The following is a 110,933-nucleotide window of genomic DNA, read 5'->3' as shown; positions in this document are numbered from 1 at the left end:
CCAACGCCGGATTCCTGCGCCGGCTGCTCGCCCACCCGGCGGTGGTGGCGGGCGATCTGGACACGGGCCTGGTGGAGCGCGAGGCGTCCGGCCTGGTCCCGGAGGGCGTCCCCGAGGAGGTGTACGCGGCAGCGGCCCTGCTGCGCCGCTCCACGGCCCCCGCCGCCTCCGACGCCTCCGGCTGGGTCGACCCGTTCTCGGTGGCCGACGGCTGGCGGCTCGGCGGCACCCCGGCCCGTACGGTGCTCGACTTCCGGCTGCCGGGCCGCGACCCGGTGCAGGTCTCGCTGCGCTCCTGCCCGGCCGGTACGGAGCTGACGTTCGGCCATGTCGGGGAGGGCGCCGAGCCGCCGCAGCCGGTGACGGGTGCCTGCGGCCCGCTGGCGCCGCTGCCCGGTAGCAAAGAGACGGCCAGGCCGGTCGAGGTCTCCGGTCCCCGCCTCACCCTCGAACTCGCCGGTTTCACCCACACGTTCAGCCATGCCCACTCCCCGGAGGGCGTGTGGCTCGGCCGGGGCGGCGACAGCTGGCACGTACAGGATCACGACCCGGTGGAGGCGTCGCTGGCCGGCGCGGGCCGTTCCGGGGCGGACACCCTCGCCGCGCCGATGCCCGGGACGGTCACCGTGGTGAAGGTGGCGGTCGGTGACGAGGTCGTGGCCGGCCAGAGCCTGCTGGTGGTGGAGGCCATGAAGATGGAGCACGTCATCTCCGCCCCGCACGCCGGGACCGTGACCGAGCTGGACGTCACCGCCGGCGCCACGGTCGCCATGGACCAGATCCTGGCCGTGGTGGCCCCCGTGGAGACCCACGCAGATGCCCCCGGGGAGCAAGCATGACGACATCCCGCCCCCTCCCCATGACCGTACCGGCCCAGGATCTGCCCGCCCGGGTCCGTATCCACGAGGTCGGTGCCCGCGACGGGCTGCAGAACGAGAAGGCCGTCGTACCGACCGAGGTCAAGGCGGAGTTCATCCACCGGCTGGCCGCGTCCGGCCTGACCACCGTCGAGGCGACCAGCTTCGTGCACCCCAAGTGGGTGCCCCAACTGGCCGACGCCGAGGACCTGTTCCCCCGGCTGGCCGACATCGAGGGCGTCGCCCTGCCGGTCCTGGTCCCGAACGAACGCGGCCTGGACCGGGCGCTGGCGCTCGGCGCCCGCCGGATCGCGGTGTTCGGCTCGGCGACCGAGACGTTCGCCGCCCGCAATCTCAACCGCACCGTCGACGAGTCGCTCGCCATGTTCGAGCCGGTCGTCGCCCGCGCCAAGGCCGACAAGGTGCATGTGCGCGGCTATCTGTCGATGTGCTTCGGCGACCCGTGGGAGGGGCCCGTCCCCGTCCACCAGGTCGTCCGGGTCGCCAAGGCGCTGATGGACCTCGGCTGCGACGAGCTCTCCCTCGGCGACACCATCGGCGTGGCCACGCCCGGCCACGTACAGACCCTGCTCTCGGAGCTGAACGAGGAGGGCGTACGCACCGACACCATCGGCGTGCACTTCCACGACACCTACGGCCAGGCCCTCTCCAACACCCTCGCCGCGCTCCAGCACGGGGTGACCACGGTGGACGCCTCCGCGGGCGGCCTCGGCGGCTGCCCGTACGCGAAGAGCGCGACCGGAAACCTCGCCACCGAGGACCTCGTGTGGATGCTCGAAGGCCTCGGCATCGAAACCGGGGTCGATCTCGACGCGCTCACTGCCACCAGCGTGTGGCTCGCCGAACAACTGGGCCGACCCAGCCCGTCCCGTACCGTCCGCGCGCTCTCGGTGCGATAGGACCCCCGTTCCCACAAGGAGTGACCCCTGCCATGTCCCTGGACCACCGGCTGACCGCCGAACACGAGGAACTGCGGCGCACCGTCGAGGAGTTCGCGCACGACGTGGTCGCGCCGAAGATCGGCGACCTGTACGAACGGCACGAGTTCCCGTACGAGATCGTGCGGGAGATGGGGCGGATGGGCCTGTTCGGGCTGCCGTTCCCGGAGGAGTACGGCGGCATGGGCGGCGACTACCTCGCCCTCGGGATCGCCCTGGAGGAGCTGGCCCGGGTCGACTCCTCCGTGGCGATCACCCTGGAGGCCGGGGTCTCGCTGGGCGCGATGCCCATCTACCACTTCGGCACCGAGGAGCAGAAGCGGCAGTGGCTGCCGAAGCTCTGCTCGGGCGAGGCGCTCGGCGCGTTCGGCCTGACCGAGCCGGACGGCGGCTCGGACGCGGGCGGCACCCGGACCACGGCGGTGCGCGACGAGGCGACCGGCGAGTGGGTGATCAACGGCTCCAAGTGCTTCATCACCAACTCCGGTACGGACATCACGGAGCTGGTCACGGTGACGGCGGTGACCGGCCGCAAGGAGAACGGCGCCCCGCGCATCTCCTCCATCATCGTGCCGTCCGGCACCCCCGGCTTCACGGTCGCCGCCCCGTACTCCAAGGTCGGCTGGAACTCCTCGGACACCCGCGAACTCTCCTTCACCGACGTCCGGGTCCCGCTGGCCAACCTCCTCGGCGAGGAGGGCCGCGGCTACGCCCAGTTCCTGCGCATCCTGGACGAGGGCCGGATCGCCATCTCCGCCCTGTCCACGGGCCTGGCGCAGGGCTGCGTGGACGAGTCGGTGAAGTACGCCGCCGAGCGCCACGCGTTCGGCAGGCCGATCGGCGCCAACCAGGCCATCCAGTTCAAGATCGCCGACATGGAGATGCGGGCCCACATGGCCCGGATCGGCTGGCGCGACGCCGCCTCGCGCATGGTCTCGGGCGAACCGTTCAAGAAGGAGGCCGCGATCGCGAAGCTGTACTCCTCGACGGTGGCGGTGGACAACGCCCGCGACGCGACCCAGATCCACGGCGGCTACGGCTTCATGAACGAGTACCCGGTCGCCAGGATGTGGCGCGACTCCAAGATCCTGGAGATCGGCGAGGGCACGAGCGAGGTCCAGCGGATGCTGATCGCCCGCGAGCTGGGGCTGCCGGCCTGACGTAGGGGTGACATGGCGGCGGGGCGGGGTCGGTGGGGCGAGCAGACGGAGGTCGGCTCACCCGGCCGGCCCCGGAGCGCTTCTCCGGAGCGCTTCTCCGGGCCGGCGGCCGCGTCCGGCGCGTCCGTCGCGCGGGGCGCGGCGCGGTGGGTCAGTAGTGGTAGCCGGGCCAGTGGGGGTCGTCCCAGCGGGCATCGCCGGTGAGGCCCAGGAGTCTTATCCGGTTGAGGAGTTCGGCGGGTGCGCCGTGGGCGACGAGGCGGGGCCGGGCGTGGCTGATCAGCCAGGCCGTCAGCTCGGCGCGCTTCTCGCCCCCGTGATCCTCGCTGTCCCAGGCGTCCCAGGGGAGTTCGTCACCGAGGAGGTCGTACTCCCAGTCGTCGACGGCTGCGGCGAGGTGCCGGTCGGCCGTGGTGCCGGTCTGCGACTCCCAGTGGGCGAGCCACGGGCGGAGTTCACCGGACGCCTCGGTGATCAGGGCCAAGAGGTCGTGGGCGGGGAGGACGGGGGCCGGGTCGGTGAGCGTGTCGGCCCACCAGGCTTCGAGGAACTCCCGTACCGCTGTTGCTTGTTCGGTGGGCCACTGCTGCCAGCGGCCACGGGCGAACGAGCGGCCGATGTCGTCCGAGTCGCGGTACCGGCCGGTGTGGCCCGCCACGAGGGACCGGGCGAACTGAGGGAGTATCCGACGCAGTACGGAGGGGTGGTCGCTCCAGTCGGGTGCGCTCCAGGTGCGGCGCAGCAGGTCGGGGTCCAGCTCCCGGTCCGCCACCTTGAGCCGGGCGAGTTCCTCGGCGCTGCCCCAGTGGCACTCGCAGTTGTTCTCGTCGGGGTGGGCGGTCATTCCTCGGAAGGTGACCGCGAGGCCGTCCAGCGCGGCATCGAGGCGGCGGGTGGGGCGCGGCGCGGAGTGTGTCATGGGCGTTCGCCTTCAGGGCTCCGGAGGCTGACGCCGGCCGAAGATTGCCACCTTACCGGGAAGGGGCCGGGCGAGGTGCTGCCGGCCGATCCCGGCGTGACGAACCGGAGCGGCCCCGTCAACCAGTGGCAGTGCGTGGCTGGTTGACGGGGCCGGCGTGCCGATGCGTTGCCGTCGGCTCGTGGCTCGCATGTTGTCCGGGCGCCCGGACAGGGGTCCCTCGTTCCCGGCAGGTCAGGCCTTGACCGCGGCCTGTTCCGCGGCGGCGTCGGCGGCGGTGCCGGGTTCGGCGCGGCGCGCGGCCGGGATGGCGGCGGCGATCAACGCCGCGACCAGGGCGACGCCGCAGCCGACCATGAGACCGGTACGGAAGCCGTTCTCGGAGGTGAGGTCGTAGCCGCCCATGGAGACGGTCATCTGGGAGAGGACCACGCCGACCACCGCGGCGCCGATCGACGTACCGAGCGAGCGCATGAGCGTGTTGAAGCCGTTGGCGGCGGCGGTCTCGGACAGCGGGACCGAGCCCATGATCAGCGCGGGCATCGCACCGTACGCCAGGCCGACACCGCTGCTGGTCACCATGCCGACCACCATCAGGCCCCACGCGGAGCCCATGAGCACCAGCGCCAGGCCGTAGCCGACCGCGATGACCAGGATGCCGCACACCAGGGTGAACTTCGGCCCACGGGCGTCGATGAGCTTTCCGCCGAGCGGGGAGACGATCATCATCATGATCCCGCCGGGCGCCAGCCACAGGCCCGCCGCGAGCATCGACTGGCCCAGGCCGTAGCCGGTGGCGGAGGGGAGCTGGAGCAGCTGCGGCGCGATCAGCATGCTGGCGTACATGCCGAAGCCGACGAAGACGGAGGCGAGGTTGGTCATCAGCACCCGGGGACGCGCGGTGGTGCGCAGGTCGACCAGCGGGTCGCGGGTACGCAGCTCCCACAGGCCCCAGGCGAGCAGCACCACGACGGCGGCGGCGAACAGGCCGAGCGTGGTCGCCGAGCCCCAGCCCCAGTCGGCGCCCTTGGAGACCGCGAGCAGCAGGCAGACCAGGCCCGCCCCGAGGCCGAGCGCACCGAGCACGTCGAACCGCTGCCCCTTGGCGCCGGCCGGTACATCGGGGATCAGGAACCAGATCAGCACGGCGACCACGGTGGCCAGGCCGGCCGAGCCCCAGAACAGCACCCGCCAGTTCGTGTACTGGGCGACCGCCGCGGCGATCGGCAGGCCGAGTGCGCCGCCGATGCCCATGGAGGCGCTGACCAGCGCGATGGAGGAGCTGAGCTTCTCCGCCGGGACCACGTCACGCAGCAGGGCGATGCCGAGCGGCAGCACGCCCATGCCCATGCCCTGCAGACCGCGGCCGACGATCATGGGGACGACGGACGAGGAGAGCGCGCACACCACCGAACCGGCGATCAGCGGCACGGAGCACACGAGCAGCATCCGGCGCTTGCCGACCATGTCGCCCAGACGGCCGGAGACGGGCACGCAGACGGCGGACACCAGCAGGGTGACGGTGATCACCCACGCCGCGTTCGAGGGGGTGGTGCTCAGGATCTGCGGCAGCTCCGCGATGAGCGGGGTGACCAGGGTCTGCATGATCGCCGCCGTGGTGCCGGCGATGGCCAGCGTGGCGACCACACCGCCGCTGCGGGTTGTTGGCTGGGGCGCGCCCATCCGGGACTCCTCGGGTATGCATCGGAAGAAGACTATGCATCGTACACACTTCATGCATCGAGCACGTTATATGTATGTTGCATAGACCTGTGGGAGAATGAGGGCCGACATCCGGAAACACGCCGGGACGCCCGGACGACAACAGGAGGCCGCAGGCGCATGACCAGGCCCACACACGAGGTCGAGTACGAGCAGATGCTCCTCAGCCGCCACGGCCTCCTGCAGAACAAGGGCGGGCGGCGCAAGGACGGCCTGATGGACCGCAGCGCCTACATCCTGCTCAGCCGCGTCCGCGTCCAGGGTCCGATGTCGATCGGTGAGCTCAGCGACGCCTTCGGGCTCGACGCCTCCACCCTCAACCGGCAGACCGCGGCGGCCATGCGCGCCGGACTCGTGGAACGCATCCCGGACCCCGAGGGCGGCATGGCCCGCAAGTTCCGGATCACCGACGAGGGCGCCCGCATGCTCGACGCGGAACGCGAGGGCCTCGTCGACTCCCTGGAGCGGGTCATGACCAACTGGTCGGACGAGGACATCTCCGGCTTCGCCGCCTACCTGCGGCGCTTCAACACCGACATCGAGCGCCTGGCCGGCCGCCCCTGGCCACGCCCCTGACCGTTCGCGGGCCGCCCGGGAGATCGGACGGGATGCGACGGAATCCGTTCGACAGCGCGCCGCACCGCGCGGCAGAGTCCGTCCATGAAGCCACAGCACTGGCCCCTGTACGGGCTCCGCCTCCGCACGCCCCGCCTGGAACTACGCCTCCCCGACCTGGAGTTGCTGAACGACCTCGCGTCGGTCGCCGCCGACGGGGTGCACGCACCGGAAGAGATGCCGTTCACCATCCCCTGGACCGACGTACCGCCCGAGGAGCGCGGCAGGGCGACGTTCCGGCATGTGCTGTCCACCGTCGCCGACTGGTCGGTCCAGGACTGGGCGTTGGGCCTCGCCGTGCTGTACGAGGGCAGGGTGGTCGGGCGGCAGGACCTGACGGCGAGGGACTTCGCCGTGACCGGCCAGGTCAGCACCGGGTCGTGGCTGGGCCTCGCCCACCAGGGCCGGGGCATCGGCACCGAGATGCGGGCCGCCGTCCTGCATCTCGCCTTCGCCGGCCTCGGGGCCCGGACCGCGGTGTCGTCCGCGATGACCGACAACCCGCGCTCGCTGGGCGTCTCGCACCGGCTCGGCTATCTGCCGGACGGCACCAGCGTCGCCGCCGTACGGGGAGCGCCGGTCACCCTGCAACGGCTGCGGCTGGACCGGGCACGCTGGGAGGAGTGCCGGAGCATCGAGGTCACTGTCGAGGGACTCGACGGCTGCCGGGCGGAGTTCGGGGCATGACGCTGCTGGTCCACACCTTCGTCCACGACGAGCGGGGGAAGCTGCGGCTGCTCGACGACCCCGAGGACGGAGGCGACATGGCCGGGTTCGAGAGCAGCCGGACCAGACTCTGGGGCTCGGAGCCCGCCCGCGCGCTCGGGGCCCGGTTCCTTCCCCGGCTGGCCGACGACGACCTCTACGTGCAGCCGGAGGACGTCGAGGAGTTCCTCGCCGAGTGCGAACTGCTGCGCGGGCACACGGCGGAGCTCGGTGCGCACAGCGGCTACCGGGAGGACTACGTGGCGGACCGGCTCGCCAACATCACCCGGGCCGCACTGCGGGCCCGGTCGGTGGGCGGCGGGGTGCTGGTCTGGTGAGCGGCGACGACAGGCCGGGGACGAGTGGAGCGCGAGCACCGGTTCCGTCCGGCGACCGGAGGCGCGTGGTCGCCGGACGGGCCCGGTCAGCTCATTCCGCCGCCCACGGCACCTGCGGCGCCCGGTAGTAGTCGATGCCCAGCGCCGAGAACCTCGGCCCCTGTGCCCCCAGCCGCACCTTGTACGTGTCCCAGTCGTGCGTGGCCGCGGGCGACCAGCCGAGTTCCGCGACCCCGGGCAGCCGGGGGAACGCCATCTGCTCGACCTCGTCGCTGTCGGTCAGGGTCTCCGACCAGAGCGGCGCCTCGACGCCCAGGACCGAATCCGCCGGGGCGCCGGCCAGGTACGTCGCCGGGTCCCAGTCGTAGGAGCGCTGCACCGAGACGTAACCGGCCCAGGCCAGGCCCAGCACGGTGTCCTTGTCGTACTTCATGTCGAGGTAACTGCGGTCGGCCGGGGACAGCACCAGCTTCGTCCCGTTCACGGCGGCGTCCGCGACCTGCTTGCGCTCGGCGTCGCCCGTCCTGTCGTAGCCCCAGTACTGGGCGACCGCGCCCTTCACCGGCGTACCCCCGGTCAGCTGGTGCCAGCCGACCACGGTCTTGCCGTACTTGCCGACGATGGCCTGTGCCTTGTCCATGAACGCCACATAGTCCTCGTGGCTGGTGGAGTGCGCCTCGTCGCCGCCGATGTGGAGGTACTTGCCGGGGGTGAGCTCGGCCAGTTCACGGACCACGTCGTCCACGAAGTCGTACGTGACGGGCTTCGGCACGCAGAGCGAGCTGAAGCCGACATTCGTGCCGGTGTACAGCGGCGGCGCGACCCCGTCGCAGTTCAGCTCCGCGTACGAGGCGAGTGCCGCGTTGGTGTGGCCGGGCAGGTCGATCTCCGGTACGACCTCCAGATAGCGGGAGGCCGCGTACCGGACGATCTCCTTGTAGTCGCTCTTGGTGTAGTAGCCGCCGGGGCCGCCGCCGACCTCCGTCTGCCCGCCGTACGTGGCCAGCCGCGGCCAGGAGTCGATGGCGAGCCGCCAGCCCTGGTCGTCGGAGAGATGCAGATGGAGCTTGTTCAGCTTGTAGAGGGCGAGCTGGTCGATGTAGCGCTTGACCTCGCCGACGGAGAAGAAGTGCCGGGAGACATCGAGCATCGCGCTCCGGTACGCGTAGCGCGGCGTGTCCGTGATCGTGCCGCCCGCGACCTTCCACGGGCCCTTCTGGGGGCTCTTCTTCTCCACGTCGGCCGGGAGCAGCTGGCGGAGCGTCTGGACTCCGTGGAAGAGCCCGGCGGGGCCGCGGGCGGTGATGGTGACCGAGCCCCGGGCGGACTTCAGGCTGTAGCCCTCGGCGCCCAGTCGGCCGTTGCCGGGTTCCACGCGCAGCCGGATGCCGCCGGCGCCGTCGCCGGTGACCGGCAGCGGGTATCCGGTGGACGGGCGCAGCACGCCCGCCAGGTAGTCGCCGACCTTCCGGGCCTCGGCGGAGCCGTCGACGCGGATCCGGGTGTCCGCGGTGACGGTGTACGCGGAGCCGCCGGGCTTCACCTCGGCGGGGGCGGGCACGATCTGACCCAGCGGACGGGGGGAGGCGGCGGCCGGGGCGCTGTTCACCGCCGGTCTCGCCGGGGCCGCGCCGACGCCGGCGATCCCGGCCGCCGTGACGAGCAGCAGCGAGCCGAGAAGGCGGGGAAGGGCGGTGCGCTGTGTCCTGTGCAGTCTCACGAGCCGGGTCCCTTTCGACGGGTTCACACCTGTGGGTCTCCTGAGCAACCGAACCATCACCATGCGTATCGCCTGTCTCACGCATGGTCAAGGTGTAGACCACTTCTCCGTTCACGGGGCTGGCAGAATCTGCCGCATGGCGGAAATAATCCAGCGCGACGGCACCTGGACCTTCGACGGCGAATCGGTGCGGATCGTGCCGGGCAGGGGCAAGGGCATCCACCCGCTCCGGGAGGGGCTGGGTGAACGCGTCGTCCCGCTGCGGGCGTTGGCGGGCATCTCCTTCGAGCCGGACCGCAAGGGCGGTCGGCTGCGACTGCGGCTGCGCGACGGCGCGTGCCCGGTCCTGCGCGCGGCCGGCGGCAGGCTCAAGGACGCCGCGGACCCCTACCAGTTGGCCGTGGAGAAGGACCGCGGCGGGGTGGCGGAGTACTTCGCCGACGAGGTGCGCAACGCCCTGCTGATCGAACAGGTGCCGGCCGACGCGGTGGACGGCTTCCTGCTGCCGGGGCCCGCGGTGCCGGTCGCCGGCGGCGGCGGGGACGGCACGGCCTCGTTCGACGGGGAGACCGTCCGTCTGACCTGGAACTGGAAGGCCAAGGAGGTCAAGACCTCCGGCGGCCCGGTCTCGTTCCCGGTGTCGGAGGTGACCGGCGTGCACTGGGTGCCCGCCATCGGCCTGGAGAACGGGCACCTGCGCTTCGTACGGGGCGACGGGACGGCTCCGGTCCGGGCGGCCGAGTACGACCTGTACTCGCTGGACCTGTGGGGGCTGTCCAAGAAGGAGTACACGGCGGTGCTGGTCGCGGCGGCGGTGCTGGTGCGGCTGCCCGGGGCGGCGGGGAGGACGGCCGGGCCCGCACAGATCGCGGCCCCGGAGGCCACGGCCCCGGCACCGGCCGCACCCCCCGCCGACGATCACGACGTCCTGCTGCGCCGGCTGCGCGAGCTCGGTGAGCTGCACCGGTCCGGAGTCCTCACCGACGACGAGTTCGCCGCCGCCAAGCAGGCCGTCCTCAAGAACCTCTGAGCCAGCGCCCCGACCCGTTCGAGGCTCTTCGAGACGGCAATCACACGCATCCCTGCCCGATATCGGGCAGAATTGTTGCGTAAGCGCCCCGTCCGCCGCAATATCAACGAGTGCTCGAACGCCGCCCGTCGCATGACGACCTCATCGATCACCTGGTGCGCAGCACCGCGCTCCAGCGCGGTGAAGCCGCCCGGGTGATCCTCGACGTGCTGGCGTACTTCGACGAGACGACCGACGACTTCGTCCGCCGCCGCCACCGCGAACTGCAGTCCGGCGGCCTGGTCAACGCGGAGATCTTCGAACGGATCGCGGCCGAGCTGCCGCACCGGGCGGTCGCGCCGCCGGAGCTCTCGCTCCGCCAGCTGCGCCGCATCGTCTACGGCTGAAGAACCCACGGCCGGGCAACGGGCACCACAGGTACGTCGATGGAGGGGCAGAGAATCCATGTGCGGAATCGTCGGATATATCGGGAAGCGTGATGTGGCTCCGCTGCTGCTGGAAGGGCTGCAGCGGCTGGAGTACCGGGGTTACGACTCCGCGGGCATCGTCATCACCGGCAAGGCGTCGGCCGGCAAGCCCGCCGCCCTGCGGATGGTCAAGGCGAAGGGGCGGGTCCGCGAGCTGGAGGCCCGCGTCCCCAAGCGTTTCACCGGCACCACCGGTATCGCCCACACCCGCTGGGCCACCCACGGCGCCCCGAGCGACGAGAACGCCCACCCGCACCTGGACGCGGACAACAAGGTCGCCGTCGTCCACAACGGCATCATCGACAACGCCTCCGAGCTCCGTGCGAAGCTCGTCGCCGACGGTGTCGTCTTCCTCTCCGAGACCGACACCGAAGTGCTGGTCCACCTGATCGCCCGCGCCCAGGCGGACACCCTGGAGGAGAAGGTCCGCGAGGCGCTGCGCTCGGTCGAGGGCACGTACGGCATCGCGGTCATGCACGCCGACTTCAACGACCGCATCGTGGTCGCCCGCAACGGCTCCCCGGTGGTGCTCGGCATCGGCGAGAAGGAGATGTTCGTCGCCTCGGACGTCGCCGCGCTGGTCGCCCACACCCGCCAGGTCGTCACCCTGGACGACGGCGAGATGGCCACCCTCAAGGCCGACGACTTCCGTACGTACACCACGGAGGGCTCGTCCACGACGGCCACGCCGACCACCGTGGAGTGGGAGGCCGAGTCGTACGACATGGGCGGCCACGACACGTACATGCACAAGGAGATCTCCGAGCAGGCCGACGCCGTCGACCGGGTGCTGCGCGGCCGGATCGACGACCGCTTCGCCACCGTGCACCTGGGCGGCCTCAACCTGGACGCCCGCGAGGCGCGCGGGGTCCGACGGATCAAGATCCTGGGCTGCGGCACCTCGTACCACGCGGGCCAGATCGGCGCGCAGCTGATCGAGGAGCTGGCCCGTATCCCCGCGGACGCCGAGCCGGCCTCCGAGTTCCGCTACCGCAACCCGGTCGTCGACCCGGACACCCTGTACGTCGCGGTCTCGCAGTCCGGTGAGACGTACGACGTGCTGGCCGCCGTCCAGGAGCTCAAGCGCAAGGGCGCCCGGGTGCTCGGGGTCGTCAACGTGGTGGGTTCGGCGATCGCCCGGGAGGCCGACGGCGGCACGTACGTCCACGCCGGCCCCGAGGTCTGTGTCGTCTCCACCAAGTGCTTCACCAACACCGTCGTCGCGTTCGCGCTGCTCGCCCTGCACCTGGGCCGGATCCGGGACCTGTCGGTCGCCGACGGCAAGCGGATCATCGACGGGCTGCGCAGGCTGCCCGCCCAGATCAGCGAGATCCTGGCGAACGAGGACGAGATCAAGAAGATGGCGGCCGAGTACGCGGACGCCAAGTCGATGATGTTCATCGGCCGGGTGCGCGGTTTCCCCGTCGCCCGTGAGGCCGCGCTGAAGCTCAAGGAGGTCTCGTACATCCACGCCGAGGCCTACCCGGCCTCCGAGCTGAAGCACGGGCCGCTGGCGCTGATCGAGCCCGCGATGCCGACGGTCGCGATCGTGCCGGACGACGATCTGCTGGAGAAGAACCGCGCCGCGCTGGAGGAGATCAAGGCCCGCAGCGGCCGCATCCTCGCCGTCGCCCACCAGGTGCAGGAGAAGGCCGACCACACCATCGTCGTGCCGAAGAACGAGAACGAGCTGGACCCGATCCTGATGGGCATCCCGCTCCAGCTCTTCGCCTACCACACGGCGCTGGCCATGGGCCGTGACATCGACAAGCCGCGCAACCTGGCGAAGTCCGTCACTGTCGAGTAGCCGCCGCGCACGGCGGCTGTCGGGCACCGTCCCGCGTGCGCCCCTGCCGGGGGGCCCCGTACCCGCAGAACGGCCCCGTACCCGCCGCCACCGCGGGTACGGGGCCGCTCCGCTGCCGCCGGCGGCTGCCCCGGCGCACCGGCCCGGCCGCTGTCCCGGCCCTGGCCGTCACGCCCCGGCCGGCAGCACGTGCACCCCGGTGCGATCGATGCCGAACGCCATCCGAGTGACTGTCATATACCCTTCACAAGCACGCAATTCACCTCTGTCGGACATCAAATGCCGGTTTCTGCAGGCGATTTGACGCCACATTGAGCGAGGACGCCACAACGGGCCACCGGAGTGACGGAAGAGGCTTCCGGGGCGCCTGGTGCTCAGGGGATGACGACGACCGGGCGCTGTGCGCGCCGCGCGAGGCGCCCCGCCACCGAGCCGAAGATCCGGCCGACGATGCCGTGCGTGGAGCCGACGACGATGGCGTCGGCCGAGTACTCCCGGCCGACCTCCTCCAGCTCGTGGCAGATGTCCCCGCCGCGCTCGACAAGGACCCAGGGGACCTCGGAGAGGTAGTCCGCGCAGGCGAGCTCCAGGCCGAGCACCTCGGTGCGGTGGTCGGGCACATCCACGAAGACGGGCGGCTCGCAGCCTGCCCAGACCGTGGTCGGCAGCCGATTGGCGACATGGACGATGATCAGGCCGGAGCCCGATCTTCGGGCCATCCCGATGGCATAGGCGAGGGCGCGCTCACTGGAGGTCGAGCCGTCGAAGCCGACGACGACCCCATGGCGGAACGCGGGGTCGCATGAATGACGTGTTTCTTCGACCGTCTGCGGGTCCGACACGGGGTCGGCCACCTGCTTGCGGTCGGCGGGTTCGGGGATTTCGTGACCGGCCATCGGTGTCTCGGCGAAGAGAGTCCTCGTGAGGAGAGCGACTTGGGGAAGGTGCGTCAGCGGGCGGTGTTGCGGTGTCCGGGAATCATCTTCCCAACCCCTTACCCCCAAGGGTACGGCGCCACTCCTCCACTGCCCAGACCCGCGCAAAGCGCGCGCGACGTTTCACGGAGCATGCCCGAGGCGGACCCGGATGGCAATGCCGCTTGTGCCGTACACCGACGCCGCCGGGCCCGGACGACCGCCCTCGGTGACCGGACGGGTCCGTATCCGTCACCCGTACGGGACACCGGAGGATCTCCGCTCCCCCCGCGCGGCGCCGCAGTGATGATCACCCCGACGCCGGCCCCGGGGCGGCGACCCGACCCCGTGCGTCGCACCGCACCCGTTCCGGACCGCCCGCCCCGTTCCCGGTGAGCCGCCGGCCGGCGACGGACACCGGCCCGCCCGGCGGAATCCGATCGCATTCGGTTGCCACCGGTCCGATCCGTACGATCAGCCGTCCGACCTGCCCAGGGGGCGCAAAGAAGCGGTTGATCACCCGGGTTGTGCGCCGGTTCAATGACTGAATCACACATGCACAACCAGCTATTTTCAGCCAACTTCATACCCCTACCGACACCTTGCCGATTTGGCCGATCAACCCCCTTGTCACCAGGCAGGAAGAGACCGCGCGGTACGCTTCCACCCGACGGGGACGGGCCATGAACGCCAGGCGCACTTCCCTGGGCGTCCACCGGATGAAACGCTTCGTGATCGAATGCATCCCGCCAAGTTGCCTTGTCGACATAACGCCGGTTGGTGAACTTGTCACGCCGGCACCACGGGACGCAGTAGATTCGATCTTGGGCATCGAAGTCTGGGGAACTCGTGCAGGACCGAGGGGAAAAGTGCAGGAGCGACAGGCCCGTAAGGACCAGGGAGACGCGAACACCGAGGGGGGCTTAGCGTCATGAGCCAGGACTCCGCCGCCGCAACGGAGGCTGTACGGAAGCTCAGTGGCCGTCGACGACGAGAAGTCGTCGCCGTGCTGCTGTTCAGCGGCGGCCCCATCTTCGAGAGTTCGATCCCGCTCTCCGTGTTCGGAATCGACCGCCAGGACGCGGGAGTTCCGCGCTACCGACTCCTCGTCTGTGGCGGGGAAGAAGGGCCGCTGCGGACCACCGGGGGACTCGAACTCACCGCGCCCTACGGGCTGGAGGCGATCAGCAGGGCCGGCACCGTCGTGGTGCCCGCCTGGCGTTCGATCACCTCGCCGCCGCCCGCCGAGGCGCTGGAGGCGCTGCGCCGCGCCCACGAGGAGGGCGCCCGCATCGTCGGGCTGTGCACGGGTGCGTTCGTGCTCGCCGCCGCCGGTCTGCTGGACGGCCGTCCGGCGACCACGCACTGGATGTACGCACCGACGCTGGCCAAGCGCTACCCGTCGGTCCACGTGGATCCGCGTGAGCTCTTCGTCGACGACGGCGACGTGCTCACCTCCGCCGGCACGGCCGCCGGCATCGATCTCTGTCTGCACATAGTCCGCACGGACCACGGCACGGAGGCCGCCGGGGCACTGGCCCGCCGGCTCGTCGTGCCGCCGCGGCGCAGTGGCGGTCAGGAGCGCTACCTCGACAGGTCTTTACCTGAGGAGATCGGCTCCGACCCGCTCGCAGAGGTCGTGGCCTGGGCACTGGAGCATCTGCACGAGCAGTTCGACGTGGAGACGCTGGCCGCGCGCGCCTACATGAGCAGGCGGACCTTCGATCGCAGGTTCCGTTCGCTCACCGGCAGCGCACCGCTCCAGTGGCTGATCACTCAGCGGGTGCTGCAGGCGCAGCGGCTGCTGGAGACGTCCGAGTACTCGGTCGACGAGGTGGCGGGCCGTTGTGGCTTCCGCTCGCCGGTCGCGCTGCGCGGACACTTCCGGCGCCAGCTGGGCTCCTCCCCCGCCGCGTACCGGGCCGCCTACCGGGCCCGCCGTCCGCAGGGCGGTGGCGCGGAGCCGGTGGCCCCGGTGATCGAGCCGGTCGTGCCCGCCCAGGGCAGTCCGTCGATCCGGCGTGCCACGGCCACGGCGACCCCGCCGGGCCCGCATGTCATCACGTCGCCGACGGCCGGCCCGGTCCAGTCGGAGCAGGGGAAACCCGGCCCCGACGCGTACACGACCGGGCGCCCGACCCTGCCGGGTCAACGGAGCGCCCCGTAGGGTGGGGCCATGAACGACCGCATGGTGTGGATCGACTGCGAGATGACCGGGCTCTCGTTGACGGAAGACGCACTCATCGAGGTGGCCGCACTGGTCACCGACTCGGAGCTGAACGTGCTCGGTGAAGGGGTGGACATCGTGATCCGCCCGCCGGACGCGGCCCTGGAGACCATGCCCGAGGTGGTGCGGCAGATGCACACCGCCTCGGGCCTCCTCGACGAGCTGGCCGGGGGCACCACCCTGGCCGACGCCGAGGCCCAGGTGCTGAACTACGTCCGCGAGCATGTGAAGGAGCCCGGCAAGGCCCCGCTCTGCGGGAACTCGGTCTCCACCGACCGCGGATTCCTGGCGCGGGACATGGCGGCCCTGGAGAGCTACCTGCACTACCGGATCGTCGATGTCTCCTCGATCAAGGAGCTGGCGCGCCGCTGGTACCCGAGGGCGTACTTCAACAGCCCGGCCAAGAACGGCAACCACCGGGCGCTCGCGGACATCCGTGACTCCATCACGGAGCTGCGTTACTACCGTGAGGCGGTCTTCGTGCCGCAGCCCGGCCCGGACTCGGAGCGCGCGAAGGCCATCGCGGCCCGCGTCGCACCGCCCGCACCGTAGGACCCTGTGAAGCCGCTGGTCATAGCCCTTTCGGGGGTCGGGACCGGCGGCTGAACAACTGGGGCGCGAGCACCCTCTCGGACCCTGTACACTTTTTCTCGGCCGGTCAGAAAAAGACCGGGCATGGTGGGTATAGCTCAGATGGTAGAGCACCTGGTTGTGGTCCAGGATGTCGCGGGTTCGAGTCCCGTTACTCACCCTGAATGATCAAGCCCTGACCTGTGAAAACAGGTCAGGGCTTCTTCATGCCCAGAGACTTGGGAACATCACGGGAACACAGGTGTCCGACCCGAGCCGTATCGTCCCCTCATGGCGAGCATCGTGGAACGGCCCAAGAAGGACGGCACCACCACCTATCAGGTGAAGTGGCGCCAAGACGGCGAGTGGCAGTCCGAGAAGTTCGGCGACCCCGACGGCGCCAAGCAGTTCAAGGACCTCGTGGAAGCCCACGGCGGGCAATGGCCCCATGGCTGGGTTCGCGGGGAGGGGTTCGTCGCAGAGCCCGCCATCCCCGGCGACATGCCGTTCGAGACGTGGGCCGCCCGCTACATCAACCGCCTCACCGGCATCGAGGAGCGGACCCGCGAGGACTACCGCCGAGACCTGCGCATCCACCTTTCCCTACTCCGGCACACCGACGCAGCCGGGCGCGAGCACCTGGCCACCATCGGCAACCTGGTCCAGGACGACATCAGCGACTGGGTACGCGCAGAAGAGAAGGGCGAGCCGGACCCGGAGAAGCCCGACGCGTGGCTGCGGCGGCCGGCCGACCCGAAGAGCATCGCGAACCGGCACGGGCTCCTGTTCTGCATCGTGCAGGCCGCGATCGACGCGACGCCGCAGATCCGCACCACGAACTGCTGCAAGCGGACACGGCTCCCCCGTGTCGACGATCACACCGAGGAGGAAATGACGTTCCTGGAGCGGGACGAGTACCAGCGGATCGCTGCCGAGATCACCGACCCGGACGCGCGAGCCCTCGCTGACTGGCTTGTCGGCACCGGAATGCGCTGGGGCGAGGCCACCGCCCTCCAGGTCCGAGACATCAACCTCGCCTCCGACCGCCCCACAGCATCGATCCAGCGGGCATGGAAGAAGGCCGAGAAGGGGAGCAGCGGCGGCGCGTTCTACCTCGGGCCGCCGAAGACGAAGAAGGCGCGGCGCCTGATCGCTCTCTCCCCCGTCCAGGTCGACATGGCGCGTCGGCTGGTGGCCGGCCGCCGTCCCGAGGACTTCGTGTTCCACGCGAAGATGGGCGGCGAGTGGAGGCATGCGAACTTCTACAACCGGAAGTGGAAGCCAGCCGTGGAGGCGGCAGTCACGAAGGGCCTGCCGAAGAGCCCGCGGATTCATGACCTGCGGCACACTCACGTTGCCTGGCTGATCGGGGCGAACGTCCCGCTGCCCGCGATTCAGCTCCGGCTCGGCCACGAAAGCATTCAGACGACTGTGGACCGGTACGGGCATTTGGTGCGTGCCCTCGACGACGACATTACGGCCGCCGTCGAGGCCGCGATGGGCGTACCGGCCCCGCGGGCTGGTCTCCGGTCCGTGCAGTCCGCCTAGCGGGAGGGCTGGGGCGGTCCGTCGGGGCCGTCCCAATCCTGCTTCCACCGGCCAGTGCGGGTGACCTGGGTGAGGGCCCGGTTGATTTCGGCGCAGAGTGACAGGCTCATGTGCCCCTCTCGTACGAACCAGGTGATCTCGCCGCGTCTTTCCACGGGCAAGACATCGCGCCCGGTGGGCATGTCCGCGTCCGGGACGATCTCAAATCGTGCGCTCGCCGATCCTTGCGTGTCAGCCATCTGACCCCCAGTGCGTGGCCCGCTCTTCGCTCGTATGTTCGAATCGAAGGGCATGGGCAGGCTATCGAACTCTGCGCCCCCAGGCGGAAGAGCCCATGCTGCCACTCCGCAAGGATCTTGACTACGGTGCGCACACGGAAACTACACACCGTACAGGCGATGGCCAACGGAATATGCCGGGGCGCTACTCCGGCGGCGCCATCGTGTCCATCAGTCGCCGAATCTGCTCGCGCTGCTCAGCCGTAAGCCTGTCCGCACCTTCAAGGAAGGCGCGCGCATCCCCGGACGCCGACCACTCCGTGTCGATACCAAAGAACTCGGCGCCGGCCGCGTCCTGCACTCGGTAGAGGGGGACCTGAAGGCCGACGGCGAGTGCGCGCAGCTGCGGAAGATCCGGGGCTTGGACAGGGAGATCGGTGGCCAGCCGGTGAAGCCAGCTCGCCTTGATCGTCTGCTCACCGGTCTCGGGATCAATGCAGCGCTGGGCCAACTTGTCGAAGCTGAGCCCGAGTGCAGCTTTCCGCTCGCGTACGAGGTTTCTGAGCTGGGCCCGCCCGCCGGGCGCGGGCGCGTCCTTTTCAGCAGCCATGAGGCTCATCCTGCCACTCCGTGTCTATTCATGGGCCGTGGGGTGTCCATGGGGCCAGCGAGGCATTCAGTACATCCCCCCTGGTGACGCAAGGCCCCCATCCCGTGCGCTGGACAGAGTGTCCATGCAATGACACGGCGCGCGCCAGAGCGCACGGCCCATTTGACGAAATTGAGGCTCATACCCAAGACGCTGGACGCTTCGTCCAAGCTATGCAATGCTTCACCTATCCAAGCAATGCAATGACCTACTGCACGAGGTGGATGTGACTACTCACGCCTCCCTGTACAAACTCGTCGATCCGAGCCTTCTCCGGACCCTCATGAAGCGCACCGGGACCGGCGCCGCGGTCAGCGTGCGAGAACTTTCGGCACTGACCGGAGTACCCCGCAGCACCATCGGAGCCCTGCTGACGGGGGCTCAGCAGGCGGTCCAAGACACTGCCGCCCATTCCATCGTCGAGGGACTCGGAGTAGACCTCCTGATCCTTTTCGCTCCGGTCGGCCGGAGCGTCACCCTTACCGCCGTGCCCAAGGCGGAGTCAGCATGACGACCCGCCGGTACAAGTACGCCGAAGCCGCAGAGGCGCTGCGCGTCGAGGAACGGTGGCTTCGGCGCAACATCCGCCAGCTGCCGCACTCGAAGAAGGGCCGCGCCGTGACCTTCACGGACGCGGACTTGGAGCGCATCGATCAGATGCACCACCACGAACCAACGACAGGCCCTCTGGCCGTCGTTGCCGCGCCGGCCTCCGGCGCTCACCCGATGGCGCACCTGAAGCCGTTGCCCTCGCGCGGCGCTCTTCGGTCCGCCTGATCAACGCAAGACGGGGCCGCTCCGACTTCCCGGCCCGAGCGACCCCGGACGACCAACCCCACTCACGAGAAAGGGCCGATCGCCATGCGCGCTCAGCCTATCGAAACTCCCCCGCCCGACACCTACGCCGTGACCAGTGACAACCGTCTCGCCGTGCAGGTCGTCGTCGACAACTTCGCGCTTCCGGCGCCGACGTTGGTCGCCCGGCCGGACGCTGTGCACATCACCGTCGCCGACGTCGACGACCTCGGCCAGTGGCTGTACCACCTCGGCGGCGAGGTGCGTCGCGGCGTCGAGATCAGTGGTGCGTCGCTGTGGACGCTGCACACCGAGACCCCGGTGCGCCTGAACGGTTCGACGGTCCGGATCCGGGTGCACGTGCCGGTCGTGTCCGGTGAGGACGTCCTCGCCGAGATCCGTGGGGCGGTGGCCAAGTGACTACGCTCACCGACCCGTTCGCGGCCCCCGGCCGCAACCGTCCCGCCCCGTCTCCGGCCGCCGTCGCCCTCGCCGCGCAGTGCCGCAAGGCGAAGACCATCGCCGACACCGCGCCGGCCCGGTTCGAGGAGATGCCGACCCCGCCCGCAGCGAGCGCCGCAGGTGGCGAGGTGCAGCTCGTCGTACACCCCCGGTCGCTCACCGACTGGGCCCGCTGGACGACCGAGCTCGGCATCGACGTCCGCCGGATGACGAACGTCGGGCCGGCGACGGTCTGCCGGTTCGAGCTCGACGGTGTGCGCGCCCGGCTGATCGGTATCGGCGTCCCCGCACTGCTCGCAAAGGTCTACGGCCCGAAGGGAGCCCACCATGCCTGATGAGAAGACGATTTCGGCCCCGATCCCGGTTCGGGTGCGGGCGATCCCCGGCGGCAGCCGGCTCGTTCTCGACGCGTTCGCGCAGACCGTGATCGAGGACGTCCTCGACGCTCTGCTGTCGACGGACCGCGAGAGCGACCTGTTCGAGCGGCTCGTCGCGCTCGCCGAGCTGGACCCGGAAGAGCGGGCGCTGCTGCCCGAGCACCGGCAGCCGTACGAGGAACTCGTCGCGGACCTTGCCGAGCGGGCGTCGAAGTGGACGCCGTTGTACGGCGAGCGTGGCCTCGACCTCGCCGAGCAGCTCATGGCGAACGGGGCGCGAGCGCTGCCGGTCGGTCACTGGGCTGCGTGCGCGTGGCGGGCGTGGCAGTCGGTCAAGGCCGACGCCGCGCGCGAGGCGCTGAATGGTGGTGCTGCCGCATGACTGCATCGACTGCCGCCGCGGCGCTGGCCGCGTTGATGGGTGACGCCCCCGCGTGGGTGCCCCCGGTGAATTACTGGGAGATCGCTCGGGACGGCGAGCGCTGGATCGTAAGCGGGCAGCTCGACACCGACGGCGACACGCTCAGCGAGAGCGACGCGTACCGGCTGCTCGGCCCGATCGTCGAGCAGTCCGGGCAGCAGCTCGACGACGACGGCCGGCTGATCAGGGCCCGGTTCGCACACTTCGATGTCCCCTGCGACGTGTGGTTTCTCCGGCCGGTACTTCGGTGGGTTGTGCCCGAGCAGTGCGCGACGTGCCCGACCAAGCTCGGCGCCCCCGACGTCAAGTTCGTGCGGCTCGGCACGCGCGACCGCAAAGCGCCCGTGATCTGCGTGCCGTGCCGTGACCGCATGCAGGCCTATTGGGTGGCGCTGCACCGGTCGCCGCTCGTCGCTGCGCGGCAGGAGGTGCGCGAGCTGCTGCTCGCCGAGACCGGTGAGACCCGCCCGATGTGGCGCACCATCATCACCGATAGCGAGTCGCCGACCGGGGTTGCTCCGGTATGCACCACCGAGGGCAGCGACGACGAGCACCACGTGCTCGCTGACCATCCCAGCGGGCCCACGCGTGATGACGAAGGCATCTACGGCTGCTGCCCCTGGCCGCAGATCGAGACCGACTCGGCAGCCGTTGCCGCGTACCTGATCGAGCTGCTGAACGCCGACGCGCATGTCGACGCCGAGGGCGGTGAGTCGGCATGAGCGACGCCACGCACACCGCAGCAACGCCCGACCCCGCAGAGAAGGACACCCGCGGCAGCGCGCCGCATCAGGGCGAGTCCACTCGTGCCGGGCGTCCGGCGTCAAAGGTGGCCGCATTCCTCGCCGGCGCGCGGAACGGTCGAGCGATGACGGGCGGCGCACGGTGACTGATCCTCGCCACGCTGTGGCAACCGAGCGGGGTCGCTACTACCGCGACCCCGCCGGGGGCCCCGACCTGATCAGCGTCACGAACGCGCTCGGCAGCATCGCGAAACCGGCGCTCGTCCCGTGGGGCGCCGGGCTCGTCGCCGACCATGTCATCGGCGACCCGATCACCACCGCCCGTCGCGCCCGCACCGAGCCGACCCGGCTGCGCCGCGAGCTTGTCGCGCTGCCGACCGGGAACGCGGACCGTGCGAAAGATCTCGGCACCCGCGTGCATGAGCGGGCGATGTCGCTCGTCCTGAACACCCCGTACCCGGCCGACCCGGAAGTCGAGCCGTACGCGATCGAGCTCGCCCGCTGGTTCCGGCTGTGGCGCGTCGATTTCGACCGTGACGTTGAGGCGATCGAGACGACCGTGCTGCACCGCCGCTACGGGTACGCCGGTACCGGCGATCTGTGGGTGTGGCTGCCGACCGGCCCGCACGGGCGCCGGCAGTTGTGGCTCATCGACTACAAGACGTCCGCGAAGAAGCCCGACACGGTCGTCTACGGCGAGCAGCCGCTGCAGCTCGCTGCGCTGCGGCACGCCCCGGTGTTGCTGCTGCCGGACGACACCGATGGGCCGGCGTTCAAGGTGCGCCGTACCGGGCTGCTGAATCTGCGGCGGCGTTCGCATCGGCTGATCGAAGTTCCGTCCGGCCGCGAGCAGTTCCGGGCGTTCCTCGCCGCTACGCGGACCGCTCGCTATCTCCACAACGCGCCGAGCGCGTACCCGACGATCCTGCCCGACTGGGCGCCGGGATCCCCTGAACGAAAGGCAGCCTGATCATGGGTAGCCGAATCCTGACGATGAAGCGGCAGGCCGCCGAGCTCGGTCGTATCCGCACCGGCTACAGCCGGCCGAACCCGAACGCTGGCAAGGGACCGATCCCGGTCAAGAGCAAGACGTTCGTACTCACGTCGCACTCGCGCGAGTACATTGCCGCGGCGGCCGAGTTGTACGGCGGCCGGGTCGAGCAGTGGACGCCGCAGCGGTCGAGCGTCGCGCAGTGGCGGGTGATCACCGAGGCGACAGAGCTGCGGGCGATCCTTCCGGCCGGCGACGTGCTGAACCAGTCCTACGAGATGTGGGGCGGGGGCGGCTGCGAGCGGCGATGTGACGGCGTGACCGAGTCGATCGGCCGACGTCCGTGTGTCTGCCTCGCCAAGTACGGCGAGGAGTGGCACAAGCGGCCGCCGACGCAGGTGTGCCGGCCGACCTCGCGCATCGGTGCGTTCCTCCCCGACCTACCCGACCTTGGCGTGTGGCGGCTGGAGACGAAGAGCTATTACGCGGCCGACGTGCTCGCTGGTGGGCTCGACACGGTGCTGCAGGCGACCGGCGGCACGGGCATGATGCCGGTCCGCATGTGGATCGAGCAGCGCTCGCGGGTCGCCGACGGCAATACGAAGCAGTACCAGGTCGTCATGGTGGTGCCGTCGCTGCCCAAGCTGCGGCACGCACTGAACGGGCCGATCTCGACGGCGGCCGCGCTCGACCCGAGCACCCTCGACCGCCCGGCGATCGCGGCGGCTCCGGCCGAGCTACCTGACTACGTCGCCGAGGCCCGGCAGTGCCGCACCGTCGAGGACGCCCGCGCCGTCTGGCACCGGGCGAACCGTGCCGGGCACGTCGACCCGAAGGGGGCCGACGAACTGTCGCAGCGGCTCGTACAGATCGCGCAGGACATCGCGGCCGGCGTCGACACGCAGACCGGTGAGACCGCCGACCAGGACGACGAGCACGGGCCGGACGACGACGGGGTGTACGACGTCGAGGTCGTCGACGACCAGGGCGACGACGAGCCGCCGACCGCGTACCCGTCGGCCGGGTGGCCCCAGGTTGCTGCGCCGGGCGGGGGTGGCCGCTGATGTGGCACCAGTCCCGCATGGTCGCGTTCGACCTTGAGACGACCGGCACGAACGTTGAGCAGGACCGCATCGTCACCGCCGCAGTGATCGGGCTCGGCGGCAACAAGCCGACCGAATCGAATGAGTGGCTCGCCAACCCCGGGATCGAGATCCCGGCCGACGCGACCGCCGTGCACCACATCACGACCGAGCACGCCCGCGAGCACGGCGAGCGCGCGCACGACGTCGTCGATCAGATCACCGAGTCGCTCGCGATCCATGTGCGAATGGGCGACCCGATCGTCGGCCACAACGTGCCGTATGACCTCACACTGCTCGACCGCGAGTGCCGCCGCCACGACGTCGAGCCGCTGCTCGACCGGCTCGGCGAGACGCCGCTGCGGGTCCTCGACACCCGGGTGCTCGATCAGCAGGGCTTGCCGTACCGCAAGCGCCCGTCGGAGACGCAGGGGGCGCGGCAGCTCATCACGCTCGCGCAGGTCTACGAGCTGCCGTGGCAGGAGAGCGAGGCTCACGGCTGCTCGTATGACGCGCTGATGTCGGCCCGGATCTTGTACCGGATCGGGACGCTCGCGCACATGCCGCGCATGGAGTGGCCCGAGCGAATCAAGTTCCACAAGAAAGCGCAGCTCCACCACCTGAAAGACCTCGACCTCGCCGAGCTCCACGACCGGCAGATCGGTTGGGCCGCCGAGCAGGCGGCCGGGCTGCAGGAGTGGTTCCGCAAGACCGATCCGGCCGCCGTCGTCGACGGGTCGTGGCCGCTGCAGCCCTGGGGGGACGCGTGAACATCCGACTGATCGACTACGACGAGCAGGCGCTCGTCGTCACCGTCGCCCGCGACGGCGTCACCATGGTGGCGGCCCCGCGGATGTGCGACTCGGCGGCCGCCGACCTGTTGCGGAGCATCGCCGACCAGCTCGACGCCGGGCACCCGCCGTACCCGTGCGACCCGGCCGCGACGCCCGAGCAGCACAGCCACGCCGAGCCGCTCGGCCACGGCGGCGCCCTCGACGCCGACCGGCGGGTGTGGACGGACGGCACCGGGCATGTGTGGGATCTGTCCGGCCGGTGGACGGCTGCGGAGACGTCCGGCGAGTGGGAGTGGTCCGGCCGGCTCGACAGCTCGGGTACGCCCGTGATGACCGTGGTCGGGTCGCCCGAGGTGTGCGAGTCCCTCGACGTGCTGCGCGCCCTGTACGGGCCGATCTCTCCGTCGGTCGGGGGTCGCTCATGAGCGCCGACCTCGCCCCTTACGTGGGCGCCGCCACGGTGATCGGGGCCGCTGCGGTCACGTGGGCCGCCCGGCTCGCCTCGACCGCCCGCACGACGGAAGCCGCTGTGTTCACCGAGCCCGAGCCGGGTGTTCGGTACCTGCGCTGTGACACGCCGCGGTGCGCGCACATGACCCGTCCGCACCGCCCGCAGGCCGACGGCACATGGGTCTGCTCGAACTGCGGCGACGAGAAAGGGGGGTCGCTGTGACCTCGCTCCGATCAATCAGCTTTGGCGGCGGTGTGCAGTCCACCGCTCTGCTCGTCCTCGCGGCGCAGGGCCGCATCGACTTCCCACTGTTCCTGATGGCGAACGTCGGCGACGACTCCGAGAACCCCGGAACGCTCCGGTACATCGAGGAGTACGCCAGGCCCTACGCAGCCGAACACGGTATTGAACTGGCCGTCATCGACCGGGTGAAGCGAGACGGCAGTACCGAGACACTGCTCGGTCGTCTCACCCGTGAAGGTTCCCGGTCTCTCCCGATTCCGGTCCGCATGTCCAACGGGGCTCCTGGTACGCGCAGTTGCACCGCTGATTTCAAGATCAAGGTCATCGGGAAAGAGCTGAAGCGGCGCGGGGCATCCTTTGCGGACCCGGCCACGATCGGAATCGGCATCAGCGTGGACGAGATCCACCGGGCCAATAACCGGCGCACTGAGCCGCACGAGAACATCACCTACCCGTTGCTCGACCTCGGTCTGCGCCGCACAGACTGCGCAAGGGTCATCCGCGAGGCGGGGCTGCCCGTACCGCCGAAGTCGTCGTGTTGGTTCTGCCCGTTCCACCGGCCCGAGACGTGGCACGACCAGCGTCGCGACGCACCCGAGCTGTTCGAGAAGTCGTGCCAGCTCGAAGAGCTTTTGAACCGGCGCCGTGACGAGTTGGAAAAGGATCACGTCTATCTCACCCGGTTCGGCCGGCCGCTGCGCGAAGCGATCCCGGACGGTGTGGATCTGCTGCCGATGTTCGACGAAGCCGACGGCGCATGCGATTCCGGGTGGTGCATGACATGACAATCCCCGGACTCATCGCCCCCGGCGCGTTGTCGCCGCTCGCCGTTCCGATCACCTCGCCCGAGGGCGGGCTGCGGATCATCGGGCTCGACCTGTCACTGACCTCGACCGGCGTCGCGCTGCCGGACGGCACGACGTACCGGATCAAGACCCGGTCCGAGACCGGCGACCGTCGGTTGCTGCACATCCGCGACAGCATCCGCGATGACCTTGCCGAGCATCGGCCGCACCTCGCGGTCGTCGAGGATCTGCCGAAGCACGCCATGGCGGCCGGGATCACGGCGAAGGTGCACGGCATCGTCCTCGGCGAGCTACTCGACGCGGGTGTGCCGTACGCGTACGTCGTCCCGGCGACGCTCAAGGCGTTCGCGTGCGACAACGGGCGTGCGGACAAAGCGCAGATGGCTGCGGCCGCATATCTCGCGGCCGGCGCCGAGTTCGCCGACGACAAGGGCGGCGACCAGGCCGACGCGTGGTGGCTGCGCGCGGCCGGGCACGACGCCCTCGGCGCGCCGCTGTTCGGGATGCCGCAGGCGCAGCGCGACCGGCTGCGCAAGGTCGATTGGCCGGAGTCCCCCGGTAGCGGCCGCGCCCCCGAGGCGACGGCGGCATGACCGGGATCGGGCCGACGATCGGCAACCCGGCACCGGGCCCCGGCCTGCGGGTCCGCTTCGACGGCCCGAAGTCGATGGTGTCCGCCGACTGGTCGTGCGCCTGCGGCGCCCCGGGCGAGGACGCCATCGGCCCCGACGCGGTGCAACAGCTCGTTCTTCGGGCCGAGCGGCACCGCCGGGACACCTGCCCCAACGACGACGTACGTACGGCGGCCGCGATGCGCGATCACCGCCGCAAGCACCCCAGCAAGAGGAAGTGATCAGGATGCCGAAGCTCCACACCGACGCCGAGGTCGAGATCAAGCTCGACGGCGCAGCCGGACCGCTGCAGGCCACCACGACTCAGCCGCAGCGCCGCGGGCTCTTCGAGCACCCCGGGACGAGCGTGTTCGCCGTGGTCGAGCTCACGAGCAAGGCGTACACCGGGCACGCCGACGGCGAGGACAAGCAGCCGCAGGTGAAGATCCGCGTCACGCTCGCCGAGGTCGCGCAGGACAACGAGCAGGCGCAGATGGTCGCCGAGGTCATGCGGGCGATGTACCGGCAGCGGAAGATGAACGGCACGTTGGACGAGATCGGGCCCGGGTCGCGCGACGTCGAATCGGCGGTGTCCGAGGCCCTCGGGTCTCTGCCGACCGAGACCGAGTTCGATGTCTACCAGGAGCGGCAGCAGGCCCGCCGCGGCCGGGTCGAGCAGCACGGGTGACCCGCCCCTCGGCGGCCGCCGGCAGCGGGGCGCGGCGTACGCGCTGCCCCCGCTGCGGGTCACCGGTGCTCCGGCAGCTCGTCGGCCGCCGCGCGGCGCTCGACGTGGCTGCGGACGACACCCGGTACACGGCGGCGGCCGCCGAGGCGCTGCGCGAGCCGAACCGCCTCGACTGGTGCCTGCGCCAGACCCGCGACGGGCTCGACCTGCGGTGGGCCGAGTGCCACCGCCGCAGCAGCCCGTGCCCTCACGAGCACGTCATCGACCACCAGTGCACCGCCCCGCCGGCCTCACAGGGTTGGTCCCGTAAGACATCGCCCGCCCCCGCCGGGCAACTCACGCTCTGAGCACAGGAGATACCCGATGCCGTTCTTCGTCGTTGACGATGGGGCAGACAGCCACCCGAAGATGATCCGCGCGAAGAACGCGGCCGTGGGGCTGTGGACGCGTGTCGGCTCGTATGTGGCACGCCAGCTCACCGACGGGCATGTGCCCGGCGAGGTCGCCAAGATGTACGGCAGCGCCCCGCAGATCACGAAGCTGCTCACGGTCGGGTTGTGGCACGAACACGGGCACACCTGCCCGCGCTGCCCGCAGCCCCGGCCGGGCGACTACTTCATGCACGACTACCGCGAGAGCGGAAACCCATCCCGCGCCGAGGTGCTCGCCCGGCGGAAGCGCGCCGCGGACAAGAAGGCGAAGCAGCGCGCGGCGCAGGCCGGTTTCGGTGCCGATTCTGCTGAGAATCCTTCGCTTTTCGGCGAGGAATCTTCGGGGAATCACAATGGATTCGACGAAGAAACTGACGCGAATCCAAGTCAGGATCCGGGCGATTCCGCAGGTCACGGCGATGTGTCCCTAGGGGACTCCCCCGGGACCTCACGCGCGCGCGTTCCACTCCACTCCACTCCACTCCTTAAAGAGGGGGCTGAGGAGAGAGAGGGATCTACAGGTAGTAGCGCGCGGGCGGCTCTCTCTCTGATTCCCGCCAATTGGGAGCCGAGCGACGCCGACGTGCGCGCCGCGCAGCTCGCCCGCCTCGACAGCGGCCGCGAGCAGCTCACCCCGCAGCAGCTCGACGTCGTCACCCGCAAGTTCGTCCGCCGACAGCTCGACGACGGCAAAACCGCCGCAGCGTGGGGCGGCCGGTGGCGGCAGTGGGCCGAGACCGAGCGCCCCGAGCAGCCGGCCGCGGGCGGCGTCGTCGTCCCGTTCACCAACGGAGCGCAGCCACAGACCAAATCGCAGCAGCAGCGCGCCGGACTCGCCGCGCTGCGCGAGCGCCTGCAAGGAGGCAGCAGCGCATGAACATGGAACAGACGCTGGATCTGCTCGATCAGATCGCTCTCATCGATGACCGGGTCGTGAAGACCGGCGAGACCGAGCAGGCTGCTCAACTCACCTTGTGGGCCCGTGTGCTGCGCGACGTTCCGCTCGAATTCGCGGGCGAGGCGATCGGCGATCACTACGCCGAGAGCGCGTGGCCGATCCTGCCGAAGGACATCGCCGCGCGGTGGCGGAAGGCTGCCCGCACCCGACTGGACCGGCACACCGGCACGTTCGAGCCGACCTCGCACTCGTACCTCGACCCCGACGACATCGCCGGGTACCGGGCCGCGTTGCGCGCCGAGCGTGACGCCGTTCGCACCGGGTGCGAGGCGCCCCTCGAACTGCGGGCGATCATGGCCGGCTCGGCGGTCCCGGAGAGTGCTGGGCAGCCGAACGACGAGTACCTCGCGGCTCGCGCGCAGTGCCGCGCCGCCCGGGTCCAGTCGAGCGATGAAGAGCGGGTGGCGTCATGACGTACCCGAGCACTGAGCGGTCGCGGATCCCGGATGCCGTCGCTGCGGTCGTCGCCGCGGTGGTTGAGGAGCACCCGCTTGCCGGGCCGGACGCGATCGGCCGGCTCGCCGTGGCTGCGCTGTCGCGTGAGGGGTGGCACTGGCACCTCGGTCACGAGGTGCTGTGTGCCCCTGTGCGGGCCTCGCGTATCCCTGCCCGATCAGATTCCCCGTCCGTACCTCAGTAGCCCGTTACACCCTCACAGGAGCACGACATGCCTCGCTTTATCGGGCTCGTATCCCTCACCACCTACATCGCGTCGATTGCCGCCGCGAACTGGCTCACCACCCGCTACGGCATGGTTCACGTCGCCCCCGGGCTGATGACCACCGCCGGCACATTCGCTGCCGGGGCTGCGCTCCTCGCGCGCGATGCTGTGCAGGACGCTCTCGGCCGGGCGTGGGTGCTCGTCAGCATCGCATCGGGAGCTGTTCTCACCCTGGTAGTGAGTCCCGCTCTCGCAATGGCTTCGGCAACTGCATTCCTCGCGGCCGAAGTCGCCGACATGGCGATTTACACGCCGCTCCGCTCTCGCGGCTGGGCCCGCGCCGTGCTCGCTTCGAACCTGGCCGGCGCCATCGTCGACACCGTGCTGTTCCTCTGGCTCGCCGGATTCCCCATCACCACCGCAGCAGTCGGCGGGCAACTCGCCGGGAAACTCGCCTGGGCCACCCTCCTGCCTGTCCTGGTCGTCCTCACCCTTCGGCAGGTGCGCCGTGCTGTACCTCGGCACCCCATCGGGGCCTGACGTGCAGAACGCGATGCGCGCCGGACTCCTCGGCTGCATGACGACACCTGCGCAGGGCAACGTGATCCCCGACGGGACACCGATCGGCGCCGACAACGGATGCTTCGGTAACAACTACCCCGGCGACGACGAGTGGTTCGACTGGCTCGACAGTCGCATCGTCCGGTACGGCGCCGACCGGTTCTTGTTCGCTGTCGCCCCTGACGTCCCGTTCGACGCCGCGGGCACGCTCGCAAAGTCTCTCCCATGGCTCGGTCGCATACGCGGGTTGGGCGTACAGGCCGCGTTCGCCGCGCAGGACGGATGCGACGAACTCGGCGTGCCGTGGGACGCGTTCGACGTCCTGTTTCTGGCTGGCTCCACGGAATGGAAGATCGGCCCGATCGCTGAGCGTCTGTCGCGCGAAGCGAAGGAGCGAGGCAAACGCGTGCACATGGGGCGCGTCAACAGCCTGCGCCGGTTACGCATCGCCGAATGGTTCGGCTGCGACACCGCCGACGGCACGTACCTCGCGTTCGGCCCCGACAAGAACCTCGCCCGTCTCCGTGGCTGGCTCGATGAACTGCACCACACCCCGGCTCTTTTCGCCTCTGACACCTCGCTCGCATCCAAGGAGATAGGCGCGTGACCGGCCCGAGCAGCAACCCGCGCGGCGAGCGAGCCGGTACCCCCGGCGTCCGCTGGCAGGTGATCAGCACGACCGACGAGCAACTCGTCAACGACGACGCACCCGACCCCGCACCGCCCCCGAACCGAGCAGCCCGTCGCGCGGCCGCCCGCGTACTGAAGAAAGGCAACCGCCGATGACCGACACCCCGCAGACCGCCCTCGACACGCTGCGCGGCCTCGCGCTCCGCAGCGCCGACGGGCCCACCGTGCAGCAGCTGCTCGACGACGTCACGACCGAGCTCACCGGCCGGACCGTCGTGCACCGCGACCAGGACCGGCGGCCGCGCCGGTTCGTGCTGCGCCGCAGCGTCGACGTGTCCGGTATCAGCGGGCTCGGCGACGTCGCCGACGGCGTGCTGTGGCCCGACGGCACCGCGTCCGTGCGGTGGCGCGGCGAACACCCGAGCTCGGTGTTCTGGGACCGCGGCCGCGCGTCCGTCGAGCTCATCCACGGGCACGGCGGGGCGACCTCGGCCGTGTTCCTCGACGCCGCCGACGGGTCGGCCGGCTCCGTCCCGGACATCGAAGCCGCGCCCCTCGCGCTGCGCCGCGCGGTCGACCGGGCACTGAACGCCCCGGTCGCATGCTCCGACTGCGGGCGAACCATCGCATGCCCGTGCGCCTCGGACCGGCGCGAGGGGCGGGTCGACGCGATCCTCGCCGCGCTCGCCCCCTGGATCGCAACGGGCGACCGCACCGCCATCCCGTCACAGACCGACCGCACCTGACACGACGAAGGGGCGCCCCCATCCGGCCAGATGTCCGGGGCGCCCCACGCGGTGAGATCACCCTACGCACCGCAGGAGACACCCGCCATGACCCACACCGCCCGCACCACCGCCGAGAACCTGCAGCACATCGTCAACCACTGGCACCAGTTGCGCGCCGCCCTCGACACCACCGGCCCCGGCACCACGTGGCCCCCGGCCCGGCCGGGCGCCGAGTACCTGCGCGCACTCGACGATCAAGACGCCGCCGAGGTGTCCGCCGAGCAGTCCCTCGCCGCCGCGATCGCGCACTCCCTCGACCACCCGCAGCGGCTCATCACCACCCGGCACCACACCGGACAGCTTTACTACCGGTGCGCGTTCTGCGACCACGTCGGCGAGGGGCTGCCGCACCCTGTGCGTGAGGACCGCGACCCGGCGCAGCTCGGCGAGCGGCCGGTGCCGGTCCGGCTCCACATCGTCGACGCATGCCGGGCGATCGAGATCGCGCTCGTCGCGCTCGCCGACTCGATCGCGGCCCGGGACGCCGCCGACCCCGCGGACTGGTACCGCGCCGACCGCGAGCAGCGCACCGCGCCGGCTGCCGCCCGGTGGCTGCTCACCCGGCTCGGCGACGACGGCGCGTGCTGCCCGACCCACGATACGGACCGGGCCAGGATCACCGAGTACGCGCGCGAGGCGGCCGCCCGCCTCGACAGGGTGCTCGGCATCGGCCGGCGGTCGGTGCAACTGCCGGGGGTGCCGTGCCCGTGGTGCGGTGGCGACCTGGTGATGCACAGCGAGGCGGGCACGGTTATGAGCGTGACGTGCGCGACCGGCCTGATCGACTGCGACGCCCCTGTGCCGTTCGATGTGGACCGGCGGGCGCGGGTGTGGTCGTCGGCCGAGCAGCTCGCGGCGCTGCAGCGGGCACTCGACGCGGCCGAGCAGCAGCGGGCCGAAGCGGAGCACCGGGCGAAGCGGGCCGAGGATCGCCGCCGGCAGCGGGCTGCCGCGAGGGACCGGGCCGCGGCGGCGTAATCGTCAGGGGGCGGACCACACCTCGGGCCCGCCCCCTCGCCACTCAATCAGCGCCGATGTCTCGACATCGGTCTCGTCGAAGTCGTCGAGCCCGGCACGGCGCAGAAACTCGGCAATGTCCCGCGCGTTGTAGGCAAGGCCGAGAATCGTGCCGTCGACGCGGACACGGCGCCCGCCGGTCGGCGATGGTGGGTGAACGATCACGGGCAGCACTCCGGACATGGGACCACCCTGCGGCCGGACGGCGCCGGACGCATCCGGACAGACGCAGACCCCGCAGGTACGGGCCGGCGGGGTCTGATCGAGGATTCGGCTACTCGCCTGTTTCGAGGTCTGTACGCCGCCCGGGGCGCAGCGGGTGATCGGCAAAGTACGCGGCGACCGCCTTGCGGGGGTACTTCTGCCGGGTGCTGCCCGGCTCGATGACGGCGGCCGGAAACCCGCTGTTGGGGTTGGCCCGGATCGCATGCAGGGTCTGCCGGCTTACGCCGTGTTCGGCACAGATCTCGGTGATCGTCATCGGCTGATCGCCGGTTTCGGGTGGCGGCTGCTCGTCGGACACGTTCGCATCCTCTCTCAAACCTCTTGACAATGTAAAGAGGTCGCTCTTACGTTGGTCCAGCTACACGAAGACCCCGACCGGTGCTGACACACCGACGGGGCCGCAGTACGGCCGGGCCCGGCGCTGACAACACCGGACCCGACCGCCCCGACAGGTGCTGACACACCCGACGGGATGCCCGACCCCCTGCCACTAACAGGAGAGTCAAACGTGAACGATCGTATCCGGGGCCCGCTCAACAGCGCCCCCACCCGCAACAACCCGCCCGAGACGGCGCTGCTGCAGGACGTACTCGCCCTGCCGAGCCTCGCCTCGCAGGTCCTCACCGCGGCCGCCGACTACCTCACCAAGCACAAGCCCGACGCCGAGCTCACCGTCGCCGGATGGGGCCGAGCCCTCGCCCTCGCCGACGCCCGCGTGCTCAACGGGTACCCGCAGGTCGTCGCGCAGAACGCCGGCCGCCGCGCCATGTCCGCGATCGCCCCCGAACTCTGGAAGAGCTCCCGCACCCGCGGCGAGTGGGCCCTCGCGCTGCGCTCCGTCGCCCGGACCGTCTGATGATGGGCACCCCGGCGCCCCTCGACGGGCCGACCCTGGAGTTCCTGCAGACGATCCTCGACGCGATCGACATCCCCGCACCCGCCACCCCCGACGACGCCGCGGCGTACAGCCGTGTTCTCGCCGACCGGGCCGGACACGCCGCCGTCGCGCTGCGGGACGTCCTCGCGGGCGCCGCGCAGTTCGGTCCCGGCTGGATCACCTACTACCTGCGCGCCCGCCTCGACGAGACGCCCGCCACCGGGTACCGGACCCTCGACGACACCGCGAGCACCACATGAGCGCCGACGAGCGGCCCGAGGACGAAACCCCGGACCGCGAGCCGCGCCCGAACCGCATCGTCGCCGAACCGGCCACCGTCGCCGCGTGCGCCGAGGACTACCGCACTGGCGCAGACGTACGTGCGACCGCGGCCAGGCAGCACGCCCGCCGCGGCTGACCGCCAAGCCGGCCGGACCTCACGCCACCCCGTCGAGGGGTCCGGCCACCCATCGGGAGATATCTCCGTGCACCGCACTGCCCTCACACCGCTGCAGCGCCGACTCGTCGCCACCGTGGCCGGCGGCGCCGTACTGATCGCCGGGATCGGATTCGCCGGGTCGTACGCCGCCGTCCGCAGCCTCGCCGAGCGCAAGCACTTCGGCGAGTTCGCGCTCGTGTTCCCGATCGGCATCGACGCCGGGATCATCGTCCTGCTCGCCCTCGACCTGCTGCTGTCCTGGCTGCGCATGCCGTTCCCGCTGCTGCGCCACACCGCGTGGCTGCTCACCGCGGCAACGATCACGTTCAACGGCGCAGCAGCCTGGCCGGACCCGCTCGGCGTCGGCATGCACGCCGTGATCCCGGTGCTGTTCGTCGTCGTCGTCGAGGCGGCCCGCGCCGCCGTCGGCCGGCTCGCGGACATCACCGCCGACCGGCACATCGAGCCCGTGCGTCTGTCGCGGTGGCTGCTCTCCCCGGTTCCGACGTTCCGTCTGTGGCGCCGGATGAAGCTGTGGGAGCTGCGGAGTTACAAGCAGGTCATCAAGCTCGAACAGGACCGGCTGATCTACAAGGCGCAGCTGCAGGCGCGATTCGGGCGGCGGTGGCGGCGGACTGCACCCGTCGAGCTGCTGCTGCCGCTGCGCCTCGCCCGGTACGGCCGGCCGCTGCCCGGATCGGATGCGCAGCCGGACCCGGCCGAGGACGAACAGCCGGATGCATCCGACGAGTTCGACCGGGCTGCATCCGAGGCGCTCGCACTCGCACCCCCGACCCCGGCCGCACTCACCCCCGCACCCGCATCCGAGCTGCCGACACCGGATGCAGATGCGGATGCGCAGCCGGACCCGGATGCGGGTGCACTCGACCCCGTACCCGAACAGCCGGATGCAGATGCGCAGTCGGATGCGGACGCGCCCGCCCCGCCGTTCTGGTGGCTACCGCCCCGCGAGTTCGTCCTCGACCTCGCCCCCATGGCCCCGGCGATTCCCGAGGTCACCGCAGATGCGCAACCGCCCGCGCCCCCGCAGCCGCCACCCGCGCAGCCGATTGCGCGCGCATCCGACGAGCAGCTGATCGCGGCCGCGGTCGAACTCGCCCGCACCGGGCCGCTGTCGCTCCGGCGCCTGCAGACCGAGCTACACATCGGCCAGCCCCGGGCCCAACGCATCATCCGTGCAGCCGAATCCCGCATCCGCGCAACCACAGCTGCGCAACCGCAACCCACCGCAACCGCATCCGGAGTGCACTGATGACCAAGCCCGACGACGGCGAACACCGCATCCGTCAGTGCCGTTGGCGTACAACGGGAGCCGAACTCACCACTCGTAAGCAATCAACTGGATTAGGTCATATCCCTGCACCAACGTGCTGACGATAGCGAATGGCGCCATCACAGCGAGAGCCACCCAGCGGCTCCGGGCTGAAGCTGCTCGCTCCGTGCCCGGCGATGGCGGATCCCTCCGATCGATCGAGGCGTTCGTCAAAGACGCTCGGAGATCGATCACGGGATCCACCCCATCCACGAGCGCCACGTAAGTCAGAACCTGTCCACGATGAAACGGTGTAGCCGTAGCAAGTGAGAGCCCGTGGCTCGACATCGAGGCCGGGAGTACGCGCTGAACAGTCGGTTCGGACCGTTCCTGGAGCAGGGCTACGACGGGCGTCGTGCATGTGACCTCAACAGGCAACGAACTGAAATGTGTTGGCTCCAGGTCTTTGTTGCCGATATTTGTCAGCTCGATCTCAATGACGTGAGGTCTCAACAGGGATGCGCCTGACCATTGGACGTTCAAACCTCCCCCGTGAGCTGCGCTGTGGCTCATGAGCGGGCTGACGCGCGCAGACCACCGCACCTTGCGACGTGGCCAGACGGCTCGATAGGCGATCCAGCCGACCAGGAGAGCTGTCGGGACCGCCAGCATGGTGCCGATGGCACCAACGACCGCCCAGATATCAGTTCCGGACTCTTCGCCTGCGAGTATCAACATGGCACCGACTTATACCGTGTATCAGCGTTGCCTCTCCAGGGCGAGGACGGCTCTCGCGAATGACGTCACCTGGTTCGGGGCTGATGCGTGACCTGCGGAACATCTGCCAGCACTTCAGCCGTGCCATGCCGCGTTCGACAGGGCGCAGGGCCTGGGTGAGGAGCCCGTTGATGCTGCGCCGGGTGGGGGCGAGTTCACCGCCTGGCGGGCGTTTGAAGCTCATGGTCACCCAGTGGCCACGCTGAAAGAGCTCAGTGATTCCGCACCCGCCGCGTCCCCTCAGGGCGGGGGGACACTCCTCTTCTGATGCGTTTCGACGCAGAATCAAGCGCGAACCCTCAACCAATCGTAAAAGAAACGCGATCGATTCTCCGTCTACTTTTCCACATATCCCCAGGTCAACGCGTTCTGTCCCCGGGGGACTCCCCCGGGACTCACGCGCGCGGGGTCCACTCCACTCCACTCCAACTACATAAGGGGGGCTGATCAGAGAGAGCACCCACAGGTAGTGGCGCGCGAGCGCACACCCGCTCTCTCTGGCCACAATCCCGCTTGACGCCACACGATCACGTGTCGCAAGATTGGCCGCAGTTCCGCATGCCCGGAATCAGAAACCACCCGACAGCCCCCACCACATCACGGGGGCTGTTCGCATGTCCGGCACCCCCGACCCCGCTGTCAGTGCAGCAACATAGATTGCCTGACATGCCGACGAATGAACTCCACCTCGCCCCCGACCTGATCACCACCCGTGCCGCTGTCGCAGCCGTCTACGGCGGCGCCACGCAGGGCGGGATCATCGGCTCGCGCCAGACACCGAACGTCTTCATCTACTCCGACCCTGACGAAGGCGAGCAGTACGGATACACCTTCGACGGATGGACCGAAGACGACGACGGCACCCCCATCTACCACTACACCGGCGAGGGCTCCGCCGGTGACCAACAGCTCACCCGCGGCAACAAGTCGATTCTTGAACACGTCGACCACGGCCGGGCGTTGCACCTGTTCCTCGCCAACGGCTACGTACCGGGCAGCCGCACAAAGTATCAGCGCTATATCGGCGAGGTCGTCGTCGACTCTGTCGAGCCCTACCTCGAACGCTGGAATCACGATGGGGACGGCACACTTCGATGCGTCTACGTCTTTCGCCTGCGGCCGACCGGCCGAAGCGCCATCGACGTCCGCGACGAAGACCGGATTCCCCCGGCTGTCGAAACAGCAGCAATCCGTGTCCCCGCGGCCGAGACGTCGTCAGCGCTGTTGGCCCCGGAGCAATACGGCACCCCGGAGACGACCTACACGCCCTCCGCCGGGCCCCGCACCGTAACTCGCCGCGAGTCCAAGCTGTCGACTCTCTTCGAGACTCACCTCGTCGGCCTGGGGCACGAAGTCGGCCGCTACCAGCTGACCATCAAGGGATGCCGCGGGGCACTGCTGACCGACCTGTATGACTCAACCGAAAACGTGCTCTACGAAGTCAAGGGACGCAGCCGGCGCATCGATGTACGCATGGCCGTTGCGCAGTTGCTCGACTACCGCCGTCATATCGGCGCCCCGGGCCTTCGCACTGCAATTCTGATTCCGACTGAACCCGAGGCCGACGTGCGCGACTACGTTGAGAGTTTGGGAATCGCCCTGGTCGTGAAGAACGGCGATCACTTCAACGGATACCCGCTCGCGTAGCGAGATCCCCTCGGGCGATCCGGCAACTCCCGCCGCCGACCGCCCGACTGCCGCCGCCCGCGCTGGTGGGGCGGCGGCACCCCAAACCAGCGCAACGCCCCACCCCGACACAAGGTCACAGCCTCATGTTCGTAGACCTCGCCCGACGGGACACGCAAGGTTAACGAGCTACCTCTCGTCGCCCGACGGTTCCTTATCCATCCGCGGCGCCGGCACTACCGGAGCATCGCGGAGCGCCGGCATCTCCGAACCCGCGAACCTCATGATCAGACCGGCCTGCAACCGCGCCTTGATCTCCGGATCGTCAACCTCGGCAAGAAGCAAGATCGCTTGCTCTGCAGACCGCTCGGCGCGCATGTCATCCCGCAACGCATCCGTCTCCGACGCCATGTGCTTCAAAGCCTTATCCGACTCACGGTGAAACAGACGCCCGATCACCGTCGTCACGATCCCGGCGGTCGTCGTCACCATGGACGCGTACAGATCGCCGCTCGTCTCGGCGCGCCAAATTGCGAGGCCGATCCCGATCAGCAGCACACCGCCGCCGAGCACCGAGAACACCTGACTCGTAAGGAAGCTGCGTTGCGACTGCGTGAGGCCGTATGCGTAACGCTGCACGAGGAGCTCGGCAAAACGATCATCATCAACTCTTTGTTGAGCTGCCAACGGTCGCTCTCGTGTGGCGCCCTCGTCTGGTTCCTTCGGACCACTGACAAATGCGGGCGCATACACATCACCGCCTACAGCGATCTGTCCGCCGGAACCAAATACGGCACCACGCAGATCTTTTGCCACCTCTCGCCTGTCGCGCTCCAAACCCTTCCGGGCACGCACCAAGGTCGCGCCCGCCACAGGGATCGTAATGAGCGTGGCTACGATCGCGAGCACCTGATCTAACGTCATATACCCCAGCCCCGTGACTTTGTGAGGGTGGCACAGTACCGCCTCACCCCCGCCCACACCCCCACCCGGCCGAGAGGGGTACCCCGCCATGCGCGTACGCCTCACGGACGGGACATGAGAGGTCGAGATCAGGACCGACCCCGACGAGCAGCAGCCCACGCTCGATCAGGTCGAGGTCACAGCCGTACGACTGCTCACCGCACTCGACCGCGAGCTAGCCGACGAACCGAACCGCACACCGATCGGGTTCACCGCGCAGTACGACCTCGACCGCGTCTCGCTCGACTCGCTCGTCGAACGCTCCGACCAGGACGACGAGCCCGAGCAGTACGACGAACCCGAGGACGCCAGAGCATGAGTGGAGGATGGGCCGACAGCACGAGACGCGACGAGCTGCCGCCCGGCTGGTACACCGTCATCCGCCCATATGTTCTGCACCGTGACGAGTACCGATGCAGGTGGCGCGAGGGACGCGTCGTGTGCGGGCACCACGCGAACCAGGTCGACCACATCGTGCCCGGCAACGACCACCGGTACGAGAACCTGCAAGCGCTGTGCGCACACCACCACGCCGTCAAGAGCAGCCGCGAGGGCAACGCCGCGCGGTGGGCGGTCCGCACGCAGCGGCCGCCGGAGCGCCATCCGGGGATCATCTGACTCCGTTCGGCGCACCCCCAGTGGCCGCGGCTACTCCCCCACGATTCCTTGATGGAAACAGCACGACGGCAGGAGGACGCACGTGAGCAAGGTGACCGGCGACATCGAGGCAATGAGATGGATCAATACAGCCTTCCAGATCCTCAGCATGGATGACGTGTGGACTGCGCACCTTGCGGGCGAAAGCCTGACGCATGAGGAAATGAACGATCTTGTGGAGCTCGGCGAATCGTTGCGCAACGCGTGGGAGTGGTTTACCTACGAAGGCACGCTTCACAGTATCGGGAAGTACATGAAGCAACACGCCGAGCGGGGAGCTCAGGCAGCTCGCGAAGCGGGGTCTCGCCTGGTATCGGATACTCAGACCCTGCAGGAATTCATGAGCGATACCGTCGCGGCACTCGAAAACTCTCGTGATCCGCAAGCGGAGCAGCTCGAAGCCAAAACCGGGGCACTCAGAGCGGGCAAATGGGTGCCCGGCGATCTTCTTCGTGACACACGCTGCTTGATTCTCGCCAGCGTGGTTGGTGGTGCGTATTTCACTCATCACCACGACGTCGCCAAACCCTTGGAAGACTGGTTCCTCGCCTCGGGATGCCTCGCGGTGCTGTTACGAATGGGTGTGGTCAAGGGGAAGGCGGATTCCGATACGACGTCCGGCCCTGGGGGGTGAATCCCCCTCCCCGCCCCTTACGGCGCTCGGGAGGTGCTGCGGGGCTGGTTCTGTACGGGTCTGGGGAAAACGGCCACGTGGCGGCACGTGGGCGGTCCGCTGGCGGGCGGGCAGGGGTCGGGCAGGGTGATTCGATGGCGAGCGGTTGAGGGCCCGCATATCGCCTCTCACCCGCCCGACCCTCACAGCATTCACTCATATTCGCAGGTCAGAGACCTATATCCGTTACATCTGCGGTATCATGGGGGCATGTCGACGCGCACCTGCGAGCACTGCCCCGGACCGATGCCGATCACGGCTCGGGCCGACGCACGGTACTGCTCGGGCCGCTGCCGAGTCGCTGCACATCGTGCTCGTCGTACGGCCCCGGCCGAGCTCACGAGCCGCCCGCGCTGGATCCGGCACACCTCGCGCAAGGTCCCGCTGACGGTCGGCGGTGCGGTGGCGAGCAGCACTGACTCGTCGACCTGGTCGCGCTATACCGAGGCCGCGGCGAGCAGTGAGGGTGTCGGGATCGGGTTCGTTCTCAACGGGGACGGCATCGTGTGCCTCGATCTCGACCACTGTCTCGACCCGGACGGCGAGCCGCTGCCGTGGGCGCAGACGATCCTTGACGCCGCAGCCGGCACGTGGGTCGAGGTGTCCCGGTCCGGCGAGGGACTGCACGTGTGGGGGCTCGGCAAGCTGCAGCACGGCAGGCGCATCACGGTCGGCGGTGGCGGCTCGGTCGAGCTGTACGGGACCGGCCGGTACATCGCGGTCACTGGGCGGACGCACGGCGGCACGCCGCGGCGGCTCGGCGACCTGCAGCACGTAATCGACGCACTGCTGTAGCGCCCCGACACGGGTGTGCTGCGGCGCACCCGACACGGGAGGTACAGCCATGCCCCGACTGCAGATCCTTGAACTGCCCGAAAGTGCGGACGACGAGCGGCCGCAGTTCGTGCTCGTCGTCGACCAGTGCCTGCCGCAGCGCATCGCGCTCGGCATGGACCAGTCTCCGGTACAGAGCTACTGGCACATGCTCGCCGATGAGATCGGCGCGCGGGGTGTGATCGTCACGGCCGAGACGGTTGAGATTCCGGCGAACGAGGTACCGGTCGGCCCCGACGGCTACTCGGTGCGGCTGCGGTTCGAGGCCGACCTCGACGGTTTCCGCGACCAGGTCGCGGCCGCGATCGCCGAAGTTCGGCAGATGGTGGACCATGCGGCGATGGGGGGCGAGTGATGGCAGGCATGGGGCCGGCGCCGAAGCCGGCCGACCGTAAGGCGCGGCGTAACAAGGATGCGATCCCGCAGACCGTGCTCAGGTGGGAGCACGCCGCCCCGCCCGAACTCCCCGACTTCCGCGTCGAACGCGACGAGCAGCTCGTCGAGTTCGTGTGGCCGGAGCGCACCCGCGAATGGTGGCAGACCTGGATCGACTCGCCGCAGTCCGAGCACTTCGGGTCGTCTGACTGGCAGTACCTCCTCGACACCGCGCTGATCCATGCCCGGCTGTGGCGCGGCGATCTGTCGGCCGCGGGCGAACTGCGGCTGCGCGTCGCTGCGTTCGGGGCTACCCCGGCGGACCGGGCCCGGCTGCGCATGGTGTTCGCCGAGGCGGACGGCGCCGACGGCGGCAGCGGCCGGTCGGGAGGCCCGTCGGCGCGCGAGCGGTACGGGGCGGCGAGGCTGCGTTCGCTTCCGGGCGGGAAGTCCTCGGCCGGCGACGAGTAGGGGGCGTTCATGCCGTGGCGTGGCCCTGAGTTCGAGGGCGAGCGCCCCACGCTGGGTTGGTACGTCCTCGATTGGATGATGGAGAACTTGGCCCAGCCCGGCCGGGACGACGGCGCCCCGTTCGTGCCGACGCAGGAACAGGCAGAGTTCCTGTGCGGGTACTACGAGCTGCACCCGGTGACCGGGAAGCGGCTCATTCACCGGGCGCTGCTCAGCCGGCCGCGAGGGTGGGGGAAGAGTCCGTTCGTCGGCGCGATCGCGCTCGCCGAGGCGTGCGCCGACGTCGTGCCGGACGGATGGGATGCGTACGGCGAGCCGATCGGCCGGCCGTGGCACTCGGTCCGGACGCCACTCGTACGTATCGCCGCGGTGACCGAGGCGCAGACCGACAACACGTGGCTACCGCTGCTGGAAATGGCGCGGGGCGGGTCGCTGTCGACCGACTACGGGCTCGACGTCCTCGACACCGTGATCTATCTGCCGCGCGGGAAGATCTCCCCAATCACGTCATCGGCAACGAGCGTCAAGGGTGACCCGGCGTGCTTTGCGTCGCTCGATCAGACGGAAGAGTGGACGGAGTCCAACGGCGGGATCAAGCTCGCGAAGACGCTGCGGTTCAACGCAACGAAGCTCGGCGGCAGCATCATCGAGACCCCGAACGCGTTCACGCCTGGCGAGGGCAGCGTCGCGGAGAACTCGGCGGCCGACTATCAGGCGATCATCGACGGCCGGTCGCGTGCGCGCGGCATCCTGGTAGACCACCGCGAGGCGCCACCCGAGACGGACATGACCGACGTGCGGTCGCTCACGGCCGGGCTGCGGTACGCGTACGGGGACAGCAGCGATCACCCCGACGGTTGCGTGTTGCACGATCCGCCGTGCACGCCCGGTTGGTCGCCGATCGAGGGCATCACCGAAGCGTTCTGGGACACCTCGAACGACGTCCAGGACTTGCGCGCCGACTTCCTGAACCAGATCACGCACGCATCGGACGCATGGTTGTCGGCGCCCGAGGTGCGGGCGGCGTCCGACCTTGACCGCGAGGTGCTGCCGGGCGACCGGATCGTGCTCGGGTTCGACGGCAGCCGGAAGCGCTCGCGCGGCGTCACTGATGCAACAGCGCTGATCGGGTGCCGACTGTCCGACGGGCACCTCTTCGAGATCGGGGTGTGGGAGCAGCCGAAGGGGTGGAAGCCGCCGGTGGGCGAGCCCGGTGAGGGCTGGCAGGTTCCGGTCGTCGAGGTGCTCGCCACGATCGCCGAGACGTTCGACCGGTACGACGTCGTCGGGTTCTACGCCGACCCCGCGAAATGGGAGTCGCACGTAGCGGACTGGGAAGCGGCGTACGGGCCGCGGCTGCAAGTGCAGTCGACCCGGAATCACCCGGTGGAATGGTGGATGACCGGCGGGCGCAGCACGTTGATCGTGCGGGCCCTGGAGAAGTTCCACACGGCCTTGACGGAGCGTGAGTTGACGCACGACGGGGCGTCGGCGCTGGTGCGGCATCTGCTCAACTCGCGGCGCCGAAAGACCCGGTCGGGGATTCAGATCATGAAGGCCAACCCCGACAGCCCCGACAAGATCGACGCCGCGGTCGCGGCTGTCCTCGCGTGGCAGTGCCGACTCGACGCGATCGCCGCCGGCCTCGCCGTCGAGGTCGAGGAAATGGGCGGCTACACCTTCTGACAGCCCGAGAGGGGGCGACGTGCTCGACGAGACACCAGAGATCGGTAACCCCGACTACTGGCTGCTGCGCCTCGGCCGGCAGATGCGCAAGCGCGAGCGGGTGCTCGACGAGTGGTGGCGGTACTACCGCGGGCGGCCGCCGCTTCCCGAGCTGCCGCCGAACGCGCAGCAGGCGTTCATCGACTTTCAGCGGAAGTCGCGCACGAACTTCTGTCAGATCATCAGCAACGCATCGGTGCACCGGCTCACCGCGCTCGGCGTTACCGCGCCGAACGGTGAGCCGGACGACCGGGCGTCGCGGTGGTGGCAGCAGAACCGGCTCGACAGCCGACAAAAGCTCGTGTGGCGGGTCGCGATGTCGCAGTCGGTCGGGTACATGCTCGTCGGCGCGCACCCGACCCGGACCGAGGAGAACGGCCGGCCGTCGCCGCTGATCACTGCTGAGCATCCGCGCGAGTGCATCGTCGGGTGCGACCCGGAGACGGGCGAGCCGTACGTCGGGCTCAAGGCGTGGCACGACGATGTCGACGGCTTCGGGCACGCGCGGGTGTTCTTCGACGACCGGTCGTTTCCGTACCGGACTACGGAGCGGTGCGGGCGCCGTCTGCCGTGGGGGCCCGACTCATGGGTGTATGTCGGAGACCTGGACGACGGTGAGCCGCACGACCTCGGGATGCTGCCGCTTGTTGAGTTCGAGCGCATGCCGGATTTGGGCGAGGATCCCGAGCCGGAGTTCGCTGGAGTGCTGGACATTCAAGACCGCGTGAACATGGGGATCTTGAACCGTATGGCGGCAAGCAGGAACTCGGGCTTCCCGCAGAAATGGATCAAGGGGCACCGGTTCGCGAAGCGGAAGGACCCGGCGACCGGGATCATCACGGTCGAGCAGCCTTTCATCCCCGGTCCGGGTGTGGTGTGGGCGAGCGAGGGCGAGAACGCGCAGTTTGGGCAGCTGTCGGCCGCCGATCTGTCGGGGTTCCTGAAGGAACACGAGAGCGATGTGCGCGACATGCTGATCTTGTCGCAGACTCCCGTGTACTACTACGGCGGCGACCTGGTGAACATTTCGGCGGACACCATCGGGGCGCTCGACATTCTGCACGTGGCCAAGATCCGCGAGCACATCGCCAGTTTCGGCGAAGGGCTGGAGTCGGTCATGTCTCTCTGCGCGGCGCAGGCCGGTGTAGCCGAGGACTACACCGAGGCCGAGGTGCGATGGGCCAATCCCGCGCACGCGTCCCTCGCGGTTAAGGCCGACGCGGCGACGAAACTCAAGTCGATCGGGTACCCGCTCGACGTCGTCGCCGAAGAGATGGGCGAGACACCGGCCATGGTCCGCAGGATCACAGCCGGTGCCGCGTCGCAGGCCCTGCTCGCCGCGTCGCTGCTGCCGGCCCCGGCCACGGCGCCGACGGCGGGCAACCTGCCGGACACCGGGGGCGGGTCGCTCGATGGGTGAGGCCCTGCAGACGGCGCTCGCCGACCGGTACGACGCGCTGTCGGGCTCGCTCCGCGATCGGCTGATCTCGTTCGTTCTGTCCGCGTTCGACGGCCTCGGTAGCTACCGGGACGCCGACGCTGCGGCGTTCATCGAGCGGGTGCTGCCGGTCGTTCTCGCGACGCAACAGCAGATGGGGCAGATTACTGACGCCTACCTGTCGGCGGTGATCGCGGACATGCTCGGCGGCGCTGCGGCCCCGGCCGGTGTCCAGCTCGACGCGGCGCTCCGCGGCGTCGCCCCGGCCGAGGTCTACACGCGCCCGTTCGTCACCACCTGGACGGCGCTCAGCAAGGGCAAGGCGTACGCCGACGCGGTCGCCGAGGGGCGTACGCGGCTGCTCAGCATCACCGAGACCGACCTGCAGCTCGCCCGCACCCATGCCGCGCAGCAGTCGATGCAGCGGAGCGGCGCCCGGTACTTCCGTCGTCGTCTCAGCAGCGGGAAGAACTGCGCGCTGTGCACGATCGCGTCGACACAGCGGTACCGAGTCGAGAAGCTGATGCCGATCCATCCGGGCTGCCACTGCAAGCCCGAGCCGCTACCCGGCACCCGTGACCCGGGGCACGTCATCGACGAGCGGCTGCTGAGAGAGGCGCACGACGCGATCGCGCGTGACCTCGGCGAGTCCGACCGCGGCGGCCGCGCCCCCGACTATCGCAACGTGATCATCACTCGCCAACACGGCGAGTACGGGCCGCTGCTCGCAGTCCGGCGACACGAGTTCACAGGCCCGGAGGAGATCGTCAGGTAAGGGCAGGCTGACACGCCAGATCACAGATGGGCGCGCGCCATGAGCGATACGCGCTGTGCCTGGTCAGCAAACATCAGGCACTCTTGTCGCCCTTCGGCGTTGACCGAGCTGATCGGCAGGGTCTTGATCCGGATACTGAGATCCCAAAGCGCGCGGGACAGTTCCGGACTGTGAACCTTCCTGCTCAACACTTCCAAACGGTCATCGTGCCGCGCCTCGACCCAACCAGTCAGATCCTCATCACTTGCGGAATTTGGTACCGCGAACTTCAAGGCAGCTCGCTCTACTGCAAAGAGGGCGTCGAACAACTCGGCAGGTGGTCTGCGGTTTGCCTTGTGCTGGTTCCAAGCTGCCCAAAGTCCAGCAGGGCCCCCGACTGCGCCCACGATGCCGCCTGTTGCTGCAAGCCAATCAGTTACGTCTGACACCTGTAGCTCCCCCTGCTAGACCAACGGCTGCTCAGGCTATCCAACGACGATCGCGTCGGCGCGGGGCGTCTGCTGCTCGGCTGCGCCCCGGCGTTTGACGGTTCGACGGCGCCGACACGGCGCACAACACCACTGCTCACCCTGACCCGACACGGGAGACATCACCATGCGCACGCGTACTCTGCCCCGTCACGCCCGGACCGGGCAGCTCGCCGTCGGCTGGCGCAAGCCGCGCCCCGGCGAGGACCCGGCCGAGCTGTACCCGGTGTGGCCGGTCCTCGGCGGCGCCGAGGGTAACGACTCGGGAGACACCGCCGACGGCGACCAGGACGACGACGCCGACAAGTCCGACACGGACGACAAGGGCGACGACGACACGGTCGACCACAAGGCCGACGCCGAGAAGTGGAAGGCGCAGGCGCGCAAGCACGAAGCACGGGCGAAGGAGAACGCCGCGGCGGCGAAGGAACTCGCGCGGGTCAAGCGCGAGGGAATGAGCGACATCGACAAGAAGGTCGACGAAGCGGTCGCCGCTGCCCGAGCCGAGGAACGTACCAAGGCCGGTGAACGGGTTGCCAAGTCGGCGTTCCTCGCTGCGGCAAAGGGGCGGATCGACAAGGCGAAAGACGTCCTCGACGACATCAACCTGCGCCGCTACGTCAACGACGACGGCGAGGTCGACGACGACGCGATTGCCGAACTGGTCGACAGGCTCGCGCCGAAAAAGTCCGACAAGGACGACGGCCAGGGCGACGAGCGCGACACGCGCCGCCGATCCCGCAGCGGGGGCTACCAGGGCACGCGGCAGCGAGGCAGCAGCGGCGGCAACGGGGGCGGTTCGCTCGCCGAGGGCGCCGAGCTCTACAAGTCGCTGCTCGGCGGCGGCAACAAGACCTGATGATCCGGGAGGGATCACGATGAACCTTGCACAGACGACCGAATGGTTCGGGACCGACGATCAGTCGTGGCTCGGATCTGAGCACGGAACGCAGGCGACCGAGACGATCGTGCTCGACACCTCGACGTTCACCCCGGCGACGCACTACCCCGAAGGATTCTTCAAGAGCGGCATCCCGCTCGGGAAGATCACGGCCGGTGGGAAGTACGGGCCGTACGACGGCGCCGCTACGGACGGCCGCGAGGCGCTCGTCGGATTCCTGTACTCCGCCGTCGGCGCTCCGACAGTCAACACCATCGACCCGGCCGGCGCGCTGCTCACACACGGCAAGGTGCGCGAGTCGCGTCTGCCTGTTGCTGTCGACGCCGCCGGTAAGGCTGACATCGCCGGTTCGATCCGGTTCGTCTGAGAGGAAGTGATCTAGATGAGCTGGACCCTGGACACCGAATTCATCGAGCCCACGGCACTTACCGGGCTCATCCGTGCCGCGCTCGCTGATCTGCAGACCAACCGGTTCACCTTGAGCCGGTGGCTGCCGAACGTCCAAGTCGACGACATCGTGTACGAGTTCACCAAGGGCGGCGGCGGTCTCGCCGAGACGGCGTCCTACCGGTCGTGGGACACCGAGAGCAAGATCGGTCGTCGCGAGGGGATCGGCAAGGTGATGGGTGAGCTCCCGCCCATCAGCGAGAAGATCCCGTTCAACGAGTACGACCGGCTGCGGCAGCGGAAGCTTGGCCGCACGGATGCGCTGCCGTTCATTGCCCGGGATGCCCAGCGGATCGCCCGGAACATCGCCGCGCGTTTCGAGGTCGGCCGCGGCGCTGCGCTTGTGGGCGCAGCCGTGCCGGTTCCCGAGCTGAAGACGACCGTCGACTTCGGGCGGATCGCCACGCACTCGGTCGTCGCGGCGGTGCTGTGGTCGGACCACGAGAACGCGAAGCCGATCAATGATTTGCGGGCGTGGGTCCACACGTACGAGGACACGAACGGCGAGCGCCCGGCCGTGATCCTCGCCCCGGCCGCGGTCGTCGAGAACCTCGCGATGTGTGACCAGATGATCCGCCAGGCGTACCCGCTGGCCCCGGCTGGCACAGCGCCGATGATCACCGGCGACCAGGCCAACTCGATTCTGCGGGCGCTGAACCTGCCGCCGATCGAGATCTACGACGCCCGGGTCAAGGTCGACGGCGTCGCGACCCGGATCACCCCGGGCAACGCGATCGCGCTGCTGCCCGAGCCCGGCGCCACGACCGCGGCCGCGCCGACCGACCTCGGGGCGACGCTGCTCGGCACGACTGCCGAATCGCTCGAAGAGGAGTACGCGCTGCAGCCCAGCGAGCAGCCCGGCATCGTCGCCGCGCAGTGGAAGACGAAGGACCCGGTGCGCGTGTGGACGCACGCGGCCGCGGTCGGTATCCCGGTGCTGAGGGAACCGAACCTCACATTCAAGGCGCAGGTGCTCGCGTGAGTCGGCGGCTGATCGCGTACGTGCACGTCGCCGGGGTCGCGTACGGCCCCGGCGACGACGTGCCCCCCGAGGCTGCGAGGCGGATCGGCGCCCATGCGTGGGCAGGCGAGGACCAGGACGACGGCGACCAAGCCCCGCGCCTGAGCAACGCGCCGCCCCGCTCGGGCCGCGGCTCGGGCGTCGAGGCGTGGCGGCAGTACGCCGAGCAGCACAACGTCGAGGTCGCCGCCGACGCGAGCCGCGAGGACATCATCGCGGCGTGCGAGGCGGCCGAGCTCGTCGAGCGAGAGGAGTAACGGGGATGGCGGCAGCGTTCGCGACGGTCGAGGACTACGAGGCGCGCGCCGCCGTCACCCTGCCCGAGGGCAGCCCGCGGCGGGCGCAGGTCGAGGCGTACCTCGACGACGCGTCGGCACTGATGCGGCGGCACATCCCGACCGGCTACACCCCGGCCCCGGAGACAACGCGGGCGATCGCCGTCGCGATTACCCGCCGCGCCATCGCGAACGGCGGCGGGTACCGGCAGCGCACGATCGGCCAGTATTCCGAGACACTCGGCGAGAACGGCGGGCTCTACCTCACCGACGACGAGATCGAGCAGCTGCAGCCCGAGGACGAGACCGACCCGGATGCCGACGCCGCGTACTCGGTCATGCTCATTGACCACGGCGGGTGGCGTGACGACCCGGCCGACGTCTGTCGGCGGCTGCTGTGATCCCCGATGATCTGCTGCCTCACCTCTTGGACATCGAGCACCCGGGGCGTACAACGGACCGGTACGGCAACGTCGTCGACGACTGGTCGGCGTCGACACACGTTGCTGTGCAGGGGTGGATGCAGCAGAACACCGGGGCCGAGGACACCGACCAGCGCGACGCTCAGATCGGCGAGTGGCTGCTGATGTGCAACCCGTGGGCGACCAGCGGCACCCCGCTCACGGTGCACGGCTCGGCCCGAGTCCACTGGAACGGGAAGCAGTTCGAGGTGATCGGCCCGGCCGGTCCGGCGTACGAGCCGGCCGAGCTCCATCACTACGAGATCCGGCTCAAGACCGTGGAGGGGTGACCATGGCCCGAATGAGGGTGGTCCCGAACCGGCGCAACATCGCTGGATTCCTCAAGAGCGACGGGACACGGGCGCTGATCGAGCGAAAAACCAGGGCGGCCGAGCGGGGCGCAGCCTCGGCGAGCACGGCGGCCGGGCAGTTCCGGACCGATGTCGAGGTCGACGACCACCGGGTGCGCGGCGCCGTAATCGGCGACTACTCGACCGATGACCCCGCAGTGTCCAGGGCGGCACTGCTGCGCGGCCTCGACGCGGCAAGGGGGACTGACTGATGCCCGAGGCGATCAGGTTCCCGGACGCCGCCGAGGTGTACACCCGCTACCTGCGCGAGCGTCTCGGCGCCCGCGGCGACCCGGTGCAGGTCGGCACCCGCGTTCCGAATCCCCGGCCGGCTCGGCTCGTCCGGGTTGAGCGGATCGGCGGCGCGCAGCTCGACGTCGTCACCGACCGGCCGCGCCTCGATGTGCATTGCTGGGGCGCGACCGAGGCGGACGCCGCCGATCTGGTGGCGGTCGTCCGGGCGCTCACTCTCGCTATGCCGGGGTGGCGGGGCGCCGTGGTGTACGACGTTGTCGAGGTCGGGGGCCCGAATCTGCTGCCCGACGCTGCGACGTCGTCGCCGCGGTACGTGTTCGCCGTTGAGCTCTCCATTCGAGGGGCGACCCTCCCCGTCTGACCGGCTCACCCGCCGTTGACCGCACGCCCCCGCGCCGCACTGGCCGGGGGTTTCTTCATGGAGGCAAGCCCATGGGCACCCCGACCGAGCCGGTCTCGCTTGAGACTGGTCTGCACAACGAATTCATCCGCAAGCAGCTCGTACAGGCGGTGTACGCCGCCGACTACACCGCGGCGGCGATCGATGCCCCGTTCGCCACGGCTGATGGGAAGTTGCTTCCGATCCCGGCCGGGTACGTCGCCGTCGGGTACACCACAGACGACGGGCTCACGTTCACGGGCGATCTGTCCATGACGGACGTCACGAGCTCGCAGTCGGTCGAACCGACCCGCTCCGATGTCGAGTCGGATGTGCTGAGCGCGCAGTTCGCCCCGCAGGAGACGAACCCGGCGACCCTGGCCCTGTACGAGGGGCTTCCGCTGTCCGGCGTGGGGGCGCTGCCTGCCGTGGGTACGGCGTGGCAGTGGGACCGGGCGGCGACGCCGAAGAACCCGTACCGGCGGCTGCTGTTCATCGGTCTGGACTACGACGACAGCGGCGCCGAGATCTACATCGTGAAGTTCTTCCCGCGTGCCCGCATGACGTCCCGTGACGACGAGCAGTGGGCCCGGTCGACGGAAACGCAGCGCCCGGTGACGTTCAACGCGTTCCGCGACAGCGTGCTCAAGACGTCCTGCCGCAACTGGGTCGACGGCCCGGGATGGCGAGCGTTCGCCCCGCCCGAGACGCCGTGACCCGCCCCTGATCGAGCGGGGGGCGGCGGTTCTGGGTGAGCCCCACCGCCCCCCGCTCTCCAATGCTCACCCGCAGCTCACCCGAGAAAGAGAGACATCACCATGAGCAAGCCCGGTAAGGCCCGTTACCGTCTGTCGGCCGTCAAGGCGTCGTACTCCGAGGCGGTCGGCGGCACTGCCGTCGAGGTCGAGACCGACGACGGGAAGATCTACACGTTCCCTCACCCCTTGTTCGCGGACGACGAGACGAACAAGGCACTCGACGCCGCCGAGGGCGACGCGGGTAAGGCTCGCGTGCTGCTCGGCGACCAGTGGGACGCGTACGTGAAGAGCGGCGGCGACGCCAACGGGGTCATGCTCGTGTACCTCGCGGTCCGTGCTGAGATGCAGGACACGATGGGAAAGCACCGGCCGCCGAGGCAGTAACCGGCGGCGACTCCGAGGACGTCGAGCAGCTCGTCGAGTACACCGTGCTCGATGTCCTCGGCGAGCATCCCGAGGCGGTCGAGGCCGACCTCGCGCACCACTATCCGGGCTACGGGCCCGGCGGTCCGGTCGCCGCTTTCTGGCGGGGCGAGATCACGCTGCGTTGGCTGCGCGTCATGGTCGAGGGACTGCCGCCCGACGGCGCGGCCGCTCGCGCGGTGGCCGGTCACCACTGGACACATGCCGACTGGGCCGCGGTCGACTCGCAGGATCTCCTCGCGCTGCTGTTCACCGCGTTCTTGAACGCCAACCGCGACCCGAAGAAGCCGCCCGCTCCGTGGCCCGAGCCATCGTGGCGGCCGGGTGACCCGCTGCCCGAGGACACAACGGCGGCCGACGCCGAGAAACAGGCGCAGGCTCGCGCCGCGTACGAACGAATCAATTCGCAGGTACTCCCCGGGGGGTGATCCGTCGTGCCGGTCGAGGTCGGTGTCGGGTACGTGTCCGTCGTTCCGTCGACCCGGGGGTTCGGGCCCGAGCTGCAGCGGCAGATCACGGGCCCGTCCGGCGACGCCGGGCAGCGCGCCGGCCGCGAGTCGGGCAGCGGGTTTCTGTCCGGGATCGGCGGAGTCCTGAAAGCGGGCGTGGCCGGAGTCGCGGCCGGGGCCGGCGTGCTGTTCGCCGCGGGGTTCGCTAAGGCGGTCGAGCAGGACAAGGCGACCGCGAAGCTTGGCGCTCAACTTGGTCTGAGTTCCAAGGAGTCGGCGCGTCTCGGAAAGATCGCGGGGTCGGTCTACGCGAAGGGGTACGGCGAGTCGATCGACCAGATCAGCGACTCGCTCAAAGCGCTCGCGCAGAACGGCGTCGCCGCGGTCAACGCCCCGCAGAAGGATCTCGCCGCTCTCAGTAAGAGTGCGGTCAACCTTGCCGAGACGTTCGACGCCGATGTCAGCGACTCCGCGCGGGCGGCCGGGCAGCTCATCAAGACGGGGCTCGCGAAGGACGGCAAGCAGGCTTTTGACCTGATCACCAAGGGGTTCCAGTCGGGCGCCGACAAGGCGGGCGATTTCCTTGACACGATCAACGAGTACTCGACGCAGTGGCGTAAGGCCGGAATCGACGGGGCGACCGGGATCGGGCTGATCAATCAGGCGCTCAGGGCGGGCGCCCGCGACGGTGATGTCGCCGCCGACGCGATCAAAGAGTTCTCGATCCGCGCAGTCGACGGCAGCGACACAACTGCGAGCGGATTCAAGGCGCTCGGGCTCAACGCCGACAACATGGCGAGCAAGTTCGCCAAGGGCGGCAAGGTCGCAAACGGGGTACTCGACCTCACCCTCGACAAGCTGCGCGGGATCAAGGATCCCGTACGGCAGTCGCAGATCGCGGTCGAGCTCTTCGGAACCCAAGCCGAGGACCTCGGGGCGAGCTTGCTCGCAATGGACCCCTCGACGGCGGCCGCCGGCCTCGGGCAAGTCGGCGGAGCGGCCGACAAAATGGGCAAGACCTTGCACGACACCGCGACGAATGGCATCGAGGTGTTCAAGCGGCAGGCGCTGCAGGGCCTCGCGACTGTGGCGGACAAGTACGCGCTGCCCGCGGTCACACGGCTCGGGCAGTTCCTCAACGATCGTGTTCTGCCACCTGCCAAAGCGGTTGGCTCCGTCATGCTCAGCACGCTCGTCCCCGCCGTGACGGGCACGGCGTCGGCGTTCGCCGCTGGTGCTCAGTGGGTGCAGGACTACGGGGCGTGGCTGCTGCCGCTCGGTGTCGCCGTCGGCGGTCTCGCTCTCACGATGGGCGCCTCGGCGATCGCGACCGGCGCAGCGACAGCGACGTTCTCGATCTATCGCGGGGTGATCCTCGCTACGGCGGCGGTCACCCGCGGGTATGCCGTTGCGCAAGGAGTCCTCAACGCGGTGATGAACGCCAACCCGATCGGGTTGATCATCACGGGTGTTGCGGCTCTCGCGGCGCTGCTCGTCGTCGCGTACAAGAAGAGCGACACCTTCCGGAGCATCGTTCAGGGCGCGTGGGCTGGCATTCAGGCTGCGGCCTCGGTCGCGTGGAACAGTGCGATCAAGCCGGTCGTGGACGGCTTCATGACAGGGCTCCGGGCGATCGGAACGGCCGCGTCGTGGCTGTGGTCGACCGTGCTGTCGCCCGTGTTCGGATTCATCGGCACAGCCGCCAAGGTGCTGCTCGTCGTGGCGATCTTCCCGATCGTCGCCGCTTTCAAGCTGCTCGCCGCTGTCGGATCGTGGCTGTGGTCGACAGTCCTCGGGCCTGTTTTCGGGTGGATCGCGGACAAGGCAATTTGGCTGTGGACCGTGGCGATCAAGCCCGCGTTCAACTCCATCGTCGCGCAGATCAAGGCAGTTGGTGCAGTTGCATCGTGGCTGTGGAAGAACGTGTTTTCACCAGTGCTGGGCTGGATCGGCGACAAGGCCGTTTCGCTGTGGAACAACAGGATCAAACCGGCGTGGGACCTGATGCGGATCGGGATCGGGCTCCTCGGCGACAAGCTGAAAGACCTGTGGGAAACCAAGGCCAAGCCCGTATTTCAGTGGATCGGCGACAAGGCGTCATGGCTGTGGAACAAGGCCACGAAACCCGCATTCGACGCGCTGAAGCTGGGCGTTAAGGCCGTCTCCGACAGCTTCGGCAAGGCCAAGGATGCAATCAAACTGGCCTGGGACAAGGTCGAGGGGATCGCGAAGAAGCCCGTAGCGTTCGTGATCGATACGGTCTACAACAAGGGCATTCGCGGCGTCTGGAACCAGATTGCGGGCGCGTTCGGGGCTCCGAAGTTGCCCGCTTTCAAAGGATTCGCGGGCGGCGGGATCCTGCCGGGCCAGTCGTCTTGGCGGAACGGCGACGACCAACTCGTGCCCATGCGGCGCGGCGAGGGCGTATACGTTTCCGAGGCGATGCGCGACCCGTACGAGCGGGCGCGCCTGCACGCGGTCAACCAGGCCGCGATGCACGGGCGTTCCCTGTCGGCGTACCAGGGCGGAGGGTTCGCCAAGGGCGGGATTTTCGGGTGGGTCAAGTCGGCCGCGTCGAAGGGTGTCGACCTCGCGTCGTCCGGGATCTCTTGGCTGAAGGACGGCGTAAAGGCGTCGGCCGAGGCCGGGCTCAACAGCGTGGTCAAGCCGCTGATCAACAAGATCTCGGGCTCGACGTCGCTGTACCGGGACATGATCACCGGCATCCCGAAGAAGATGATCAAGGACATCCTCGGGTACTCCGGCAAGGCCGACTCCGAGATGGAAAAGGCCGGCGTCGGCGGCAAGGGCTACAAGGCCGCGCTGTCCTGGGCGCGCACGCAGAACGGCAAGCCCTACCAGTGGGGCGGCAACGGAAACCCGAGCTGGGACTGCTCGGGTCTCGTGTCCGCAATCGAGTCCGTGATCAGGGGCGAGCGCCCGCACCGCCGTTGGGCGACCGGGTCGTTCAGTGGGGCGACTGCACCCGCAGGATGGGTTCGTAACGCTCGCTCCCCGTACATGATCGGCATCACGAATGCTGGCGTTGGCCACACCGCAGGCACGCTCAACGGTGTCAACGTCGAGTCGCGTGGCGGTGATGGCGTCGTGATTGGCAGTCGTGCCCGCTCGTATCACGACCCGCTGTTCACCGACGTCTACGGGTTCAAGGGGTACGCCGACGGCGGGTCGCCGCGCCCCGGAGAGATCGCATGGGTCGGCGAGAACGGGCCCGAGCTGATCCGTTTCTCCGGTGGGGAAGTCGTCTACTCCAACCGGGACTCCATGGCTATGTCGGCCGGCCTCGGTCCGGTGCGCGGGTTCGCCAAGGGCACCTCCAAGGCGCGGAAGCCGAGCAAGATCGGCACTGACCTGACAGGTTTCCAGAAGAGCTTGACCGGGTCGGCGTCGGCGATCGCGTCGGCGGCGAAGCGGCTGACGAAGGATCTCGGCGCGGCGGGCAAGGCGGGGCGGTCGCTGGTCAAGTCGACCGAGAAGGCGTCGGCCAAGCTGCAGGCGATGGCGAAGCAGCGCGATGCCGTCGCCTCGAAGATCACCGCTGCAAGGGGGTACGCCTCCGACAAGTCGAAGTCGGCGGCCGACTACCTGAACGTGTCCAACTTTGCCGACGTCGGCAGCGTCGGCGACCTGATCGCCGGAATGAAGGACCGGCAGGCGACCGTGAAGGGGTTCCAGTCCGCGATCGCCACGGCGCAGAAGCGGGGCGCGTCTAAGACTCTGATCAGTCAGTTGATCGAGATGGGGCCGGATTCGCAGCTTGCCGGACTTGTATCGCGTGCGACTGGCGGCGACATGAAGCAACTCAACGCCCTGGTTTCCAGCGGCTCGAAGCTGTCGACGTCCTACGGCCGGTCGATGGCTGACCTGATGTACGACGCGGGCAAGGACGCGTCGAAGGGGTTCCTGGCTGGTCTGCTCGGCGAGCAGAAAGGCATCCAGGACGCCATGGCCAAGCTCGGCGCCGGAGCGATCAAGGCGATCCGGTCGAAGAAGGGCATTGACGCCCACTCGCCGAGCAGGAAGGGCGCGCAGGCCGGTGCCGATGTCGGGGCTGGAGTCGTCGCCGGAATGGCAGCGATGGCCCCCGCGGTCGCCGCGCAGGCTGCCCGGCTGGGCAAGCACGCGGTACCGGCCGCCGCGGTCGTCCCGGTGACGTCGCAGCGGGCGGGATCCGATCCGCTCGCGTCGCTGGACGGTATGGCCGTTGCCCTGGTCCTCGATGACGGCCAGGCCCTGGCTGCTCATTTCGATACCCGCGTGGATGCGCGGCTGAGCACCGTCCGCCGCAGTGCGCGGGCGGGGGCAAGGAGGTAGGCCGTGCCGCTGATCGTGGATCCGTCCGCACCACAGGTGACACCGCCAGAGCGGGTGACCAGCCCGGAAGGATGGCTGTCCGCTGTCGTGGACGAGCAGTGGTCGGGGGTGGTGCTGTCGTACGACGGTGCCACCCCGCCCGACACCGCCCGCAATTTGGCGCTGAACCCATCGTTCGAGCAGACGCTCACGACCGAGACAACTGGGTACGGCACCACCAGCACCCGCTCCCGCGTCTCCGCCGAGTCGCATGTAGGCGGGTACAGCGTGCAGCACGCCATCAGCATGGCCGGGGCGCAGGGTGGCACAAACTGGAACATCGAACCGGTTGCTGCTGGCCAGGTTGTGCAGTTCGGGGTATGGGTGAAGATCCCCACGACGGGCGTCACGGACCTGGAACTGTGGTGGCGGAACCAGACGACGACCCTGGCGACGGCGTCGGTCATCGCGCAGGCGCAGCCCGGTGCATGGGCCCATGTGTCCGGCTCGTACACCGTCCCGGCCGGGCAGAGTATCGACCGCGTTTCCGCAGTCGCCACAGCCGGGCCGAGCCCGGTTACATGGTGGGCTGACGCAGCCATGGCCGAGACCGGGCCCGTCGCGCACCCCTACGTTGATGGCGATCAGCCCGGGTGCGTGTGGGACGGGACACCCAACGCATCAACCAGCCGTCGCGTCACCACGGCACTCGACCCGGCCAGGATCCGCAAGGTGCGGATCCTGCGGACCGATCCGGGCTCCGCCCCGGTCCCGGTCCGGTCCGCCGACCCCGCATGGGCGATCGGCGGCCGCGGTACGGCGTACGACCATGAAATGCCGCTCGGCGTGCCCGTGATCTACACGGCGACGCCGGTCTACGCGGACGGGTCCACGGGCCCGGCGACCTCGCTCGCGGTGACGGTGCCCGCCCCCGAACCGGGGCAAGACCGGGATCTGTGGCTGAAGTCCATCGACCAGCCATCGTTGTCGTTGCGGGTGATGCTTGTGGAACGTCCGGAGCCGAGCAGTGCCGGACGGCAGGACGTAGCCGATGTCCCCGGTAGCCCCTACCGGGTGGTGGCTTACGACGAGCACGCCGCCGAGTCGTACACCGTCACGATTGACGTGCCGCCCGAGCAGGTCGACCAGGTACGGAAGCTGCTGCGGTCCGGGGTGCTCCTCGCTCAGACCCGCCCCGGGTACGTAATCACGCCGGACGCGTACCACGTACCCGCGGACATCACCGGCCCGACGCCGACCGGCCGACTCGGCTCGTCGGAGGGCTATCAATTCAGCTGGGCAATCGAGCCCGTGGGCCGCCCGGCGACAGCAGACGCGCCGATGCGGATGCCTGGCTGGTCGTGGGACAAGGTGGCCGCGCGATTTGCTACCTGGGACGCGGTGGCCGCGTCGTACAGCAGTTGGGCGTCGCTCAGCACGAACGGGATCACCTGATGCTGCCGATCTCCGCGCGGGCGCTCGCCGCTCTCACCGGGGCCGCGCGCCGGCCGATCCGCGCGGACTGGAGCAATGACGGCGGCCGGACGTGGACGCCGGTACCGAAAGTGGCCGCGGCCGAAGTCCAGCCGGACCGGACGGCGGAATGCCGGTACTCCGGCACCGCCGAACTGCTCGGCATCCCGCTCGGCGCGTCCGGGGTCAACGCCGTTGTCACGCAGGTGCGGTTGTTCCAGGGTATCCAGGGGCCGCGCATGGACGTGGAGTGGATCCCGGCCGGGGTGTACGTCGTCGACCGGCTCACCCGCACCCGATACGGCGCGAAAGTGGATCTCCTCGGCCGCGAGGAAGCGGTGCGGGCTGCCAAGTTGCCCGTACCACGGACCGTCGGCCCGGACGCTGCGGGCCCCCTGGCCGAGACCCTGCTCAGCGAGGCCCTACCCGGGGTGCCGGTCGCGTGGGTGGCCGGCGCCGACCCGGGAACCCCGGTTCCGGCTTTCGTCGTGGAAGAGGACCGGTGGGCAGCGCTGTCCGGCGGCACGGACACGACGGGCGTCGGTACCGGGATCGCTGCCGCGCTCGGCGCCGAACTGTACGCCGACGCGTCCGGCATCATGACCGTCGCCCCTGTCCCGACCCTCGACGACCCGGTCGTCTGGCGGATCCCCTACGGCCTCGCCCTGGTGGAGCCCGCCGAGCAGGAGTCGGCCGAGGGGCTCGTCAACCTCTGGTCAGTCAGTGGAGACGGCGGGGACGGGTCGGCCGTCGTCGGCCCGGTCTATGTCTGGGACGACGACCCGGCGTCGATCACGTACGCCGGCCCCGATCCGGTGGCCGATCCCCTCGCCCCGCAGCGCGAGGGGTTGACCGGTGTCCGGATACGGGCCGAGCGGTACGCATCCGGTCTGATCACCACCATCGGGCAGGCGTACGACGTCGGCCGTGCCCGCCTCGCCGACAGCCTCGGCATCCAAGCGTCGCTGTCGTTCACCTCGGTCTGCAACCCGGCCTTGGAGCCCGGTGACATCGTCGAGGTCGAGGTGCGGCCCGGCGAGTGGCAGCGGCACCTTATCGACTCCTGCCCGTACAGCCTCGGGTCGGCGACACAGTCGTGCACCACCCGCACCACCACGAGGAGAGTGACATGACCGACCCCGCCGCCGAGCTCGGCGCGCTCCTCGCCCCCCGGGCCCCGGCCGGGCTTCAGACCCGCAGTGCACAGGTAGACGGCGTCACCGATCGCGGCGTCAACATCAGGATCGGCGACGAGCTGCTGCTCGACATCCCGTGCTCCGAGGGCTACCGCAACCGGAAGGCCGGCGACTGGGTCGCCGTCACCAAGGGCGCCCGGCCGGTCGTCGTGTGGCGGTTGGGAGACGATCCGGGCGAGGCGACCGAGGACGAGATACGAGAGATCGCCGCTGACACCGCATCCGACATACAGGTCGTCCGCGCGGTCACCTGGGGCACCGCCGCCCCTTCGGGCACCGGGTGGCAGGCCGGGACCACCGTGCACGCCAGGAAGACCGCCGCGGGCAAGGTCGAGCTGTACGTACAGCTGTCCAGCGAGACCGACCCATCACCACCCGTTCCACCCGGCCGCGCACCGAGCCCGATCACGGTCACCCCCAACTCCTCCGGTTCCTGGCGCAACGGCCGGCCGGACGACTACGCGTCCGGCCCGATGCAGGGCGATTGGACCGGCGGCGGCGACCGCCGCGGGGCGTGGTTCTACGGCGGGAAGATCGCTGCCGCGTGCGCAGGCAAGAGCGTTTCCTCGATGAGCGTTGCACTCACTCGGTCCCGCGGTTCCGGTAGCAACGACAAGCGGCCGCTACATCTGTACCTGCACGGCTACCAGTCCGAGCCGGCTGGGCAGCTCAACCTCGGCGACGGCCCCGAGGAGTTGCTACGCCTTTCCGTCGGCGCCCGCGGGACTACGGCACTGCCCACCTCCTGGCGGACCGCGCTCGCGTCCGGTGCCGCCCGGGGCCTGGCCATCTACGCCCGCGGCCGCACCGACTACATGGCCGTGACCGGCGGCGCGATCACCATCCGATTCTCTGCGTAAGGAGCCCGATGGCGACCATCGGAAATGCCCAACTACCAGTCCCGGACGGGGGCGATGCCCCGCTGGGACCGGCCGCACTCGCGAACCTCGCCGGAGCCGTCGACCCGCACCTGACACAGCACGTCACCAACCGCGCGCAGCGCGACAGCCTGTACTCCGGCGCCCCGCGTCACACCATGGTGAGCGCGGACGACGGGTCACTCTGGCTCAAGACGAGCGGCACCGCGAACACGTGGGCGACCGTCTACGAACCCGTGGCCGCGTGGCGTGCGGTCACTCCCGCGTCCGGCTACCAGGGCTCGGAGTTCGCTCCGCTGTGCCGCATCGTCGGCGGTCAAGTCCACCTGCAGGGCCGTCTCCAACGCGTCGACGGTGGGGTTTTCCCGACCGGCGGCGTCAAGATCGGCAGCGTCCCGGCCGACTGCCGCCCCGTCAAGTACGGCTCATGGGCCGGCGGGTCGGGGCTCACTGGCGACCCCATGGTCGGTGTCGGCCGTCTCGAAGTTCTCGGCGCGGCGTCCTCCACGTCGACCGGCACCATCGGCGACATCCTTTGGTACTCCCAGGACGGCAGCGGCGTGCCCTGGGTGGACCTCTCCGGTTCGTACTGGCTCGACTGAGAGGACGTCATGCCCCTGTACACCTATGGCGGATCACCGTCCGAGGTACTGACCACTGCGACGGGCGATGTGGTCCCCGACTACCCCGTCAACATCAGGGTGGCCGGCAGCGGCGAGCTGGTGACCGCCCTGTATGAAGCGGACGGCACCACCCCGATCGGCCAGCTGCGATCCAACCCGATCGGCTCGACGGCCCCGGGCGCTATCCGTCAGTGGATGTGCGAATGGCCGCAGGTTGAGTACGAGTACAACGCGACTGGGGGCCGTACGGTCCGCTGGTACGCCACTGGTCGGGAAGTCGCGACCGAAGCGATGCAGGCCGCGACGACGGCCACCGCGACGGCGACCACGGCGGCCGAGCAGGCGTCGGCCGCACTCACCGCCTCGGCCAACGCGTCCGCGCTCGCCGTGACGGCCGCGGCCAAGTCTGACGCTGCGTCGGCGGATGCTGCTGCCGCGATCGCTGCTGTGCAGTCCCGGCTCGGCGAGGCTGCCACCGTCGACAACCTGCCGGCTGTCGTCATCGACGCCCACCGCGGCGGTGCGGGCGAGGCGCCCGAGAACACGCTCGCCGCGCTGCGGGGCGCGATGCCGTGGGCCGATGTCCTCGATCTGGACTCGCAGGTGATCGGCGACGGTACGCCGGTGCTGATGCACGACGCGACGGTCGACCGGACGACCAAGGCCACCGGCAACGTGAGCTTGTTCAACGCCGCGCAGTGGGGGCTCATCCGGTCGGACCCGTCGTCGTTCTTCGCCGCGGCCGCACCGGATCTGCCGCTGCACACCGTCGAGCAACTCCTCGACGAGCTCGGTGGCCGACGGGTGATGACCGTCGAGGCGAAGAACTCGGCCGGGGTCGCCAAGATCGCTGCCATGATCAAGGCGCGGCGCCTCGAACGCTCCGTATTGATCAACACGAACGACCCGGTAGTCGTGCCTACGATCAAGAACTCTGGCTGCCTCGCGCATCTGTGGCGCAGCGCCTCGCAGATGGCGACCGACAACGCCGCGACGATCAAGGCGACCGGCGCCGATCTGCTCGACCTCGATATCAACGGCACCGATGCACAGATCACCGCAGCGATCGCGCAGCAGTACCCGCTCGGTGTGTGGGCGCACACGCTGACCCGGCGGGTCCAGCGCGACCGCGCTCTCGCGCTGGGGATGCGCGGGATCATCACCGACTACCCGGGTTACGTGTCCGGGCGGGTCGCACGTCGCACGACGTCGTCGTTCGGTACTGGTCAATGGGGGTATGGGTACGTTCCGTCAGGCAGCATCCGCCCGGTACTCGACGCGTCCGGACGCATCCCGTTGCCCGCCCCGACGAGCAGTGCCGACGTGCAGGTGCTGCTCGCCGGAGAGGTGTCCGGCGCCCCCGCGAACGGGACGTTCGACGTGAAGTTCTCTGTTCCGACGGCGGGCTCGGCAGGGTGGTCTCTGCTGTCGCTGCACCTCGGCGCGGACGACGGCCCGACTGAGCTGTCGTCGAGCGCGATCGTCCACAACGGGTACACGGTGCAGGTCAGCAACAACTCGTCGTTGCGGATCTACCGCGATGACAAGGCTGCTGGCACGTCGACGCAGCTCGCGAACACCGCGACGGGCGCAACCCTCGCCGCGAACACGACGTACACCCTTCGGTGCGTGCTCACAGCCGCGCAGATCACGGTGTCAATCCCCGAAGTGGCCGGACTGACCACCACGATCACCGACAGCACGTATCGCGTGCCGTGGTCGATCTTCGTCGGCCGCAATTACAACGCGACCGCGTTCGGACTGATCAACATCATCAGTATCTCGGCCCCCTGATTGGAGCTCGATGCCTGCCATTCCGGAAGTCGGCGACGTCGTGTTCGTCGCCATGCTCGACACCCGTAACAACGGACTCGCGTACTCGCCGGGGCTAGTTACGCATGTCTGGACGGCGACGACGATCAATGCTCGCGTGCTGGCCGACGACAACACGGTGCCATGGATGCAGAGCCTCGAATACCTCGACGATCTCAGCGGGCTCGCCCGCGGTGACCTCGGTTACTGGTCGTGGAACCGGCCCCCGCCCCTGCCGGGAAACGAGATCCCCGAGCCAGAACCGGACCCGGAGCCCGAGCCGGTGCCGGACCCGACGCCCGAACCCAACCTCACCTGATCACCGTTCCAACGACGCCCCGCGCTACCGGCCGGGGCATTTTTCATGCCCGCGAAAGGGGCTCACCCATGGGTAACGAACGACCGGTGCCCGACCAGCTCGGCGACCAGGACGAGCAGGCGCAGCACCTCATACGCACCGGCAACGGGCCGACCGTCGACGACGAGCAGGCGCTGCTCGCCGCTCAGCACGGCGCTCCGGACATGGCCGGCTTCTACGTCGGGCCCGAGGTCGGCGACCAGGTCGCCGCCGCCGAGGCCCCCGTCGACAGCGCCGCCCCGGCGGCGGACGGCATCGAGGACGGGGGCGAGTCCGAATGAGCGTCGACGGCATGATCAAGGCCATGGAGCGCTGGATAGGAACCGGCGAACCGAACACCGTGCAGGAGTGGTACCGGCAGCGCAACGGCGCCGCGTACAACTACAACTTCCCCTGGTGCAACGCAATGGTCACCCGCGCTGCCGTCGAGTCCGGCGAGTACGCCGCGGTCTGCTTCGGCACCGACTACGCGTACACCGTCGCGCACGCGCAGCGGTTCAAGGAAGCCGGACAGTGGACCGCGATGACCAACGGCATCGCCGGGTCCGGCATCCGGCGCGGCGACATCGTGTTCTTCGACTGGGACGGCTCATCCGAGATCGGCAGGATCGATCACGTCGGCATCGTCACCTCAGTCTCTGGCGGGTACGTCTACACGATCGAGGGCAACACCGCGAACGTCTGCGCCCGACGAGTTCGCAACGTCCACGAGATCGCGGGGTTCGGCCGGCCGAAGTACAAGCCGGTCGCGCCGACCGCGGGCAGCGGCTCGGGCTCGAAGCTGCCGCAGGTGTCCCTCGCGAAGCTCATCACGGCGGCGAAGACCGACCCGCCGAAGAAGGGCACGCCCGTCTCGTATGCGGGTGTCGCGATCGTCGAAAAGGCGCTCGTCGCCGAGAAGCTGCTCAGCGCCGGATACGCGGACGGACATTGGGGCACGGCGACGCTCAGCGCGTACAGCCTCTATCAGCAGCGGCTCGGATTCCACGGGACACAGCCCGGCGGCGACGCCGACGGCCGGCCTGGGAAGACGACGCTCACCAGGCTCGGCAAGGCGCACGGCTTCACCGTCACCGCTTGACCACGAAAGGACATACGGACATGAACACGAAGCTGCTCGCTGACGCTGCGGAGCGCGCCGGCTGGACCGGTGTGCAGGCTGCGCTCGGCATCCTGATCGTCGATCTCGCGAACATCGATCTGTGGTGGGCCGCGCCGATCGGGCTTGTCCTCGCGTCGGCAAAGGGGTGGGTCGCCGGGCGGCTCGTCGGCCGGGCGGGTACCGCCTCGACGCTGCCGGCGGCGAAGGATCCGGCGACCCCGCCGAACCTCACTGCGTAGCGCGACCGCCCCATCTGTACGACCGGAGGTATCCCGCGTGGACGCTGCGACGCTCGGCGCCGTCGGAACCATCGTCGTCGGGCTCGCGGCGGCCGCGGCCGCGATCGTCGGACAACGGGGCGCGAACCGCGCGTCGCAGTCCGGCGCCGTGCTCGGCGGCTACTCGTCGCTCGTCGACAACCTGCAAGAAGAGCGGGACAAGGCGCAGCAGAAGCTCGCCGATACCGAGGTGCGGCTCGCTGCGGCGTACGCCGAGCTCGCCAGTGAACGGGCCAACAAGACGGCGCTGCAGACGCAGATCACCGCGCTCACGGCCGAGCGGGATCGGCTGCACTCTCGAATCGCCGAGCTGGGAGGGAACACGCTGTGATGCATCGCCGACCTGACGTTCTGGTGCGGCAGTGGCGCACATTCGCGCTCGCCGCGGTGCTGCTCGTCCTGTCCGGTGCCGTGCTGCTCGTGTGGCTGCGGATCGGCGCTGCAGACCGGCGTGCGGATGACCTCGCGGCCGAGGCGGACCGGCGCGGAACGGCTGTGTCGACGCTGGCGGGCGATGTGCGGGTGCTGCGCGCGCAAATCGCAGCGAAGGGCGAGACACCTGCGGCGCCGGATCCCGGGCGTGCTGTGACGGATCTGCCGGACCGGGCGCAGGTGCCGGTGCCGATTCCAGGGCCGGCCGGTGCCCGAGGTGAGCGGGGTGCCACGGGGCCGGCTGGCAAGGATGCGCCGACGCCCACGCCGGTACCGGGCCCGGCCGGTCCGCCGGGGGCGGATGGGGCGACGGTCACCGGGCCGCCCGGTCCGGCCGGCGCGGATGGGAAGGACGGGGCCGACGGTTCCGATGGGCGAGACGGCGCGGACGGGCAGACCTGCCCGGCCGGGTACAGCCTGCAGCCGCCGCCGGATGACCCGGACGGACTGATGTGCCGCCGGAACGCACCGAGCGGCCCGGACTCCTCACCGTCCCCGACCGTCTTCGGACTCCCGGCGGAACGCCGCCGCTCATGAACTACGCCCCCTGCCCGGCTTCGGCCGGTGCAGGGGGCGGTTTCGTGTGTCCAGGGTCAGTCGAGCGGCGTGGCCTGGTGCGCTTCGGCAATGGCGTCGATCCGGGCTGCGAGGTCAAAGTCGGCCTCGGTCAGCTTGCAGTCGGCGTCATGTGTCGTGACAGCAATGTGCAGGTGGTCGATTCTGAGGTTGATGTCTGCGTGGTGGCCGATGCGGCGTTCCCGGTCGGCGATGTGCACGATCAACGCCACCCCCGCGTGATACCGGATATCCACCCTGCGGTGAATCTCGTCCCCGTCACGGTTCCACTTCGGCAACTTGGCCAGCCGCGCTTCGATCTCCTCGTCCGTCAGCGGCTTCGGTACGCCTGCCACGTCATCCCCTCTCGGTCACGGGCCCCAGGATCTCCGCAAGATCCCGGCCGACCGGGGCATCCTGCCACGCCCGCATAGCCCGCTCCAGGGTGACCAGTTCCCGCCGCATCCTGGCCGAGCGGGTCTCTACCGCAATCGTGGCCACGGTCCGGGCGATCTCGACCGCCTGGTCCGGCTCCCGCGCAGCCGCCGCAGCTGTCGCCTGCCGAGCCATGTACACCCCTCGGTCGCGGCGGGCGGTCTCCGGAACGATGGCGAGGACTTGCGACCACAAGGCACCGGCCTCTGCGCTGAGACCGAGCCGCCCGTAGCAGGTGGCCCGCTGCACCTCCAGGTATCCCGGCGTGCGCCGACACGCGTTGCCCCAGGGCAAGTCGTCGTCAACGCGGGGCAACAGCCGGTCGGCCTGGTCAATAAGTTGGTCGACCAGGCCGCGTTCACCGGTGAGACTGGCGCCATGTGCCTGCTGCTGCATGGCCATGATGCGCACCTTCGGAACGAGCTGGTCAGCGTCGTCAAGTGCGGCTTCGCACAGGTCGACGACTGCATGCCCGTCGCCGAGATCGGTGCGTACCTGGGCCTGGTTGACGAGCGCGTACCCGATGAGGTGCGGGTCGCGGGACCGCATCGCAATCTCTTGGGTGACGCCGCGCCAGAACGCTGCTCCGTCCATGTCTCCGGCGTCCTGGTACAGCCAGCCAACGAGAGCGGCATAGGCCGCGCCAACCCGCAGAAGACCGCGGCGAGTCTCGCCCTTTGCCGAACGCACCAGCTTGTCGATGAGCTGGTACTGAGCAGAGACAGTGCCGATCAGGTCGTGAGGACCGAGGAACATGTCGGCCCGGTAGTGGCCCTCCAGCTGCTGCTGGAAGTAGTCGATAAGGGCAGGGTCAACGTGCTGCGGCGCGACCGGTCCCGCAACAAGTGCGGCTGCGGTGACGGAGGTGAAAGCTTGGCGGCGCACCTGCTCCTCTTCGTGGTGCTCAGGCCGGATCCATCCCGGCGGAGTCGTAAACCCGAGGTCTTCCGGCCAGCGGCCGAGCGCGTCGTGGATGACGATCGCAGTCTCCTCGGCCGGCCACCCGGGCCGGTCGCCCTCCCAGCGCCTCCAGGTGCGAGAGGAGACGGTGAACTGGTGGTCGTCGAGGAGCTGTTGCCCGTGCTCTGTGAGGGCTTTGGCGGCTGCCTCGATGGTCCGCCAGCCCGCGCGCAGCCGTGCGGCCCTTAGCGCGTCGTTGCGGCTCATGTGCCCAGTCTGAGGTGTCATCGTCCGCTCTTTTGGCCGTGACCGCTACGTGGCCACGCGTGGCCATTCGGCGGCCTATTCGCTGCTCACCGTGCACACACATCATCAGGGTGTGAAGGCGGGCGGTACAGCGAACTGGCTGGATGCCCCTCAATCGACGTAGGCCGGGGGCCGATCCGCATGACTACCAAGCTGATCGACCTTCCACCCGTGGCGTCGCTGTCCGCTGCGCAGCAGCGCGGCGCGCATTGCGTCTGGTGCGCGGTCACGCTGGCCAACGGAACGGCGCACGACCTCGGGCCGCGCCCCGTCGACGCGCACGGAACGGCTGCCCACTGGTTCCCTCGGTGCTGCCGCCGCTGTTGGAACAATCGGGGGCTGTCCGAATGGGAATGACGATCACGGTGTACGAGGTCGACCGGCACGGCCAAACGCGGGTCATTCGTCCGACGACGCAGGTTGTCCCGCTCAAGGATCCGCCCCGGACATCCAGGTACCCGCCTTGCGAGTGCGACCGGTGCGGCAACGGCACACCCCGCCACATTGCAGAACCAACCCGCTACAGGAGGAACGACACATGATCACCCTTGCGGATCCGCGGGAAGCCTTCCCGCTCGCATCCAAGCTGCCGCGCGCCTTACACGGCAGCGAGTTGCCGAGCAGCGTGAACACTCGCCCGTGGGTTCTCCGATTCGCACGGACCCCGGACGCGACAAAGGCCATCGTGATGCCGCCGGCCGTCTACGACAACGAGCTGCAGATGTCCGTCGGTCTCTACGAGGGCCCGCTGCCCTACATGCAGACCCACCAGCCCACTGTCCCCGACGGCAGCATGACCAGCCCGCCGCCGCTCGACGAGGGCCCGAAGGACTGACTGCCCCATGTCCACCGTTCTCGTGATCGCAGCGCGCGACGACTGGCCGACTGATCGCGTCGTGAAGGCGCTCGCGGACGGTGGTGCGGAGGTGTTCCGCATGGACACCGCCGAGTTTCCGCAGGAACTCACCCTTGCCGGGCGCATCGACGCCCGGCGGGGGTGGGCCGGCGGGCTCACCACCGCCCACCGCGCCGTTGATCTCGCCGACATCGAGGCCGTCTACTACCGGGCCCCGAACCCGTTCGTCTTCCCCGTCGCCATGTCGGAGTCTGAGCGCCGGTTCGCCGCCGCTCAGGCCCGTGCCGGCCTCGGCGGCGTCATCACGGCGCTCGACTGCCGGTGGGTCTCCCACCCGGCCGCGATGTCCCGCGCCGAGTACAAGCCGCTCCAACTCGCCACCGCTCGGCAGGCCGGTCTCACTATTCCGCCGACGCTCATCACCAACACTCCCGATGCCGTCCGGGCGTTCGTTGGCGACGTCGGCGGACAGATGATCTGCAAGCCGGTCGCCACCCCCGTGTTCGTCGAGGGTGACCAGCTCAAGACCGTGTACACCCACCGCATCACCGAGGCCGACCTCGACGACCTGCGTGGCATCGACACCACCGCCCACCTCTTCCAAGCATGGGTAGACAAGGCACACGAGGTACGTCTCACCGTCGTGGGCGATCGCCTGTTCGCCGCCGAGGTGCACGCCGGCAGCGCTGCCGCTCACACCGACTGGCGCAGTGATTACGCCTCGCTCACCTACCGCCCGACGACGACGCCCGACGACGTCGCCGAGGGCGTGCGCCGCTACATGTCCGCCCTCGACCTGCGGTTCGCCGCCGCCGACTTCATCGTCACCCCGGGCGGCGAGTGGGTCTTTCTGGAGGCGAATCCGTGCGGTCAGTGGGACTGGATCGAGCACGCTACCGGTCTGCCCATCGCGTCGGCCATTGCTGATGAACTGCAAGGAGTCCCCGTATGAGCGCTCCGACCATCGATCAAGTCCGCCCCCACATGTCCGCCCTCGCCGACGAGCTGACCCGCTCCCGCGCCATCCGCACACCCCCGTGGGCCGAGGCGTTCCGCACCGTGCCCCGGCATCTGTTCGTGCCCCGCTGGTTCGCTCAGGAGACGAACGAGCGCGGCATCGCTGTCTGGCGCGAGCACCAGGGCACGGAAACGGCCGACGACCTCGCCGCCGTCTACCGCGATCAGACGCTCGTGACCGCCCTCGACCCGGACACCGCCGAGCAGGTCGACGACACCGCGTGGACCGGCATCCCCACCTCATCCAGCACTTTGCCCAGCCTCATGGCCGGAATGCTCGAAGACCTGAGCGTCGAAGACGGCCACCGCGTTCTCGAAATCGGTACTGGCACCGGCTACAACGCGGCCCTGCTGAGCGCACGCCTCGGCGAGCAGATGGTGTACTCCGTCGACATCGACCCCGGTCTCGTCCGCGCCGCTCAGGACCATCTGTCGTCCGCGGGGTTCATGCCGCAGGTTGTCCCCGGCAACGGAGCCCAACAGGGTTACCCCACCGGAGAGACATTCGACCGGATCATTGCGACGTGTTCCGTCCCGGCGATCCCGGCTGCCTGGATCGAGCAGAGCAGGCCCGGCACGGTCCTGGTCGCTGACATCGCGCTCGGTATCGAGGGCGGGCTCGTCCGTCTGGAGGTCGACGAGCAGGGTTGTGCCCGCGGCCGCTTCACCGAGACGGCCGGCCGATTCATGGCGGCGCGCAGCGCGGCCCGCACGTACCCGGTGCCGCAGCGGCCGGAGCGAGCTGCCGAGACGGGCACGTGGCCGTCAGCCCTCACCGCCGCAGACGTGCGCGGCAATTACGCCTTCCGCTTGCTCCTCGCCCTGCGCCTGCCCGGGGCAGAGCTCGTGTACCACGTCGATGACTCGGGCGCGATGGCTCTGCAGATCCAGGATCCCGCCGGGTCATGGGCCCGGTTGCCTCTCGGCGGCGACGATGTGGGGGCGGTTACGTACGGCGGCGATCCTGGGCTGTGGACCCGGGCCGAGGACATGTGGCGCTGGTGGAACGATGCGGGCCGCCCCTCACACGACCAGTTCAGCTATGTCCGCAAGGCGGACGGCAGTACGCATATCTGGCACATCCCCGACGGCACCCGGTTGGACGTCTCCGCCTGACTGTCGGCACTGATCTCCCGCCCACGGCTGCGAGCTCGCGCAGACCAGCCGTGGACGGGCCCCGCCCGCACCCGAGGCCGTCGGCGGCCGAAGGTGCGGGCGGGTTTCATTCCACCACTACACAAGGCCTCAATATGATCGCCATCTTTGCAATCTTCTTCTGCCCGTGTGGCGGGACCACTCGCCATGAGGAAGGCAAGCAGGTCTGCCAGAAGTGCGGCGCTGAGTACCCATCATATTGAGGGGAGGCTGAGCTACTCCCGTACGAGGTCTGCGAGCGCTACACCAATCGCATCGGCGATGACAATCAAGGTGTCAATAAGTGCGGCCCGGTGCCCCTGCTCGATCTCGCTGTAGGTCGCGATCCGAATACCGGCCCTGAGCGCGACTGCTTCCTGCGTCAAGTTCGCGTGAAGTCGGGCGGCCCGCATGCGGTCGCCGATGGCCCGGCGTCGAGCATGGACGCGGTCGGGGGGCATCGGCTGGTGGTGCACCTGCCCACGCTCGCGGGCAGCATGATCGTTTGTCTTTACGGTTGACCGTAAAACGACTGATCATGGATGCTACGGAATGCGTCACTCCCCTTAGCGGCCCTCCGCGCACTGCCCCCAGGCGGCTCGGAGGGACCGGCAGCGCCCCTGCTTCGGCGGGGGCGCTGTTGCGTTCCCGGCCATGGCGGTTACGGAGTTTGCTACTCAGCCCCTGCGGGGCATGGGGCAGGCCCGACAGGGACTGTTCCCGTGGGAACACGAGCGGGAACGGGGCGGCATTCAGTGGCTCGCACTGGTATCGAACTGACCCGATTTGGTGTGGTTTTCGGCGTCGTCGCAGGTCAAAAGTGGGTAACAAAACAGGTTCGAGTCCCGTTACTCACCCTGAATGATGAAGGCCTGACCCGTGAAAACGGGTCAGGCCTTCATCATGTCCAGGGCCTTGGGGCCTCAGGACCTTGGGCTGTCGCCTCGGGGGCGTACGGGCCGCTGGGCCTCCGGCGGCTCCGGCGCGCGCGAGGGATCACGGCCGGGAAACGCAACGGGCCGGTGCGCCTGTATGCGACACAGGCGCCGCCGGTTCATCCCCGCCGTCTTCCCGGCGGGTCTCGCCGAGCATCCGGCGGCCGTCACGAGGAGTCGCGGACGACCAGTTCGGTGGGGAGCACGATCTGGGGGCGTTCCTGGGTCTCGCTCGCGATCTCCTTGAGCAGCACGCGGGCCATCGTGCGGCCCATCTCCTCGATCGGCTGGCGGACGCTGGTGAGGGCCGGGTCCATGTGGCGGGCCACCGCCGAGTCGTCGAAGCCGATGAGGGCCACGTCGTCCGGGATGCGGCGGCCGGCCTCGCGCAGGACCTGGCGGGCGCCCGCGGCCATCACATCGGAGGCGGCGAAGACCGCGTCGACGTCGGGACGGCGGGCCAGCAGCTCGCGCATGGCGCGGGCGCCGCCCTCCTCGGAGAAGTCGGCGGGGCCGATCAGCCGCTCGTCCGGTTCGAGACCGGCCTCGTGGATCGCGGCCCGGTAGCCGTCGAGGCGGCGCTGCGCACCGTGGACGTCCCCGGGCCCGGTGATCGTGGCGATGGCGCGGCGGCCCCGGGTCACCAGGTGGCCGACCGCGGCGCGGGCGCCCCCGAAGTTGTCGGAGTCGACCGCGGCGAGCGTCTCGGAGGCCGATCTGCGGCCGCCCATCACGGCCGGCATGCCGAGCTGTTCCAGCAGGTCCGGCAGCGGGTCGTCGGCGTGGACGGAGACCATCAGCACCCCGTCGACGCGGTGCGCGGTCAGGTACTGGGCCAGCCGGCGGCGCTCGCGGTCGTTGCCGACGAGAGTGAGCAGCAGCTGCATCTCGGTGTCGGCGAGCGCCGCTCCGACACCGCGGACGATGTCGGAGAAGTACGGCTCGGCGAAGAAACGGGTCTCCGACTCGGGCACCACCAGGGCGATGGCGTCCGTGCGGTTCCCGGCGAGGGCGCGGGCCGCGCGATTGGGTACGTAGCCCAGCTCGGCGACGGCCGCCTCCACCGCCTCGCGGGTCTGTGCGCTGACCCGCGGTGAACCGTTGATCACCCGCGAGGCGGTGCCGCGCCCCACCCCTGCCCGTGCCGCGACTTCTTCGAGCGTGGGCCGGCCACCGCTCCGTACTCGCGCTGCCGTCATGGCTGCCTCCCGTTCGCGGTCAATTTCTCACAGCCGGGTGGCCGGGCCAAGTCCTGTGATCGGCTCTTCCGGCAGCCCGTCCGGGGACGGGCCGCCGCTCCGCATCACCCCTCTGGGAGCGCTCCCATCCTACGCTGGCGGCGGATGAGGTCGGCGTACCAGTGGGCGCTCGCCTTGGGGATGCGGCGCTGGGTGGCGTAGTCGACGTAGACGGCGCCGAAGCGCTTGGAGTACCCGTAGCCCCACTCGAAGTTGTCCATCAGGGACCAGAGGAAGTAGCCGCGTACGTCCGCTCCGGCGGCCACGGCCCGCCGCACCGCGTCGAGGTGGCCGCGCAGGTACTCGACCCGCTCGGGGTCCTCCACCCGGCCGTCGGGCGAGACGTGGTCGTCGAAGGCCGCGCCGTTCTCGGTGACCATCAGTGGCAGGCCGGGATTGTCCCGGGCCACGTCCATGAGGAGCTCGTACAGCCCGTCGGGGTCGATCGCCCAGTTCATGGCGGTGCGCTCACGGCCCTCGGCGAGGTGGAAGGCGACGTGTTCGGAGCCGGGCCACGGGGAGTGGTCGCTGTTGCCGTGGCCGTCGTCGCGCGAGTCGCCGGCGCCGTCGGCGGGCGTGGAGACCAGTGTCGGGGTGTAGTAGTTGACGCCCAGGACATCGACCGGGCGGGAGATGACCGCCGGGTCGCCGTCGTGGACCAGCTCCGACCAGTCGACCAGGCGCACGGTGTCGGCGATCAGGTCCTCGGGGTACGCGCCGTGCAGCATCGGGCCGGTGAAGATCCGGTTGCCCACCGCGTCGATCCGGCGGGCGGCGTCCGCGTCGGCGGCGCTGCCGGTCAACGGGCGGACGTGGTGGAGGTTGAGGGTGACCGAGATCTGCGCGGTGGCGGGGAGGCGGTCGCGCAGGACCTCGGTCGCCCGGCCGTGGGCGAGGTTGAGGTGGTGGGCGGCGCGCAGCGCGGCGGCGGGCTCGGTGCGGCCGGGGGCGTGCACGCCGGAGCCGTAGCCGAGGAAGGCCGAGCACCACGGCTCGTTGAGGGTGGTCCAGGTGGTGACCCGGTCGCCCAGGGCCCCGGCCATGATGTCGGCGTAGTCGGCGAAGCGTTCGGCGGTCACGCGCTCGGGCCAGCCGCCCGCGTCCTCCAACTCCTGGGGCAGGTCCCAGTGGTAGAGGGTGGCGACGGGTGCGATGCCTGCTTCGAGGAGTTCGTCGACGAGCCTGCGGTAGAAGTCCAGGCCGCGTTCGACGGCGGGGCCGCGGCCGGTGGGCTGCACCCGTGGCCAGGAGACGGAGAAGCGGTAGGCCGTCAGGCCGAGCCGCTTCATCAGCGCCACGTCGTCGCGGTAGCGGTGGTAGTGGTCGGCGGCGATGTCTCCGGTGTCCCCGCCGAGGACCTTGCCCGGGGTGTGGCTGAAGGTGTCCCAGATGGAGGGGGTCCGGCCGTCCTCGGCGGCGGCGCCCTCGACCTGATAGGCGGCGGTGGCCGCCCCCCAGACGAAGCCGGTCGGGAATTCCGCCGCTTCGGGTGCGGCCTTCGGGGCGGTGTCGGGTCGTACGGCAGTCATGCGGGAGCGCTCCCAGGGTGGATGGGCGGGGGAAGGAGGTGGGTGGTGCGGTGTCGGCCCTTGGCGGCGGTATCAGCCCTTGACGGCGCCGGACATGATCCCGCCGACGATCCGTTTGCCGAAGACCACGAAGACCACGAGCAGCGGCAGTGTGCTGATCAGCGCGCCCGCCATCACGATGCTCTGGTCGGGGACGTAGGAGGCGCTCAGCTGGCCCAGGGCCACCTGGAGCGTGGGGTTCTCCTGGTTCAGGGCGAGGTACGGCCAGAAGAAGTCGTTCCAGGCCTGTACGAAGGTGAGCATGCCGAGCACCATCATGGCCGGGCGGGCCACCGGGAGCACGATGCTCCACACGACGCGGAGGTTGTTCGCTCCGTCCACCTTGCCCGCCTCGATGAGTTCGTAGGGCAGCGCCTCGCTGAGGTACTGCCGCATGAAGAACACTCCGAACGCGCTCACCAGCGTCGGGAAGATCACCGACTCCAGCTGACCGCCCCATCCGATGTCGGACATCATCATGAACAGCGGTACGACGCTGAGTTGGGGCGGGATCGTGAGCGTGGCGACGACCGCGGTCATCAGTGCGCCGCGGCCCTTGAAGCGCATCTTGGCGAAGGCGTAGCCGGCCAGGGTGCAGAAGAAGAGCGTCGCCGCGGTGATGCTCGCGGACACGACGAGCGTGTTCCAGATGGCCTTGCCGAGATGGGCCTGTTCCCAGGCCGCTTCGAGGTTGTTGAACAGGTTGCCGCCGGGGACGAACGGCGGGGTGGTGTCCAGTACCTCGTCCTGGGTACGGGACGCGGCGACGAGTGTCCAGTACAGCGGGAAGAGGGAGCCGATGCCGACGACGGCGAGGGCGAAGTAGGCGAAGGGGCCGGCGTGGTGCTGGCGGCCCGCACCCTGCTTGAACCTGCTGCGCCGCGAAGGAGTGCCGGGGACTGCGGCCCTGGACGCCTGACGGTGGTCCGGGGCGGTGACGGGGCTGGTCGTGGTCATGGGTATCGCTCCCGGTCAGGCCGAGGTCTTGCGCACGGAGCGCCCGACGAGCCAGTTGATCGCGGCAATGAGCAGCAGCAGGGCGAGCATGGCCCAGGCGACCGCGGCGGCCGGACCGAGGTGTCCGAGCTTCCAGCCGTAGTTGTAGAGGTAGACGCTGAGCGTCTCGTACTGGTGCTCGTTGCCCCCTTGCGCTCCGATGGTGCCGCCCTCCAGGAGCAGCGGCTCGCCGAACAGTTGCATCGACCCGATGGTCGAGATGACGATCGTGAAGAGGATCGTGGGCCGCAGCGCCGGGATCGTCACATTGCGGAACTGCTGCCAGCGCGAGGCGCCGTCGAGCGAGGCGGCCTCGTAGAGGTCGGACGGGACGGCCTGCATAGCGGCCAGGTAGATCAGGGCGTTGTAGCCGGTCCAGCGCCAGATCACGATGACCGAGATGGCGATCTTGGACGACCAGTGGCCATTGGCCCAGTTGGTGTCGCCGAGACCGATGAAGTCCAGGGCCCAGTTCAGCAGGCCGCCGTCGGCGCGGAAGACGAGGGCGAAGACCAGTGCGGCGGAGGCCACGGAGGTGGCGTACGGAGTGAGGATCACCGTCCGCCAGAAGGTGCTGGCGCGCAGCTTGTAGTTCAGCAGGTGGGCCAGGCCCAGCGCCACCAACAGCTGCGGGACGGTGGAGATCACACCGATGACGAAGGTGTTGCCGACGGTCGTCCAGAACTCCGGGTCCTGGAGGATCCTGCTGAAGTTCTCCCAGCCGACCCATTCCGTCCGGTCGAGGCTGATCATCTCCACCCGGTGCAGGGCGATCCAGCCGGTGTAGAGAAGGGGGTAGAGCCCGAAGGCGCCGAAGACGAGGAAGAACGGTGCGATGTAGGCGTAGGGGGACGCCTTGTCGTCGAATCGCCACAGCCGGCTGCGCCATGCCTGGCGGCCGGGGGACATGGCCTTCGGGACGCGACGGCCCGGCTTCGAACCGGGTGCGCCCCGGGCGGGGATCGAGGTTGCCACGGGTGGGAGTCCTTCCCTGGGGTGTGCCGACACCGCAGGGGCAGGCCGGTGTTCCGGTCAGGTGCGGCGGTGGTGTCGGAGTCCGTGCGTGGGGCAGACCCTGGGGGCGGCCCCGGTGCGGGCGGGCCGGGACACGGATGTGGGGTCCCGGCCGCCCGCATCGATGGGTGTCTCAGCCGATCACCTTGTCGATGGCCTCCGTGGCGGCCTTCCAGGCGTAGTCGGGCTTGGTGCCCCGCTGCTCCATGTTGTTGATCTGGGTGGAGATGCTGTCCTTGATGATGCCGTCCTTAGGGCCCAGCACGGCTGCGGGGATGACCTGGGCCTCCTCGGCGTAGATCTCACCGATGGGGGCGTTGTTGAAGTACGCGAGCTTGGCGCTTTTCACCTCGGGGAGCTCGTAGGCGCCCTTGTTCGACGGGAAGACGCCGACGGCCTTGAACACGGCGGCCTGCTGCTCGGGGGCGGTCAGCCACTTGACGAGCTTCTGCGCCTCCTCGACGTTCTTTCCCTTGGCGGGCACGGCGAGGAAGGAGCCGCCCCAGTTGGCCGCGGTCTCGCCCGGGGTGCGGGCGATGTCCCACTTGCCCTTGAACTCGTCACCGGCGTACGTGGCGATCTGCGCGGCCATCCACGCGGGGCAGGCGACCGTGGCGACCGTACCCTTGCGCAGTGCGGCCTTCCACGGGTCCTGGAACTGGGCCAGGCCGGCCGTCAGATCCTTCCCGGCGGCCTCGGCGGCGAGGTTCCAGCCCGCCTTGACGCCGGCGCTGTCCTTGTAGATCGCCTTGCCGTCCTTGGCGTAGTACTGCTCCTCGTTGGAGGAGACCACGCCGTTGTACATGGCGCTGGCCGAGTCCATGTAGAAGGTGCCCTTGGGGGCCTTCTTCTTGTACTCCTCGCCGAGCTTGAGGTAGTCGTCCCATCCTCCGGCGACCTTGGCGGCGACCTCCTCGCGGTCGGCCGGCAGACCGGCCTGCTCGAACAGGTCGCGGCGGTAGCAGAGCGACATCGGGCCGATGTCGGTGCCCGCGCCGATGACCTTGCCGTCGTTGGTGGTGGCCTGCAGCGCCTTCCAGCCGACCCACTGGTCGGCGTCGATGACCCCGGCCAGGTCGGCGAAGGCGTCCGCCTTGGTGTCGACGAGCTCCTTCACCCGGCCGACCTCGATGCCCTGGATGTCGGCCAGCCCGCTGCCCGTGTTGAGCTGCTGGAGGAACTTCGGGTAGTAGACCTGCTCGTCGGCGGTGACGTTCTCCTTGACCGTGATGTTCGGGTGCAGTTCGTGGTACTTGGCGAAGAGCCCGGCCTCCTTGTAGCCGAACTGCCCGAAGTCGGCGACGGTCAGCGTGACGTTCCCGTTCGCGTCGGGGCCGGTGCTGCCCGACGGGTCCGAGTCGCTGCTGCAGCCGGTCAGCAGCAGGGCCGAGACCGTCAGGCCCGTGGTGGCCAGGACCGCGGCTCTGCGGCTCCGGCCGGTGACGGTGCGGGTGATGCGCATTCCACTACTCCTTGTTCCGGGGTGGGACGTTCCGGGGTGACGTTCCGGGCGAGCTGTTCCGGGGCGGGGCGTTCCGGATGTGTTCCGGGTGTGTTCCGAGTGAAGGGGAGGCACGCGCGGTGCCGTTCGGGCGGGAGTGCCGTCCGGCGTGGGAGCGCTCCCACGCGTCGATGTCGGAAGGTTCCTGCCTCGGAGGGGTGGGTGTCAAGAGTTGAAGGCGCTTCCGTTGCCCGAGCGTGTCCGGCAAGTCACGGGACCGTGTCCTGCCGAGGTCTTGCCACAACCCGTATACGCCGCCCGGGATTTCACGCCGTCCGGGGAATGCGCAGGTCGGGGGCGTGGCGGGCAGGACGCACCGCGCGCCGGTCGCGCCGGACCCCACAGCCGTGCCCGCCGCCGGCAGCGGTTCCCGTCATCCGTGGTTCACACCGGCCCGCCCTCCGGAAGGTGAACGGGTCACCGCACGGCGGGGCGACCGCGGGCACGTCCACCTTCTCTCTCCGAAGCCGTTCTCCCGCGCCCTTGGGAATCGGCCCGCGCCACGCGCAGCCGGGAACCCAGAGCCACGCAGCCCGAACCCAGAGCCACGCGCAGCCCGGAGCCGCGCCACTCGCAGCCCCGCCCTACGCCGCCCGCAACCGGGCCAGCGTGGCTTCGAGTTCCGTCTGCGCGGCCCGGCCCGCCGATTCCGCGTCCCCGGCCACCACGGCCCGCACCAGCGCGTCATGGGTGGCGTCGCCGTGGTCCGGGTCCTCGCGGCGCAGGCCGAAGAGCTCCACGAGGTCGATGAGCCCCTGCCGCAGCGCGGGCGCGAACTCGCCGAAGAGATCGGTGAGTACGGGGTTGTGCGCGGCGACCACCACGGCCCGGTGCAGCGCGATGTCCGCGTCGACGAACTCCGCGTCTCCCCCGGCACCGGCCGCCCGCCGCGCGGTGAGGGCCGCGTCCAGCGCGGACAGGTCCTCGTCCGTGCGGCGCCGCGCGGCCAGCCGGGCGGCCTGGACCTCGATCAGCATGCGCACCTCGTACACATCGGTGATCGCGGCCCGGCGCAGCCTCGTCGGCCAGCCCTCCGTCACCCGGTCGGCGATGACGAAGACGCCCGCGCCCTGCCGGGACCGGAGCAGCCCGAGGGTGGCCAGGGTGCGCACCGCCTCGCGGACCGTGGAGCGGCCCACGCCGAGCGTCCTGGCCAGGGTCGTCTCGCCGGGAATCCGCATGCCGACCGGCCAGTGGCCCTCGGTGATCTGCTCGCGCAGATGGTTCGTGGCCTGTTCGACCAGGGGGCTGGGGCGGAGCGGACCGAGCGAGGACACCGGATTCACCTGTCAGGTTGTCTGAGGACTTGCTTTCTGGCTACTCTACCGGCCATGACGCACAGCGGTCTCCTTCTTCTCGGCTGCCGCGGCGGGGCCTGAAGCGACCGGCACCCCGCCGCGGGATGCCGTGCTGCGCCGGTCGCATCCGGCGATCCGAGAAGAGCCCTCTTCATGTCCGACCGTCTGTCACCGATGCACGGCTTCCCCACCGTCTGCACCCCGCGCGGGCCCGTGCCCGCCGACGCACCCCGCTGGAATCCGCAGCGGGCGAGCTCCATGCCCTCGCACCGCTACCGCTCGGCGTTCGACCGCGTCGAGGTCCCGCTGACCGGCCGCACCTGGCCGCAGGCCCGTATCGAACGCGCCCCGCTCTGGGTGCCGGTGGACCTGCGCGACGGCAACCAGGCGCTGGCCGAACCCATGGACACACCGCGCAAGCGCCGGATGTTCGATCTGCTCGTCGCCATGGGCTTCAAGGAGATCGAGATCGGCTATCCCTCCGCGAGCCGCACCGACTTCGACTTCGTCCGGCATCTGGCCGAGGGCGACGCGGTGCCGGACGACGTCACCGTGGTCGTCTTCACCCCGGCCAGGCCGGACCTGATCGAGCGGACCTTCGAGTCCATCGAGGGGGTGGACCGCGCGGTCGTCCACCTGTACATCCCGACCGCGCCCGTCTGGCGCGACGTGGTGCTCGGCCGCAGCAGGGCCGAGGTGCACGGCACCGTGATGGAGTCCGCGCGGCAGATGGAACGGCTGGCGCGGGCACGGCCCGGGGCGGACATCAGGTTCGAGTTCTCCCCCGAGGTGTTCATCCTCACCGAGCCGGATTTCATCCTGGAGATCTGCAACAGCCTCACCGAACTGTGGGACGCCTCCCCGGACCGGCCGGTCATCCACAACCTGCCCGCCACGGTGGAGATCGCGACGCCCAATGTGTACGCGGACCAGATCGAGTACATGCACCGCCATCTGGACCGGCGGGACTCGGTGATCCTCTCCGTCCATCCGCACAACGACCGCGGCACCGGCACCGCGTGCGCCGAACTCGCCGTCCTGGCGGGCGCGCAGCGGGTGGAGGGCTGCCTGTTCGGCAACGGGGAGCGCACCGGCAACGTCGACCTGGTCAACCTGGCCCTCAATCTGCACGCCCAGGGCGTCGACCCGATGATCGACTTCTCCGACATCGACGAGATCCGCCGCACGGTCGAGTACTGCAACCGGCTGCCGGTGCCGCCCCGCCACCCCTACGGCGGCGATCTCGTGTACACCGCGTTCTCCGGCACCCACCAGGACGCCATCAGCAAGGGCTTCGCCCATCACGCGAGCAGCGGCTCCGAGCTGTGGTCGGTGCCGTATCTGCCGATCGACCCGGCGGATGTGGGGCGTACGTACGAGGCCGTCATCCGGGTCAACAGCCAGTCCGGGAAGGGCGGCATCGCCCATCTGCTGCGCAGCAACTACGGGGTGGACCTGCCGGCCCGGCTGCGCGCGGACTTCTCCCGTACGGTGCAGGCCGCGACCGACGGCAGCGGCCTGGAGGCCACGCCGAAGGATCTGTGGGAACTGTTCGACGCGGCGTACCTGGCTCCCGGGCGGGCCGGGGACGTGGCCCTGACCTCCTGGTCCGCGGACCGGAACCCGGCCGGTGAGCACCGGTTCATCTGCACGCTGCGGGTGGACGACCGGGAGGGTGACTACGAGGGCACGGGCAACGGCCCGGTTTCGGCGTTCACCCGTGCGCTGGCCGCCGCGGGCATCGAGGTGGACATCCTGGACTTCACAGAGCAGGCGACGGGTTCGGGGCAGGGCAGCCCGGCGATGGCGTACGTGGAGTGCCGGGTGGGCGGTGAGCTGCGCTGGGGTGCGGGCCAGGACACCTCCGTCCTCACGGCCTCGATCCTGGCGGTGCTGTCGGCGGTGAACCGGGCGGGCTGAGGGCGGTCCGGGGACGGAAGGGGGCGCGCGTCCCGGCCGGTCGGGGGGAGTTGGCCGGCCGGGACGCGCGGGCTGGGGGTGGAGGACGGAGGACGGAGGACGGAGGAGGGTAGTTACGGCCCCCGGGGCGAGGGGCCTGCGCGTACGTGTGGTCGTGGACTCGGTGGTCGTGGACTCGGTGGTCAGGGACTCGGTGGTCGGGAACTTCAGGAGCACGCTAGCCGCAGCGGAACCGGCAAATGCCGCCCTTCGGGCCTTGGCCGGACTTCTTATGAACGCCTTAAGGAGCGCATCGGCAGCCTTTAAAGGCCCGGCCGGAGGTCAGGCGAAGCCGCGTACGAAAGCCGGGCGAAACCTCCGCCGGAGGTCAGGCCCTCAGCCCTTCCCCGAGCGGAATCGGAGCACCGCGTTCCGGCGCGCCGCTCCGCGTCGCCGCCGCCCGACCCGCCGCCCCACCCGGTGCCCGTGCCGGTCCCGTTCGGGCCGTTGCCCTTCGAGGCCGATCCAGACGCGCACCTCCGTGCCGCCGAGCACCGAGTGCCCGATCCGCACATCGCCGCCGGTGGACTCCGCGACGCGGCGGACGATGTCGAGGCCGAGCCCGGTCGATCCCACCGCGCCCTTCGAGCCTCCCGCCCGGCCCCGGCCACTGCCGCCCCGGGCCAGGGCCGCCGCCGGGTCGGCGATCCCGCCGCCCGCGTCCGAGACCAGCACGATCACCGCGTCACCGCTGTGGTGCACATCGACGGCGAAGGCGGTCCCCTCCGGGGTGTGCCGGAAGACGTTGCCGAGCAACGCGTCCAGGGCGGCGACCAGTTCGGGCCTGGCGACCGGGATGCGTACCGTCCGGTCCACCCCGGCCAGGCGCACCTCCCGGCCCTCGTCCTCGGCGAGCGCCGACCAGAACGCCATCCGGTCCCGGATCACCTCGGAGACGTCGCAGCCCGCCCCGGCCGCGCCGTTCAGCCCCTGGGACTGCGGGCGCTGTTCGCGGGCGGTCCTGATGATGATGTCGACCTCGTGCTCCAGCTGCTGGACCGCGGCCCGGGTCTGTTCGGCGGCCGGCCCCTCGCCGAGCGAGGCGGCGTTGAGCCGGAGCACGGTGAGCGGGGTGCGCAGCCGGTGCGAGAGGTCGGCGGCCAGCTCCCGTTCGTTGGCGAGGAGCTGGATGACCTGGTCGGCCATGGAGTTGAACGCGGCGGCGGCCGACCGCAGTTCGGCCGGGCCCTCCTCCGCGACCCTGGTGCCCAGCCGGCCCTCCCCCAGGTCGTGGGCGGCGCCCGCGAGCCGCTGGGCGGGCTCCACCATCCGTACGCCGAGCCGGTCGGCGACCGCGACGGAGCCGACGATCAGCGCGACGCCGACGCCGGCCAGCACCAGCCAGGCGGTGGCGACGCCGTTGGAGACCTCGTCCTCGGGCACGAACACCTCGACGACGGCCGTGTCCCCGGAGCCGAGCGCGGTCGGCTGGAGCAGCGCGGAGCCGCCCGGCACCGCGGTGATCGCGGCGCGCCCCGTCTCCCGTACGGTCTCCAGGTCCTCGCGGGTGGCGTGCCCGGTGCCGATCTCCAGCGGCCGGCTGTCCGGCTCGTCGGCGGCGGGGATGTGCACGGCCATCCGGCCCGCGCCGCCCGGTTCGGTGGTCTGGACGGCGGTTTCGAGCTCATCGCGGTCGGTGGTGATGGAGAGCGTCGGGCCGATGGTGGCGGCCTGCCGTTCGGCGTCGGAGAAGGCACGGTCCCGGGCCATCTCCTTGACGACGAGACCGAGGGGCACGGCGAAGGCGACCACAACCATCGCGGTGACGGCGAGACAGACCTTGACCAGGGCCCATCTCATGCAGGCTGCTCCGGGGCGGGCGGCTGCAGCTTCACGCCGACGCCGCGCAGGGTGTGCAGATAGCGCGGCCGGGCGGCCGTCTCGCCCAGCTTCCGGCGCAGCCAGGAGAGATGGACGTCGATGGTCTGGTCGTCGCCGTAGGACTGCTGCCAGACCTGGGCCAGGAGTTCCTTGCGGGGCACCACGACGCCGGGCCGGCCGGCGAGGAAGGCGAGCAGGTCGAACTCCCGGCGGGTCAGGTCGAGGGTGGCGCCGTCCAGTTCGGCCTGGCGGCGCAGCGGATCGATGGCGAGCCCGCCGACCCGGAGCACGCTCGGCGGCGGCGCCTCGTTCCCGGCGCCGCGCGCGCGGCGCAGCACGGCGGCCATCCGCGCGGACAGGTGCTCCACCGAGAACGGCTTGGTCAGGTAGTCGTCGGCGCCGTCGTTGAGCAGCCGGACGATCTCGCTCTCGTCGTCCCGCGCGGTGGCGATGATCACCGGTACGTCGGTGATGCCCCGGAGCATCTTCAGCGCCTCGGCGCCGTCGAGGTCGGGCAGGCCGAGGTCGAGGATGACCACGTCGAAGCGGAAGTGGGCGACCTCGCGCAGCGCTTCGAGCGCGGTGCCCACGCTCCGCACCGTATGGGACGCCTCGGTCAGGTGCCGGATGAGGGCGGAACGTACGAACTGGTCGTCCTCGACCACGAGCACACTTGCCATGGGCGGCACCGTACGCCATCCGGGGCCGGGCGGTGCCGGCCGCGGGGGTAACGCGACGGCGGGCGGCCCGATGGTGCAGGATGTGCCGGTTACGGTGAACTCGTGCGGCCGCTCAGCCGAAGGCCGAGGGGGGCGGTGCCGGGGACGGCCTGGCGTCCGCGTCGTTCACCGCGGCCGCGCCGCCGGTGAAGTCGGCCAGCGCCCGGCCGTGTTCGACGCGTCCGGGATGCGGATCGGTCGCCACCCGGCGGGTCAGTTCCGCGACCTTCAGCGGCAGGTCCGAGGCGAGCAGCACGGCGTTGCCGAAGCGGCGGCCGCGCCACACGGTCGGGTCGGCGGCGAGCGCCAGTTCCGGGAAGACGGTGGCCGCGGTGGCGATCTGGCCGCGCAGATGGGTCAGCGGCGGCCCGTCCGCGAGGTTGGCGACGTAACTCCCGCCGGGCTTCAGGACCCTGCGGACCTCGGCGAGGAATTCGGTGCTGGTGAGGTGTGCGGGGGTACGGGCCCCGCTGAAGACGTCGGCGATGACGAGATCCGCCCAGCCGTCCTGGATCTTCCCGAGCCCGGCGCGGGCGTCGGTGGCCCTGACCCGGATCCTGGCCTGCGGGTCCAACGGCAGTTCCCGGCGTACGAGTTCGACGAGGGCGGCGTCCACCTCGATGACCTGCTGGGTGGAGCGGGGCCGGGTCGCGGCGATGTAGCGGGCGAGCGTGAAGGCGCCGCCGCCCAGGTGCACCACGTGCAGGGGCTGTCCGGGGGGTGCGACGAGATCGGCGATGTGGCCGATCCGGCGCTGGTACTCGAAGGACAGGAACGTGGGGTCGTCCAGGTCCACATGGGACTGCGGGGCGCCGTCCAGCGTCAGCGTCCAGGCGTGCGGCCGCTCCCGGTCGGGCACCAGCTCGGCGAGGGAGCCGTCCACCGGTTCGGCGAGGGGTTCCGTCCTGCGCCCGGCGCGCCCGGCACCGCGTTCGGTCCTGTGCTCGGCCTTGCGGTCGGACCGCTTGCGGGCGCCCGCACCCCCGCCCGAACCTCCTCGACGTGCCACCGCTGCTCGTGCCTGCTCACTGCTCTTCGCTCCGGACCGGCGTGGAACCGGCCGTGCCGGGGAAACCCGCCCACCTGCCCATTATGGGCGCGCGGCCGGGGAGCCGGCGGTCAGCGGCAGCTGTCGGCCGCCTCGATCAGCCGGGCCGCCTGGTCGAGGGCGGCCCGCAGCACGGCCGGGTCGGTGACCGGGGCGTCGTCCTCGGGCGGCAGCAGCCAGCCGCTGCCGGTGACCGGCGGCTCGGCGGGGATGCGCAGCCCGCGGCCCGCGGTCCGGGTACAGGCGCTGCCCGGTACGTCCCAGGCCTCGGCGGTCCCCGGCGGCACGAGGAAGCCGAGGGTGTCGCAGGTGCCGTCGTGCAGGACCGGGCCGATGTCCTGCTCGGTGTCCCGGCGCAGGATGTCCACGGCCTCCAGGCCCTGGCGGGCCGGGACGGTCACCAGGTCGCAGGGCACGGCCCCGTGGTCCTCCGTGGATGCGGGTGCCGCGGCACCCGTCGCGGCCGGGGTCGTCGCAGTCGTCCGTGCGTCGGTCTCCGTGCCGGGATGCAACAAGGGACCTCTCCTCTCATCGCCGGGCGGAGCCGGTTTCCGTCTCCGCATGGACCAACGCGCCGACTGCGTCAAGGGCTACGGTGCCACGCCGCCGCAAAGGGTGGCAGTTCATGGCGGATTGCGGGCGAGATGCCCGCCTTTGATGGCAAACGCTCCGTGTGTGACCTGTCACAGCGGGTACGTTCTTGCTCCGCCGGGACACCGGAAGCAGGAACCCCGGCTGCGGAAGAGAGGTTCCGGTCCATGGTGTCGACAGGGGCAGTTCCCAACCTCGCCTTCCGGCGGCTGCGCGGACAGCGCTCCGCCGGGGAGTTCGCTGCCGCGGTACGCAGATCCGCCCGCGAGATCGGTGAGCAGGTCGCGTGCGACGCCCGGTACATCGGACGCGTGGAGTCCGGGGAGATCCGCTGCCCCAACTACGCGTACGAGCGGGTCTTCCGGCACATGTTCCCCGGGACGACCCTGGCGGACCTGGGCTTCTCGCCGCGCGAAACCGTGCGCGGCCGGGCGGCGCGGGCCACTGCCGAAACCCCACCGCCCCCTGTGCCCCACAGCGACACCGACGAGGAGAGCGACGTGCTGCGTCGCGTATTCATGACGAGCGGCACCACCGCGATGGCGGCCGCGACCCTGGGTCCGGGCGGCACATCCGCCGCGGCCGCCGCCCCGCCCGACCCGCGCCGGGTCGGCGAGAGAGAGGTCGGCGCCGTCGAGAAGGCGGTGCGGCAGATCCGGCTGCTCGACGACCGGCACGGCGGCGACGGCCTGTACCGCAGGGCGTCCGGCCCGCTGCGGGCGGCGTACGCGCTGCTCGACTCCGGGACGGCCACCAGACGCTCCACCGTCGACCGGCTGCATGCCGGAGCGGGCGAACTGGCCATCTCGGTGGGCTGGCTGGCCCATGACTCGAGCCGGTTCGAGGACGCCCGCTCGCACTACGCGGAGGCGCTCGCGACGGCGCGGGTGGCCGGTGACACGGCGCTGGAGGCGCACGCGTTCTGCAACACCTCGTTCCTTGCCCGGGACACCGGGCGGCCCCGTGAGTCCGTGCGCGCGGCGGAGGCCGGGCAGCGGGCGGCGCAGCCGCTGGGCTCGCCCCGGCTGCTGGCCCTGCTCGCGCTGCGCGAGGCGGGAGGCCGGGCGGGGCTCGGGGACCGTACCGGCTGCGAACGGGCGATCGGCCGGGCGCACACCGCGTTCGGGCGCGGGCCCCACGACGCCGATCCGGAGTGGATGAGCTTCTTCCGGGAGGCGGAGCTGGAGATGCTGGAGGCGCAGTGCTGGTCGGCGCTGGGCGACTGGTCACGGGCGGCCCGGCACGCGCTGCGGGCCATCCGGCTCCAGGACCCGCACTTCACCCGGAACCTGGCGCTGTACCGGGCCGAGCTGACCTGGGACCTGGCCCGCGCGGGCCGGGCCGCGGAGGCGGCGACGGCGGGCCATCAGGTGCTGGACCTGCTGGACCGCGTCCGGTCGACCCGCATCCGGGCGATGCTGGCCCGGGCGGCGGAGGTGCTGATGCCGCAGCGGGGCGTGGCGGAGGTACGGGACTTCCTGGAGCGGTACGCGGAGCTGACGAAGGCCGCGACGTAGGACGCGTCCGGTCCGCCGGTCCAGGTGGCCGGTGTCGCTCCGGCGCCGGACCGCCACGTGGCTCCCGGCGGCCTACCGGTCCAGGTGGCCGGTGTCGTTCCAGCGCTCGATCGCGGGTGCGCCGTACGCCCACCCCAGAACCGACAGCGACGTGGGATCGAGCCGGACGCGCGCCGCGAACGACACGTCCTCGCCGAGCCACCGCGCGCCCAGCGCCCGCAGGATGTGGCCGTGGGCGAAGACCAGCACATCGCGGTCGGCGGAGCGGGCCCATGCCACGATCTCGTCGGCACGGGCGGACAGCTCGGCCAGGGTCTCGCCCTCCGGCACCCCGTCGCGCCAGATGAACCAGTCCGGGCGGATCGCCTTGATCTCGGCCGGGGTCATTCCCTCGTACGCCCCGTAGTCCCACTCCATGAGCGCGTCCCACGGCTCGGCCCGGTCCCCGAATCCCGCGATCTCGCAGGTCTCCCTGGCGCGTACCAGCGGGCTGGTGCGCACTTCGAGGCCCGGCAGCTGCGCCCACGGCCCGCGCCGCAGCCGTTCGCCGAGGAGCTTCGCGCCCGCACGGCCGGTGTCGAGCAGCGGGATGTCCGTCCTGCCGGTGTGATTGCCCTTGACGGACCATTCGGTCTGGCCGTGCCGGGCGAGCAGGATACGCGGTGCCATGACGGCTCTCCCTGAACTGAGAATCTGAGGCCGGAGATCGGGACGCGGCGGATCATCCGGTTTTCCCATCATCTCGCACATGATCGCGAGGCAACCTCCCGGGCCCGGCCGGCGTCCCACTCTGCGCGGAGAAATCTCTGCGCGCACGGGGCCCCGGAACGGACCCCGGGGGAACCCCGACCGATCCACACCGTACGGTTGAACGCCCGCCGTCGGTCGCATGAACACATGATGGAGAGCTTCCGGATGCAGCATGCCAGCACCGCACCCGTGCCGCGCCCGAGGCCCCGTTGGTGGACCGAGCTGCCCCTGCTGGCCCTGGTGTACGGGGCCTACTCGGCGGGCCGGCTGGTGGCGCGCGGTGACGTGTCCACCGCCATCGACCACGGCCTGAGCATCCTGAGCCTGGAGCAGACGCTCCACATCAACCTCGAACACCCGCTCAACCGGCTGCTCACCGCGCACCCCTCGATAGGCATACCCTCCGACTTCGCGTACGCGTCCCTGCACTACCTCGTCACCCCTGCCGTCCTGATCTGGCTCTTCCGCCGCCGCCAGGAGGTGTACCGCCGGGCCCGCACCTGGCTGATGACCTCCACGCTGCTCGGTCTGATCGGCTTCACGCTGCTGCCGACCTGCCCGCCCCGGCTGCTGGAGGCCCGGTACGGCTTCGTCGACACGATGGCCCAGTACAGCTCGTACGGCTGGTGGGGCACGGAGGCCAGCGCCCCGCGCGGCATGGGCGGGATGACCAACCAGTACGCGGCGATGCCGAGCCTGCACGTCGGCTGGGCGCTCTGGTGCGGAATCCTGCTGTGGCGCCACAGCAAGAACCCGTACGTCCGGGCCGCGGGCGTCGCCTACCCCCTGATCACCACGTTCGTGGTGATGGGCACGGCCAACCACTACCTCCTCGACGCGGTCGCGGGCGCCGCCGTGATGGGCGTCGGAGCCCTGCTGGCCCGGCCCGTGATGCGTCTCGCGGACCGGGTCCGGGACCGGGTCGGCGCCCGCTTCCCGCGGATCGCCCCGGGAGCGAAGTCCCCGATTGTCAGTGCCGGATGCAAGACTTCCGCGGGTGAGCGAATCCCTGGCCAGCGGACCACCTCCGCAGACTCCACCGATGCCGCGGCATCGGCCGACGCAGACACCTCGGCCGGTCGCGCACCCCGGACCGGTCCCGGCGCCCGCGCAGGAGCGGGAACGGCCGGCGACGACGCTCCGGCAGCGGCTCGCTGAGCTGCGGGGACCGACCGTCCCACCGCGTCCGCTGGACGCCCGCGCGCTGGCCGCCCTCGCCGCCAACCCCGGCTGCCGGCGCCGCGCCCTGCTCGACGGCGCCGGGGTGGACAAGGGCGCGCTGGCCGAGGCGCTCGGTTCGCCCGCCCCCTTCGGCCAGTCGCAGTTCGCCCTCGTCCGGGGCAACGCCTTCGAGGCCAGGGTCAAGGCCGACGGCGGTACGGAGCTGATGCGGCTGCTGTACGAGCGCCTCGGCGGCGGTGGCCCGGCGCCGGACGAGGTCTCGGTGCCCGATCTGACCGCGGCGGGCCCCGAGGGCCGCGCCGCGCGTACGGCGCTGGCGCTGCGGGAGGCGACCGCGGCGGGCGGCTGGGCGCTGCTGGACCACCCGACGCTGGCCCTGGAGGTGGCGGGCTCCCCCGCCTATCTGGAGCCGGACGCGGTGGTGGTGCACCCCGACGGCACGTGGACGGTCGTCGAGATCAAGTCCTTCCCCATGGTCGACGGCTCGGCCGACGCGGCGAAGGTCGGCGCGGCGGCCCGGCAGTCCGCCGTCTATGTGCTGGCGCTGGAGCGGATCGCGGAGCTGACCGAGGGCGCCGAGGTCGGCCACCGGGTGCTGCTGGTCTGCCCGAAGGACTTCTCCAACCTGCCCACGGCCTCGGTCGTCGACGTGCGCAAGCAGCGCGCGGTCACCCGCCGCCAGCTGACCAGGCTGACCCGGATCGAGGACATCGCGGCGGCCCTGCCCGAGGGCACCACCTTCGATCCGGAGTGCCCCCGGCCGCAGCTCGACGCCGCGGTGGAGGCGGTCGGCGCGGCGTACGCCCCGGAGTGCCTGGCCGCCTGCGAGCTGGCCTTCCACTGCCGGGCGAAGGCCCGTGCGGCCGGTGCGGTGGAGGCGCTGGGGCGGAGTGTGCGCGGTGAGCTCGGCGGGCTGACCACGGTGGGCGAGGTGCTGGCGGCGGCCGCGGGCAAGGAGGGCGACCCGGCGGACCCGACGGTCGCGGCCCTGCGGCGCGCGGCGGACCTGCGCGCCGAGGCGCTGGCGGGCGGTCCGGCATGTCGCTGATCAGCACCCTGGCCCGGCTGGAGGCCGTGGAGAGCGGCCTCGCGCAGCCGATGGCGACGTTCCGGCACCGCCATCTCACCGACCGGCCGCTGGTCCTGGTCCCGCTGACCACGGCCGGTGAGGCGGGCGCCCCGCTGGGCGCGCTGGTCGGGACGGACCGGGAGGCGCCCCGGCTGCTGGCGGTCTCGCAGCCGCGCGACCGGGATCTGCGGTTCGCGTTCCTCGCCGAGCTGGCCGAGGCGGTGCTGCCGCACATCGAGGCGTACGAGGACGTCGTCGAGCCGGCCGAGCGCAACGAGACCGATCCGGAGACCGGCAAGAAGGTCAAGGTCGAGGTCGAGCTGTGCGCGGACGCGCCGCAGCTGGTCGTGCCCAGCCGGGCGGGCATCGAGTTCGTGCGGCTGCTGGGCCGCTCGATGCGGTTCCGGCGTACGGCGGAGGACGATCCGGACACCCCGTATCCCGCCCCGGCCCGGGTTCCGCTGCTGGGCCGCTGGCTGACGCACTACGGGGAGCGGGCCAGGGTGCCCGGCTCCTCGCTGCTGCTCGCCGCGACCGATCTGCTGAACCGGCACTGGGCGACCGGGCAGAGCAGCCTGGAGGATCAGCATCTGGGCGCGCTGCTGGCCTGGATCGACACCCCGGCGGGCGAGTCGGGGGCTGCGGCGGCGCTCCGTGCGGAGCTGGACCGGGACGCCGGCGGGCAGCTGCTGTGCCCGCCGGCCGGTCCGGCCACCGACCCGGCGTTCGACAACCGGCTGCTGGCGCCCGCCATCGAGAAGTACGACCGGGCGCGCACCTCGCTCGCGGCCGCCGAGGACGGCCTGGCGGCCGATGCCCGGCTCGGCGAGCTGACCGCCGCCGAGCGGGAGATCCGGGCGCTGCTGGCCGACGTGATGCGGCCGACGTGGGACGCGGTGTGGCGGGGGCTCGACCTGCTGAGGGAGCTCCCCGAGGGGTCCAGGTCCGAGGACCGCTGGACCAGGGACCGCTGGTCGTTCACCGGTCACCGGGACCGGGTGCGTTCCGGGGAGCCGCCGCAGCCGCGCCGGGACGACGCGGTGACGGCGGCGCAGAAGCTGGCCTCGCGGGAGACGGCGCAGGCCCAGCTGGAGGCCCAGGAGGCGCTGGACGATCTGCTGGTGCTGGCCGGGCGGCGGCTGGCAGGTGAGGCGTTCGTCGGTGAGGTGACGGAGGTGGTGATGGCGTACAGCGAGTCGAAGCGCCCCTCGCCGCGCCCGCTGGTCACGGTCCGTACGGACGAGCGCCCGCATCTCGGCGAGCGCACCAAGGTGTACCGCTCGCTGGACGGCAAGCCGCAGACCGCCGAGTTCGTGGCGTACGCCGAGCCGGAGGACGGGGGCGCGCCGCCGCTGGTGCTGCGGATCACCGACCGGATGGGCCGGAGCAAGGAGCCGGCCCCGGGTTCGGTGCCCGAGCCGGGCGACCGGATCGCCTGGACGCTCTTCGAGCACGATCAGCGCGGCGGCCCGAAGCTGCCGGACCCGGAGGAGACGCCCTGGACACACGGCGGCCCGCCGGGCGCCGCCGCCGGGCATGCCGAGAACCCCGATCCCGTGACCGCGGAGGACCTGCTGTGACGGCCGTATTCGACCCGGGCGCCCAGGCCGCGCGGGCGACCGACGCGATCCTCGCCGACACCCTGGGCGGTACGTCGCGCGGCATCGTTGTGGACTCCCCGCCGGGCGCGGGCAAGTCCACGCTCGTGGTGCGCGCCGCGCTCGAACTCGCTTCGGCCGGGCATCCGTTGATGGTGGTCGCGCAGACCAACGCGCAGGTCGACGACCTGGTGGTCCGGCTGGCCGAGAAGAACCCGGAGCTTCCGGTGGGCCGGCTGCACAGCAACGACACGGACCCGTACGACAAGGTGCTGGACGGCCTGGCCAACGTACGGAAGTCGGCGAAGGCCGGCGATCTCGCCGGGCTCGACGTGGTCATCTCGACGGCCGCGAAGTGGGCGCACGTGAAGAACGTCGAGCCGTGGGGCCACGCGATCGTGGACGAGGCGTACCAGATGCGTTCGGACGCGCTGCTGGCCGTCGCGGGGCTCTTCGAGCGGGCGCTGTTCGTCGGCGATCCCGGCCAGCTGGACCCGTTCTCGATCGTCGGCGCGGACCAGTGGGCGGGGCTCTCGTACGACCCGTCCGCGAGCGCCGTCTCCACTCTCCTCGCGCACAATCCCCGGCTGCCCCAGCACCGGCTGCCGGTGTCGTGGCGGCTGCCCGCCTCCGCCGCGCCGCTGGTCTCGGACGCGTTCTACCCGTACACCCCGTTCCGCAGCGGTACGGACCACGGCGACCGGCGGCTGTCGTTCGGCGTCGCGTCCGACGGCTCGGCCCCCGACCGGGTGCTGGACGAGGCCGCGGAGTCCGGCTGGGGCCTGCTCGAACTCCCGGCCAGGCACACCCCGCGCACCGACCCGGAGGCGGTACGCGCGGTGGCCCTGGTGGTGCGCCGGCTGCTGGACCGGGGCGGCGCGGCGACGAGCGAGCGCTCGCCGGACCCGGTCCCGGTGACGGCGGACCGGGTCGCGGTCGGCACCGCCCACCGCGACCAGGCCGCGGCGGTACGGGCGGCGCTCGCGGAGCTGGGGGTGACGGGCGTCGCGGTGGACACGGCGAACCGGCTCCAGGGCCGCGAGTTCGATGTGACGGTGGTGCTGCACCCGCTCTCCGGCCGCCCGGACGCCACCGCCTTCCACCTGGAGACGGGCCGGCTCTGCGTACTGGCCTCGCGCCACCGGCACGCCTGCATCGTGGTCTGCCGGGCGGGCGTCACCGAACTGCTGGACGAGCACCCGTCCACGGAGCCGGTCCAGCTGGGCGTCACGGTGAAGTTCCCGGACGGCTGGGAGGCGAACCATTCGGTGCTGGCGCATCTGGCGGAACACCGGGTCACCTGGCGCCCGTGACCGCCGCGCCTGCTCCGGCGCCCTGACCGTCCCTCCGGGCCCTCTTGCGGGACGTTGGACAATGGAGGGTGGCCATCGGGCCCGTCCAAGGAGGAAACACCACATGCCACAACCCGAGCGGAACGAGCAGCAGCGGCTGCGCCCCGCGCCCCTGCTCTTCGAGCCGTCGGCCGCCGTCGCCGATCCCGAGCACTTCTTCGATCTGGAGTCGATGGACGATCCGAAGGAGTTGCTGTCCCGCGCCACCGAGCTGTCCCTGGCGTTCCGTGCCGCGACCGACCGTGCGGTCGAGTTCCAGGCGATCGCCGCCGCCCAGCTCGCCGATCCGCGCCGGTTCGACCGGCTCACGACCGCGGACATCGCCCAGCGTGCGCAGTGGACCGAGGACTACGCCAAGAAGATGGTCGAGTTCGGCCGGAGCCTGCTGGGCGGTGCCGCCCCCTGACAGCCGCAGGGACCCGGGGCCGGGCCGCCCGGCCCGGCCGGTCCTGACTCCGGGTAGAACCGCTGGCATATGCCCGGGCGCAAGATACTCCTCCTCACCCTGACCTGTCCCGGTTTCCGGCAACTCTCGGAATCCGCTCGATCACTCCCGGTAGATATGTCGGCATGACCGCATGGCTGCCAGACGAATCGACCCTGCACCACGGCGACGCCCACCAGAGCGCCGACCTCTTCGCCGTTCTGCGGAACCAGGCCACGAACCAGACGGCACACGTCACGGCGGCCGGTGCCGCCTGGCTGGCCGGCGCCGCCGCGTATCCGCGCAGCACCCTGGCCCAGTGGGAGGCCCACCCCTCCTCGCCCGGGGTGCTGCCGTGCGGGTCGGCCTTCGACGTGGTGAACGTGCCCACTCTGTTCGGGCGCCGGATGCTGGAGCACCTGTGGTCCGACGGCCCCGGCTCCGGGCCGGTGGCCACGCACCGCGGCCGGATGCTGCTGTTCGCCTCGCCCGGCACCGCCCAGCGACTCCCCTCGCTGCTCGACTGGGAGGAGTGGGGCGGCGGCCCCGAGCCCCGGGCCGCCATGGGCCCGCGCGGGCACGACGACGGGGTCGACGGTGACAGCAAGGTGCCGCCGCTGCTCTGCCACGGCACCGGGGACGCGGTGACCGTCCCGCCCCTGACCTGCACCTCCACCACGCCCGGCCCCCGCTGGCTGGTCGCCCCCGACACCCGCAGCCCCTGGCTGCCGGGCCCCGACGTACTGCTCTGGGCCTGTGTGCGGGTGACCAGGTCTGCGCCCTCGTCGGCGGCCAGGAATTCGATTTTTCCTACCGCCGATCCGGATGCTAATGTCTACGACGTCAGCAGGCGCCGCTAGCTCAGTTGGTTAGAGCAGCTGACTCTTAATCAGCGGGTCCGGGGTTCGAGTCCCTGGCGGCGCACAGACGGGAGAAACCCCCTCGCGAGAGCGAGGGGGTTTCTTCGTTCTCGGGGCGGGCCCCTACGTTCCGGTGGTGATCCGGACGGTCCAGGCGCCCGACGGCGTCCGGTCGGCGACCTCGACCTTCGTGCGCCCGCCGGGGATGCTGTATGTCTCGCCGACCCGCAGCGGGGCGTCCGCCAGCGGCGCGTAGACCGAGCGGTCCCAGCAGGCGTCGGTGCGGGGGTGGGTGTCGAGCACCTCGACCGGGCCGCCGCCGGACGGGGTTTCGTTGCGCACCCGGTAGAGCAGGACCCCCTCGGTGCACGTCGTGCTGTCGTTGCCGGTGGCGCTGCGGGCCTCGATGGCCACGGCGCTGTTCTCGCCGGTCCTGATCACCGCGAGCCGGGTGCCGATGGAGGCGCCGGGCTCGGGCACGGCGGCCATCGGTTCCAGGGTGATGTGCCGGCTGCTCTGGACGCAGATCACCTGTCTGCGGTCCAGCCAGCCCAGCTTCCACTTGTGCCAGCCGAAGAAGTCCGGCGCGAGTCCGAACTGGCTGCCCATCACGTCCCAGTCGCCGACGTAGGTGTCCCAGTCGCCCTTGCCGTCGGACGGCCGGTGGTAGAGGTCCGGCAGGTCGAAGACGTGCCCGGTCTCGTGGGCCAGCACGTTGTGGTCCGGCGGGTGCTGTTCGAAGACGGTGACGACGCGGCGGATGTCCGTGCCGTCGGCGCGCAGCGGCTGGTCGAAGTTGACGACCTTGGTGGCATCGGAGTCGACGCCGGGGGCGTCGGGGTCGGCGATCAGATAGACGATGTCGTACCGGGAGAAGTCGATCTTCGGGTCGGCGGTGGCGACGGCGTCGCGCAGATAGCTGCTGCGGCGCTCGTTGTCCCAGTCGCGTCGTATGCCGTACTGGTCGGAGGTCTTCGGCATCTGGATCCACTGCCGCATCGGGTGCGGGCGCAGGTCGAACTTCCCGTACGAGGCGCGCCGGAAGAACTGGCTGGTGGCGGGGAAGTAGTCGGCGGTGAGCTGGGCGGGGGTGACCGCGGGACGGTGGTCCGGGAAGGAGAGGAAGACCATGACCGCGTCGAGGGCGTGGTCGGGGCGGGGGTAGGCACCGTTCCAGTCGCTGACGCCGAGCGAGTGGTGCGCCTCGGTCCGGGGCAGGGCGCAGGGGCCCGCTTCTCCGGTGGCGGCCACGGCGGGCCCGGCGACGAGGGAGGTGGCGACGAGCGCCAGGAGAGAGGTCGTGGCGGCGGCCACACCGCGCAGGCTCGGTCTCTCCACTCCCCCGGTCCGTCGCTGGCGCGGCACATCCACCTCCGGGTGCGAGCTGCGGTCACCCACTCACCCTGTGCTGGTTCGAAGCTTTCGTCCTGTTGAGCTGCCCCAGTCGAGTCAGCGGCCGACCGGGGCCCCAACCCTCACAGAAAGTCACAATCGATCAACGAGGCATCACGGGGAAAAGTAATCACTCGGAAATGATCGGTTATGGGCAAATCGGAACCATGCGCGAATGACCCATGCGGGGCGCACGCGGGGCGTGGAAGGGTCTGGCGCTGGAACGGCCGACGCACCAGCCTCTATGCTTCACCAGGCTTTCCCACGTGGTTTCCGCCTCCGACCCAGGCGATCCACGCGGCGGGCCAGTCCGGCCACACCTGTTCAGGACAGAACTGCACGGCGGGAGCGAACGGTGAGCGGAACCCCCGAAGGGCCCGGGCCCACGGCGGGCACACCCAGGCATTCCGCAGGACCGGCGACCACGGAGCGTCACACTGCGTGGCCTCTCGCCGGGACCGGTGGATCCGAGCCGTACGGCTACCGGGCCGCGTTCCTGGCCGCCACGCTGCCGATGGCCGTCGTCGATCACGAGGGCCTGGTCGTCACCGCCAACGAGGCCCTCGGCGTTCTGCTCGGCCGCCCCGCCGCGGCACTGGCCAGCCAGTCCGCGGCCGATCTGCTCGACCTCGCGGCGGACGGCCGCACCTGGCACGCGTACCGCGAGGTGCTGCACGGCCGGCGCTCACGGTTCCGCCGCACCCACCGGCTCAAGCACCCCGACGGGCGGGCACTGTGGGCCGAGGTCACCGTCGTGCCGATGCCCGAGCAGGAGGCCGGCGCATCCGACGGCGCCGGGCCCCGCCGGATGCTGCTCTCCGTCTCGGACATCAGCGACCGGCGCGAGTTGCAGAAACGACTGCGCCACCTCCAGATGCACGACCCGGTGACCCGGCTGCCCAACCGGACGCTGTTCTTCGAACGGCTCTCGGCCGTCCTGGAGACCCCGCCGTACGGCGACGGCGCCTCCGGCCACGGCCGGGTCGGGCTCTGCTACCTGGATCTGGACGGCTTCAAGGCCGTCAACGACACGATGGGCCACCGGATCGGCGACCGGCTGCTCGCCGCCGTCGCCGCCCGGCTCACCGACTGCGCGGCCCAGGACGGCCCGCACCGTGACGGCGCCCATCTCGTGGCGCGCCTCGGCGGCGACGAGTTCGCGATCCTGGTCGAGGACTCGGCCGGCACGCAGCAGCTCACCGACCTGGCCCGCACGGTGCTCGCCGCACTCCAGCAGCCCTTCGACCTGGCCGGGCACCGGATCTCCGTCTCCGCCTCGATCGGGGTGGTGGAACGGGCCGTGACCGGCACCTCGGCCACCGGTCTGATGCAGGCCGCCGACACCACGCTGTACTGGGCGAAGGCGGACGGCAAGGCCCGCTGGACGGTCTTCGACCCGGAGCGCAACGCCCACCGGATGACCCGGCAGACGCTCTCGTCCACGCTGCGGCCCGCCGTGGAGCGCGGCGAGTTCACCATCGAGTACCAGCCGCTGGTCGGGATGGCCGACGGGGTCGTGCGCGGGGTGGAGGCCCTGGTCCGCTGGAACCACCCGCAGTTCGGCATGCTGTCGCCGAATCGGTTCGTCGCGATCGCCGAGGAGGACGGCTCGATCGTCCAGCTCGGCCGGTGGGTGCTCCAGTCCGCCTGCCGCCAGGCCCGGCGCTGGCAGCTGGAGCACCCCGCCGATCCGCCGTTGTTCATCAGCGTCAATGTCGCCGTACGCCAGGTCTGGGACTCCGACCTGGTCACCGATGTCGCGGAGATCCTCGCCGAGACCGGCTTGGACCCCTCGCTGCTCCAGCTGGAGCTGACCGAGTCGGCGGTGATGGGTTCGGCGGGCCGGCCGATCCAGGCTCTCCAGTCGCTCAGCGAGATGGGCGTGCGGATCGCCATCGACGACTTCGGGACCGGCTACTCCAACCTCGCCTATCTGAGCCGGCTGCCGGTCTCGGTGCTGAAGCTGGACGGTTCGTTCGTACGCGGCTTCCGCTACGACGACGGCGCCCACCCCTCCCCGGCCGACGAGACGATCGTCGAGGCGATGGTGCAGCTGGCCCACCGGCTGGGCCTGACCGTCACCGCGGAGTGCGTGGAGACGGCCGGCCAGGCGGAACGGCTGCGCAGGATCGGCTGCGACACCGGGCAGGGCTGGCTGTACTCGCGCGCGGTCGCCCCGGAGCGGATCGCCGAGCTGATCGGCGCCCGCCCGATGACGCACTGACGCACCGACGCCACCGGAGCCGACGCGCGTCACGGCCCCCGAGCCGGATCAGTCCGTGGGCAGCCCGTACGCGTCCGCGATCAGTTCGTAGCTGCGCAGCCTCGCCTCGCCGCCGTGGGCGTTGGCGGTGATCATGAGCTCGTCGGCGCCGGTGCGCTTGGCCAGGTCGTCGAGGCCGGTACGGACCTCGTCCGCCGTGCCGTGGACGATGTTGGTGAGCCAGCCGTCGACGAACTCACGCTCCATCGGGCTGAAGGCGTACGCCTCCGCCTCCTCGGGCGTCGGGACCAGACCGGGGCGGCCGGTGCGCAGCCGGACCATGGACAGGGCACCGGAGAGCACCTGGCGGCGGGCCTCGCGTTCGTCGTCGGCGGCCAGGGCCGCGACGCCGATCAGGGCGTACGGGGCGTCGAGCACCGCGGACGGCCGGAACGACTCCCGGTACAGGTCGAGCGCCGGGATCGTGTTCTGGGCCGAGAAGTGGTGGGCGAAGGCGAAGGGCAGACCGAGCACACCGGCCAGCCGGGCGCTGAAGCCGGAGGAGCCGAGGAGCCAGAGCGGCGGGCGGGCCGGCGACTGCACGCCGCCCTCGGCCGTGGCCTGGACCGGGCCGGGGACCGCGTGGATACGGGCGTAGGGGTGCCCGTCGGGGAAGTCGTCGTCCAGGAACCGGGTCAGCTCGGCGAGCTGCTGCGGGAAGTCGTCCGCCCCTTCGTTCAGCCGGTCGCTGCGGCGCAGGGCGGCCGCCGTCGCGCCGTCGGTGCCGGGGGCGCGGCCGAGGCCGAGGTCGATGCGGCCGGGGGCCATGGCCTCCAGGGTGCCGAACTGTTCCGCGATGACGAGCGGTGCGTGGTTGGGCAGCATCACGCCGCCGGAGCCGAGCCTGATGCGCTCGGTGTGCGCGGCGAGGTGGGCCAGGATCACGGCGGGCGAGGAGGAGGCGACACCGGGCATCGAGTGGTGCTCGGCCACCCAGTAGCGGTGGAATCCGCGGCGCTCGGCGAGCCGCGCGATGTCCACGGAGGTGCGCAGCGCCTGGGAGGCGGTGCGGCCCTGCCCGACGGTCACCAGGTCCAGCACGGAGAGCGGAACGGTGGCCGTTCCCTCCGCCTTGCCACGGATCTCGTCGCCTCGAATCTCGTCCACGTCCTGGCCTCTTTCGGTGATGCGCCTGCGTCGGGCTCGTACGTCCGACCCGTACGTCCTGCTGTCCTGCTGTCCTGTGTCTTCAAGCGCCTAACAGGAGGTTGTCTCCGGTTATTCCCGTACGCCTTATTCCCGTACGTCTCCGGGCAGGGCCCGCCTCCCGCTGTGTGCGCGTTCCCGGCCCTCGCCCCAGGCGGCGACCGGGGCCGGGGGCGCCTCCCGTTCGGCGAAGAGCCTGCCCAGGCTCGGGGACCACGCGCGGCGGCGGGCCAGGCGGAGGCCCTCGCGGACGGTGACCTGGTTGCCGGTGAGGACCGGTTTGCCGAGGAGCTCCTCCAGCTCCGCCTCGTGCCCCGCGGTGTGCAGTGCGGTGTCGGGCAGCAGCACCACGTCCGCCTCCGGCCGGTCGGCGGCGGCGGCCAGCTCCTTCACCCGGTCCAGGTCCCAGGCGGCGGCCTCGGCGGCCGATTCGAGCCCGGCGGCCCGGGTGACGGCCACGCCGAGGCCCGCGGCGTGCAGGAACTCGGCGAACAGGGCGGTGATCCGCTCGGGATAGGTGGAGGCGACGGCGACCCGGTCGGCACCCAGCTCCCGCACCGCGTGGGCGAAGCCGAACGAGGTGCTGGAGGCGGGCACACCGGCCGCGCGGGCCAGGGCGGCGGTCTGTTCATGGGCGCCCTCCCAGCCGTACAGGAAGCTGCCGGCGCCGCTCGCCCAGACGACGGCCTCGACGCCGGCGCGTTGCAGCTCCTCCACCCCGGCGGCCAGGTGCTCGGGCGCGCCGGTCCGGATCAGCGCGTCGATCCGGTAGGCGTCGTCGTCGACTTCGGTGCGGTTCACCACCAGCCGGACGGCGTCGAGCAGGATCTCCATCCGCGGGAAGTCGTCCTCCGCGAAGTGGCCCGGGTAGAGAAATCCGACGGTCGTCATGTCCGCCCTTCCTGTTGCTGTCCGGCCTTCCTGGCGCTGTCCGGCCTTCCTGGCGCTGTCCGGCGCTCCCGTTCTCTTTCCGGTCGTCGGCTGCGACCTTTCACCCCGCTCCATCCAAGTATTCCCCCATATGTCGTGACCTCTGCTGTGACCTGTTGACGGGGCCGGAGGCGAGTGCGAGCGTGGTCGCACCGCACCTCCCCAGACGCAGCGGAGCGACCGTCTCTCATGCCAGAGCCCACCCTGCTCGTCCTGGACACCGACCCGTCGCCGCGTCTCGGCCGGCTGACCGGCCGGGCCCGCATCCGGTACACGGACGAGGCCGGACTCGCCGCCCGGCTCCCGGAAGCCGATGTGCTGCTGGTGTGGGACTTCGCCTCCGAAGCGGTACGGAAGGTCTGGCCCGGCAAGGGACCGCGCCCGGCCTGGGTGCACACCGCGAGCGCGGGGGTGGACCGGCTGCTCTGCCCGGAGCTGACGGCCTCGGACACGGTCGTGACCAACGCCCGGGGCATCTTCGAGCGGCCCATCGCCGAGTACGTGACCGGACTGGTGCTGGCGTTCGCGAAGGATCTCCCCGGCACGCTGGAGCTCCAGCGACGACGGCAGTGGCGCCACCGTGAGAGCACCCGGCTCGCGGGCAGCCGCGCGGTGGTCGTCGGCGCCGGCCCGATCGGGCGGGAGATCACCAGGCTGCTGATCGCGCTGGGGGTACAGGTGGCGCTGGTGGGGCGCACCGCGCGGCGCACCATCCACGGCACCGAGGACCTGGACCGGCTGACCGCCCTGGCCGACTGGGTGATCTGCGCGGCCCCGCTGACCGGGTCGACCCGCGCCATGTTCGACGCCCGGTTCTTCGGGCTGATGCAGCCCTCGGCCCGCTTCATCAATGTGGGGCGCGGGCCGCTGGTCGTCGAGGACGATCTGGCCGAAGCGCTGCGCAGGCGCTGGATCGCGGGCGCGGCGCTCGATGTGTTCGAGCGGGAACCCCTGGGGCCGGAGAGCCCGCTGTGGGACGTACCGGACCTGATCGTGTCGCCGCACATGAGCGGCGACACGGCGGGCTGGCGGGACCGCCTGAGCGAGCAGTTCGTGGCGATGTACGAACTCTGGGCGGCCGGGGAGCCCCTGCCCAACGTGGTGGACAAGCAGCGCGGTTACGTCCCCGTACGGGAACCGGGCGAGCAGCCGGGCGAGTAGCCGGCCACGCCCGTCCCTGCCCTGCCCGGCCCGGCCCGGCCCGGCCTGGCCCCGACCGGACTCGGGAAGGTCACATTCCGGCCACCTTTCGATTACATGCTCTCGCTCCCTGCATAGACGTCCGGGATCGGGCAGGCGCCTCCCCTGTCCGGACTGTTCGATCCCTCCAGGAGATTGCGAACCATGGCTGACTTCCCGAACCTGTCCCGCCGGGGCTTCCTGAACCGATCGGCGGCCGTGGGCGGCCTGCTCGTCGTCCCCGGCCTGCTCTCCGCGTGCAGCAAGACCGCCGCCGGCTCCGCGGACGGTGCGGGTGCGCTCGAAAAGCTCCGCAAGCAGGGCTTCGTCCGGGTCGCGTACGCCAACGAGGCCCCGTACGGCTACCTGGAGGGCAAGCAGCTCAAGGGCGAGGCGCCCACGCTGCACCGGGAGATCTTCAAGGCGCTCGGCGTCGATGAGCTCAAGCCCACCCTCTCCGAGTGGGACGGTCTGATCCCCGGGCTCCAGGCGGGCAAGTACGACGTGGTCAGCGCCGGAATGGCGATCACACCCGAACGCTGCGCCAACGCCCTGTTCTCCGAGCCCGAGTTCATCTCGCCGACCGCGCTGATGGTGAAGAAGGGCAACCCGAAGAAGGTCACCGACCTGGCGTCCGCGAAGGCCGCCGGGATCACCGTCGGCGTCATGTCGGGCGCCGTCGAGGGCAAGTACGCCGAGAGCGCCGGCATCGCCGGCGACAAGGTCAAGACGCTGCAGAAGCCGCAGGACGGCGCCGACGCCGTCAAGGGCGGCCGGATCGACGCGTTCCTGCTCACCGGCATCTCGCTGCGCTGGCTGGCGAAGACCAACCCGGAGACCGAGGTCACCGAGCCGTTCGTGCCGGAGCTGGACGGCACCAAGCAGTACAGCCCCGGCGGCGCCGTCTTCCGCAAGGGCAACGAGGACCTGCGGGACGCCTTCAACCGCGAGCTGAAGAAGATCGTCTCGGACCGGTCCCGCTATGTGTCGCTGCTCCAGGAGTACGGCTTCTCCGCCACCGAGCTCCCGCCGGCCACGCTGAAGACGGCCGATCTGTGCAAGGGCTGACAGGGACGGACCGCACCGCATGAGTGATTTCTTCTCCGCCTTCTTCGACGAACTCCCGCAGGTGCGCTCGGGGTTGTGGGTGACCCTCGAAGCCACCGTGCTGGGCGCGCTGGCCGCGCTGCTGCTGTCGTTCGTCCTCGGTCTGATGTCGATCAGCCGGCTGCTGGTGCTGCGCGGCACCTCGCGGGTGGTCGTGGAGTTCTTCCGCGGCACCTCGCTGTACATCCAGCTGTTCTGGCTCTACTACGCGATGCCTACACTGACGGGCTATCAGCTGGACCCGCTGCTCTGCGGCGTCGTCGCCTTCGGGCTCAACTACGGCGCGTACGGCGCCGAGGTGGTGCGCGGGGCGATCGGCTCCGTGCCGCGCGGCCAGTACGAGGCGGCCGTCGCGCTGAACATGTCGCCGCTGCACCGGATGCGGAAGGTGGTCCTTCCGCAGGCCTGGGTGCAGATGATCCCGTCCTTCACCAATCTGCTGATCCAGCTGCTGAAGTGCACCCCGCTGCTGTGGCTGATCTCCGCGGCCGACCTGATGACCGTGGTCCAGCAGCTGCGCGACCGTACCGGTGAGACGCTCACCGCGTACCTGACCCTGCTGGCCGTCTACTTCGTGCTGGCGTACGCGCTGACCCTGCTGATGAACCTGCTGGAGCGGGGCGCCAAGCGGCGGCTCGGGCTGCCCACCGGCGCGGGTTCGCTGCTGCGCAGCCGCAGCGCCACCGAGGCCGTCGCCTCCGTCCCGGGAGGTGCCCGGTGAACGGTTTCGACTGGAACGCGGCCGGTGACGCCCTGCCCCTGCTGCTCGAAGGCTTCCGGGTCACGCTGCTCGCGACGGTGCTCGGCACACTCGTCGCCGCGGTCCTGGGGCTGGCCGTCGCGGTCGCCGGCCGGGCCCCGAGCAGGTTCGTGACGGTGCCGGTGCGGGCCGTGACGGAGTTCGTCCGGTCCACCCCGCTGCTCGTCCAACTGGTCGGCGCGGCGGCCCTGTTCACCTCGGTGGAGCCGCTGACGATCGGCATCGTGGTGCTGGGCATCCACTACGCCGCCTACACCTCCGAGGTGTACCGCGCCGGGATCGACAGTGTGCCGAAGGGCCAGTGGGAGGCCTGCCGGGCGCTCTCGCTCGGACCCCGGCGGACCTGGCAGGCCGTGATCCTGCCGCAGGCGGTGCGCAATGTGCTGCCCGCCCTCGGCAACTACGCGATCTCGATGTTCAAGGAGACGCCGTTCCTCGCCGTGATCACGGTGCAGGAAATGGTCTTCGAGGCCCGTAAGTACGGCGCCGACCACTTCGCGTACACCGAGGCGTTCACGCTCGCCGGCCTGGTCTTCCTGGTCGCGAGCTACCCCACCTCGCTGCTGATGAGAAAGCTGGAGAAGCGTCTTGGCCACTGAACCCCTCCCCCTGCAGAAGACGGCGGACGTGGCGCCCGCGGACGCCGCACCGGGCGCCGCGCCGGCCGTCGCGCCGGAGACCGGCCATCCGCTGGTCCGCTTCGACGACGTGGTGAAGCGGTACGGCGACCATGTCGTCCTCGACGGGCTGAACTTCTCGGTGCGGCGCGGCGAGCACATCACCCTGATCGGGCCCAGCGGCTCGGGCAAGACCACCATCCTGCGGCTGCTGATGACGCTGGAGAAGGTCAGCGACGGCGTGATCTGGGTGGACGGCAGTCCGCTGTCCCACGTCAGGACGCCTGCCGGGGTGCTGAAGCCGGCGCCGGAGAAGCATCTGCGCGAGGCCCGGAAGAAGATCGGCATGGTCTTCCAGCAGTTCAATCTCTTCCCCAACATGAAGGTGCTGCAGAACATCACCGAGGCGCCGGTCAACGTGCTGGGCAAGGACCGCGAGGAGGCGGAGGCCCGCGCCCGGGAGCTGCTGGACCTGGTCGGGCTCTCCGCGAAGATCGACGCCCATCCCTCCCAGCTCTCCGGGGGGCAGCAACAGCGGGTAGCCATCGCGCGCGCCCTGGCGATGGAGCCGGAGATCCTGCTGCTGGACGAGGTGACGTCGGCGCTCGACCCGGAGCTGGTGGCCGGGGTGCTGGAGCTGCTGGGCGATATCGCCAGGAACACCGACATCACGATGCTCTGCGTGACCCACGAGATGAATTTCGCCCGTGACGTCTCGGAGACGGTACTGATGTTCGACTCCGGGCAGGTGATCGAATCCGGCCCGCCGGAAAAAATCTTCACCGACCCGGAGCACGAACGTACGCGCGAGTTCCTCGACGCAGTGCTGTGACCTCACCATTTGTTCAACGCCAATGACGCTGGCATATGCCGGACGGATGCGCCCCAGCTCACCGGGCCGGGGCGCCCGGCCGAGTCGCCAACAGCCGCCCCGGAAAGGGGCCTTGGCGGCTATCGTGAGGTCAGAGCTTGCGGTCACAACCTGGTAGGGGGAAACCGTGGCGTTGAAGCCCGAACCGACGGCACCGTTCCATTCGGTGCAGTACGCCCTTCGTGTTCTCGAAACGGTCTCCAAGCACGGCGACGGCGTGACGGACACCCAGATCTCGCGGGAGACGGGACTGCCCATCGGGCACCTCACCTCCCTGCTGCTGACGCTGCGCCGCGAGGGTTACGTGGAGCAGGTCACCGACGGCGCGTATGTGATCGGCGCCTCGCTCCTGCTCATCGGCTCCGGCCCGGCCCGCAGACAGGCGCTGGAGTCCAAGCTCCAGCAGACCCTGGCGCAGCTGCGCGATTCGGTCGGCGCGGCGGTCTACATCAGCCGGTACGTCGACGGCGAGATCCGGGTCACGCAGTACGCCGACGGCCCGCTCACCCCCGCGGTCAACGAGTGGGTGGACTTCCGGTCGGCGGCGCACGCCTCGGCGGTCGGCAAGTGTCTGCTGGCCCAGCTGGACCAGAACGGCCGCCGCGACCACATCTCGCGCCACAAGACTCCCCGGCTCACCTCGCGGACGATCACCAACGAGAAGGTGCTCTTCTCCAAGCTGGACAGCCAGCCGGCGACGGTCCCGGTGCTCGACCTCCAGGAGTACGCGGTCGGCACGGTGTGCGCGGCGGTGCCGCTGACGGCCGGATCGTCGGCGGGCTGCCTGGCGCTGTCGCTGCCGATCGAGGACGCGCACCGGCTGCGCTCGGCGGCGGACACACTGAACCGGCGGGCGGCTCCGGTGCTCCTGTCGCTGGCGCTCTAGGCGTATTGCCCCGTCCGGCGGGGCGCCGGACGGGGGTGTCATCAGCACCCTTCGGGAGCAGGTATTATTTTCGAGTCAGCAGGCGCCGCTAGCTCAGTTGGTTAGAGCAGCTGACTCTTAATCAGCGGGTCCGGGGTTCGAGTCCCTGGCGGCGCACAGACAACGCACTGGGCGGTTCACGTACACACGTGAACCGCCCAGTGCGTTTTTTGCTGCCCGCGGAGATGTACGAACGTTTTACACATCCGTACTAGACAAGCGTTTTAAACGCTCGTACATTTCCTGGCATGACGAACGCTACGAGCACCACCGCCGAACGCGGCGACCTCGCCGGCCGCCGGGAATGGACCGCCTTCGTGGTCCTCCTGCTGCCCCTCCTCCTCGTCTCGATGGACATCTCCGTCCTCTTCTTCGCGATCCCGTCCATCGACCGGGACCTCGCCCCCAGCGCCACCCAGCAGCTCTGGATCTTCGATGTGTACGCCTTCGCCCTGGCCGGCCTGCTCATCACGATGGGCTCGCTCGGCGACCGCATCGGCCGTCGCAAGCTTTTGCTCCTCGGCGCCTTCGCGTTCAGTGCCGCGTCCGTCGCCGCCGCGTACGCCGACAGCCCCGAGATGCTGATCGGGGCCCGCGCCCTGCTCGGGGTCGGCGGGGCGACGCTGATGCCGTCGACCATGGGGCTGGTACGGAACATGTTCCGCGACGAACGGCAGCGCGGCCGGGCCGTGGGGATCTGGTCGGGTGCCATGGCGGGCGGCATCGCGCTCGGCTCGGTGCTCAGCGGGGTCATGCTGGAGCACTTCTGGTGGGGCTCGGTCTTCCTGATCAATGTGCCGGCCATGGTGCTGCTGCTGGTCCTGGTGCCGGTGCTGGTCCCGGAGTTCAAGGACCCGAACCCCGGACGGTTCGACTTCCTGAGCGTGCCGCTGTCGATGGGGGCCGTGCTGCCGGTCGTCTACGGCGTCAAGGAGAGCGCCGCCCATGGGCTCGACGCGAAGAACGCGCTGATCATCGCCGCGGGGCTGGTCGTCGGGCTGTTCTTCGTCCGCCGCCAGCGCGGCCGTGCCGACGCGATGATCGGCCGGGAGCTGTTCCGCCACCGCGGCTTCGCCGCCGGGATCGGGCTGAACGCGCTGGCCGCGTTCGCCATGATGGGCTCCTCGTTCTTCACCACGCAGTACCTCCAGTCGGTGCTCGGGATGAGCACGATGGAGGCCGCGCTGTGGAGCCTGGCACCGTCCCTGGCGGTGGGCGCGGCGGCCCCGACGGCCACCGCGATCGCCCAGCGGACCGACCGTGCCCGGGTCATCTGCGCCGGGTTCGTCATCGCCGCCGCCGGATTCGCGATCCTGGCCCTGGCCGGTACGGACTCCCTGTGGCTGCTGCTCGGCGGCTGCGCCGTGATGAGCTCCGGCATCGTCACCGTGATGGCGCTGGTGTCGGACCTGGCGCTGTCCACGGCCCCGCCGGAGAAGGCGAGTTCGGCGGCCTCGCTGCTGGAGACCGGCCAGGAGTTCGGCGGTGCGATGGGGATGGCCCTGCTGGGCGCGGTGGCCACCGCGATCTACACCGCGGACATGCCGGGCTCCGCCCCGGAGGCCGCCCGCAAGACCCTCGCCGGTGCGGTGGCCACGGGGGACGGTTCGCTGATCGCGGTCGGACGCGAGGCCTTCGTGCACAGCATGCAGTACGCCTCGGTCACGGGAGCGGCGCTGCTGCTGGCCGGAGCGGTGCTGGCCGCGGTGCTGCTGCGGAGGATCCCGGGGGCGGCGGACACCAGGACCGCGGCGCCGACCGAGCCGGCGCTGACGAGTTAGCGCGATCCGGGCGCGGGATGCCCGTGCGCCTCGTACTCGCCCAGCAGCGCCGTCAGCAGCCCGTCGTCGAGCGGGGCGTACGTGCCGCCCGGCCCCCGGCGCCACACGGATCCGCCGTGCCAGAACCCCTCCCGGCGCAGCCGCACCCGGTGCACCTTGTTGGTCGCCGTCACCGGCATCGCCGGGACGATCCGTACGAAGGCGGGGGCCATCTTCGTACCCAGGTCCGGCTGCGCGGCGAGGAACGCGGCGAAGGCGGACGGGTCGAAGGCGGCCCCCTCCCGCAGGGCCAGCGCCGCCATCACCTGGTCGCCGGCGACCGGGTCCGGCACCGCGTACACCGCCACGGCCGCCGCTTCCGTCCAGCGGGCCAGGATGTTCTCGATCATCGCGGCGGCCAGGTTCTCGCTGTCGACCCGCAGCCGGTCGTCGGTACGGCCCGCGAAGTAGAGGAATCCCCCGGCGTCCCGGAAGAAGAGGTCCCCGGTCCAGTACCAGCCGCCGCGCACCCGCTGGGCCTCCGCCTCCTCGTTGCGCCAGTAGCCCTCGAAGGGCGTGCGCCCCCGGTTGACCAGCTCCCCGATCGCCTCCGCCCCGTTGGTCAGCCGACCCGCCCCGTCGAAGACGGCGGCGGGCCGTTCCTCGCCGGTCTGCGGGTCCACCACCGCGAGATCGTCCCGGTCCGACGCCCTCCCGATCGCCCGCTCCGGGGTGTCCGGGGTCCGCTGGATCGCCGCGCCGCCCTCGGAGGAGCCGTAGCCCTCGACCAGCCGCACCCCGAACCGCTCCCGGAACCGGGCCGCGTCCACCGCCCCGGCCTCGGTGCCGAAGCCGAGCCGCAGCGGGTGCTCGCGGTCGTCCGGGCGCTCGGGGGTGGCCAGCAGGTACTGCACGGCACGGCCGACATAGGTGAAGTACGTCGCCCCGTGCGCCCGTACGTCGTCGAGGAATCCCGAGGCGGAGAAGCGGCGGCGCAGCGCGACGGCGGCCCCGCCGGCCAGTGCGGGCGCCCAGTCGGCGATCACCGCGTTGCCGTGGAACATCGGCATGCAGATGTAGTGGACGTCCTCGCGCCGGACGCCGAAGTGGTCGACGAGCGACTGTCCGGCCGTCGCCAGCCGCCCCTGGGTGCAGATCGCGGCCTTGGGCGCGCCGGTCGATCCGGAGGTGAAGTAGAGCAGCAACCGGGTCGCGGGTCCCACGCCCTTGCGGGCCGTGTCGCCGGGTTCGGCTCCGGCGTACGGGGCGAGGAGTCCGGCGTACGCGTCGGTGTCGGTCACCAGCATCCGCACACCCGGGAGGTCCAGGCCGTCGAGCAGCGGCAGGTGGGTGCGTTCGGTGACCAGGACCCGGCAGTCGGTGTGCAGGATGTCGCGGGCCAGTTCGGCGCCGCGCCGGGTCGGGTTGATCCCGGCCACGGCGGCCCCGGCCAGGGCCGCCGCGCTCAACCAGAGTGGAAATTCAGGGGTGTTGTCCAGCAGCACCCCGAGGTGCGGTTCGCCGCCCGCCGACAGCAGATCCGCCAGGAGCGCGGCCCGTACGGCAGCGCCCGAGGCGACCTCGTGATGACTGAGGACGGTGTCCTGGTACCTCAGTCCGGGCCGGTGGTCGCCCCATTGGCGCTGTACGAGCTCCGCGACGGTGCCTGCGCTCCTCATGGCGCCGCACGGTAACTGACTAGACGTCAGAACTGAACATCGGAGCAGGCGTAGAACGCGTTCGCCGTGTCGGCGACGTTCCAGACACTCAGGATGATGTGCTTCCCGCTCTTCTGGGTGGGGATGGTGCCCTGCTGGGTCAGGGTCGCCGGGGGCTGCTTGCCGCCGTACGGCACCGTCATGAAGGGCTGCGACTCCAGGTCTGCCCTGGTGAGCGGCTTGGTGGGGTCCCAGCCGTCCTTGGTGATGTAGTAGCGGAAGTCCGAGGTGGCGTGCCGTGCGGTGAACTGCCAGCGGAAGCTGAAGCCCTGACCAGCGGTCACGTTCGTGGCGGGCCAGTTGCCGCCGCGCGGGTCGTCGAGCTGGGCGAATTCGCCGTGACCGCCGGAACAGATCTTGCCGTCGGCCGGGCCCGCCGCCGGGAAGCCCTTCGGGCCCTCGACGCTCTGCGGCTCCCACTGGATGTTGCCGCAGCCCGTCACCGTGCCGTTGGCACAGAGCTTCTGACGACTGATGGGGTTGTCGGTGTAGCCGTGGCTGCTGGCGCTGCTGGTCGCGAACATCGAGACGCCCGCGATGGCCAGGCCGACCACGGCCGCGCTTGCCCTTTTACGCATTGCTGTCGCTCCTCAAGAACGTGGGGGAGGTTCCATGAGCCGTGCTGCGCGCGTGTTTTGCGGTCTAGACCAAGACTTAGATTATTGACGGGATATGAACATGTCCAGACCAATGAGAGTTGGATTCCGCTTGGCCGCGCGGCCTCCCCCGGGGCTCTCAGGCGCCCTCCCCACCGCTGCGTCCGGTGTAGAAGGCCACCGTCAAGTCCTTGACCAGGGACTTCCGTTCGTAGTCGTCCAGCTCCACGATGCCCCGCGCGGTCAGCCGGTTGACCGTGTCGTCGACCGCGTCGACCACCGAAGTCAGCACGCTGTCGCGGTGCTTGGCGTCGATGGCGGCGATCCGGCGGCGCTGCATCGCCGCGGCGACTTCCGGCGCGTACTCGATCCCGGTCGGCTGGGCCGAGTACACCTCGATGCCGACCGGCTCGCAGTCCGCCTTCAGCATCCGGGTCAGCGCGTCGCCGACCGCCTCGGCGTTGCGCAGGGTGTGCGCGTCCTCGTGGAAGGCATCGGCGGGCAATTGCGACAGGACCCGGGCCATCGCCGCCTCGACCTGTTCGCGCAGATACTCCTCGTGGTCGGCGACCCCGAGCGCCGCCCGCACGGTGTCCTTGATCCGCCACACCACGAGGACGACGACGCGCAGCGCCGTGCCGTTGGCGTCCACGGCGGGGAGCGGTTCGCTGCGCCAGTGCCGCAGGCGTACGTCGACCCGGCGGCGCAGCAGCAGGGGGCTGATCCACATCAGCCCGGTCCGCCGCACGCTCCCCCGGTACTCGCCGAACAGCGTCAGTACCCAGGCGTATCCCACCCGTCCGCGGCTCAGGCCACCGAGCGCGAAGAGCACCACCGAGACCAGCCCGGCGAGCGCCGCCCAGGCGCCGAGGCCGATCCCGTCGTACGGCCGCGAGCCGATCCCGAACCGGGCGAGCGCGGCGGCGGGCAGCGCGCCGATCCGCCAGAGCACCACGCCACCGGCGGCGACCCCCAACAGCCCGGCGAGCAGCGCCAGCCAGCCCGGGAGCGCGGGCCCCGGCCGCTCGGTGAGCCGTGGATCGGCGACCGGTGCCGGCCGGGTCGAGGGCCGGACCTGCGGCCCCCTCGGCACGGGCGGCCGCCGCACCCCCGCCTGCGGCTGGTCGCCACCGGCTCCGCGCCGCAGCACACCGGCGGGCAGCGCGGCGGCGTCGGCGCGCTCGGCGTCCTCGCGGAAGAGCAGGTGCACCGGGATGGTGGCGGTCTGCTCGTTGGCGATGACCGCGTGGTGCCGCCCGGTCCCCCACAGTGATTCGCCGGGCTGTTCGCCGCCGTCGCCGGAGACGGGGAGCGAGTCGAAGACGGTGTCGGGAGCCACGCGGTGCCGGGGCGGCGACGGGGACGGGGCGTCGGCGACCGGGTCCGCGCGACTCCCGGCCACCTCCGCGCGGCTCCCGGCCGGGTCCGCGCGGCTCCCCGCCGGGTCCGCGCGGCTCCCCGCCACTTCCACGCGGTTCCCCGCCACGACCGGGACGGGGGCGACGACCGGCGCCGGCACCGGCACCGGCACGCCGACCGTCGCCGCGGCCGGGACCGACACCGAGGCCGATGTCGCGCCCAGCGCCGGATCCCGGTCCTCGCCCGGGACCAGGTCCAGCACCAGGTCGACCACGGAGTCCGGCCCTGGCTCCGCCCCGGCGGCCGGTCCCGGCTCCGGAGCCGCGCCGTCTCCCGGAACCGCCGCCCCGGCGGGCCCGTCCGGGCCGGCCGCCCCGAACGGTTCCCGCTCCTTCTCCCGTCGCCCGTTCTCCGGGGATCCGGAGCTGTCCGACACCGTGGATCGCATACCCGCCTCCGTCATGTCCGTCGTGTCACCCGAAGAGTCGCCGCCAGGTCTCCGGACCGGGGTAGCCGTCGGCCGCTCCGCCCCGCCAGCCCTGAGCCCGTTGGAAGGCCTCGACATTGCGCCGGTCCGCCTCGGTCCACCGGGGTCCGGGCCCCGAGGTGTAGTACTTGCCGAAGCCCTTCTTCACCAACTGCCTGCCGAGCCTGTCGACATGGCTGTTGGACTGACCGGGCCGGAAATAGCCCCGCCCGGGGAACTTCGAATCCGGGTTCGAGTCGCCGTGGCCGGCCCCCGTTCCGCTTCCGCCCCCGCTCCCCTTTCCGGTGCCGGGGATGTCATGGCCGGTTCCGTTCACCAGGAGCCGCCAGGTGTCGGGGCCGGGGATGCCGTCCGCCTCCTTGCCCTTCCAGCCCTGGGCCTTCTGGAACGCCCGGGTCGCCAGCCGGTCGGCCTCGCCCCAGCCCGGCCCGGGGCCGACCCTGTAGAAGCGCTTGCCGCCCCGCTCCACGAGCATCCTGCCGAGCCGGGTGACGTAGGCGTTACTGGCGCCGGGGCCGAACTTCCCGGCGCCCGGGAACCCCGTCACCGACGAGCCGCTGCCGGCACTTCCGCCGCTGAGCCCCTTGTAGCGGTAGGCGACGTAGTTGCCGGAGTTGGTCCAGTACGCCATGGGCGTCGTCTTCTTGCGGGTGTGCGGCTTCGTCTGCTCGTACGCCTTGTAGTGGGTGTGCGTGTAGTCGGTCCAGCCGCCGAAGATCGTGACGTGCGAGCCCTTCGAGGGGTCGGCCGGGTTGTGGAAGAGCAGGATGTCGCCGGGCTGGAGCTCCTCCCGCGCGATCCGCGTGCCGAACGCGGCGAGGCTGCCGGTCCATTCGTTGCCGGGCAGGTTCCAGGCCATCGAGACGAAGCCGGAGCAGTCCTGCCGATAGCCGTCCGGCCAGTACTTGGTCATGCTGTACGGGACCTGCGCGGACACCCACTTCTTCGCGCGGTTGATGATGTCGGCCCGGCTGCTCTTGCGCAGCTTGGGCGTGGTGGTCGTGGACGAGGGCGGGCCCGAGGCGCCACCGCCCTGCAGTGGTCCGGGGCCGCCCTGCGGGCTGTCCCCGTCCGCGTCGGCCCGGACGGCTCCGGCCGCCTCCGCCGCCCGGTCGCCCGTCGCTCCCGCCGCGCTCGCCGCCTCGACGGCGCCGCTGCCCAGCACCACGCCGGCCGCGGTGACCAGCACCAGTGCGCGGCGGGCGCCGTGTGCGGCCGGATGACCTCCGTACCGCACGGGCGGTGCACTGGCGGCGGTCCGCCGCTGCGCGGCGCACCCCGCACAGATGCAGTCGATGGCGGGCACGTACTCCTCGAAAGCCGGCACAGTCATGCGATTCCCCTCCGCACTCGTCAAGATCTTTGGGCGCATCTGCACGGGCGCCAGTGTCTCAACTCTCCTGACATATCGCATTTTGACGGACAGAAGTGAAAAAACGACCATCCGACAGGCCGTGATGGACAG

Annotated in this window: 120 protein-coding genes, 3 tRNA genes and 1 pseudogene (1 of these 124 only partly in view); 92 read left to right on the top strand and 32 right to left on the bottom strand. The window is 70.4% G+C overall.

Annotated features, from left to right (window positions below; translation table 11 throughout):
* The 3 genes in view from EES42_RS08710 to EES42_RS08700 are tightly spaced (at most 32 nt apart) and all read left to right on the top strand, a layout consistent with a single transcriptional unit that may run on beyond the window.
* Positions 1–839: the 3' end of an acetyl-CoA carboxylase biotin carboxylase subunit gene (locus EES42_RS08710; protein WP_206433419.1), read on the top strand. The gene continues 1,261 nt to the left of window position 1, outside the view; only the last 839 of its 2,100 coding nucleotides appear in the window; its start codon lies beyond the left edge, outside the window; it ends in the stop codon at positions 837–839.
* Positions 836–1,777, top strand: a complete 942-nt coding sequence (locus tag EES42_RS08705; protein ID WP_124717574.1) for a hydroxymethylglutaryl-CoA lyase — start codon at positions 836–838, stop codon at positions 1,775–1,777. Before EES42_RS08710 ends, EES42_RS08705 begins: the two co-directional genes overlap by 4 nt.
* A gap of 32 nt (positions 1,778–1,809) precedes the next feature.
* Positions 1,810–2,976: an acyl-CoA dehydrogenase family protein gene (locus tag EES42_RS08700; protein ID WP_124717573.1), complete on the top strand. Its 1,167-nt coding sequence runs from the start codon at positions 1,810–1,812 to the stop codon at positions 2,974–2,976.
* Between the two features lie 151 nt (positions 2,977–3,127).
* Here the strand turns inward: EES42_RS08700 and EES42_RS08695 are convergent, their stop codons facing one another.
* A complete protein-coding gene (locus tag EES42_RS08695) occupies positions 3,128–3,895 on the bottom strand; it encodes a hypothetical protein (RefSeq protein WP_124717572.1) in 768 nt (255 codons plus the stop codon).
* A 234-nt stretch (positions 3,896–4,129) separates the two neighbouring features.
* Positions 4,130–5,578, bottom strand: coding sequence for an MFS transporter (locus tag EES42_RS08690; RefSeq protein ID WP_124717571.1), 1,449 nt, complete (start codon positions 5,576–5,578; stop codon positions 4,130–4,132).
* Positions 5,579–5,737: 159 nt separating this feature from the next.
* Here EES42_RS08690 and EES42_RS08685 point away from each other — a divergent pair, with 159 nt between their 5' ends.
* The 3 genes from EES42_RS08685 (at position 5,738) to EES42_RS08675 (ending at position 7,275) form a co-directional block, all read left to right on the top strand.
* Positions 5,738–6,193 carry a MarR family winged helix-turn-helix transcriptional regulator gene (locus EES42_RS08685; protein WP_124717570.1) on the top strand — a complete coding sequence of 152 codons (456 nt, stop codon included), beginning with the start codon at positions 5,738–5,740 and terminating at the stop codon, positions 6,191–6,193.
* An 84-nt stretch (positions 6,194–6,277) separates the two neighbouring features.
* Complete coding sequence (locus EES42_RS08680; protein WP_206433418.1) at positions 6,278–6,919, top strand: GNAT family N-acetyltransferase; 642 nt, start codon at positions 6,278–6,280, stop codon at positions 6,917–6,919.
* Positions 6,916–7,275 (top strand): hypothetical protein, encoded by a 360-nt coding sequence (locus tag EES42_RS08675; protein WP_124717569.1) that lies wholly within the window; start codon positions 6,916–6,918, stop codon positions 7,273–7,275. Before EES42_RS08680 ends, EES42_RS08675 begins: the two co-directional genes overlap by 4 nt.
* Before the next feature lie 91 nt (positions 7,276–7,366).
* Here the strand turns inward: EES42_RS08675 and EES42_RS08670 are convergent, their stop codons facing one another.
* The gene (locus EES42_RS08670) at positions 7,367–8,995 is read right to left on the bottom strand and encodes a beta-N-acetylhexosaminidase (RefSeq protein ID WP_241196323.1); all 1,629 of its coding nucleotides are present in this window, start codon (positions 8,993–8,995) and stop codon (positions 7,367–7,369) included.
* Positions 8,996–9,131: 136 nt separating this feature from the next.
* Between EES42_RS08670 and EES42_RS08665 the strand changes: the two genes are divergently transcribed.
* From EES42_RS08665 to glmS, 3 genes are all read left to right on the top strand, one after another.
* Positions 9,132–10,025 (top strand): DUF4429 domain-containing protein, encoded by an 894-nt coding sequence (locus EES42_RS08665; RefSeq protein WP_124717568.1) that lies wholly within the window; start codon positions 9,132–9,134, stop codon positions 10,023–10,025.
* A 110-nt stretch (positions 10,026–10,135) separates the two neighbouring features.
* On the top strand, positions 10,136–10,411 hold the full coding sequence (locus EES42_RS08660; protein WP_072489218.1) for a hypothetical protein: 276 nt from the start codon (positions 10,136–10,138) through the stop codon (positions 10,409–10,411).
* Between the two features lie 58 nt (positions 10,412–10,469).
* Positions 10,470–12,299 (top strand): glutamine--fructose-6-phosphate transaminase (isomerizing), encoded by a 1,830-nt coding sequence (gene glmS / locus EES42_RS08655; protein WP_124717567.1) that lies wholly within the window; start codon positions 10,470–10,472, stop codon positions 12,297–12,299.
* A gap of 374 nt (positions 12,300–12,673) precedes the next feature.
* Here glmS and EES42_RS08650 read toward each other — a convergent pair whose 3' ends face one another.
* Positions 12,674–13,195, bottom strand: a complete 522-nt coding sequence (locus EES42_RS08650) for a universal stress protein (RefSeq protein WP_093548508.1) — start codon at positions 13,193–13,195, stop codon at positions 12,674–12,676.
* Between the two features lie 949 nt (positions 13,196–14,144).
* Here EES42_RS08650 and EES42_RS08645 point away from each other — a divergent pair.
* From EES42_RS08645 to EES42_RS08630, 4 genes are all read left to right on the top strand, one after another.
* Entirely contained in the window at positions 14,145–15,380 is a 1,236-nt protein-coding gene (locus EES42_RS08645) for a helix-turn-helix domain-containing protein (RefSeq protein ID WP_124717566.1), read from the top strand.
* A 9-nt stretch (positions 15,381–15,389) separates the two neighbouring features.
* Positions 15,390–15,992, top strand: coding sequence for an oligoribonuclease (gene orn / locus EES42_RS08640; RefSeq protein WP_124717565.1), 603 nt, complete (start codon positions 15,390–15,392; stop codon positions 15,990–15,992).
* A 126-nt stretch (positions 15,993–16,118) separates the two neighbouring features.
* A tRNA-His gene (locus tag EES42_RS08635) sits at positions 16,119–16,191 on the top strand.
* A gap of 110 nt (positions 16,192–16,301) precedes the next feature.
* Entirely contained in the window at positions 16,302–17,558 is a 1,257-nt protein-coding gene (locus tag EES42_RS08630) for a tyrosine-type recombinase/integrase (RefSeq protein WP_124717564.1), read from the top strand.
* Between the two features lie 423 nt (positions 17,559–17,981).
* Here the strand turns inward: EES42_RS08630 and EES42_RS08625 are convergent, their stop codons facing one another.
* Positions 17,982–18,386 (bottom strand): hypothetical protein, encoded by a 405-nt coding sequence (locus EES42_RS08625; protein ID WP_124717563.1) that lies wholly within the window; start codon positions 18,384–18,386, stop codon positions 17,982–17,984.
* 546 nt (positions 18,387–18,932) lie between these two features.
* Here EES42_RS08625 and EES42_RS08615 point away from each other — a divergent pair.
* From EES42_RS08615 to EES42_RS08510, 22 genes are all read left to right on the top strand, one after another.
* Positions 18,933–19,202, top strand: a complete 270-nt coding sequence (locus EES42_RS08615; RefSeq protein ID WP_124717561.1) for a MerR family transcriptional regulator — start codon at positions 18,933–18,935, stop codon at positions 19,200–19,202.
* Positions 19,203–19,286: 84 nt separating this feature from the next.
* Positions 19,287–19,640, top strand: coding sequence for a hypothetical protein (locus tag EES42_RS08610; RefSeq protein WP_124717560.1), 354 nt, complete (start codon positions 19,287–19,289; stop codon positions 19,638–19,640).
* Positions 19,637–20,017, top strand: coding sequence for a hypothetical protein (locus tag EES42_RS08605; protein ID WP_124717559.1), 381 nt, complete (start codon positions 19,637–19,639; stop codon positions 20,015–20,017). The genes EES42_RS08610 and EES42_RS08605 overlap by 4 nt, the downstream gene beginning before the upstream one ends.
* Positions 20,010–20,441 carry a hypothetical protein gene (locus EES42_RS08600; protein ID WP_124717558.1) on the top strand — a complete coding sequence of 144 codons (432 nt, stop codon included), beginning with the start codon at positions 20,010–20,012 and terminating at the stop codon, positions 20,439–20,441. Before EES42_RS08605 ends, EES42_RS08600 begins: the two co-directional genes overlap by 8 nt.
* Positions 20,438–21,202, top strand: a complete 765-nt coding sequence (locus EES42_RS46060) for a hypothetical protein (RefSeq protein ID WP_241196322.1) — start codon at positions 20,438–20,440, stop codon at positions 21,200–21,202. The genes EES42_RS08600 and EES42_RS46060 overlap by 4 nt, the downstream gene beginning before the upstream one ends.
* A gap of 184 nt (positions 21,203–21,386) precedes the next feature.
* Entirely contained in the window at positions 21,387–22,193 is an 807-nt protein-coding gene (locus EES42_RS08590; RefSeq protein ID WP_241196321.1) for a hypothetical protein, read from the top strand.
* Positions 22,194–22,195: 2 nt separating this feature from the next.
* Positions 22,196–23,278 carry a recombination directionality factor gene (locus EES42_RS08585; RefSeq protein WP_241196320.1) on the top strand — a complete coding sequence of 361 codons (1,083 nt, stop codon included), beginning with the start codon at positions 22,196–22,198 and terminating at the stop codon, positions 23,276–23,278.
* Entirely contained in the window at positions 23,278–24,066 is a 789-nt protein-coding gene (locus tag EES42_RS08580) for an exonuclease domain-containing protein (protein ID WP_124717556.1), read from the top strand. The genes EES42_RS08585 and EES42_RS08580 overlap by 1 nt, the downstream gene beginning before the upstream one ends.
* Positions 24,063–24,515 (top strand): phiSA1p31-related protein, encoded by a 453-nt coding sequence (locus tag EES42_RS08575; protein WP_346775387.1) that lies wholly within the window; start codon positions 24,063–24,065, stop codon positions 24,513–24,515. Before EES42_RS08580 ends, EES42_RS08575 begins: the two co-directional genes overlap by 4 nt.
* Positions 24,512–24,763, top strand: a complete 252-nt coding sequence (locus EES42_RS08570; protein WP_124717554.1) for a hypothetical protein — start codon at positions 24,512–24,514, stop codon at positions 24,761–24,763. Before EES42_RS08575 ends, EES42_RS08570 begins: the two co-directional genes overlap by 4 nt.
* Positions 24,760–25,569, top strand: a complete 810-nt coding sequence (locus EES42_RS08565; protein WP_241196317.1) for a phosphoadenosine phosphosulfate reductase — start codon at positions 24,760–24,762, stop codon at positions 25,567–25,569. Before EES42_RS08570 ends, EES42_RS08565 begins: the two co-directional genes overlap by 4 nt.
* Positions 25,566–26,183 (top strand): crossover junction endodeoxyribonuclease RuvC, encoded by a 618-nt coding sequence (locus EES42_RS08560; RefSeq protein WP_124717552.1) that lies wholly within the window; start codon positions 25,566–25,568, stop codon positions 26,181–26,183. Before EES42_RS08565 ends, EES42_RS08560 begins: the two co-directional genes overlap by 4 nt.
* Positions 26,180–26,443 carry a hypothetical protein gene (locus EES42_RS08555; RefSeq protein ID WP_124717551.1) on the top strand — a complete coding sequence of 88 codons (264 nt, stop codon included), beginning with the start codon at positions 26,180–26,182 and terminating at the stop codon, positions 26,441–26,443. Before EES42_RS08560 ends, EES42_RS08555 begins: the two co-directional genes overlap by 4 nt.
* Positions 26,444–26,448: 5 nt before the next feature.
* Positions 26,449–26,889 carry a hypothetical protein gene (locus EES42_RS08550; RefSeq protein ID WP_124717550.1) on the top strand — a complete coding sequence of 147 codons (441 nt, stop codon included), beginning with the start codon at positions 26,449–26,451 and terminating at the stop codon, positions 26,887–26,889.
* On the top strand, positions 26,886–27,236 hold the full coding sequence (locus EES42_RS08545; RefSeq protein ID WP_124717549.1) for a hypothetical protein: 351 nt from the start codon (positions 26,886–26,888) through the stop codon (positions 27,234–27,236). Before EES42_RS08550 ends, EES42_RS08545 begins: the two co-directional genes overlap by 4 nt.
* A gap of 16 nt (positions 27,237–27,252) precedes the next feature.
* A complete protein-coding gene (locus tag EES42_RS08540) occupies positions 27,253–28,197 on the top strand; it encodes a hypothetical protein (protein WP_124717548.1) in 945 nt (314 codons plus the stop codon).
* Positions 28,194–28,691 (top strand): hypothetical protein, encoded by a 498-nt coding sequence (locus EES42_RS08535; RefSeq protein ID WP_124717547.1) that lies wholly within the window; start codon positions 28,194–28,196, stop codon positions 28,689–28,691. The genes EES42_RS08540 and EES42_RS08535 overlap by 4 nt, the downstream gene beginning before the upstream one ends.
* A 254-nt stretch (positions 28,692–28,945) precedes the next feature.
* Positions 28,946–29,479 (top strand): VUT family protein, encoded by a 534-nt coding sequence (locus EES42_RS08530; RefSeq protein WP_124717546.1) that lies wholly within the window; start codon positions 28,946–28,948, stop codon positions 29,477–29,479.
* Positions 29,448–30,107: a hypothetical protein gene (locus EES42_RS08525; protein WP_241196316.1), complete on the top strand. Its 660-nt coding sequence runs from the start codon at positions 29,448–29,450 to the stop codon at positions 30,105–30,107. Before EES42_RS08530 ends, EES42_RS08525 begins: the two co-directional genes overlap by 32 nt.
* Entirely contained in the window at positions 30,104–30,286 is a 183-nt protein-coding gene (locus EES42_RS08520) for a hypothetical protein (RefSeq protein ID WP_124717545.1), read from the top strand. Before EES42_RS08525 ends, EES42_RS08520 begins: the two co-directional genes overlap by 4 nt.
* Complete coding sequence (locus EES42_RS45580; protein ID WP_206433417.1) at positions 30,283–30,876, top strand: hypothetical protein; 594 nt, start codon at positions 30,283–30,285, stop codon at positions 30,874–30,876. The genes EES42_RS08520 and EES42_RS45580 overlap by 4 nt, the downstream gene beginning before the upstream one ends.
* Positions 30,877–30,963: 87 nt before the next feature.
* Positions 30,964–31,896, top strand: a complete 933-nt coding sequence (locus tag EES42_RS08510; RefSeq protein WP_206433416.1) for a hypothetical protein — start codon at positions 30,964–30,966, stop codon at positions 31,894–31,896.
* A gap of 3 nt (positions 31,897–31,899) precedes the next feature.
* Here EES42_RS08510 and EES42_RS08505 read toward each other — a convergent pair whose 3' ends face one another.
* Both EES42_RS08505 and EES42_RS08500 read right to left on the bottom strand, forming a co-directional pair.
* Positions 31,900–32,118 carry a hypothetical protein gene (locus EES42_RS08505; protein WP_124717544.1) on the bottom strand — a complete coding sequence of 73 codons (219 nt, stop codon included), beginning with the start codon at positions 32,116–32,118 and terminating at the stop codon, positions 31,900–31,902.
* Positions 32,119–32,209: 91 nt separating this feature from the next.
* On the bottom strand, positions 32,210–32,458 hold the full coding sequence (locus tag EES42_RS08500; protein WP_206433415.1) for a hypothetical protein: 249 nt from the start codon (positions 32,456–32,458) through the stop codon (positions 32,210–32,212).
* Between the two features lie 210 nt (positions 32,459–32,668).
* Between EES42_RS08500 and EES42_RS08495 the strand changes: the two genes are divergently transcribed.
* From EES42_RS08495 to EES42_RS08485, 4 genes are all read left to right on the top strand, one after another.
* Entirely contained in the window at positions 32,669–33,016 is a 348-nt protein-coding gene (locus tag EES42_RS08495; RefSeq protein ID WP_241196315.1) for a hypothetical protein, read from the top strand.
* On the top strand, positions 33,016–33,297 hold the full coding sequence (locus EES42_RS08490; RefSeq protein WP_124717541.1) for a hypothetical protein: 282 nt from the start codon (positions 33,016–33,018) through the stop codon (positions 33,295–33,297). Before EES42_RS08495 ends, EES42_RS08490 begins: the two co-directional genes overlap by 1 nt.
* Positions 33,294–33,455: a hypothetical protein gene (locus tag EES42_RS44635; protein ID WP_164495199.1), complete on the top strand. Its 162-nt coding sequence runs from the start codon at positions 33,294–33,296 to the stop codon at positions 33,453–33,455. Before EES42_RS08490 ends, EES42_RS44635 begins: the two co-directional genes overlap by 4 nt.
* A gap of 67 nt (positions 33,456–33,522) precedes the next feature.
* Positions 33,523–34,749 (top strand): DUF2637 domain-containing protein, encoded by a 1,227-nt coding sequence (locus tag EES42_RS08485; protein ID WP_241196314.1) that lies wholly within the window; start codon positions 33,523–33,525, stop codon positions 34,747–34,749.
* A gap of 66 nt (positions 34,750–34,815) precedes the next feature.
* On the opposite strand, the gene EES42_RS08480 is transcribed toward EES42_RS08485, so the two are convergent.
* Positions 34,816–35,487, bottom strand: a complete 672-nt coding sequence (locus EES42_RS08480) for a hypothetical protein (RefSeq protein WP_124717540.1) — start codon at positions 35,485–35,487, stop codon at positions 34,816–34,818.
* Positions 35,488–35,508: 21 nt separating this feature from the next.
* A pseudogene (locus EES42_RS46055) lies at positions 35,509–35,725 on the bottom strand (IS5/IS1182 family transposase); the annotation flags it as partial.
* Between the two features lie 467 nt (positions 35,726–36,192).
* Between EES42_RS46055 and EES42_RS08475 the strand changes: the two are divergent.
* Positions 36,193–37,173 carry a hypothetical protein gene (locus EES42_RS08475; RefSeq protein WP_241196313.1) on the top strand — a complete coding sequence of 327 codons (981 nt, stop codon included), beginning with the start codon at positions 36,193–36,195 and terminating at the stop codon, positions 37,171–37,173.
* Between the two features lie 168 nt (positions 37,174–37,341).
* On the opposite strand, the gene EES42_RS08470 is transcribed toward EES42_RS08475, so the two are convergent.
* Complete coding sequence (locus EES42_RS08470; protein ID WP_124717539.1) at positions 37,342–38,076, bottom strand: TRADD-N-associated membrane domain-containing protein; 735 nt, start codon at positions 38,074–38,076, stop codon at positions 37,342–37,344.
* A gap of 354 nt (positions 38,077–38,430) precedes the next feature.
* Between EES42_RS08470 and EES42_RS08460 the strand changes: the two genes are divergently transcribed.
* From EES42_RS08460 to EES42_RS08425, 8 genes are all read left to right on the top strand, one after another.
* Positions 38,431–38,733, top strand: a complete 303-nt coding sequence (locus EES42_RS08460) for an HNH endonuclease (protein WP_124717538.1) — start codon at positions 38,431–38,433, stop codon at positions 38,731–38,733.
* Between the two features lie 82 nt (positions 38,734–38,815).
* Positions 38,816–39,406 carry a hypothetical protein gene (locus EES42_RS08455; protein ID WP_124717537.1) on the top strand — a complete coding sequence of 197 codons (591 nt, stop codon included), beginning with the start codon at positions 38,816–38,818 and terminating at the stop codon, positions 39,404–39,406.
* Between the two features lie 249 nt (positions 39,407–39,655).
* Complete coding sequence (locus EES42_RS08450; RefSeq protein ID WP_124717536.1) at positions 39,656–40,240, top strand: DNA primase; 585 nt, start codon at positions 39,656–39,658, stop codon at positions 40,238–40,240.
* A gap of 49 nt (positions 40,241–40,289) precedes the next feature.
* On the top strand, positions 40,290–40,634 hold the full coding sequence (locus EES42_RS08445; RefSeq protein ID WP_124717535.1) for a hypothetical protein: 345 nt from the start codon (positions 40,290–40,292) through the stop codon (positions 40,632–40,634).
* Complete coding sequence (locus EES42_RS08440) at positions 40,634–41,125, top strand: phage terminase small subunit (protein WP_124717534.1); 492 nt, start codon at positions 40,634–40,636, stop codon at positions 41,123–41,125. Before EES42_RS08445 ends, EES42_RS08440 begins: the two co-directional genes overlap by 1 nt.
* 9 nt (positions 41,126–41,134) lie before the next feature.
* The gene (locus EES42_RS08435; RefSeq protein ID WP_124717533.1) at positions 41,135–42,811 is read left to right on the top strand and encodes a terminase; all 1,677 of its coding nucleotides are present in this window, start codon (positions 41,135–41,137) and stop codon (positions 42,809–42,811) included.
* Between the two features lie 19 nt (positions 42,812–42,830).
* Entirely contained in the window at positions 42,831–44,270 is a 1,440-nt protein-coding gene (locus EES42_RS08430) for a phage portal protein (RefSeq protein ID WP_124717532.1), read from the top strand.
* Complete coding sequence (locus tag EES42_RS08425; protein WP_124717531.1) at positions 44,263–45,063, top strand: hypothetical protein; 801 nt, start codon at positions 44,263–44,265, stop codon at positions 45,061–45,063. Before EES42_RS08430 ends, EES42_RS08425 begins: the two co-directional genes overlap by 8 nt.
* Before the next feature lie 20 nt (positions 45,064–45,083).
* Here the strand turns inward: EES42_RS08425 and EES42_RS08420 are convergent, their stop codons facing one another.
* Complete coding sequence (locus tag EES42_RS08420) at positions 45,084–45,371, bottom strand: hypothetical protein (RefSeq protein WP_124717530.1); 288 nt, start codon at positions 45,369–45,371, stop codon at positions 45,084–45,086.
* A 286-nt stretch (positions 45,372–45,657) separates the two neighbouring features.
* Here EES42_RS08420 and EES42_RS08415 point away from each other — a divergent pair, with 286 nt between their 5' ends.
* From EES42_RS08415 to EES42_RS08310, 22 genes are all read left to right on the top strand, one after another.
* Entirely contained in the window at positions 45,658–46,389 is a 732-nt protein-coding gene (locus EES42_RS08415; protein ID WP_124717529.1) for a hypothetical protein, read from the top strand.
* A 19-nt stretch (positions 46,390–46,408) separates the two neighbouring features.
* Positions 46,409–46,798 (top strand): head decoration protein, encoded by a 390-nt coding sequence (locus EES42_RS08410; protein ID WP_124717528.1) that lies wholly within the window; start codon positions 46,409–46,411, stop codon positions 46,796–46,798.
* A 15-nt stretch (positions 46,799–46,813) separates the two neighbouring features.
* The gene (locus EES42_RS08405) at positions 46,814–47,860 is read left to right on the top strand and encodes a major capsid protein (RefSeq protein ID WP_124717527.1); all 1,047 of its coding nucleotides are present in this window, start codon (positions 46,814–46,816) and stop codon (positions 47,858–47,860) included.
* Positions 47,857–48,156: a hypothetical protein gene (locus EES42_RS08400; protein ID WP_164495198.1), complete on the top strand. Its 300-nt coding sequence runs from the start codon at positions 47,857–47,859 to the stop codon at positions 48,154–48,156. The genes EES42_RS08405 and EES42_RS08400 overlap by 4 nt, the downstream gene beginning before the upstream one ends.
* Before the next feature lie 5 nt (positions 48,157–48,161).
* Positions 48,162–48,575 (top strand): hypothetical protein, encoded by a 414-nt coding sequence (locus EES42_RS08395; RefSeq protein WP_124717526.1) that lies wholly within the window; start codon positions 48,162–48,164, stop codon positions 48,573–48,575.
* Between the two features lie 26 nt (positions 48,576–48,601).
* Positions 48,602–48,925, top strand: a complete 324-nt coding sequence (locus tag EES42_RS08390) for a hypothetical protein (RefSeq protein ID WP_241196312.1) — start codon at positions 48,602–48,604, stop codon at positions 48,923–48,925.
* Between the two features lie 2 nt (positions 48,926–48,927).
* Entirely contained in the window at positions 48,928–49,197 is a 270-nt protein-coding gene (locus EES42_RS08385) for a hypothetical protein (protein ID WP_241196311.1), read from the top strand.
* Entirely contained in the window at positions 49,197–49,601 is a 405-nt protein-coding gene (locus tag EES42_RS08380) for a hypothetical protein (protein WP_124717524.1), read from the top strand. The genes EES42_RS08385 and EES42_RS08380 overlap by 1 nt, the downstream gene beginning before the upstream one ends.
* Before the next feature lie 71 nt (positions 49,602–49,672).
* Entirely contained in the window at positions 49,673–50,335 is a 663-nt protein-coding gene (locus EES42_RS08375; RefSeq protein WP_124717523.1) for a phage tail tube protein, read from the top strand.
* A gap of 102 nt (positions 50,336–50,437) precedes the next feature.
* A complete protein-coding gene (locus tag EES42_RS08370) occupies positions 50,438–50,761 on the top strand; it encodes a hypothetical protein (RefSeq protein WP_124717522.1) in 324 nt (107 codons plus the stop codon).
* 44 nt (positions 50,762–50,805) lie between these two features.
* Positions 50,806–51,228, top strand: coding sequence for a hypothetical protein (locus EES42_RS08365; RefSeq protein WP_124717521.1), 423 nt, complete (start codon positions 50,806–50,808; stop codon positions 51,226–51,228).
* A 6-nt stretch (positions 51,229–51,234) separates the two neighbouring features.
* Positions 51,235–55,584 carry a phage tail tape measure protein gene (locus EES42_RS08360; RefSeq protein WP_124717520.1) on the top strand — a complete coding sequence of 1,450 codons (4,350 nt, stop codon included), beginning with the start codon at positions 51,235–51,237 and terminating at the stop codon, positions 55,582–55,584.
* A gap of 3 nt (positions 55,585–55,587) precedes the next feature.
* On the top strand, positions 55,588–57,018 hold the full coding sequence (locus EES42_RS08355; protein WP_124717519.1) for a hypothetical protein: 1,431 nt from the start codon (positions 55,588–55,590) through the stop codon (positions 57,016–57,018).
* Positions 57,018–58,169 (top strand): phage tail protein, encoded by a 1,152-nt coding sequence (locus tag EES42_RS08350; protein WP_124717518.1) that lies wholly within the window; start codon positions 57,018–57,020, stop codon positions 58,167–58,169. Before EES42_RS08355 ends, EES42_RS08350 begins: the two co-directional genes overlap by 1 nt.
* Positions 58,166–59,092 carry a hypothetical protein gene (locus EES42_RS08345; RefSeq protein ID WP_124717517.1) on the top strand — a complete coding sequence of 309 codons (927 nt, stop codon included), beginning with the start codon at positions 58,166–58,168 and terminating at the stop codon, positions 59,090–59,092. Before EES42_RS08350 ends, EES42_RS08345 begins: the two co-directional genes overlap by 4 nt.
* Before the next feature lie 8 nt (positions 59,093–59,100).
* Positions 59,101–59,712, top strand: coding sequence for a hypothetical protein (locus EES42_RS08340; RefSeq protein WP_124717516.1), 612 nt, complete (start codon positions 59,101–59,103; stop codon positions 59,710–59,712).
* Positions 59,713–59,781: 69 nt separating this feature from the next.
* The gene (locus tag EES42_RS08330) at positions 59,782–61,527 is read left to right on the top strand and encodes a glycerophosphodiester phosphodiesterase (protein WP_164495197.1); all 1,746 of its coding nucleotides are present in this window, start codon (positions 59,782–59,784) and stop codon (positions 61,525–61,527) included.
* A gap of 10 nt (positions 61,528–61,537) precedes the next feature.
* Positions 61,538–61,864 (top strand): hypothetical protein, encoded by a 327-nt coding sequence (locus EES42_RS44630; RefSeq protein WP_164495194.1) that lies wholly within the window; start codon positions 61,538–61,540, stop codon positions 61,862–61,864.
* Positions 61,865–61,932: 68 nt separating this feature from the next.
* Complete coding sequence (locus tag EES42_RS08325) at positions 61,933–62,184, top strand: hypothetical protein (RefSeq protein WP_124717514.1); 252 nt, start codon at positions 61,933–61,935, stop codon at positions 62,182–62,184.
* Positions 62,181–62,984: a CHAP domain-containing protein gene (locus EES42_RS08320; RefSeq protein ID WP_124717513.1), complete on the top strand. Its 804-nt coding sequence runs from the start codon at positions 62,181–62,183 to the stop codon at positions 62,982–62,984. Before EES42_RS08325 ends, EES42_RS08320 begins: the two co-directional genes overlap by 4 nt.
* Positions 62,985–63,004: 20 nt before the next feature.
* Positions 63,005–63,244: a hypothetical protein gene (locus tag EES42_RS08315; RefSeq protein ID WP_124717512.1), complete on the top strand. Its 240-nt coding sequence runs from the start codon at positions 63,005–63,007 to the stop codon at positions 63,242–63,244.
* A 37-nt stretch (positions 63,245–63,281) separates the two neighbouring features.
* Positions 63,282–63,614: a hypothetical protein gene (locus EES42_RS08310; RefSeq protein ID WP_124717511.1), complete on the top strand. Its 333-nt coding sequence runs from the start codon at positions 63,282–63,284 to the stop codon at positions 63,612–63,614.
* A 694-nt stretch (positions 63,615–64,308) separates the two neighbouring features.
* Here the strand turns inward: EES42_RS08310 and EES42_RS08300 are convergent.
* Positions 64,309–64,626 carry a 4a-hydroxytetrahydrobiopterin dehydratase gene (locus EES42_RS08300; RefSeq protein ID WP_124717509.1) on the bottom strand — a complete coding sequence of 106 codons (318 nt, stop codon included), beginning with the start codon at positions 64,624–64,626 and terminating at the stop codon, positions 64,309–64,311.
* A 1-nt stretch (position 64,627) separates the two neighbouring features.
* On the bottom strand, positions 64,628–65,872 hold the full coding sequence (locus EES42_RS08295; protein ID WP_124717508.1) for a Twin-arginine translocation pathway signal: 1,245 nt from the start codon (positions 65,870–65,872) through the stop codon (positions 64,628–64,630).
* Positions 65,873–66,449: 577 nt separating this feature from the next.
* Between EES42_RS08295 and tgmA the strand changes: the two genes are divergently transcribed.
* The 3 genes from tgmA to EES42_RS08270 are packed head-to-tail and all read left to right on the top strand — an operon-like array spanning position 66,450 to position 68,900.
* A complete protein-coding gene (gene tgmA, locus EES42_RS08280; protein WP_124717505.1) occupies positions 66,450–66,746 on the top strand; it encodes a putative ATP-grasp-modified RiPP in 297 nt (98 codons plus the stop codon).
* A 7-nt stretch (positions 66,747–66,753) separates the two neighbouring features.
* Complete coding sequence (gene tgmB / locus EES42_RS08275; protein ID WP_124717504.1) at positions 66,754–67,719, top strand: ATP-grasp ribosomal peptide maturase; 966 nt, start codon at positions 66,754–66,756, stop codon at positions 67,717–67,719.
* The gene (locus EES42_RS08270; RefSeq protein WP_241196310.1) at positions 67,716–68,900 is read left to right on the top strand and encodes a methyltransferase domain-containing protein; all 1,185 of its coding nucleotides are present in this window, start codon (positions 67,716–67,718) and stop codon (positions 68,898–68,900) included. The genes tgmB and EES42_RS08270 overlap by 4 nt, the downstream gene beginning before the upstream one ends.
* 254 nt (positions 68,901–69,154) lie before the next feature.
* Here the strand turns inward: EES42_RS08270 and EES42_RS08265 are convergent, their stop codons facing one another.
* Positions 69,155–69,304, bottom strand: a complete 150-nt coding sequence (locus EES42_RS08265; protein ID WP_241196370.1) for a helix-turn-helix domain-containing protein — start codon at positions 69,302–69,304, stop codon at positions 69,155–69,157.
* Between EES42_RS08265 and EES42_RS46040 the strand changes: the two genes are divergently transcribed.
* On the top strand, positions 69,233–69,439 hold the full coding sequence (locus EES42_RS46040) for a hypothetical protein (protein WP_241196386.1): 207 nt from the start codon (positions 69,233–69,235) through the stop codon (positions 69,437–69,439). The genes EES42_RS08265 and EES42_RS46040 overlap by 72 nt on opposite strands.
* A 581-nt stretch (positions 69,440–70,020) precedes the next feature.
* Here EES42_RS46040 and EES42_RS08260 read toward each other — a convergent pair.
* The 6 genes from EES42_RS08260 to EES42_RS08235 all read right to left on the bottom strand — a co-directional run bounded on the left by EES42_RS08260 (position 70,021) and on the right by EES42_RS08235 (position 77,447).
* Positions 70,021–71,052, bottom strand: a complete 1,032-nt coding sequence (locus tag EES42_RS08260) for a LacI family DNA-binding transcriptional regulator (RefSeq protein ID WP_124717503.1) — start codon at positions 71,050–71,052, stop codon at positions 70,021–70,023.
* 104 nt (positions 71,053–71,156) lie between these two features.
* A complete protein-coding gene (locus tag EES42_RS08255) occupies positions 71,157–72,620 on the bottom strand; it encodes a GH1 family beta-glucosidase (RefSeq protein ID WP_124717502.1) in 1,464 nt (487 codons plus the stop codon).
* Positions 72,621–72,692: 72 nt separating this feature from the next.
* A complete protein-coding gene (locus EES42_RS08250) occupies positions 72,693–73,616 on the bottom strand; it encodes a carbohydrate ABC transporter permease (protein WP_124717501.1) in 924 nt (307 codons plus the stop codon).
* Between the two features lie 15 nt (positions 73,617–73,631).
* Positions 73,632–74,564 carry a carbohydrate ABC transporter permease gene (locus tag EES42_RS08245; RefSeq protein WP_124718441.1) on the bottom strand — a complete coding sequence of 311 codons (933 nt, stop codon included), beginning with the start codon at positions 74,562–74,564 and terminating at the stop codon, positions 73,632–73,634.
* 238 nt (positions 74,565–74,802) lie between these two features.
* Positions 74,803–76,131 carry an ABC transporter substrate-binding protein gene (locus EES42_RS08240; protein WP_124717500.1) on the bottom strand — a complete coding sequence of 443 codons (1,329 nt, stop codon included), beginning with the start codon at positions 76,129–76,131 and terminating at the stop codon, positions 74,803–74,805.
* A gap of 623 nt (positions 76,132–76,754) precedes the next feature.
* Positions 76,755–77,447, bottom strand: coding sequence for a FadR/GntR family transcriptional regulator (locus EES42_RS08235; protein ID WP_206433413.1), 693 nt, complete (start codon positions 77,445–77,447; stop codon positions 76,755–76,757).
* 174 nt (positions 77,448–77,621) lie between these two features.
* Here EES42_RS08235 and leuA point away from each other — a divergent pair, with 174 nt between their 5' ends.
* On the top strand, positions 77,622–79,388 hold the full coding sequence (gene leuA, locus EES42_RS08230; RefSeq protein WP_124717498.1) for a 2-isopropylmalate synthase: 1,767 nt from the start codon (positions 77,622–77,624) through the stop codon (positions 79,386–79,388).
* Positions 79,389–79,763: 375 nt separating this feature from the next.
* On the opposite strand, the gene EES42_RS08225 is transcribed toward leuA, so the two are convergent.
* From EES42_RS08225 to EES42_RS08210, 4 genes are all read right to left on the bottom strand, one after another.
* Positions 79,764–81,227 (bottom strand): HAMP domain-containing sensor histidine kinase, encoded by a 1,464-nt coding sequence (locus tag EES42_RS08225; RefSeq protein WP_124717497.1) that lies wholly within the window; start codon positions 81,225–81,227, stop codon positions 79,764–79,766.
* A complete protein-coding gene (locus EES42_RS08220; protein WP_164495196.1) occupies positions 81,224–81,928 on the bottom strand; it encodes a response regulator transcription factor in 705 nt (234 codons plus the stop codon). Before EES42_RS08220 ends, EES42_RS08225 begins: the two co-directional genes overlap by 4 nt.
* Before the next feature lie 112 nt (positions 81,929–82,040).
* Positions 82,041–82,976 (bottom strand): spermidine synthase, encoded by a 936-nt coding sequence (locus EES42_RS08215; protein ID WP_164495195.1) that lies wholly within the window; start codon positions 82,974–82,976, stop codon positions 82,041–82,043.
* A 110-nt stretch (positions 82,977–83,086) separates the two neighbouring features.
* On the bottom strand, positions 83,087–83,530 hold the full coding sequence (locus tag EES42_RS08210; protein WP_206433412.1) for a hypothetical protein: 444 nt from the start codon (positions 83,528–83,530) through the stop codon (positions 83,087–83,089).
* A 243-nt stretch (positions 83,531–83,773) separates the two neighbouring features.
* Between EES42_RS08210 and EES42_RS08205 the strand changes: the two genes are divergently transcribed.
* On the top strand, positions 83,774–85,123 hold the full coding sequence (locus tag EES42_RS08205) for a tetratricopeptide repeat protein (protein ID WP_124717495.1): 1,350 nt from the start codon (positions 83,774–83,776) through the stop codon (positions 85,121–85,123).
* Positions 85,124–85,195: 72 nt separating this feature from the next.
* Here the strand turns inward: EES42_RS08205 and EES42_RS08200 are convergent, their stop codons facing one another.
* Positions 85,196–85,792, bottom strand: a complete 597-nt coding sequence (locus tag EES42_RS08200; protein ID WP_124717494.1) for a histidine phosphatase family protein — start codon at positions 85,790–85,792, stop codon at positions 85,196–85,198.
* Between the two features lie 246 nt (positions 85,793–86,038).
* Between EES42_RS08200 and EES42_RS08195 the strand changes: the two genes are divergently transcribed.
* The 7 genes from EES42_RS08195 to EES42_RS08165 all read left to right on the top strand — a co-directional run bounded on the left by EES42_RS08195 (position 86,039) and on the right by EES42_RS08165 (position 92,422).
* A complete protein-coding gene (locus EES42_RS08195) occupies positions 86,039–87,031 on the top strand; it encodes a phosphatase PAP2 family protein (RefSeq protein WP_241196309.1) in 993 nt (330 codons plus the stop codon).
* Positions 86,916–88,103 (top strand): hypothetical protein, encoded by a 1,188-nt coding sequence (locus EES42_RS08190; protein WP_241196308.1) that lies wholly within the window; start codon positions 86,916–86,918, stop codon positions 88,101–88,103. Before EES42_RS08195 ends, EES42_RS08190 begins: the two co-directional genes overlap by 116 nt.
* Positions 88,094–89,704 carry a hypothetical protein gene (locus EES42_RS08185; RefSeq protein ID WP_124717493.1) on the top strand — a complete coding sequence of 537 codons (1,611 nt, stop codon included), beginning with the start codon at positions 88,094–88,096 and terminating at the stop codon, positions 89,702–89,704. Before EES42_RS08190 ends, EES42_RS08185 begins: the two co-directional genes overlap by 10 nt.
* Positions 89,701–91,035 (top strand): AAA domain-containing protein, encoded by a 1,335-nt coding sequence (locus EES42_RS08180; RefSeq protein WP_124717492.1) that lies wholly within the window; start codon positions 89,701–89,703, stop codon positions 91,033–91,035. The genes EES42_RS08185 and EES42_RS08180 overlap by 4 nt, the downstream gene beginning before the upstream one ends.
* A 103-nt stretch (positions 91,036–91,138) precedes the next feature.
* Entirely contained in the window at positions 91,139–91,480 is a 342-nt protein-coding gene (locus EES42_RS08175; RefSeq protein ID WP_124717491.1) for a hypothetical protein, read from the top strand.
* A gap of 164 nt (positions 91,481–91,644) precedes the next feature.
* Complete coding sequence (locus tag EES42_RS08170; RefSeq protein WP_124717490.1) at positions 91,645–92,358, top strand: hypothetical protein; 714 nt, start codon at positions 91,645–91,647, stop codon at positions 92,356–92,358.
* A tRNA-Lys gene (locus tag EES42_RS08165) sits at positions 92,349–92,422 on the top strand. Before EES42_RS08170 ends, EES42_RS08165 begins: the two co-directional genes overlap by 10 nt.
* A gap of 59 nt (positions 92,423–92,481) precedes the next feature.
* Here the strand turns inward: EES42_RS08165 and EES42_RS08160 are convergent.
* Positions 92,482–93,696, bottom strand: a complete 1,215-nt coding sequence (locus EES42_RS08160) for a M6 family metalloprotease domain-containing protein (protein WP_124717489.1) — start codon at positions 93,694–93,696, stop codon at positions 92,482–92,484.
* 409 nt (positions 93,697–94,105) lie between these two features.
* Here EES42_RS08160 and EES42_RS08155 point away from each other — a divergent pair, with 409 nt between their 5' ends.
* Positions 94,106–95,974 carry a putative bifunctional diguanylate cyclase/phosphodiesterase gene (locus tag EES42_RS08155; protein ID WP_124717488.1) on the top strand — a complete coding sequence of 623 codons (1,869 nt, stop codon included), beginning with the start codon at positions 94,106–94,108 and terminating at the stop codon, positions 95,972–95,974.
* A 48-nt stretch (positions 95,975–96,022) separates the two neighbouring features.
* On the opposite strand, the gene EES42_RS08150 is transcribed toward EES42_RS08155, so the two are convergent.
* Both EES42_RS08150 and EES42_RS08145 read right to left on the bottom strand, forming a co-directional pair.
* Complete coding sequence (locus EES42_RS08150) at positions 96,023–97,120, bottom strand: LLM class flavin-dependent oxidoreductase (protein WP_124717487.1); 1,098 nt, start codon at positions 97,118–97,120, stop codon at positions 96,023–96,025.
* Between the two features lie 126 nt (positions 97,121–97,246).
* The gene (locus EES42_RS08145) at positions 97,247–98,050 is read right to left on the bottom strand and encodes a maleate cis-trans isomerase family protein (RefSeq protein WP_124717486.1); all 804 of its coding nucleotides are present in this window, start codon (positions 98,048–98,050) and stop codon (positions 97,247–97,249) included.
* Positions 98,051–98,278: 228 nt separating this feature from the next.
* Here EES42_RS08145 and EES42_RS08140 point away from each other — a divergent pair, with 228 nt between their 5' ends.
* The 8 genes from EES42_RS08140 to EES42_RS08105 all read left to right on the top strand — a co-directional run bounded on the left by EES42_RS08140 (position 98,279) and on the right by EES42_RS08105 (position 105,329).
* The gene (locus EES42_RS08140) at positions 98,279–99,250 is read left to right on the top strand and encodes a D-2-hydroxyacid dehydrogenase (RefSeq protein WP_124717485.1); all 972 of its coding nucleotides are present in this window, start codon (positions 98,279–98,281) and stop codon (positions 99,248–99,250) included.
* Positions 99,251–99,433: 183 nt separating this feature from the next.
* A complete protein-coding gene (gene ehuB, locus EES42_RS08135; protein ID WP_124717484.1) occupies positions 99,434–100,336 on the top strand; it encodes an ectoine/hydroxyectoine ABC transporter substrate-binding protein EhuB in 903 nt (300 codons plus the stop codon).
* A 19-nt stretch (positions 100,337–100,355) separates the two neighbouring features.
* Positions 100,356–101,096 (top strand): ectoine/hydroxyectoine ABC transporter permease subunit EhuC, encoded by a 741-nt coding sequence (gene ehuC, locus EES42_RS08130; RefSeq protein ID WP_124717483.1) that lies wholly within the window; start codon positions 100,356–100,358, stop codon positions 101,094–101,096.
* Positions 101,093–101,734 carry an ectoine/hydroxyectoine ABC transporter permease subunit EhuD gene (ehuD, locus tag EES42_RS08125; protein WP_124717482.1) on the top strand — a complete coding sequence of 214 codons (642 nt, stop codon included), beginning with the start codon at positions 101,093–101,095 and terminating at the stop codon, positions 101,732–101,734. Before ehuC ends, ehuD begins: the two co-directional genes overlap by 4 nt.
* A complete protein-coding gene (ehuA, locus tag EES42_RS08120; protein WP_124717481.1) occupies positions 101,724–102,584 on the top strand; it encodes an ectoine/hydroxyectoine ABC transporter ATP-binding protein EhuA in 861 nt (286 codons plus the stop codon). The genes ehuD and ehuA overlap by 11 nt, the downstream gene beginning before the upstream one ends.
* 166 nt (positions 102,585–102,750) lie before the next feature.
* Positions 102,751–103,509: an IclR family transcriptional regulator gene (locus tag EES42_RS08115; RefSeq protein WP_124717480.1), complete on the top strand. Its 759-nt coding sequence runs from the start codon at positions 102,751–102,753 to the stop codon at positions 103,507–103,509.
* A gap of 82 nt (positions 103,510–103,591) precedes the next feature.
* Positions 103,592–103,665: transfer RNA gene (locus tag EES42_RS08110), tRNA-Lys, on the top strand.
* A 131-nt stretch (positions 103,666–103,796) separates the two neighbouring features.
* A complete protein-coding gene (locus EES42_RS08105) occupies positions 103,797–105,329 on the top strand; it encodes an MFS transporter (protein WP_124717479.1) in 1,533 nt (510 codons plus the stop codon).
* Here the strand turns inward: EES42_RS08105 and EES42_RS08100 are convergent.
* The 4 genes from EES42_RS08100 to EES42_RS08085 form a co-directional block, all read right to left on the bottom strand.
* The gene (locus tag EES42_RS08100) at positions 105,326–106,987 is read right to left on the bottom strand and encodes an AMP-binding protein (RefSeq protein WP_124717478.1); all 1,662 of its coding nucleotides are present in this window, start codon (positions 106,985–106,987) and stop codon (positions 105,326–105,328) included. The two genes, EES42_RS08105 and EES42_RS08100, sit on opposite strands and share 4 nt — an antisense overlap.
* 26 nt (positions 106,988–107,013) lie before the next feature.
* Positions 107,014–107,604 carry a lytic polysaccharide monooxygenase auxiliary activity family 9 protein gene (locus EES42_RS08095; protein ID WP_124717477.1) on the bottom strand — a complete coding sequence of 197 codons (591 nt, stop codon included), beginning with the start codon at positions 107,602–107,604 and terminating at the stop codon, positions 107,014–107,016.
* A 157-nt stretch (positions 107,605–107,761) separates the two neighbouring features.
* Entirely contained in the window at positions 107,762–109,429 is a 1,668-nt protein-coding gene (locus EES42_RS08090; protein ID WP_124717476.1) for an SPFH domain-containing protein, read from the bottom strand.
* Between the two features lie 25 nt (positions 109,430–109,454).
* Positions 109,455–110,801, bottom strand: a complete 1,347-nt coding sequence (locus EES42_RS08085) for a peptidoglycan-binding protein (RefSeq protein ID WP_124717475.1) — start codon at positions 110,799–110,801, stop codon at positions 109,455–109,457.
* Positions 110,802–110,933: the final 132 nt, after the last annotated feature.

This window comes from Streptomyces sp. ADI95-17 (genome assembly GCF_003846175.1).
Classification (GTDB): Bacteria; Actinomycetota; Actinomycetes; order Streptomycetales; family Streptomycetaceae; genus Streptomyces; species Streptomyces sanglieri.
The sequence above is the reverse complement of the archived record's forward strand: the minus strand, read 5'-3'. Positions and strand labels throughout refer to the sequence as shown.

Excerpts from the sequence above, each read along its gene's own strand:
- EES42_RS08185 (WP_124717493.1), top strand. The coding sequence starts at position 88,094 with ATGTCGCTGATCAGCACCCTGGCCCGGCTGGAGGCCGTGGAGAGCGGC.
- EES42_RS08490 (WP_124717541.1), top strand. The coding sequence starts at position 33,016 with ATGATGGGCACCCCGGCGCCCCTCGACGGGCCGACCCTGGAGTTCCTG.
- EES42_RS08350 (WP_124717518.1), top strand. The coding sequence starts at position 57,018 with ATGCTGCCGATCTCCGCGCGGGCGCTCGCCGCTCTCACCGGGGCCGCG.
- EES42_RS08195 (WP_241196309.1), top strand. The coding sequence starts at position 86,039 with ATGCAGCATGCCAGCACCGCACCCGTGCCGCGCCCGAGGCCCCGTTGG.
- EES42_RS08695 (WP_124717572.1), bottom strand. The coding sequence starts at position 3,895 with ATGACACACTCCGCGCCGCGCCCCACCCGCCGCCTCGATGCCGCGCTG.
- leuA (WP_124717498.1), top strand. The coding sequence starts at position 77,622 with ATGTCCGACCGTCTGTCACCGATGCACGGCTTCCCCACCGTCTGCACC.
- EES42_RS08530 (WP_124717546.1), top strand. The coding sequence starts at position 28,946 with ATGCCTCGCTTTATCGGGCTCGTATCCCTCACCACCTACATCGCGTCG.
- EES42_RS08680 (WP_206433418.1), top strand. The coding sequence starts at position 6,278 with ATGAAGCCACAGCACTGGCCCCTGTACGGGCTCCGCCTCCGCACGCCC.
- tgmB (WP_124717504.1), top strand. The coding sequence starts at position 66,754 with ATGTCCACCGTTCTCGTGATCGCAGCGCGCGACGACTGGCCGACTGAT.
- EES42_RS08440 (WP_124717534.1), top strand. The coding sequence starts at position 40,634 with ATGGCAGGCATGGGGCCGGCGCCGAAGCCGGCCGACCGTAAGGCGCGG.
- EES42_RS08375 (WP_124717523.1), top strand. The coding sequence starts at position 49,673 with ATGGGCACCCCGACCGAGCCGGTCTCGCTTGAGACTGGTCTGCACAAC.
- EES42_RS08535 (WP_124717547.1), top strand. The coding sequence starts at position 28,194 with ATGAACATGGAACAGACGCTGGATCTGCTCGATCAGATCGCTCTCATC.
- EES42_RS08625 (WP_124717563.1), bottom strand. The coding sequence starts at position 18,386 with ATGGCTGCTGAAAAGGACGCGCCCGCGCCCGGCGGGCGGGCCCAGCTC.
- EES42_RS08410 (WP_124717528.1), top strand. The coding sequence starts at position 46,409 with ATGAACCTTGCACAGACGACCGAATGGTTCGGGACCGACGATCAGTCG.
- EES42_RS08540 (WP_124717548.1), top strand. The coding sequence starts at position 27,253 with ATGCCGTTCTTCGTCGTTGACGATGGGGCAGACAGCCACCCGAAGATG.
- EES42_RS44630 (WP_164495194.1), top strand. The coding sequence starts at position 61,538 with ATGCCTGCCATTCCGGAAGTCGGCGACGTCGTGTTCGTCGCCATGCTC.
- tgmA (WP_124717505.1), top strand. The coding sequence starts at position 66,450 with ATGATCACCCTTGCGGATCCGCGGGAAGCCTTCCCGCTCGCATCCAAG.
- EES42_RS08470 (WP_124717539.1), bottom strand. The coding sequence starts at position 38,076 with ATGACGTTAGATCAGGTGCTCGCGATCGTAGCCACGCTCATTACGATC.
- EES42_RS08395 (WP_124717526.1), top strand. The coding sequence starts at position 48,162 with ATGGCGGCAGCGTTCGCGACGGTCGAGGACTACGAGGCGCGCGCCGCC.
- EES42_RS08475 (WP_241196313.1), top strand. The coding sequence starts at position 36,193 with ATGCCGACGAATGAACTCCACCTCGCCCCCGACCTGATCACCACCCGT.
- EES42_RS08665 (WP_124717568.1), top strand. The coding sequence starts at position 9,132 with ATGGCGGAAATAATCCAGCGCGACGGCACCTGGACCTTCGACGGCGAA.
- EES42_RS08630 (WP_124717564.1), top strand. The coding sequence starts at position 16,302 with ATGGCGAGCATCGTGGAACGGCCCAAGAAGGACGGCACCACCACCTAT.
- EES42_RS08175 (WP_124717491.1), top strand. The coding sequence starts at position 91,139 with ATGCCACAACCCGAGCGGAACGAGCAGCAGCGGCTGCGCCCCGCGCCC.
- EES42_RS08415 (WP_124717529.1), top strand. The coding sequence starts at position 45,658 with ATGCGCACGCGTACTCTGCCCCGTCACGCCCGGACCGGGCAGCTCGCC.
- EES42_RS08645 (WP_124717566.1), top strand. The coding sequence starts at position 14,145 with ATGAGCCAGGACTCCGCCGCCGCAACGGAGGCTGTACGGAAGCTCAGT.
- glmS (WP_124717567.1), top strand. The coding sequence starts at position 10,470 with ATGTGCGGAATCGTCGGATATATCGGGAAGCGTGATGTGGCTCCGCTG.
- EES42_RS08385 (WP_241196311.1), top strand. The coding sequence starts at position 48,928 with ATGGCCCGAATGAGGGTGGTCCCGAACCGGCGCAACATCGCTGGATTC.
- EES42_RS08650 (WP_093548508.1), bottom strand. The coding sequence starts at position 13,195 with ATGGCCGGTCACGAAATCCCCGAACCCGCCGACCGCAAGCAGGTGGCC.
- EES42_RS08690 (WP_124717571.1), bottom strand. The coding sequence starts at position 5,578 with ATGGGCGCGCCCCAGCCAACAACCCGCAGCGGCGGTGTGGTCGCCACG.
- EES42_RS08510 (WP_206433416.1), top strand. The coding sequence starts at position 30,964 with ATGACCCACACCGCCCGCACCACCGCCGAGAACCTGCAGCACATCGTC.
- EES42_RS08550 (WP_124717550.1), top strand. The coding sequence starts at position 26,449 with ATGCCGAAGCTCCACACCGACGCCGAGGTCGAGATCAAGCTCGACGGC.
- EES42_RS08480 (WP_124717540.1), bottom strand. The coding sequence starts at position 35,487 with ATGTTGATACTCGCAGGCGAAGAGTCCGGAACTGATATCTGGGCGGTC.
- EES42_RS08615 (WP_124717561.1), top strand. The coding sequence starts at position 18,933 with ATGACGACCCGCCGGTACAAGTACGCCGAAGCCGCAGAGGCGCTGCGC.
- EES42_RS08445 (WP_124717535.1), top strand. The coding sequence starts at position 40,290 with ATGCCCCGACTGCAGATCCTTGAACTGCCCGAAAGTGCGGACGACGAG.
- EES42_RS08140 (WP_124717485.1), top strand. The coding sequence starts at position 98,279 with ATGCCAGAGCCCACCCTGCTCGTCCTGGACACCGACCCGTCGCCGCGT.
- EES42_RS08200 (WP_124717494.1), bottom strand. The coding sequence starts at position 85,792 with ATGGCACCGCGTATCCTGCTCGCCCGGCACGGCCAGACCGAATGGTCC.
- EES42_RS08095 (WP_124717477.1), bottom strand. The coding sequence starts at position 107,604 with ATGCGTAAAAGGGCAAGCGCGGCCGTGGTCGGCCTGGCCATCGCGGGC.
- orn (WP_124717565.1), top strand. The coding sequence starts at position 15,390 with ATGAACGACCGCATGGTGTGGATCGACTGCGAGATGACCGGGCTCTCG.
- EES42_RS08145 (WP_124717486.1), bottom strand. The coding sequence starts at position 98,050 with ATGACGACCGTCGGATTTCTCTACCCGGGCCACTTCGCGGAGGACGAC.
- EES42_RS08225 (WP_124717497.1), bottom strand. The coding sequence starts at position 81,227 with ATGAGATGGGCCCTGGTCAAGGTCTGTCTCGCCGTCACCGCGATGGTT.
- EES42_RS08505 (WP_124717544.1), bottom strand. The coding sequence starts at position 32,118 with ATGTCCGGAGTGCTGCCCGTGATCGTTCACCCACCATCGCCGACCGGC.
- EES42_RS08315 (WP_124717512.1), top strand. The coding sequence starts at position 63,005 with ATGAACACGAAGCTGCTCGCTGACGCTGCGGAGCGCGCCGGCTGGACC.
- EES42_RS08345 (WP_124717517.1), top strand. The coding sequence starts at position 58,166 with ATGACCGACCCCGCCGCCGAGCTCGGCGCGCTCCTCGCCCCCCGGGCC.
- EES42_RS08685 (WP_124717570.1), top strand. The coding sequence starts at position 5,738 with ATGACCAGGCCCACACACGAGGTCGAGTACGAGCAGATGCTCCTCAGC.
- EES42_RS08100 (WP_124717478.1), bottom strand. The coding sequence starts at position 106,987 with ATGAGGAGCGCAGGCACCGTCGCGGAGCTCGTACAGCGCCAATGGGGC.
- EES42_RS08250 (WP_124717501.1), bottom strand. The coding sequence starts at position 73,616 with ATGACCACGACCAGCCCCGTCACCGCCCCGGACCACCGTCAGGCGTCC.
- EES42_RS08675 (WP_124717569.1), top strand. The coding sequence starts at position 6,916 with ATGACGCTGCTGGTCCACACCTTCGTCCACGACGAGCGGGGGAAGCTG.
- EES42_RS08190 (WP_241196308.1), top strand. The coding sequence starts at position 86,916 with ATGCCGCGGCATCGGCCGACGCAGACACCTCGGCCGGTCGCGCACCCC.
- EES42_RS08570 (WP_124717554.1), top strand. The coding sequence starts at position 24,512 with ATGAGCGCCGACCTCGCCCCTTACGTGGGCGCCGCCACGGTGATCGGG.
- EES42_RS08295 (WP_124717508.1), bottom strand. The coding sequence starts at position 65,872 with ATGAGCCGCAACGACGCGCTAAGGGCCGCACGGCTGCGCGCGGGCTGG.
- EES42_RS44635 (WP_164495199.1), top strand. The coding sequence starts at position 33,294 with ATGAGCGCCGACGAGCGGCCCGAGGACGAAACCCCGGACCGCGAGCCG.
- EES42_RS08585 (WP_241196320.1), top strand. The coding sequence starts at position 22,196 with ATGGGTAGCCGAATCCTGACGATGAAGCGGCAGGCCGCCGAGCTCGGT.
- ehuB (WP_124717484.1), top strand. The coding sequence starts at position 99,434 with ATGGCTGACTTCCCGAACCTGTCCCGCCGGGGCTTCCTGAACCGATCG.
- EES42_RS08085 (WP_124717475.1), bottom strand. The coding sequence starts at position 110,801 with ATGACTGTGCCGGCTTTCGAGGAGTACGTGCCCGCCATCGACTGCATC.
- EES42_RS08205 (WP_124717495.1), top strand. The coding sequence starts at position 83,774 with ATGGTGTCGACAGGGGCAGTTCCCAACCTCGCCTTCCGGCGGCTGCGC.
- EES42_RS08340 (WP_124717516.1), top strand. The coding sequence starts at position 59,101 with ATGGCGACCATCGGAAATGCCCAACTACCAGTCCCGGACGGGGGCGAT.
- EES42_RS08090 (WP_124717476.1), bottom strand. The coding sequence starts at position 109,429 with ATGCGATCCACGGTGTCGGACAGCTCCGGATCCCCGGAGAACGGGCGA.
- EES42_RS08245 (WP_124718441.1), bottom strand. The coding sequence starts at position 74,564 with ATGTCCCCCGGCCGCCAGGCATGGCGCAGCCGGCTGTGGCGATTCGAC.
- EES42_RS46060 (WP_241196322.1), top strand. The coding sequence starts at position 20,438 with ATGACTGCATCGACTGCCGCCGCGGCGCTGGCCGCGTTGATGGGTGAC.
- EES42_RS08425 (WP_124717531.1), top strand. The coding sequence starts at position 44,263 with ATGGGTGAGGCCCTGCAGACGGCGCTCGCCGACCGGTACGACGCGCTG.
- EES42_RS08555 (WP_124717551.1), top strand. The coding sequence starts at position 26,180 with ATGACCGGGATCGGGCCGACGATCGGCAACCCGGCACCGGGCCCCGGC.
- EES42_RS08600 (WP_124717558.1), top strand. The coding sequence starts at position 20,010 with ATGCCTGATGAGAAGACGATTTCGGCCCCGATCCCGGTTCGGGTGCGG.
- EES42_RS08610 (WP_124717560.1), top strand. The coding sequence starts at position 19,287 with ATGCGCGCTCAGCCTATCGAAACTCCCCCGCCCGACACCTACGCCGTG.
- EES42_RS08580 (WP_124717556.1), top strand. The coding sequence starts at position 23,278 with ATGTGGCACCAGTCCCGCATGGTCGCGTTCGACCTTGAGACGACCGGC.
- EES42_RS08435 (WP_124717533.1), top strand. The coding sequence starts at position 41,135 with ATGCCGTGGCGTGGCCCTGAGTTCGAGGGCGAGCGCCCCACGCTGGGT.
- EES42_RS08220 (WP_164495196.1), bottom strand. The coding sequence starts at position 81,928 with ATGGCAAGTGTGCTCGTGGTCGAGGACGACCAGTTCGTACGTTCCGCC.
- EES42_RS08460 (WP_124717538.1), top strand. The coding sequence starts at position 38,431 with ATGAGTGGAGGATGGGCCGACAGCACGAGACGCGACGAGCTGCCGCCC.
- EES42_RS45580 (WP_206433417.1), top strand. The coding sequence starts at position 30,283 with ATGACCGACACCCCGCAGACCGCCCTCGACACGCTGCGCGGCCTCGCG.
- EES42_RS08380 (WP_124717524.1), top strand. The coding sequence starts at position 49,197 with ATGCCCGAGGCGATCAGGTTCCCGGACGCCGCCGAGGTGTACACCCGC.
- EES42_RS08240 (WP_124717500.1), bottom strand. The coding sequence starts at position 76,131 with ATGCGCATCACCCGCACCGTCACCGGCCGGAGCCGCAGAGCCGCGGTC.
- EES42_RS08450 (WP_124717536.1), top strand. The coding sequence starts at position 39,656 with ATGTCGACGCGCACCTGCGAGCACTGCCCCGGACCGATGCCGATCACG.
- EES42_RS08255 (WP_124717502.1), bottom strand. The coding sequence starts at position 72,620 with ATGACTGCCGTACGACCCGACACCGCCCCGAAGGCCGCACCCGAAGCG.
- EES42_RS08560 (WP_124717552.1), top strand. The coding sequence starts at position 25,566 with ATGACAATCCCCGGACTCATCGCCCCCGGCGCGTTGTCGCCGCTCGCC.
- ehuC (WP_124717483.1), top strand. The coding sequence starts at position 100,356 with ATGAGTGATTTCTTCTCCGCCTTCTTCGACGAACTCCCGCAGGTGCGC.
- EES42_RS08700 (WP_124717573.1), top strand. The coding sequence starts at position 1,810 with ATGTCCCTGGACCACCGGCTGACCGCCGAACACGAGGAACTGCGGCGC.
- EES42_RS08170 (WP_124717490.1), top strand. The coding sequence starts at position 91,645 with ATGACCGCATGGCTGCCAGACGAATCGACCCTGCACCACGGCGACGCC.
- EES42_RS08405 (WP_124717527.1), top strand. The coding sequence starts at position 46,814 with ATGAGCTGGACCCTGGACACCGAATTCATCGAGCCCACGGCACTTACC.
- EES42_RS08370 (WP_124717522.1), top strand. The coding sequence starts at position 50,438 with ATGAGCAAGCCCGGTAAGGCCCGTTACCGTCTGTCGGCCGTCAAGGCG.
- EES42_RS08325 (WP_124717514.1), top strand. The coding sequence starts at position 61,933 with ATGGGTAACGAACGACCGGTGCCCGACCAGCTCGGCGACCAGGACGAG.
- EES42_RS08105 (WP_124717479.1), top strand. The coding sequence starts at position 103,797 with ATGACGAACGCTACGAGCACCACCGCCGAACGCGGCGACCTCGCCGGC.
- EES42_RS08320 (WP_124717513.1), top strand. The coding sequence starts at position 62,181 with ATGAGCGTCGACGGCATGATCAAGGCCATGGAGCGCTGGATAGGAACC.
- EES42_RS08270 (WP_241196310.1), top strand. The coding sequence starts at position 67,716 with ATGAGCGCTCCGACCATCGATCAAGTCCGCCCCCACATGTCCGCCCTC.
- EES42_RS08705 (WP_124717574.1), top strand. The coding sequence starts at position 836 with ATGACGACATCCCGCCCCCTCCCCATGACCGTACCGGCCCAGGATCTG.
- EES42_RS08260 (WP_124717503.1), bottom strand. The coding sequence starts at position 71,052 with ATGACGGCAGCGCGAGTACGGAGCGGTGGCCGGCCCACGCTCGAAGAA.